This window comes from Flavobacterium gilvum (assembly GCF_001761465.1).
Classification (GTDB): domain Bacteria; phylum Bacteroidota; class Bacteroidia; order Flavobacteriales; family Flavobacteriaceae; genus Flavobacterium; species Flavobacterium gilvum.
In genome coordinates this window covers 1,325,281-1,440,623 of sequence record NZ_CP017479.1, presented here as the reverse complement: position 1 = coordinate 1,440,623, position 115,343 = coordinate 1,325,281, and the positions used below count along the sequence as shown (strand labels likewise).

The following is a 115,343-nucleotide window of genomic DNA, read 5'->3' as shown; positions in this document are numbered from 1 at the left end:
ACAGTGCAGTTGTAGAATTCATCAAAGAAATCAAACGAATCCGGACAGAAAAAGTAACTGATGAAGTGCTTGCAACTGTAAAAGCCGGCTATATCGGCAGATTTGTGATGCAGGTTGAAAAGCCTCAGGCCGTTGCCCGATACGCTTTAAACATTGAAACCGAAAAATTACCCGCCGATTTTTATGAGAAATACATCCAAACCATCAATAGCGTAACCGCCGACGACATACTGCGCGTTGCCAACAGCTATTTCTTAATTGATAATATTCGGATTGTGATTGTTGGCAAAGGATCTGAAATTATTCCTAATTTGGAAAAACTAAAAATTCCGATGTTTTATTTTGACCGATACGGAAATCCTTTGGAAAAACCGATTTTAAACAAAGAAATCCCAAAAGACATCACCGCCAAAATTGTGTTTGAAAATTATATCAATGCAATTGGAGGAGAAAAAGCGATTCAAACTGCAGAATCAATCAGCATGATTGGTTCAACTTCGATTCCACAAGCTCCCGCACCACTTACTTATATTTCAAAAACAGACACCAACGGTAATTCATTGGTCGAAATCACAATGGGATCCATGAGCCTAATGAAACAGGTGATTAGCCCAAAAAGAGCCTACAGCATTGAGCAAGGACAACGCCATGATTTTGAAGGCGAAGAGTTGGCCGAAATGAGAGCATCGGCAATTCCATTTGAAGAAATTCTTTTAGTCAAAAATCCAAATCTGAAAATTGACCGAATTGAAGCTATCGACGGGAAAGATGCTTTTGCTATCATTAATGGCAAAACTACTTATTTCTACGATACAGAAACAGGACTAAAACTAGCCGAATTCAAAACAATTGATCAGGACGGAGAACCAATTATCGCCTCTACCCATTTTGGCGACTATAAAGAAGTAAAAAACATTAAATTTCCTTTTAGTATCATTCAAAACATAGGTATTGAACTTGATATTAAAATATCTGAAATCAAAATCAATGAAGGGGTAAACGATACCGATTTTCAATAATCTCCCTTATATATTTGCTTTGTAGAGACGTTGCACTGCAACGTCTCTACAGCCCTATAATAAAATTCAGCATTCATTTTAAGGCACAAAAAAACCGTCAAGTTAAAAAACGAGACGGTTTTTGTTTTATTCTTTGATAACATTTCCCTTAGTATCGTAGAAATGGTATTCTAAATACGTGTAAGCGTCACGCGGTATGATTTTCACCCATTTTTTGTGTTCAAAAAACCATTTTGAACGCAATGATGGAAAACCTTTACTGAGGTATGCAGCCACAAACGGATGTACATTGAGTACAACTTTTTTATGGGTTTTTAAAACTCCTTCCAGATCCGAAGCGATTTTATCAATGATTGATATCGGTGCATCGATATCTTTATTTTCATTGTTTGGATCTTCTTCTCTGGTGTTAATGTTTACTTCTGGTCTTACTCTTTGTCTGGTAATCTGGACTAGTCCAAATTTACTCGGTGGCAAGATTTTATGTTTCGCTTTATCATCGCTCATTTCTTCCCGCAGGAAGTCGAACAGGACTTTACGATTTTCAGGATTCGACATATCGATAAAATCAACAACTATGATTCCGCCCATATCACGAAGGCGTAATTGCCTTGCTATTTCGGCGGCTGCAATCATATTTACTTCCATGGCCGTATCTTCCTGATTGGTAGCTTTATTAGAACGATTTCCGCTGTTTACATCGATTACGTGTAAAGCCTCGGTATGTTCAATAATCAGATAAGCCCCTTTACTCATGGAAACGGTTTTCCCAAATGAAGTCTTGATTTGTCTCTCAATATTGAATTTCTCAAAAATCGGAGTGTCTTTGGACTGATAGAACTTAACAATTGATTGTTTGGATGGTGCAATTTCTTGCAAGTAATCCTTTGTTTGGTGGAACAACTCTTCATCATCAATCTGAATACTACTAAAAGTATCATTAAATACATCTCTCAATATTGAAGAAGCTCTGTTGAGCTCTCCTAATACTTTGGAAGGATGATGAGCAGTTGGTAATTTCTTACACATTGCAGTCCATCTGCTTAGCAGGTTCTGCAAATCTTTTTCTAATTCTACTGTGCTTTTGCCTTCGGCTACTGTGCGAACAATAACGCCAAATCCTTTTGGTTTGACTGATTGTACAAGACGTTTCAAGCGTTCCTTTTCTTTTTTGTCTTCTATTTTTTGCGAAATAGAAACTCGGTCAGAAAACGGAACCAAAACAATAAATCTTCCGGCTAGGGAAAGCTCTGCGCTTATCCTCGGCCCTTTGGTCGAAATTGGTTCTTTTACGACTTGAACCAGAACAGACTGATTGGCACTTATTACATCTGTAATCGTACCGTTCTTGTCTATTTCTTTTTCAAACTGAAAGTTTTTTAGGGAGAAATCTTTTATTTTACCTGCGCTTACAAGTTTTATGAATTTCAGTTGGGAAGTTAAGTTAGGACCTAAATCGTGATAATGTAAAAAGGCATCTTTCTCGAAGCCTACATTTACAAAAGCAGCGTTAAGTCCAGCAACGGGTTTCCTGATTTTTGCAATAAAAATATCGCCAACCTGAAAGTTGCTTTTCTCTTCTTCTTTGTGTAATTCAATTAGTTTTCCATCTTTTAATAAGGCAAAATCCACAAAGTCTGAACTAGATCGAATGATCAATTCTTTATTCATTTGTAAATTTTTATCCGAACTTTATGTTTGTTGTTTTTGGTTTTTGGGTTGTTGTTAAAATACAAATAAACGACAAACCATCAACTACAAACTTTTCAGCAAGGATGGATTAAACAATAATTTAACAGGTATTGTACCCGGGGAGATTTTTAGATTTCTGAATTTTGATTCTTGATTTTAGATTTTTTAAATCTGCAATCGTAAATCGGTAATCTTCAATCTTAAATCTCAATTTCAATGAACTTAAAAAAAGAAAAAGTAGTTTAAAACTACTTTTTCTTTTTGTGACGGTTAGCTCTCGCTCTTTTTTTACGTTTGTGCGTTGCTACCTTATGTCTCTTTCTTTTTTTACCACTTGGCATATCTAATAGATTTTATAAATTAATTAATAGTGTTATTTTGCTTCGTTGTTCACTTTTACACCTTCAACAAAAACTTTTGCAGGTTTGAATGCAGGAATGTTGTGTGCAGGAATTTTGATAGTGGTATTTTTGGAAATATTTCTTCCAGTTTTTTCAGCTCTTGTTTTAACGATAAAACTACCGAAACCTCTTAAATAAACATTATCTCCAGTTTCTAGTGAGTTTTTCACTTCATTCATAAAAGTCTCTACGGTTGCTTGCACATCCCCTTTTTCAAGACCTAATTTTTCTGAAATCTTTGCTACGATATCTGCTTTCGTCATTTTCTTTCCTTTTTATTATGTTGTAATAATTTTTTTGAGTTTGCAAATATATGAATTTAAAAAACAATAAATCAACCTAAATCGTTAAAATTTAATTACATAAACAATTACTTTTGTTTACAATTTTTTTACAATGAAATTTCACAACATTCTAATTAAGTGGTATTTACAAAACAAAAGGGATTTACCATGGCGAAAAACCACCGATCCGTACCCGATTTGGCTCTCAGAAATTATGCTTCAACAAACGAGAGTCGCTCAGGGAATGCCTTATTTTTTGGCTTTTACCACAACTTTTCCGACTGTTTTTGATTTGGCGAAAGCCGAGGAAGAACAGGTACTAAAACTTTGGCAAGGATTGGGTTATTATTCCCGCGCACGAAACCTCCACAAAACAGCTCAGACAATCGCCTTTGACCGCAATGGTATTTTCCCAGACAATTATACCGAGTTGTTAAAACTTAAAGGAATTGGAGAATATACCGCCGCCGCCATTGCATCTTTCTCCTATAATGAATGTGTGCCCGTTGTTGACGGAAATGTATTCCGGGTGCTTTCGCGTTATTTTGATGTTGAAACTGATATTGCACAGGCTTCTGCCAAAAAAGAATTTGCAGCTTTGGCTTTTGAATTAATGCCAAAAGAAAACCCAGCATTATTCAACCAAGCTATAATGGAATTTGGCGCCCTGCAGTGTGTGCCGAAAAATCCAAATTGTACAGAATGTGTCTTTGCTACTAGTTGTGCCGCTTTGCAAAAAAAGAAAGTACATCTATTACCTGTGAAATTAAAAAAGACAAAAGTCCGCAATCGCTACTTTAATTATATAGTGGCTGTCGATGAAATGGAGAAAACTTTTATTCGGAAACGGACTGAGAAAGGAATTTGGCACAATCTATATGAATTTCCTTTACTCGAAACCGAAAAGCCTGAAGATTTTGAAACCTTGGCTCAAAAAATCAACCAAACCTTTTTTCCGAAAAACGAAATAGAAAGCCTAATCCTATATAATGAAGAAAGTATCGTTCATAAATTATCGCATCAGCATTTATACATCAAATTCTGGAAAGCAAGTTTGAAAGGCGAAATTAAAAATGGAATTGACCTAGACACAGCCAAAACTTTTCCGTTTCCGATTGTGATTCATAATTTCATTGAAGATAAATTGTAAGATGCTTGTTTCGATGTAATTATTCCAGTCTTTTTTGTATTTTTATAAATCTTGTGAACAAAAAACCCAAGAGGAATCTTAAATATGAATACAAAAGTGCTCCATTTTTTAAGGTTTTCCTACAGAATCCAACTCTTGTGGATGCTTTGCTATTTACCCGCTTATTCTCAAAACAGCACTCCAACGGTTTCAGAAAACAAAACTGTGTCGGATAATTTAGCCGAACAATTGCAAAGCCTGTCCAAAAACAACGCTTCCGATTTAGTGTATTTACAAACCAGCAAAGGCATTTATGAAACCGAAGAGGATTTATGGTTTAAAGGCTACGTCTTGGATGCCCAAAATTTCACACCCTCAGCTCGCAACAAAATATTATTTGTGCAATTGATAGCAGACAAAACGGATAAGGCTGTTTGGGAAAACAAATACGAAATAGAAAACGGTTTTGTCAACGGTCATCTTTTTTTGCAGGACACATTACAGGAAGGAACTTATACTTTGGCGGCTTATAGCTCGGCTTCTTATACAAGAAATACAAATGAATTTTATGCTGTCAAAAAATTAGAAATTCTCAAAACAATAAACCATAAAGCTATTGTAAATCCTGTTGCAAAAGACAGTATTTTGCAATTCACCACTTTTCCCGAAGGAGGAAATTTGGTTTCGGGAATTCAAGGAACTTTGGGATTTAAGGCAGTAAATTCAAAAGGCATACCCGTGAATGTTTCGGCGACTTTGTACGAAAACAATAAACCCTTACTTGATTTCAAAAGTAGTCATGCCGGTATGGGGAGTTTGATTTTTACACCCGATGCGAATAAAGAATATCATATTCAACTCACAGAGCCCAAATCCAAAGAGCAATTTTCTATAACACACATTTATCAAAACGGCAAAGTATTGCAATTATTGAGGAATACCAAAGAAGCCCTGACCTTTAAGGTATCTCAAAGTGCCGCCTTAAATCCAGAAATCATCTATCTCCGATTTCAAGTTCGAGGAGTGGTTTACAGTATTGCAAGTGGTTTGTTGAAAAAAGAATTAACAATTAAGATTCCCTTAAACGATATCCCGCAAGGAATTGCAGAAGTTACTCTTTTTGGAGCAAACACAGAACCTCTTGCCGAGCGGTTGGTATATGTAAACCAAGACCAAAAATTAAACATTAAGACTGAACTCGATAAAAGTAATTATAACACTCGAGACAAAGCAAGTTTAAAAATAAAAGTAACCGACGAAAACGGCCAACCCGTTATGGCGCATTTGGGATTAAGTGTTTATGACAAATTGTATCAAAACCAACAGGATTCCAAAAACATACTTACGCATTATTTTCTTTCCACCCAGTTAAAAGGGAATATCTACAATCCCGCTTATTATTTTGATGAGAAAAATAAAGATCGCCAAGAAGCATTAAATCTACTGTTACTCACCCAGGGATGGCGAAGTTATGTGTGGGAAGAATTCAATTTAAAAGAGTTGGGTAATATAAGAACGATTGTTTTTGATGATCTGAAAGCCAAAGTCAATTTAAAAAAAGCGGATGCGAAAACAAAAGAACTACAACCACAAGGCATAACAATATTTTCGGCCGACGAAAAAAAAGGAACCGACCTTTTGATGGCTGATGAAACGGGAGCTTTCACCATTACCCCCAATGATTTAAAAAAAGGAGAGGGAGGCTACATCTATCTAAAATTATTAGCTCCCCCAGAATCTAACTATCATATCGGTTTCAAAGATTTTTCATTTGAAGAAATTAACAAAGAACGTAAAATCAAGACGGTACTTTATCCAATTTCAGCAGTATTGGAAACAAAAAAAGAAGTTTTATCAACTTTACCAGATCGCCCCGGAATAAATAAATTAAAAGAAGTTTTAATAACTTCAAAAAAGAAAAAAGTGTTTCGAGATAAGTATATCGGTAAATTGGATAGTTTGGCAAGAGTAATGCAATTTACTAATGATTTTTATTGTACCAGTACTAATTATTTAAATTGTCCACGTTGTAAGGATGGATGTTGTCCAGGTACTAGAGCAAAACCTGTAGAAGGAGGAGAATATGTAGATACTTCTCAATATACACAAGTCAGTCCATGTGGTCCTTATTTGAATGATGATAGTAAGGTGCTAGTTTACCACTACTACTCTAACCTAACAGAAGCGGAGCTTTTGTCAAAGTTCAACATCGTAATGTTTAAGGGATATTATGGCAAAAAAGTGTTTTACGAACCCATTTATGACGAAGTGACAATAAATGACAGCAGTCCGGATTACCGCAATACTATATTCTGGAAGCCGGATATTATCACAAACGAACAAGGAGAAGCTACAGTAGATTTTTTCTGTTCGGATATAAATACTGTGTTTTTAGGGAATATTGAAGGAGTCAGTGGAGATGGTTTGTTGGGAGTTGGAAATTTTGAGTTTACGGTTCGGAAAAATGCAAATTAAATCTTGAAAAAAATGAAAACAAAAAAACACCATTTTTTAAGGTTTTCCTACAGAATCCTACTCTTGTGGATGCTATTCTATTTACCCACTTATTCCCAAAACAGCACTCCAACGGTTTCAGAAAACAAAACTGTATCGGATAATTTAGCCGAACAATTGCAAAGCCTGTCCAAAAACAATGCTTCCGATTTAGTGTATTTACAAACCAGCAAAGGCATTTATGAAACCGAAGAAGATTTTTGGTTCAAAGGTTATGTTCTGGATGCACAAAATTTCACTCCCTCAGTTCGGAACAAAATTTTGTTTGTGCAATTGATACAAGACAAAACGGATAAGGCTGTTTGGGAAAATAAATACGAAATAGAAAATGGTTTTGTCAACGGGCATCTTTTTTTACAAGATACATTACAAGAAGGAATTTATACTTTAGCAGCTTATAGTTCGGCTTCTTATATGAAAAATACGAAGGAATTTTACGCTGTCAAAAAATTAGAGATTCTCAAAACAATAAACCATAAGCCAACCATAAATCCTGTTGCAAAAGACAGTACTTTGCAATTCACCACTTTTCCCGAAGGAGGAAATCTAGTTTCGGGAATTCAGAGTACTTTGGGATTTAAGGCTGTAAACTCAAAAGGACTACCAGTAAATGTTTCGGGCACTTTGTATGAGAGCGATAAACCGTTGCTCGATTTCAAAAGCAGTCATGCCGGTATGGGCGGTTTTTTATTTACGCCCGATGCCAATAAGAAATACTACATTCAACTCAAAGAACCGGCACGAAAAGAGCAATTCCCTTTGGCGAAGATTTATCAAAATGGAAAAGTGTTGCAATTAGTTAGAAATACAAAAGAGGAGCTCACCTTTAAAGTCTCACAAAGTGTTATTCTAAATCCAGAAACTGTTTATCTACGATTACAAGTTCGAGGAGTGGTTTACAGCATTGCAAGCGGTTTATTAAAAAAAGAATTATTGGTTAAGATACCTTTAAAAGATGTTCCCCAGGGCATTGCAGAAGCCACTCTTTTTGATAGTAGCTCTAAACCTGTGGCCGAGCAATTGGTGTATGTAAACCAAGACCAAAAATTAAATATTAAGGCTGAACTCGATAAAAATAATTACAATACTCGCGATAAGTCAAACCTAAAAATAAAAGTGACCGACCAAAACGGACAACCTGTAATAGCGCATTTAGGATTGAGTGTTTATGACAAATTGTATCAAAACAAACAGGATTCCAAAAACATACTCACCCATTATTTGCTTTCCACCCAATTAAAAGGAAATATCTATGATCCCGCTTATTATTTTGATGAGAGAAATAAAGACCGTCAAGAAGCATTAAATCTATTATTGCTCACACAAGGATGGCGAAGTTATGTTTGGGAAGAATCCAATTTAATAGAGTTGGGTAATCCATTAAGACCGATTGTTTTTGATAACTTGAAAGCTAAAATCGGATTAAAAAATGCAGGAGCAATAACAAAAGAACACCAACCACAGGGTATAAAGTTGTTCGCAGCCGATGAGCACAAAGGAACCCAAATTTTGATGGCGGATGCAACAGGAAATTTCACAGTCACTCCCAATGATTTAAAAAAAGGAGAGGGAGACTATTCCTATCTAAAATTGTTGGCTCCACCAGAATCCAAATATCATATTACTCTCAAGGATTTTTCGTTTGAAGAAATTAACAACGAACGAAAAATCAAGGCAACACTTTACCCAATACCAACAATTTTGGAAACCAAAAAGGAAGCTTTACCTACTTTTTCAGACCGCCCGAAAACAAACAAATTAAAAGAAGTTTTGATAACCTCAAAAAAAAAGGGATCAATATTAAGAGATAAATTTATCGGGGAGCTTGATAGTAAATCTCAATTAAAACCAGATTATATATGCCCATATGGAATCTTAAATTGTCCTAACCATCCCCCTTTTCAAGCTTATGATAGTAATAAACAGCTAACCGAGGCTCAGCTTCTAACGTATTTCAACATCGTAACCATTAAAGGCTATTATGGCAAAAAAGTGTTTTATGAACCCATTTATGATGAGGTTACGATAAATGACAGTAGTCCCGATTACCGCAATACTTTATTCTGGAAACCAGATATTATCACTAATGAACAAGGAGAAGCTACAGTAGATTTTTTCTGTTCGGATATAAACACCATGTTTTTAGGGAATATCGAAGGAGTCAGTGGTGATGGTTTGTTGGGAGCTGGAAATTTTGAGTTTTCGGTTAGAAAAAATGCAAATTAAATCTAAAAAAAAATGAGAACAAAAAAACACCATTTTTTAAGGTTTTCCTACAGAATCCTACTCTTGTGGATGCTATTCTATTTTCCCGCTTATTCTCAAAACAGCACTCCAACGGTTTCAGAAAACAAAACTGTGTCGGATAATTTAGCCGAACAATTGCTAAGTTTATCCAAAAACAATGCTTCTGATTTGGTGTACTTACAAACCAGCAAAGGCATTTATGAAACCGAAGAGGATCTTTGGTTTAAAGGTTATGTCTTGGATGCGCAAAATTTCACACCCTCAGCTCGCAACAAAATATTATTTGTGCAATTGATAGCAGACAAAACCGATAAGGCTGTTTGGGAAAACAAATACGAAATAGAAAATGGTTTTGTCAATGGTCATCTTTTTTTACAGGACACATTACAGGAAGGGACTTATACTTTGGCAGCTTATAGTTCGGCTTCTTATACAAAAAACACAAAGGAATTTTATGCTGTCAAGAAATTAGAGATTCTCAAAACAATAAACCATAAGCCAACCATAAATCCTGTTGCAAAAGACAGCATATTGCAATTCACGACTTTTCCCGAAGGGGGAAATCTAGTTTCGGGAATACCTAGTACTTTGGGATTTAAGGCAGTAAATTCAAAAGGCATGCCCGTGAATGTTTCGGGGATTTTGTATGAAAACGACAATCCTGTGCTCAATTTTAAAAGCAGTCATGCCGGTATGGGCAGTTTTGTTTTTACACCCGATGCAAACAAAAAATACCATATTCAACTCACGGAACCGGCATCTGAAGAAAAATTTCCTTTGGCTAAGATATATCAAAATGGAAAAGTGCTGCAATTGTTAAGTAATACCAAAGATGCACTGACCTTCAAAGTATCACAAAGTACAGCTCTAAACCAAGAGCTAGTTTACCTTTGGTTACAAGTTCGTGGAGTGGTTTACAGTGTAGCAACTGGTGTGTTAAAAAAGGAATTACTGATTAAACTTCCATTGAAAGATATTCCGCAAGGAATTGCTGAAGTCACCCTTTTTGACTCAACGACAACCCCTCTTGCCGAGCGATTGGTGTATGTAAACCAAAACCAAAAATTAAATATTAAAACCGAACTCGATAAAAACAATTACAACACTCGTGAAAAAGCAAGCCTAAAAATAAAAGTAACAGACGAAAACGGAGAACCCGTTATGGCTCACTTGGGATTAAGTGTCTATGATAAATTATACCTAAACAAGCAAGATTCCAAAAACATACTCACCCATTATTTACTTTCCACCCAGTTAAAAGGAAATATTTACAATCCCGCTTATTATTTTGACGAAAAAAACAAAGACGGTCAAGAGGCATTAAATATATTGTTGCTCACACAAGGATGGAGAAGTTATGTTTGGGAAGAATCCAATTTAAAGGAATTGGGCAATATAAGACCGATTGTTTTTGATGATCTGAAAGCCAAAGTCAATTTAAAAAAAGCGGATACAAAAACAAAAGAACCACAACCGCAAGGTATAACTATATTTACAGCCGATGAGCACAAAGGAACCGACCTTTTGATGGCGGATGCATCGGGGGGTTTTACTGTTACCCCAAATGATTTAAAAAAAGGAGAAGGAGGCTATAGCTATATAAAATTATTGGCTCCTCCAGAATCCAACTATCGTATTGATACCAAAGACTTTTCATTTAAAGAAATCAACAAAGAACGCAAAATCAAGACAAATCTTTATCCAATACCAGCAATATTGGAAACAAAAACAGAAGTTTCACCAACTTTAACAGATCGTCCGGGGGTAAATAAATTAAAAGAAGTTTTAATAACCTCAAAAAAGAAGCTAGTGTTTCGGGATAAGTTTATCGGGAAGCTTGATAGTTTATCTAAATTAAAACCTGATTATATTTGCCTCAATGGGATTATAAATTGTCCTAGACATCCACCTTATCCAGATTATAACAAAAATCAACAGCTAACCGAAGCTCAACTTTTAGAAAAGTTTAATATTGCAACAATTAAAGGCTATTATGGCAAAAAAGTCTTTTATGAGCCCATTTATGATGAGGTGACGATTAATGATAGTAGTCCAGATTACCGCAATACTTTATTCTGGAAACCAGATATTATCACTAATGAGCAAGGAGAAGCTACAGTAGATTTTTTCTGTTCGGATATAAATACAGCGTTTCTTGGTAATATCGAAGGAGTCAGTGGTGATGGTTTGTTGGGTGCTGGAAATTTTGAGTTTTCGGTTAGGAAAAAGTAAACCCAACATTGTCATGCTGTAAGCATCTCCGCAAGTAACTCTATGAGAAAATGGACTAAGCGTGTGGATTTAGCGACGGAGATGCTTACAGCATGACAAGTTTGCGGTGAAAACCTAAAGCGAAAAAACAATGCCAAAATAGTTTTCAAAAAATAACGTATCTTTGATAGAAATACCACCAAATCATGAACGGAACATTGAATAAAGTTATGCTTATTGGGCATCTTGGCGACGATGTCAAAATGCATTATTTTGAAGGAGGAAACTGTATCGGCAGATTTCAATTGGCGACAAACGAGGTTTATGTTAACAAAACAACCAACGAAAAAATTACTTCTACAGAATGGCACAACTTGGTCGTGCGTAACAAAGCAGCCGAAATTTGTGAAAAATATCTTTCTAAAGGAGATAAAATTTATGTCGAGGGAAGAATAAAATCAAGACAATGGCAAGCCGAAGACGGCTCTATCAAACATACCACAGAAATTCAGGTAACCGAATTTACTTTTTTGAACACCAAAAAAGACACTGAAAGCCATAAAACAATAAATTCATCAGAATCCCCAAAAAACACTAACTTTGACCCTCAAAATAACGACTTGCCTATCAACGACTTGCCGTTTTAATTGTTTAACTAATTTATACGAATTTGGACCCAGAGCCCAGTTTAGAGATTGCTTCTCAAGTTGATTTTACTTTAGTATTTGGTTTTATTGGGATTATCATTTTGCTTTTTTGCTCCGCAATAGTAGCTGGTGCCGAAGTTGCATTGTTTTCTTTATCACAAAAAGATTTAGAAGATTCCATCCAAAAAAATAATTCGAAAGGAAAGATAATTGCCAACCTTTTGGAAAAACCAAAAAAACTTCTGGCAACCTTACTCGTAGCCAACAATTTCATTAACATCGCGGTAGTTATTCTTTTTTCTTTTGTTGGAAAAGATCTTTTTGGCGCGATACAATCTCCTGTTTTAAAATTTATAACCGAAGTGATTCTGGTTACTTTCCTGCTATTGCTTTTTGGCGAAGTACTGCCAAAAGTTTATGCCAGCCGCAATAACATAAAATTTGCCCAACTGATTGCTTATCCTGTTTCGGGACTGGACAAAATATTGTCACCAGTAAGTATTCCTATGCGTTCGATAACACTTTTTTTGCAAAATAAATTAGCAAAGCAAAAGTCAAACTTCTCGATAGATCAATTATCTCAAGCTCTAGAATTGACCGCTACCGACGAAACTTCTACCGAAGAACAAAAAATCCTGGAAGGAATCGTTTCTTTTGGGAACACAGATACCAAACAGGTTATGAGTCCGAGGATCGATATTTTTGCTTTGGAAATTTCTGAAACTTTTACCGAAATTTATTCAAAAATCATCGAAAAAGGTTTTTCAAGAATCCCTGTTTACAGAGACAATATTGATCAGATTGAAGGTGTTTTGTTTGTCAAAGATTTACTTCCGTATATTAATAACACAGAATTTGATTGGACAACCTTATTGCGCGAACCTTTTTTTGTTCCCGAAAACAAAAAATTGGACGATTTGCTCAAAGATTTTCAGAGCATGAAAAGCCATTTGGCAATTGTGGTTGATGAATATGGCGGAACATCTGGATTGGTTTCTCTTGAGGATGTTATCGAGGAAATCGTGGGTGAAATAAGTGATGAATACGACGATGCTCAGGTAAATTTTTCCAAAATTGACGATAAAAATTATATTTTTGAAGGCAAAATAAACCTGAAAGATTTCTACAGGATTATTGATGTAGACGAAAATTTATTTGAAGAACGAAAAGGAGAAGCAGAAACTTTGGCTGGACTTATTCTTGAGATTTTGGGCAATTTTCCCAAAAAAGGACAGAAAATAGTTTTTGAAAACTGTACGTTTGTCATCGAATCAGCCGATCAAAAACGCATCAAACAAATTAAAGTAACGCTTGAATGAGACCACCCCCTGCCCCCTCCAGAGGAGGGGAATAGTAAAGTCATTATAAAAATTAAATTTTCAAAATGTTAAAAAAAATTACGGCCTTAGCACTTTTTTTTACACTATTATTTACGGTAATAAGTTGTAAAAAGGATGTTTTACCAAAACCCGCCAGCTATTTAAGGCTGGATTACCCCGAAGCAGAATATGTTACTTTTAAAAGTCATTGCCCTTTTGAATTTGACCAAAATTCTAAAGCAATAGTAAAGGAAGATAAGGATTGCGGCTATTCGATAACCTACCCAAAGATGAAAGCAACCATTTACCTGACATACAAACCGGTAAACAACAATATGAAGCAGTTACTTAGGGATGCCCAAAAATTAACTTACGAACACGTAATCAAAGCCGATGATATTTTGGAGCAGCCTTATATAAATCCTGAGAAAAAAGTATACGGAATGTTTTATCAGGTAGATGGAAATGCGGCAACCAATTCCCAGTTTTATGTAACCGACAGTGTTAAACATTTTGTTACGGGCTCTGTTTATTTTTATGCTAAACCCAATTTTGATTCCATCATGCCAGCGGTAAGTTATGTCAAAAACGACATGCAACGCCTGATGGAAACCTTGAAGTGGAAGTGATTTTGCTAATGATTAGTATATAGAAAACAAAAAAGCATTCGTCAAAAACGAATGCTTTTCTGTTTTTATAATTATTCAGCTTTTAGTTTTGTTATAGAGTTAGCCAAACTAAGGTCTAATCACTAAGTACTAACCACTTCTTCTTAAGACTTCATATTAGAAACCTTATATGTTTTTCCGTCACCTGTATCCTGAACAACTTTAGTTAAGCTTTCTGGAGTTTGAACCGTTTTGTCAAAAGTTACTGTTGCCAGTTTTTTGTCAAAATCTACTTTGGCTTCCTGTACACCATCAAGAGCGGTTAATTCGTCCTGAATTGTTTTGGCACAACCAATGGCACAAGTCATTCCTTCGATAGTAAAACTTGCCGTTTGTAAATTCTCGGGAGCAATTACTTTTTTAACTTTTGGGGCAGCTGCTTCAGTTGAAGTTGCTTCAGTTTTTAACTCAGCTTTGTTATCCTTACAGCTTGCGAAAAGCAATCCTGAAAGCGCTATAATTGCTATTGATTTAGTAAAATTCATTATGCTATTATTTTAGTTGATTTAGTTCATTCTAATTATTTGCAAAATTAATGAAAAAAGGAACGGAAGTTTTTAAAATTTTTACAATTTTGCATCAAAATGGCATTTATGATGACAAAGCAGTTGAAGTGGGTTTATTTATTAGTTCTGTCCTTAATTTGGGGAAGTTCTTTCATACTGATAAAAAAAGGATTGGTTGGATTGACCGCTTTTCAATTAGGCTCATTGCGTATTATTTTCGCGGCTGTTTTTCTGCTTTTGATTGGGTTTAAAAGTTTGGTCAAAATTCCGCTTCATCAATGGAAATATATAGCATTGACGGCTATGTTCGGGACATTTATTCCTGCATATCTTTTTTCAATTGCCGAAACTGAAATTGACAGTTCGATAACCGCCATTCTAAACTCCTTGACTCCGCTGAATACACTTATTTTAGGAGCGGCTTTTTTTGGGATTACCTTCAGAAAAAGTCAGATTTGGGGTGTAATTATTGGGCTTTTCGGGAGTTTGCTTTTGGTTTTTGACGGAGCAGCCAATCATCCCGAACAAAATTACTATTATGCCATTTTGGTCTTGATAGCTTCTATCTGTTATGCAACGAATGTCAATTTAATTAAAAGATATTTATCAGATTTGCCTTCTTTGAGCATTACAACAGGGAATTTTTTGGTCTTATTGTTTCCAGCTTTAGGCATTCTGTTTTTTACCGACTTTTTTGATGTGGTTCATGTGGAAAAAGTACAGCATTCCCTTTGGTTCATATTAATTCTGGGAGTGATTGGAACCGGAATTGCCAATATTATTTTCTTTAAATTAATACAGATTTCGTCACCTGTTTTTGCGACATCAGTTACTTATTTGATTCCGATTGTTGCTTTCTTTTGGGGATTATTAGACAATGAAATATTGACATTTGTTCAATGTATTGGTGCTTTTATCATTTTGGTTGGAGTTTATTTGTCAGCAAGGAAATAGGTTGCAGATGGCAGAAAACAGATTACACGTTAGACAAAATTCAAAATATCTTTTAATAAGAATTTCTAAATGTAACTCCCGCAAAGACGCAGAGACGCAAAGAAATTGATTTCAAACTTTATTCCTTCTCGAGAAAAAATCATTTGCGTCTTTCCTTAAAAAAACGTTTCATCAAATCGGCGGCTTCATTTGCCATCACCCCGGAAACCACAACCGTTTTGGGATGTAGCTGTGTCCCCATTTTCGTAAAACCACGATGTTCATCATTTGCTCCATAAACAATTTTAGAAATCTGACTCCAGTACAAAGCTCCCGCACACATTTGGCATGGTTCCAAAGTCACATATAAAGTACAATCTTTGAGGTATTTTCCGCCAAGGAAATTGGCAGCAGCAGTTATGGATTGCATTTCGGCGTGTGCTGTAACATCATTGAGCATTTCGGTCAGATTATGACTTCTTGCAATGATTTTGTCTGCAACAACAATAACAGCTCCCACAGGAATTTCGCCTTTTTCAAAAGCCACTTCGGCTTCCTGCAAAGCTTTTTTCATAAAATATTCGTCTGTGAAAAGGTTTTCCATAGAACAAAAATAAGAATTCAATTCGTACCTTTGCCATATGACCAAGAATTTACTGCAAAACATCAATAACCCAAACGATTTACGCCAACTTGACGAAGCACAACTTCCACAATTGGCTCAGGAATTACGCGATTTCATAATCAACATTGTCGCCACCAAAGAAGGTCATCTTGGTGCTAGTTTGGGTGTAGTGGAACTTACGATTGCATTGCATTACGTTTTCAATACCCCCGAAGATTTATTGGTTTGGGATGTTGGCCATCAGGCTTACGGACATAAAATATTGACTGAAAGAAGAACTGTTTTTCACACCAACCGCCAATTGAACGGTATTTCTGGTTTCCCGAGAAGAAGCGAAAGTATTTATGACACTTTTGGCGTAGGCCACTCTTCTACTTCCATTTCAGCAGCTCTGGGAATGGCTATTGCATCACAATTAAAAGGAGATTTAGGCAAACAGCATATAGCTATTATCGGCGATGCTTCGATAGCTTCGGGAATGGCATTTGAAGGCTTGAACCACGCTGGAGTGACCGATGCTAATTTATTGGTAATCCTCAACGACAACTCCATCGGAATTGACCCTAGTGTAGGTGCTTTGAAAAAATATTTCACTTCCGTAAAAGAAGGTAAAAACCCGAGGCAAAATAACATGATTCGATCACTGAATTTCAATTATTCGGGACCAATTGACGGTAATGATATTTTTGCAGTGATAAAAGAACTGAATCGCTTAAAAAAAATAAAAGGCCCGAAGTTTTTACACCTTATTACCACCAAAGGCAAAGGGTTACAACAAGCTGAAGAAAATCAGGTAAAGTATCACGCTCCTGGAAAATTTGACGCAACTACAGGTGAAATTATTCCAAAACAGGAGGAACATCTGCCTCCAAAATACCAGGACGTTTTTGGATTGACCATTTTGGATTTGGCACAAAAAAATGAAAAAATTATCGGAATCACTCCTGCAATGCCTTCGGGAAGTTCCTTAAAATTCATGATGGAAGCGTTCCCGAAACGCGCTTTTGACGTAGGAATTGCCGAACAACACGCCGTTACACTATCGGCTGGAATGGCTACTCAAGGAATGATTGTTTTTTGCAATATTTATTCTACTTTTCTTCAGCGCGCTTACGACCAAGTGATCCACGATGTGGCTTTGCAAAACTTAACCGTCATTTTTTGTTTGGACAGAGCCGGTTTGGTAGGAGAAGACGGCGCGACACATCACGGTGTTTTTGATTTAGCTTACCTGCGCTGTATTCCTAATATGATTGTTTATGCGCCGTTGAACGAAATTGAACTTCAAAATATTTTATATACTGCACAATTAGGTCTGGAACATCCTATTGCCATAAGATACCCCCGAGGCAGAGGCATCATCAACGATTGGAAAAAAATACATTTCGGGAAATACGAAAAAATAGAAATCGGGAAAGCAAAACTTTTAAAGAACGGTTCAAAAACGGCAATATTATCAACTGGCGCAATAGGCAATAACGTTATTTTGGCTCTTGCCAAAATAGAAAACCCTCAAAATTTTGCCCACTATGATTTTGCCTTTGTTAAACCATTGGATGAAAAAGAGCTCCATACTATTTTTAGACAATTCGAAAGTATTATAACAATAGAAGACGGAGTTATAAAAGGAGGCTTTGGAAGTGCAATCCTGGAATTTGCTGCAACACATCACTATACCTCCAAAATACAGCTTCTGGGAATCCCCGACACATTTATTGAACAGGGTTCTGTTGATGAACTACAACAAAATTGTGGAATTTCCGTTGATAGTCTGGAAATAATTTTCTCACGTTATTGAAATTAATTAATTTGCCGTCCCAAAATACTTAGCCAATTATGGATTCTTTAAACAAACTAATTGCAATTATCTTTTTACTATTTTCCTTGAATGGTTTCGCACAAATCAGAATAATAACCAGCAAAACAGATAACATAAATGCAAACAAAATTGACCAGGCGCTTACAACCATCATAACTTCAAAACCAGACACTATTTCGTATTGGTCAAGCAAAAGTGTAGTTGGACTCGATGTTTCAGAAATGGCCTTTGTAAATTGGAGCGCAGGGGGAACCAGCGCAATATCGGGATTGGTACGCGGACAGTTTAAATGGGATTACAAAGACGACAACCAAGTTTGGGCGACCGAGCTTATTTGTCGTTATGGTATGAACAAACAGGAAGGGATTGAAGTTCGAAAAACAGAGGACGTTTTAAGACTAAACTCTACCTATGGCTATAGAACAAACCCTACGTCCAATTGGTATCATTCGGGCAAATTAAACTTCAATACGCAATTCACAGACGGTTATAAATATCCTAATACCACAGACCCAATTTCAAGACCCTTTGCGCCGGCATACGTCTTCCTGGGAGTTGGTTCGGAATATATCAATAAGCCCGAAAAACTCAACGCTTACCTGTCGCCATTAACATTAAAAAGCACAATGGTACTTGATCAAAAATTGGCAAATGCGGGTGCTTATGGTGTACAAAAAGCAGTTTATGACGCAAGCGGAAATTTGATTTCCAAAGGGAAAAAGTCAAAAACCGAGCTAGGAATCTTAGCAACTTCTTATTTGGAAAGAGAAATCATCAACAACGTTATCTTAAAAAACCGTCTGACTTTGTACACAGATTATCTTCATAACTTTGGGAATATTGATGTTGACTGGCAATTATATGCCGATTTAAAAGTAAACGATTACATCAAATCAAACATTGGCCTGAATTTGGTTTACGACGAAGATATCGATGTTATCAAGGAAGAAAATGGTGTAAAAATTAACGAAGGTTCCAAAGTTCAGTTAAAACAAATTTTAGGCATCGGGTTTGAATATGTTTTTTAACAGCAATAAGCAATAAGCTTTAGGCAATAAGCTTTTAACCCCGATAGCAATCGGGCAATGTCATTAAGTTAAGGATTTCTCGATAAGATTTTTCTAAATATAGCTCTCGCAAAGGCGCCAAGACGCAAAGTTTCGCACCGAATTCTTTGCGCCTTTGCGAGAAAACAAAAAGCTTAACTTAATGACATTGAGCAATCGGGGTTAGCGCGAATTTTTCTTTTTGTAAATTAAAAAATCTGCAATAATCTGCGAACTCTGCGTGAAAAAAACCAACTCGGTTTCTGGTTTTATCTAATTCTTTGCCGCTGTAATAGTTCTGTAAATCAATAAAGCATTTCCATCAGTCAGCATAGAAACGAAGTGACAAATATGAAGCAGTCTTTCATAGAGATTTTCTTTTTCCAAATGATGCTTTTCGGGTAGCATTTTCAGCACGAGATTATCATAATTGGACATCTTACCATCAAATTTATTGTTGTATGCCGTTACAAATTTATCCAATAACGTTTGTATAATCTGGTAACCAACCAATTCCTTTTCGACCACTTCGCGACTTTGGTAAATATTCTTTACGCTAATCTTTATGATATCGTCCATTTGGGCTTTGTACTTACTTTTATCTGTTAGGGCAAAAGGAAATTCTCCTTTCAGAATTGCCTCTTCATTTTCTACAAAAACCTTTACGGCATCATTTATCAAACTTCCGATAGCCAGCGCCCTTAAATAACTAATTCGGTCTTCTTTGGTTTCTAATGTTTTGTATTTCGAAGTATCGATACTGTCTTTTACTAATTTGATTAAATATTCCAAGGCAAAATCCTCAGAAACCAATCCCAAATTGATTCCGTCTTCAAAGTCAATTATCGTATAACAAATATCATCGGCAGCTTCAACAAGATAAGCAAGCGGATGTCGCTCAAAGCCAATGTCATCTCCTTTTTTATTGGCTATCATTCCCATATCCGAAGCTACCTCCTTAAAGAAATTTTTGTCAGTTTGAAAAAAACCATACTTTTTATCGGCTATGTTTTTGGTTGGTTTTTTTGGCAAACTCTCTTTCGGGTATTTCATGAAGGCACCAAGAGTTGCGTAGGAAAGTCTGATTCCTCCTTCAACACCAGGACGCGAACTGTTCAATACCGAAAAACCATTGGCATTTCCTTCAAAATCAACCAAATCCTGCCATTCTTTGGCCGACAAAAGTTCTTTATACTTCAATCCATTTCCAATCGAAAAATATTCCCCAATGGCTTTTTCCCCAGAATGTCCAAAAGGCGGATTACCAATGTCGTGCGCCAAAGATGCGGCAGCAACAATAGCTCCAAAATCATTCATTTGGTAACCGTGCACTTCCTGTAAATAAGGATATTTTTCCAGTATTTTTTTCCCGACTAATCTTCCTAGAGAACGTCCCACTACCGAAACCTCGAGACTGTGCGTCAATCTCGTGTGCACAAAATCGGTTTTGGAAAGCGGAATCACTTGTGTTTTGTCTTGCAAACTTCTGAAAGCCGAGGAGAAAATGATTCGGTCATAATCGACTTCAAATCCCAAACGAGTTTCATCCTGTTCGATTCTCAATCGTTTACCTGTATCTCCTTGTCTTTTTAGTGATAATAATTGTTCCCAGTTCATTGTTATTTCTGATTGTAGATTGCTTCGCCAATTCGAGCAAAGCTCTCGGGTTACGGATTATGATTTTAGATTTAAAACAACCAAAAATACATTTTATTTTAAGATTTTCATCAAAAGGATTTCTTGATAAGCTTTTTCTAAATATTGCTCTCGCTAAGGCGCAAAGACGCAAAGCTTTGCACCGAATTCTTGGCGTCTTGGCGTCTTTTCGAGAAAACAAAAAACTTAAATTAATGACGTTGAGCTCACACCAGCTGGGAAGTTATTTTCTTTATCTATATTTTTCGCTCAATTCCTTAAACGTTTTCTTCTCATCTTCTTCAATTTGATTCCTCAAATAGGCATAATTAACTAAATATTCCATCAGTTTTTTGCTAGGCTCGAAATAAACAAGTTGATTTACAGGAATGTTTTCAATAATTTTAACTTCAATCTTTTCACATTTTAATTCTTTAAGTATTTTTTTACATACACTAAAATGCCCCATTGAATTATATAATCGAATACAATATCTTTCGTTTTCGTGACTTCCAAACCTTGAATATGCGCCAACTATAAACGATATTTTTTGTAGTTCTGTTGTTAAAATATTCGTTTGCAATTGTCCATAAAAAACAGGCTCATTATTTTGTATTATCCCTGACTTGTAATAAGTATAACTCGCATTAATTTTCTCAGCCAGCTTCTTAGAACAAATTTTCCTATCACCAGTGGTTTCTATCTTTTTAATTAATAAATCATCATATTTACCGACTAACAAAGAACATATTTTATCTACTAAACTTTTTTCATAAAATCCATACTGTTCAATTTTATCATTTTCATTTGTAAAGACTTTTCTTCCCATATAATCGGAAACAGTTCCCAACAAAAAAGATTCACCGTCTAAAAACAAATCGTCCTTTTGACTAAATGAAACGATTGCAATCAACCCAAATAAGCAGAAAAATATTTTCATCATGAATTTTATTTTGTTCTTGTTACCTTGTTGTGATTCAACTAAAATATTACGAAACGATTCTATCTTTACATCTTTAGAAATCTCCATAATAACTTTATTAGTATTAAATCTCACAAATTTAGACAAATTTAATTATTGTAGGTAAAATCATTAAAAACCCATCAAACAAAAAACAGCTACCATTACGATAGCTGTTTCTCTTTATTCTATTTTCTATTTTCTGATTAAGACCCACACATTTCGCAATCTTCAGGATCTGCAGCTTGTGCTTTAAGTAACATCGCTTTGAAATCTTCAACATCGATAGATTCTGTTGGTACAACCTCTTTTTCTTTTTTATCATTGTTCAAGGTGAACTTAATTGCATCAACAGCAGCTTTGGTTCTCAAATAATACATTCCTGTTTTCAAACCAGATTGCCAAGCGTAGAAATGCATTGAAGTCAGTTTCGAATAATTGGCATCTTGCATAAACAAGTTCAATGATTGCGATTGATCTACAAAATATCCTCTTTGGCGAGACATATCAATAATATCTTTCATAGACATTTCCCAAACGGTTTTGTACAATTCTTTCAGATCTTGCGGGATGATGTCAATATTTTGAACCGATCCGTTGTGACGCATGATTTCTTGTTTCAAATCATCATTCCACAATCCTAATTTCACTAAATCATTTAACAAATGTTTGTTTACTACAATAAATTCACCAGACAATACGCGTCTTGTGTAAATATTAGATGTATAGGGTTCAAACGCTTCGTTGTTTCCTAAAATTTGTGAAGTTGAAGCAGTAGGCATTGGCGCAACCAATAACGAGTTACGAACACCGTTTTTCACCACTTCTTTTCTAAGCGAAGCCCAATCCCATCTTCCTGATAATTCTTCGTCTTTCAATCCCCACAAATTGTGTTGGAATTCTCCGTTTGACATTGGAGAACCTTGGAAAGTAGAATAAGGTCCTTCTTCAATTGCCATTTCCATAGATGCGGTACAGGCAGCAAAGTAAAGCGTTTCGAATATTTCTTGATTTAACTTTTTAGCTTCATCACTTGTAAAAGGCATACGCAACATGATAAAAGCATCAGCCAGTCCTTGTACACCAAGACCAACTGGTCTGTGACGCATATTGGAATTTTCGGCTTCTTTTACAGGATAATAGTTTCTGTCAATTACTCTGTTTAAGTTACGGGTTACACGTTTGGTAACATCAAACAATAATTGGTGATTAAAAGCTCCATTCTCAATAAACATCGGCAGAGAAATAGAAGCCAAGTTACATACCGCAACCTCATCACTCGATGTGTATTCCAAAATCTCTGTACATAAATTGGAAGAACGAATAGTTCCTAGATTTTTTTGGTTTGACTTTCTGTTGGCAGCGTCTTTGTATAACATATAAGGCGTTCCTGTCTCAATTTGTGACTCAAGGATTTTCTCCCATAATTCACGCGCTTTGATGGTTTTTCTACCTTTTCCTTTTTCTTCATAAGAAATGTATAGTTTTTCAAATTCTTCACCATACACATCATACAAACCAGGACATTCGTTAGGACACATCAAAGTCCAAGTAGAATCTTCCTGCACGCGTTTCATAAACAAATCCGAAGTCCACATAGCGAAGAATAAATCTCTGGCGCGCATTTCTTCTTTTCCGGTATTCTTTTTTAAATCCAAAAAATCAAAAATATCAGCATGCCAAGGCTCAATATAAACCGCAAAACTACCTTTACGTTTTCCTCCGCCTTGATCTACATAACGAGCCGTGTCATTAAACACTCTCAACATTGGCACAATACCGTTTGAAGTACCATTTGTACCACGAATATAAGATCCTGTTGCACGAACGTTGTGTATAGAAAGTCCTACTCCTCCTGCAGATTGCGAGATTTTTGCTGTTTGTTTTAAAGTATCATAAATACCGTCAATGCTGTCATCCTGCATAGCCAAAAGGAAACAAGAAGACATTTGAGGTTTTGGAGTTCCTGCATTAAACAACGTTGGCGTTGCATGGGTAAAATATTTTTTAGACATTAAGTCATACGTCTCCATCACCGATTTTAAATCGTCTAGGTGAATCCCTACAGAAACACGCATCAACATATGCTGTGGACGCTCAACAATTTTTCCGTTTATTTTCAACAAATAAGAACGTTCCAATGTTTTAAATCCAAAATAATCATAGTTAAAATCTCTATTGTAAATAATATGCGAATCCAAAAATTCAGCATTCTCCATAATTACTTTATGAACTTCTGTCGCTAATAATGGAGATTCCATTCCTGTTCTTGGATTGATGTAATGAAACATCTCATCCATCGTTTCAGAAAATGATTTTTTGGTATTTGAATGTAGATTTGAAATAGCAATACGAGCGGCCAATTGTGCATAATCAGGATGTGCAATGGTCATTGAAGCGGCAGTTTCGGCAGCAAGATTATCAAGCTCAGATGTAGAAACGCCATCATATAAACCTTCGATAACACGCATAGCAACCTTAACCGGATCTACCAATTCGTTCAAGCCGTAACACAACTTTTTGATTCTCTCTGTAATTTTATCAAACATTACAGGCTCCTTGTGGCCATCTCTTTTTACTACATACATACTTTTATCCTTTTTTAATTTAATGAATTGCGATTTACGAATAGCAGGAATTCGTAATTCATTTTTTACTCACGGTCAACCCATAAACCAACTCGATATTTTGTTTCATCGCATAAAATGAAATGAAACAAAATGCCGTCATTTGGCCCGAAATTATTCAGGCAGATTAACTTAGTTTTTTAGATTTGGGGGAACCCTAAAACTATCTAATTATAATTATTGTTATTTTTTTGCTTTCAAATAGCTGTAGAAATATTTGAAAATTTAAATATTTTCTAAAAATCAGCGTCGAAACTAATTTTTTGGGAATCATTATTATCAGTCACTTTAACTCCTGATTTTTGATATTCGGCAACTTTTTTCTCAAAGAAATTAGTTTTCCCCTGAAGCGAAATCATATCCATAAAATCAAATGGATTGGAAACATTGTATTCTCTGTTACAACCTAATTCCACCAACAATCTATCAGCAACAAACTCTAAGTATTGCGTCATTAAACCTGCATTCATTCCTATCAAACTTACAGGAAGTGACTCAGTGATAAATTCTCTTTCAATATCCAAAGCATCAACGATAATGCTTCTTATTCTTTCTTTTGGCACTTTATTTACCAAATGATGATTATGCAAATGCACTGCAAAATCACAGTGAACACCTTCGTCACGAGAAATCAGCTCATTGGAGAAAGTCAAACCTGGCATCAATCCACGTTTTTTTAACCAATAAATAGAACAAAATGCACCCGAAAAGAAAATTCCTTCTACTGCTGCAAAAGCAATAAGCCTTTCGGCAAAAGAATCAGATTCTATCCATTTTAAAGCCCAATCCGCTTTTTTTCTAATCGCCGGAAAAACATCCAACGCATTGAATAAATCAGATTTTTCGTTTTCGTCTTTTACATAAGTATCAATCAAAAGCGAATATGTCTCACTATGGATGTTTTCCATCATAATTTGGAAACCATAGAAAAATTTAGCCTCAGGATACTGCACCTCGTTTACAAAATTTTCAGCAAGATTTTCGTTTACAATTCCATCAGATGCCGCAAAAAAAGCAAGAATATGTTTTATAAAATAACGCTCGTCTTCATTCAATTTATTATTCCAGTCATTTAAATCCTGGGATAAGTCAATTTCCTCAGCAGTCCAAAAACTAGCTTCCATCATTTTATATCTCTCCCAAATATCATGATGCTTTATTGGGAAAATTACGAAACGATTTTTATTTTCTTGTAAAATAGGTTCTATTTGAGACATTTGATTTTTATTTATTTATTTTGATTTTATACTTAAAATACACTAGAAAAGTGAAATACAAAGATTAGGAAATAAAGCGGTTATTAAAAGTCAAACTTATTCACAATACACCTTAGTTTTTAACAAAAAATTAAATTAGGAATGCTTTTCAATCAAAAACACAAACAGCTGATTAACAATATATTAATCACTCTATATCGTTTTCAACTCCTATAAATAAAGGATTTTTAAAAATTAAGAATTGTTGTTTAACTTTTAGTTTTTACAAACCGTTTTTTAAGTCTTCGGCAACTTTTTCCAGTTCCATATACCAATCTTCGCCAAAGCGACGAACAAGAGCTTCTTTGACAAATTTATAAACAGGAACTTCGAGTTCTTGTCCCAAAGAACAAGCTGCGTCGCAAATATCCCATCGGTCATAATTGACTGCTGCAAACTCGCTAAAATCTTTGACTCTCACCGGATACAAATGACAGGAAACAGGTTTTTTCCAATCTATTATACCTTGATTGTAGGCTTGTTCAATTCCGCAAAGTGCGGTTTTCCCGTCAAAAATAACGTAAGCACAATCTTTATTGTCAATTAACGGTGTTTCAAGATCACCATCGGTACCATTTACCCAAACTCCTTGGGCTTCGATAGCCTCAATTCCTTGTTTTCTCAAAAACGGTTTAACCTTTGGATATATATCCTCCAATATTTTTGTTTCTGCCAAACTTAACGGCGCTCCTGCATCACCATCGACACAACAAGCTCCTTTGCAAGCTGACAAATTACAAACAAATTCTTTTTCGAGTATATCCTCTGAGACTATGGTTTTTCCTAATTGAAACATTTTGCAAAGGTAAACAAACATTCAAGAAATAAAAAAAACTCCCAAATATTAAGTCTCTGAACTATGCTAATTAACACATTGCAAATACTTTACTTACATAAATTCGACAATTCAAACATCCTTCCCCGATTTATTTACCATATAAGTCTTATAAGTTTTTACTTTTCACATGTGTTAATTTGCTTTCTAACCATCAAAACCTCTTAAGTCCATAAAAGGCAAATAACCAGAAACTTTTACGCACTTTATAACAGTTCTATAAATTATACTTCTATAAAGATTAACAAAAAAACTTAAATGACTTATATGGTTCAAAAAAAATACATCAACGAAATTGCTGTTGTAAATCAAACAAATAATATACTTTTTGTTAAAAATATAAAATAAGCGTATTTTTGCAAACTGAATTATTTATCAAAACAAACAAATCATGACAAATTTTGATTTAAAAGAAATAATAACTGTAGGAATGGTGCTTTTTGCAGTAATCGACATCGTGGGTTCTATCCCAATAATAGTAGGATTAAGAGCCAAACACGGACACATTGAATCTGAAAAAGCGGCTTTGGTGGCTGGATTGATAATGATTTTGTTTTTATTTATTGGAGAAGAATTTTTAAGTCTAATCGGAATCGATGTACATTCCTTTGCGGTAGCGGGTTCATTTGTATTATTTTTTTTGGCTTTGGAAATGATTTTGGGCATCCGAATTTATCGGGACGAAGAAGCGAGCTCCGCCTCGATTGTACCACTAGCATTCCCTTTGATTGCCGGCGCGGGAACAATGACCACTTTACTTTCGCTACGTTCCCAATTTCACACTCTAAATATTGTAATTGCCATTCTGCTCAACATTATATTGGTTTACATTGTTTTGAAATCATCTGGAAAAATTGAAAAAATGCTCGGACAAAATGGACTTGGAGTAATTCGTAAGACTTTTGGCGTGGTTCTGTTGGCGATAGCTGTTAAATTATTTGCCGCTAATGTTAAAGGTTTGTTTCTCTAATAAAAAAAATCATAATTTTACCCCCTAAATATTTATGTGTTAAAGATTACGGCTTCGTTTTTAGCCAATATAATTTGAAATTTTTGACTCTAAAGAATCTTTAACCTATTTAAAAACTTTAAACCTATGAAAATTTTCACTAACATTTTAGTGCTTTTGGCAGTTGCGCTTCTTATTTTCAACATTACCTTAATTGATTTTCAAAATCCATTCAAAGGGGACAGTATGATTGCGTTTGTTGGTGTTGTCGCTTCATTTTGTGCCGTTTTAATTCTTCTAATTTTTAGAATGTCTAAAAAAATAGTTGAAAAAATGAATGACAAAGCATAACCGTGTTTGATGTATTAATCATAGGCGGTGGCGTTTCGGGCGTATCATGCGCCATGGTGTTGGGTTCTGCCAAAAACAAAGCATTTGTTTCGTCTAAGAAAATAGGGATTTTCACCCATCAAAAGACTTCATCGCTTCAGGAAGCCATTTTCAACAATGCCTATGGAATTCCTCCGGGAAAATTAGGTTCTGAATTGTTAAATGAAAGTGTTGAACATTTGCACAATACTTATCCCCATATTATTCAAATTCCTGAAGAAAAAGTATTAAAAATCGAAGGAGAATATCCAGATTTTACTGTTTTCACAAATAAAAACAGCTACAAAACAGCTAACATTGTAGTTGGTATTGGCTCTGCCAATACTTTTGCTATCGAAGGTTTAATGCAATACGTCGAACCTCATAAAAAAGCACTTCCCGAAAAACAAAGAATCCAACTCAAAAATAACGACCATAAAGTCACTGATGGCATTTATGTTATTGGGACTCTTGCGGGCTGGAGAAGTCAACTCACGATTGCAGCTGGCAGTGGAGCCGCTGTTGCTACTGATTTACTGACTTTGTGGAATGATGGGGCACAAACCCATTCCCATGATAGTATTCGAAAATAAATAGCAAATTCGTTTATTCGTTTATTCGTTTATTCGTTTATTCGTTTATTCGTTTATTCGTTTTAAACTTTAAACTTTAAACTTTAAACTTTAAACTTTAAACAAAAAAAGACAACTTAGCGAATTTACTTTAAATCTTTTAGTTTTGCTTCCTCCTTCAAAACCGCTTTTATCATGGTGTCGTCTTTCAAAACCATTTGATAATAATAAACATCGCCGTATAACTGTCTTGCGAATTCAGCATTGACATAGCGTTTCACCAATGGTTTATAGTTAGCTAAGTCAATTTTTAACCCGTTTTTGGTCAAGTATTTTTGAAAAGCAGTAAAGTACAAATCCGTTTCGTTTATTTTTGTTTTAAATTGTTCGAAAGTCAATTTTGTAAACACCTTTCTTTTTTTATCCAATTCTTCAAAAACAAAATGCCCCACAATTCCGGACTGCAATAAATACGAAACATTTTCTACACCGTGTTCCGCTTCCAAAGGCACGAAAACATCAGGAATAATTCCACCACCACCGTAAACGATTTTCCCTTTTTTTGTTTTAAACTTTAATGAATCAACCACTTTTATGCTGTCTTTTTTATAAAGTTCTCCGTGCAAAAAACGAGAATCCGATTCTTTAAAATATTCCTCATTACCGCCTTTGGCATAGGACTTTTGAATACATCTTCCCGTTGGGGTATAATATCTTGCAATGGTTAATCGTACAGCCGAACCATCCTTGAAATCCATTTCACGCTGTACCAAACCTTTTCCAAAAGAGCGTCGTCCCACAACCGTTCCGCGATCATTATCCTGAATAGCTCCTGCTAAAATTTCACTTGCTGAGGCGCTGTTTTCGTTAATCAAAACAAATAAACTTCCAGTTTCAAAATCACCTTCTGCGGTTGCATAGGTTTTTTCGGTAGGCTCTTTTGTGCTTTTTGTAAAAACTATTAACTCTTTGTCTTTCAAAAACTCATCCGCAATCGCGATGGCTTCTTCCATATAACCACCACCGTTGTCACGAAGATCGACCACAAGTGATTTAATCCCTTGTTTTTTTAACGAAATCAATGCTTTATGAAACTCATCGAAAGTGGTTTCGGCAAAACGATTAATCTTGATGTAACCGGTTGTATTATCCAAACGCAAGGCAACGTCAACGCTTTTTAGCGGAATAACATCCCTTTTTATGGTTATTTTCATCTTTTTGCGTTCCGCTTTTCGATAGACCGTCAATTCGATTTTTGAACCTACTTCTCCTTTTAGCTTGGCAAACAAACTGTCGTTGGGCAATTTTCGCCCATATAATTTGGTTTTACCTGCATACAAAATCCGATCTCCGGCTTTGATTCCAGCTTTTGCCGAAGGCCCGTTTTTTACCGGATTGATAACTGCAACCGAGTCATTGTGCATATAAAAATTGATTCCGATTCCCACAAAATCGCCTTTCATGGTCTCGGCAATTTCGGCTTGTTCACTTGGTGGAATATAAACGGAATGCGGATCTAATTTTGCCAAAATACTATTTACCGTAAGACTCACAATAGAATCGGTATTGACATCATCGACATATTCGCTGTCAATGAAATCAATTAGTTTGTTGAGTTTTTCTTTGGTATTTCTTTTGGACAAAAAGGAGTTAGTCGAAGAAGGGGAAGACAAGCTGCCAATCAAAACACCAAGGGCAAAAATGCCACCAATAACTATGGGTAAATATTTGTTGTCGAATTTCATTTTTTTTCGAATCTTAGTTCGATTTTTTTTTTAATGATAGCAAAAATGATACCCGTCGATAGCGCAATATCATTAAAATTAACCTTTTGTTTTCTCGCAAAGTCGCTGAGTCGCTAAGAATTCAGTGCAAAACTTTGCTAGCGAACTGACGAAGCAAATCTCTCTCTCTTTAGCCCCGATTGAAGCGGCATCCTTTTCCTTTTTTCTTTAAAAAGGAAAAGATATAGCGAAAAGCGGGACCCATCTCTCCTAAAACACCAAATCTTTCTGCTCCAAAATCTTAAACTAGCACTGATTTTCTAATCTTCCAAAACAGGAATATGCTCTACTTCTATGCCGGCTTTTATTAAAAATTGCAATCCCGAATCGTCGCGGTATCCATTGTGATACACCACTCTTTTTATTCCTGACTGATGAATCAGTTTACTACATTCCTTGCAAGGCGAAAGCGTGATATACAAAGTCGCTCCTTCGCAGGATTGTGTGGAACGAGCTACTTTCAAAATAGCATTGGCTTCGGCATGCAAAACATCCCAACGCGTCAAACCGTCTTCATCTTCACAGCAATTTTCAAATCCAGAGGGCGTTCCATTGTATCCGTCCGAAATTATCATTCGGTCTTTTACGATAATTGCCCCAACTTGTTTTCTTTTGCAATAGGACAACAAACCCCATTCTGTGGCAATCCTAAGATACGCTTTATCGTATTTATTTAATTTTATTTTTTCCATAAATCAATAGCTTTTCCAAATTTCACTTTCCAATATCATTGGTAAAACCACTCCAATTATAAACGCTGACATTACCAATGACCAATCTCGTTTTGAAAAACGAAACACCGTTTGCACAATATACGACAAAATCAAAACCACAACCACTACCGTAATTTGTGCCGCTTCAATACCTAATGCAAATTCGCCCATGGGCAATAATTTTGAGGACGCACTTCCGCCCATTATCGTTTTGAAATAATTTGAAAACCCTAATCCGTGGATAATTCCAAAGAAAAGCGTTATTATAAAAACCAAATTGACATTTCCGTTTTTGCTTGATTTACCGGCTGTAAACAAATTATAAAGCGCCGTTATCAATATTGTAATCGGGATGAGTAATTCGACAACATTCACTTTGACAGTAATAATTCCAAAAACAGAAAGGAACAAGGCCGTTGTATGTCCCAAAGTAAACATTGTAACCAAAAGCAAAATCCTTTTCCAATCGGCAAAAGAGAACGGAACAGACAAAGCAATCAAAAACAAAACATGGTCGTAGGCATGAATATTCAATACGTGTTTCAAACCAATCTGGAAATAAATCAAAAATTCAGACATCATAAATAGTAAATTGATATGGGGTTGTAAACTTACGATTTATACCGATTATACAAAACACGTAATGCAATGAATTACACTAACCGCTGCGTGTAATTATTCTTAACCACATAGAACCATAGAAATCATAGAATTTAAAAAGAATTTGGTATTCGTTTTACTCTTCACATAGTCAAACTATGTGGAAAACAGTCTTATTTCTATTCTTTCTTTACCGATTTGTTATTAAATCTATGCCTCTATGTGGTTTATTTTTACTTAAATATAATTTCACATACCAGTTTTTTTCTATTTTTTTTGAAATAAATCCTTCGGGATAAAAAACAAAATTGAAGCAAATAAACAAATTTATTACCTGATTTTTTAAAGGTTAAATCTGATTAAAAAAAACTGCAAAATGCTCAAAAAAATAAGTAAAACTGATTTTGTTCCTAAAAATTTTAACTATCTTTATATCAAACCTTAAACACCAAAATTATGCCTTTCTCAGATTTATTCAACAGCGAAAACATCCAAAGAGCCAGAGGCCATTTTTCAGCTATTGTACGTGTAGCTCACGCAGGCGGAAACATAACTGAAGAAGAACAAAGATTCCTGGATAAATTAGCAACCTCACTTCAAATTTCTGATGAAGAATATAAAGAAATTTTAAAAGATCCGTCGAAATATCAAATCAACGCTCCCTACTTATATATAGAAAGGCTCGAAGCACTCTACAAACTAGCGAGAATCGTACATCGTGACCATCAATTGGGCGATTTACAAGAGCACTTATTAATTAAATTTGCTCTGGCTCTGGGTTTTACACCTGGAAATGTGAATTACATTGTCAACAAAGCTTTAAAATTAGTCGATATGGGAGTCGATGAAGAAACTTTTCTCTACGAAATGAAAAATATGTATAAATAAAAGTCTGCGAAGTCTGCGTGCTAATTTTATTCACGCAGACTTCGCAGACTTTCGCAGACACAAATAAAAAAGCTCTCAGAAACGAGAGCTTTTTTGGTGGTTTATTATTTGGTTTAGTGATGGTTTACTATTTATGCGAATCAAGGGTTGAATATATAACTTTTTGGTTTCTAGTAGAGACCTAACAGGTTTTAAAAACCTGTTAGGTCTAATCTAAAGAATAACAGATTTTTATTTTAACTCTTGATTCACATTATTTACTCTATTTTGCTTTAAGCATAAATTCTTCAGCCTTTTCGACCATTTTTACGCTTCCGCAAAAGAAAGGCACCCGCTGATGTAGTTCCGTTGGCTGAATTTCCATAATACGATCGAAGCCGTCTGAAGCCTTCCCTCCCGCCTGCTCCACTATAAAAGCCATCGGATTGCACTCATACAACAATCTCAATTTCCCTTTTGGAGCTTTGGAGCTTGTTGGGTAAATATAAATTCCGCCCTTAATCATATTCCTATGAATATCAGCAACAAGGCTTCCAATGTAGCGGGAAGTGTACGGACGATCTTCTTCTTCGAGCTGACAATATTTTATATAATCTTTCACCCCTTGCGGAAAATGAACATAATTTCCTTCGTTAATTGAATAAATATTTCCGTTTTCGGAGAATTTCATGTTGGGATGCGAAAGGTAAAATGTTCCAATTGCCGGATTCAGCGTAAAGCCGTTTACGCCGTGTCCTGTTGTGTAAACAAGCATAGTCGATGTTCCGTAAATCACATAACCGGCTGCAACTTGTTGTGTTCCAGGCTGCAGAAAATCTTCGAGTGTTACAGGAGTTCCTATTGGCGTTACTCTTCTGTAAACCGAAAAAATAGTTCCAACCGAAACATTAACATCAATGTTAGACGAACCGTCAAGCGGATCCATCAAAAGCACATATTTGTTGTTGTGGCTGTTATCACTTCCCTGAACGGTAATAAAATCATCATTTTCCTCCGAAGCGATGCCGCACACAATTTCACGATTAATCAAGGTTTGGATAAAAATTTCATTGGCATACACATCCAACTTTTGCTGATCTTCTCCCTGAATATTTTGTTCTCCAACAGCCCCAACAATATCTACCAATCCCGCTTTGTTTACTTTATAATTAACCACTTTGGCTGCCAAGCGAATTGAATTGATAATTCTTGATAATTCCCCCGAAGAATACTGAAAAGCTTTTTGGTTTTCGATGATAAATTCTCCGAGTGTTTTGTTTCTTTCTTCCATTACGAAATCGATGTAGTTAATTTGAAGTCACAAATATCGTTTTTTTTGTGAAAAGGAAAAAAATAACACTTAGATAGTTTTTCAGTATTGTATATTTGCTACATATTTGACAAAAAAAAGTTACTATTTGACTGTTTTTTATATAATCAAAAACAATAATACCAAATAAAATGAAAATACGCAAAGGCGAAAAAGAAGACATGCATGCCGTTTTGGAATTAATCCAAGAGCTAGCTGTATTCGAAAAAGAACCCGAAGCTGTTTTGATTACCGAGGAAGATCTTGTTCGTGACGGCTTTGGGCAAAACCCATTGTTTCACGTTTTTGTTGCCGAAGTTGAGAATCAAATTGTTGGTATTGCTTTGTATTATTACCGATATTCCACTTGGAAAGGAAAAACCATCCATTTGGAAGATTTAATCGTAAAAGACAGTATGCGTGGCACCGGATTGGGATATGCGTTGTATTCTGAAATTATTAAACAAGCCAAAATCGACAATGTTCGAAGAGTCGAATGGGCTGTTTTGGACTGGAATACAACAGCAATCGATTTTTACGAAAATTCAGGAGCTAAAGTATTTGATGAATGGCGCGTGGCGCAAATGGACGAATCAGGTATCGACTATTTTGTAAAAAACAAATTAAAAAATTAAAAGTTATAATGTGATTTCGTTTTAGGAAAAGTTCAAAAATTCGAAATCAAAAATCTGAATTAAAATGAGGGTATTCAAATTTGGAGGTGCATCGGTAAAAGATGCAGCCGGTATCAGAAACGTTTACGACGTTTTGCAACAAGTGGGTTATGAGGACGTGTTAGTTGTTGTTTCGGCAATGGGAAAAACCACTAATGCACTGGAAGATGTGATTAAAAATTATTTTGATAAATCACCTGAATTGAATTCTTCGGTACAGGAAGTAAAAAAATACCACAACCAAATCTTATTGGATTTATTCGAAGATGAAACCAATGAAGTTTTCACTGCGGCAAATACACATTTTAACGATTTAGAGTATTTTCTAGCTCACAATAAATCACCAAATTATAATTTTGTTTACGATCAAATCGTAAGTTACGGAGAAATCATATCGACTACCATTTTGAGTCATTTTATGAATTTCAAAGGTATTAAGACAGAATGGGTAGATATTAGAAATTACATCAAAACCGATTCTACTTACCGCGATGCCGAAGTAGATTGGGAATTGACACAAAAAAACATTGCAGGAAACTTCAAACGCAACATTCTAAACATCACTCAAGGTTTCTTGGGATCTGACGAAAACAATTTTACCACCACTTTGGGACGTGAAGGTTCAGATTATACTGCGGCAATTTTGGCATACTGCCTTGGCGCCGAAAGCGTAACGATCTGGAAAGATGTTCCGGGAGTTATGAATGCCGACCCAAGATACTTTGAAAACGCAAGTTTGCTAAACCATATTTCGTATCGTGAAGCCATCGAATTGGCGTTTTACGGAGCATCGGTTATTCACCCAAAAACATTGCAACCGCTACAGAAAAAGGAAATTCCGTTGTATGTAAAATCCTTTATCAATCCGTTGCTAAAAGGAACTGCAGTTGCCAAAGGACAAGATTTAGAGCCTTATTTGCCATGTTTCATCGTAAAAAGAAACCAATTATTGATTTCGTTGTCTTCGATAGATTTCTCTTTCATTATGGAAGAAAACATCAGCGAAATCTTTGGTTTATTCCACCAATTCAGACTTAAAGTAAACTTAATTCAGAACTCTGCGATTAGTTTCTCGGTTTGTGTGGAGGATAAATTTGGAAACTTCAATGATTGCAACGCAATCCTTTCCAAAAAATTCAAAGTGGATTTCACCGAAAATGTTACTTTATACACCATTAGACATTTCAACGAACAAGCTGCTCAAACGGTAGAAGATAACAAAACTGTACTATTGAAACAAATAAGCAAAGAAACGATGCAAATCGTAACCAAAGAGAATTAATTTTTTAATTAGATAAAAAAAAATGGAAGCCGAATTTCTCAGCTTCCATTTTTTGTTTACAGAAATATGGCCCACAGATGACACGGATTAAACGGATTTTCACAGATTTATCAAATCGCCTATATACAAAAACTCTCATTAAGACCGATAGCGCGGATTTGCAATCATAAGTGTTCGAAACATGAGTTTGTTAGTATTGGTTTGCCTCCAGCTTCAGCTGGAGGAATTAGATTTTGAGAAAAAAAAGGCTTTAGCCAAATAAAATTGTTGATTTTTTAGGCTAAAGCCAATTTGTCTTTGCACTTAGTTACCTCCAGCTAAAGCTGGAGGCAATTGATTAACTAGTTTAGCATCGACCAAATTCAGTATTTATCTTTATCAAATATACAACAATTCTTATAAATCACAACAAAACCTTACCTTCTAATGCTTTATTCGTCAAATAAAAAAATCCGTATAAATCTGTTTTATCTGTTTTATCCGTTTCATCCGTGTGCCATTTTACCCGCCATTTCGCAATTCAAGAAACCAACAAACATCATAAAATAATAAACACTATTTTTGGCGCATTGGACTTGTATTATTTATGCTAAAAAAAGTATTGTTTTGGATGGCTATTTTTTGTTTTTCGGGGCTTTGGGCTCAGGAAACAGAATCGAGTTATGCTTCCAAAAAAATAGCTTTTACAACAGATACCATTCATTTGGAATCGGTGAGTATAAACTCTAGCTTTTTCAAAGTTTTGGATGCCAAAAACCAAGTTATTGACAGCACTTTGTACCAAGTCAACTTTCCAAAAGGCTATCTTATATTCAAAAACCAAAACCCGCCACCTACAGATTCTTTAACGGTTCACTATCTAAAATTACCAGATTTTTTAACCAAAGAATATACTATTTACGACAGTAGCAAAATTCTGGACAACGATGCCACCAATCAGAATTTATACAAAATGGAACGCTTTTCGACACCAAAAAACATTCCGTTTGACGGTCTTCTCGCGTCAGGAAGTCTTTCTAGAGGTGTAACTATGGGCAACAATCAAAATGCGGTGGTCAATTCGAATCTTGATTTTCAGCTCACGGGAAAAATTTCCGAGAAAGTGAGTCTCCGTGCTTCCATACGGGATACTAATATTCCGGTTCAGGAAGGCAGTTATTCGCAACGGTTAAATCAATACGACAATATTTTTATGGAACTTTTCAGCGACAACTGGAATGTTCGTGCCGGAGATGTTTTCATTGGCAACAACACGACCCGATTTCTCCCTTTCAATAAAAAAATTCAGGGATTATCTGCCACGGTCAATTTCGGGAATGAAGACAGCAAGACCAACGTTTTTGCATCGGGCGGACTTGTGACGGGGAATTATGCCAGCAGTAATTTCAAAGGACAGGAAGGAAATCAGGGGCCTTATAAATTGGTTGGAAAAAATGGCGAATTGTATGTTTTGGTCATCATTGGTTCGGAGCGGGTTTATGTCAATGGCGTTTTATTGAAAAGAGGCGAAAACTTGGACTACATCATCGACTATAATTCGGGGGAAATTCGATTTAATCCTCAATTCCCCATCACTTCCGAAATGCGGATTGTGGTCGAATACCAATATTCTGAAAACAATTACACGAGATTCATCACCTACGACGGCGGTAGTTTTACCGACAAAAAATGGAATTTTGGAGCAGCGGTTTATTCTGAAAATGATTTAAAAAATCAACCCGTACAACAAAATCTCTCGAGTGAACAGGCTCATATTTTGGCGGAAGCCGGAGACAATCACGACAAAATGGTTGCCCCTTCTGCCGTTCCCGATGCGTATGACGAAAAGAAAATTCAGTACAAAAAAACGATTCTCAGCAACACAACGATTTATGAATATTCCAAAAATCCGGATGACGAATTGTACAATGTTCAGTTTACTTTGGTCGGTCAAGCCAAAGGAAATTACAAACTGACTAATCCAACAAGCGTGGATAAAATATTTGAATATGTCGCTCCGGCAAATGGAATTCCGCAAGGAAATTACGAGCCCATTATTCAACTCGTTGCTCCCACAAAATCGCAGGTGGCAACTTTCTTTGGAAAATACAATCCTTCGGAAAAAACGGCTGTCGATTTTGAATTGGCCGTCAGCAACAACGATAAAAATTTATTTTCTCCAATAGATGACTATAACAACAAAGGACTGGCCGGCGAATTCAACGCCAAACAGCGGTTGTATTCCAAAAAATGGAATGTCGATGCCTTTGTTAATTTTCAAGGCATAGAAGCCAATTTTAGACCTGTAGAACGCATCAACAGCATCGAGTTTTATCGGGATTGGAATATTAACACAACAGTTACGGGAAACCAAAGTTTGTTGGGTACAGGTTTGAATTTTAATTTAATTCCAAATGAAAACTCCAAAAATAGTGCGACAATAACGTATGCTTTCCAAAAACTGGATTTAGCCAATGCCTATTCGGGGATAAAAAACAACCTCAACGCAGGGTTTGAGTTTTCGAATTGGAGCTTCAAAAACGATGGAAGTTATCTGAAAAGCGACGCATTGGAAAACACATCAAAATTTCTGAGAAACTTTTCGCATGTTCGTTATAATTCCAATAAAAACTGGGTAGGCAACACCATTCGCTTTGAAAATAATCAGGAAAAAGACAAGGTAACACAACAATTTTCCTTACTCAGCCAACGTTTTTCGGAATACGGAATCTACGCCGGACACGGGGACAGCACAAAGGTTTATCTTCAACTGGGTTATGCAAGAAGAATAAACGACAGTGTCCAGAACGGTTTGCTGCAAAGAGTGAATACTTCGAACAGCTATAATTTACAATCCAAATTATTCAAAACCGAAAATCGGGAATTATCTGTGTTTCTCAATTACAGACAATTGAATTACACTGATTCTGCCTTAAAAACCACAAATTCACTCAATTCCAGGATACAATACAACGATCAGTTTTTTGACCGATTAATTCAGAGTAACACGCTTTACGAAACCAATTCGGGAGCAATGCCTTTTCAGGATTACACTTACGTGGAAGTTCCGGCCGGACAGGGAAAATACACTTGGAATGACTACAACGGGAATGGAATAAAAGATTTGGAAGAATTTGAAATTGCTCCATTTCCTGATTTGGCGACCTATACCCGAATCTTTTTACCCAATCAGATTTACATCAAAACCAACCAAAACAGATTCTCGCAGTCATTCATCATCAATCCTATTGTTTGGCAAAACAGTAGTACGTTCAAGAAAGCTTTATCCGTTTTTTATATGCAAACTTCCTTTATTATGGAACAAAAAGTCAAAAGTGATGGAGAACATTTGTCTTTGAATCCATTTGAACCAACATCTAATACTATTTTGGGACTTATCAAATCTTTCTCCAACAGTCTTTCGTACAACAGAGGAAAAAAAGACCATTCGGTCACTTACACTTTTACCAAAAATGAAACCCAAAATTTAGTTTCAATTGGAACCATCCAAAACAAAAACAGTTTTCACCAACTGCAGTACCAACATCTGCTTCAAAAAAGCTGGCTCTTTGACGTAATGGCAAAAACCATTCAAACCGCAACAGAATCTCAAACATTTGCCGAAAAAAATTATACGATTGAAGGCTATTTGTGGCTTCCGAAAATTAGTTATCTATTCTCAAAAAACGTCAACCTCGACCTTTTTTATGAACACTGCAAGAAGGAAAATCAGATTGGCAATTTGGACACTTTGACACAAAACCGTTTTGGCACTTCTTTCAGTTACATTGGAAATTCAAAATTTAATATAAATGGGGAAATTTCGTTGTATGAAAATGACTTTGCTGGTAACGAATTTTCATCGGCGGGATACCAAATGCTCGAAGGATTACAAAGAGGCCAAAATATAACCTGGCGTTCTTTATTTCAAATGAATCTGACCAAATTTCTGGATTTGAATTTTGTCTACCAAGGTCGAAAAAGCGAAACAAGTTACACCATTCATAACGGAAGCGTAGAATTGAGGGCTTATTTTTAAGATATTTATATATCAAAACCCGTTGAGTGAAATTGCTCCGCCAATTCGTCCCGATAATCATCGGGACTCGGATCTGTTTAAATAAAAAATGAACCACATAGAACATAGATTTCATAGTTACCCTATAAAGAATGAATAGAAATAGCACTATTTTTCACATAGATTGCTATGTGAGAAGAGAAACGATTATCTAGCTCTTTTAAAAAACTATAAATTCTATGTTTCTATGTGTTAAAAAATAATTTCACCCAACGCATATATCAAATTATAAATAAAGTCGTAAATTTAGGTTCAATCTAAAAAACAAACATCTATGAAAAAATTAGTATTATTAAGTTTCCTATTTATTGTATCGAATACTTTTTACGGACAAACCGCTCAAACGGCAGAAAAAACCACCACAGAAAAAGCTACAAAAACCACAAAAGCAACCAAAGAAAAAGTAGCCAAAGATTCCAAAACTACCGCGGAAAAAGCATCAACAAAAGCGGAAAAAGTAGCCAAAGATTCCAAAGCAACTGCTGAAAAAGAATCAGCGAAAGCTGAAAAAGCAGCAAAAGCAGCGAATGACTCAAAAGCAACTGCGGAAAAAGCATCAACAAAAGCGGAAAAAGCAGCCAAAGAATCAAAAGCAACTGCTGAAAAAGAATCAGCGAAAGCTGAAAAAGTAGTAAAAGCAGCGAATGACTCAAAAGCAACTGCTGAAAAAGCATCAGCGAAAGCTGAAAAAGCAGCAAAAGCAGCGAATGACTCAAAAGCAACTGCTGAAAAAGCATCAGCAAAAGCTGAAAAAGCAGCCAAAGAATCAAAAGCAACTGCTGAAAAAGAATCAGCGAAAGCTGAAAAAGCAGTAAAAGCAGCGAATAACTCAAAAGCAACTGCTGATAAAGCAACAGCTAAAGCAGTCAAAGAAACCAAAACAACAAAAGATGTTGTCAAAACAGCCGATAAAGTTACCGGCGAATACAATGGCAAAAAAGTATATACTGGACCAAAAGGAGGTACATACTATATTAATTCAAACGGAAACAAAACATATATCAAGCAATAGGTTTGTTTATTTCAAAAATCAGACAAAGGCTTTCCTTAATGGGTTAGCCTTTTTTTTCTGCTAATTTTCAGTAGTAATTCGTTGAATTAAATAATCTTTTAGTAATACATTGCAAACATTAATAAAATAAGCATCCTGTATTTTCGCCTTACAAATAAACCGTAAGAAATACACATGAATTTAGACTCCGAAAATAAAACCATTTTGATAGCCCCGCTAAATTGGGGATTGGGACATGCTACCCGATGTATTCCTATTATCAAAGCATTACAGGAAAATAATTTTACTCCAATTGTAGCTTCAGATGGGATTGCCCTTGAATTGCTTCGGAAAGAATTCCCGTATTTGAAGATGCTCGAGCTACCTTCTTATCAAATTGAATATGCCAAAAACGGAAAAAATTTTAAATGGAAATTGATAAAAAACCTTCCAAAAATGATTGAAGCCATTCGGGAAGAAAAAAATATCATCACCAAGTGGATTCGGAAATACGGAATTGACGGAATCATATCCGACAATCGCCTGGGGGTTTTCAGTGACAAAATCCCTTCGGTGTTTATCACGCACCAACTCAATGTAATGACAGGAAACACAACTTGGATTACAAGTAAACTCCATCAAAAAATCATCAAAAAATACAATGTCTGTTGGATACCCGATGTCGATGAAACACTAAACCTGACCGGAAAACTGGGACATCTGGAAAACAACTCTCTCAATTTAAGTTATCTGGGACCGTTGAGCCGTATGCACAAAATGCCTCTTCCACTACAGTATGACCTGATGATTGTTTTGTCTGGTCCCGAACCTCAACGCGGATTATTGGAAACCCATCTTACCGAAGAAATAAAACGATTTGAAGGAAAAGTCGTTTTTATAAAAGGAATTATCGAAAAAGAACAAAAAAAGGAACAGATTGGCAATGTAACTTATTACAATTTCATGAAAACCCGCCAGCTGGAACAAACCTTCAACGAGAGTAAAAAAGTGCTTTGTCGCTCTGGTTACACTACCATTATGGACTTGGTAAAACTCAACAAAAAAGCCTTTTTCATTCCCACTCCCGGTCAGTACGAACAAATCTATCTTGCCGAAAAATTGCAAAATGACGGTTTGGTTCCTTACGCCACTCAGGAAAACTTCAGGATTGAGGATTTGTCTAAAATAGAAGATTTCAAAGGGCTGCCGGCAATAGAATCGACTGTAAATTGGGAGGAATTGTTTAAAATTTTTTAAAACGGGCTTTTCAGTAGGAACTTAAACCCAGATCCGAGTTAAAATCTATTTATCCATAAAGTTTGTCATTCCGATGGAGGAGGAATCTCAGCACGTAATTCTGCAATCAAAATCTCCAATCTTTATCGAGTTTCTAACGGAGATTCCTCCTCCGTCGGAATGACAATATTGTGGAAAAAATCAGCGTGAAAATTTAGCACGCAGATTTAACGGATTTTTGCAGATTTTTTTTTAACCAAAAAAAAAATCGTGCTAATTTGTGTCTAACAGATAATCTGCGTAAAAAATCAATGTTTCAATTTCCATCCAAAACCCGTTGAGAAAACATAATCCAGTTTTGTTGAATTTTGAGACGGTTGGTTATCATAATTGGCATTAACAGACGCTTTTATATAAAAATCGAGTGGCAAATCGTATTTAAAAGAAAAATCCACATCGGTTCTAAAACGGCCTTTTTCAGACAAGCTGGGAAACATAGAAACGGTTGTGTTAATATCGATATCTTTTAAATTAAATGCATTAAACTGGGTGGTCAAAACCGCTTCAAATGAATTTTTATTATCGACAGAATCAAAATACTTTTCAATATTATAAGTCAAACCACCTCCGACAAGAAAATAAAGCTTATTGTTTCTGACCAAATAATTCCCCATTCCTATGCTTGGACTGTATCGCCCTTCTATGGACTGACTGGTATTGGATAAGAATGAAAAATTGGAATTAAAAAACCAATTATTTTTGTAATATCTTTTGGTATCTAAGTCTAGATCTACCCTGTTAATATCATCCACTCCATCCTGTACGGTATATAACTCATCGTATTTTGCGGTATGAATCCACTTTTCACTAACATAATTCAATTGCAATGAAAAAGTTAATTGCTGGCTATTATTTTCCTTTGTTAAGTTGTAACCAAAATCAAACGCTCCCGTAAAATGTTTCCAAAATTCAGTTTCTATTTTGTTCAAGCTTACAATTTTTGCAATTCGAATATCTCGTATGGTATCATCGCTGGTAATGGTGACTTCACTATCTTTGTTTGATCTTAAAGTCCCAAAAAAACTCGCCCCATCCACTAAGTAAATAGAATATTTATTCACCAGTTTTAGCCGTATTACTTTATCAAATGCAATTTTAAAATCTTCGTCACTGTATTTGGTTTCGACAGTCAGTATGTTATTCGACATACTTTTTACCTCCCCTACCATCATCTCCTTGTTTTTAAAATACAGTGTATCCTTCTGCCCATACATCAGTCCGATTGAAAACAACAAAAAGAAAGAAAGCAAAATATATTTCATAAAAGCCAGATAGAAGTCACAGTATAAAGTTATACAATTGAATTGAAAAAAAATATTTACAATTGCAAAAAACAAAAAAGCCGAAACAATTTATTTGTCCGGCTTTCAATAATTTATGATTTGAATTCTAAAAAACAACGATTAATTTTCCAATTTCTCGTGTTTAATAATTTTGGCATTGACCGTAAAATAAACATACTCGGCAATGTTTGTGCAATGCTCAGAAATACGCTCCAAATGTTTCAAAACAATTACCAGATTGGTTCCAGAAACCACAGCTTTGGAATTAACTTTCATTTCATTGATAATACCGTGAATGGCATCCTCACATTGATTTCTTATTTCCTTGTTCAAAACAAATATTTCCCCCGAAGCTTTACCATCCTGATCAGCAAAACATTTGTTGGTTTTTATGGTAACCAATTCAACTTGTCTGGTAATATCGGCAATATCAAACTTTTCGATTAAATCGTGTTTTTCTTTTATGTTTTTTGCTTTTTTTACAATGCTGATAGACAAATCACCAATTCGTTCAATCTCATTACTGATTTGCATTGCCGACATAATAAAACGTAAATCTGTAGCAACAGGCTGTTTCAGCGCAAAAATACTTTGACAAATCTCATCAATTTTAACATCCAATTTATCAATTTTGGATTCCGTTTTTTTGATGACTTTCCCTTCGGCGGCTTCTGGCTCCTGCAAAAGAATTTTCACGGCTTCGCTCACTTGACCTTCTGCCAATTTTCCGATTTTTTTAATAATATTTTTTAAATTATCTAATTCCATTTCGAAATGTGTTGCCATTGTATTATGTTTAAAATTATGGAAGTTTAAAAGTTTTAATTGTTAATAGTTTTGAAACAACTATCATACCAAAACTAATACACCTGTATGCATTAACCAAATCTTCCTGTAATATAATCTTCTGTTTGTTTTTCCGAAGGTTTGGTAAAAATTGTATTCGTTTTCCCCATTTCTATCAGATTTCCCATGTAGAAAAAGGCCGTATGATCACTCGTTCTTGCGGCTTGTTGCATGTTATGAGTTACAATAATAATCGTATAATCCTCTTTTAACTGGTGTATCAGTTCTTCAATTTTTGAAGTAGAAATTGGATCCAAAGCACTTGCTGGTTCGTCCATCAAAATAATATCCGGGCTTACCGCCAATGTTCTCCCGATGCACAAACGTTGTTGTTGCCCCCCAGAAAGTCCTAATGCAGAATCACCCAAACGGTCTTTCAGCTCATCCCAAATTGCAGCCTGACGTAATGACTTTTCTACAATTTCATCCAATTGTGCTTTATCATTTATTCCGTTGATACGTGGCCCGTAGGCTATATTTTCGTAAATGGATTTTGGAAACGGATTCGATTTTTGAAAAACCATTCCGATTTTTTTTCGAATATTAACAACATCTACGTTTTTGTCGTAAATATCTATTCCCTCTACGTGCATTTTTCCAGTAATCGTAACATTAGGAATCAAATCATTCATTCTGTTAATGCATCTCAAAAAAGTAGATTTCCCGCAACCTGATGGCCCAATGAGAGCTGTCACTTTATTGGCAGGAATATCCATGGTGATTTCGTTCAGCGCCTTTTTTTCACCATAGTGTAATGACAAATCTTTAACTTTTATCTTTATGTCCTTCATTTTATTTATATCTAAAAGAATAATCCAATTAAGTGGGTTATATTATTTTGCTTTTCTTCTGATTCTTGATCTGATCATTACTGCGACGATATTGAGAGACAATGTCAAGATTAACAATACCAAAGTTGTCGCAAACTGTATTGGCATGGTTTTCTCCACATCCGAAGATTGGGTAGACATAATATAAATATGATAACCCAAGTTCATGAATTGGTCACTCAAAGAACCCGGCAACGTAGCCAAATAATAGGCTGCACCAGTAAACAGTATTGGAGCAACTTCGCCGGCTCCCCTGCTCACAGCAAGAATGGTTCCTGTCATAATTCCGGAAATAGATCCCGGAAGAACCACCTTTCTAATAGTTTGCCATTTGGTTGCGCCAAGTGCCAGACTCGCTTCCCGTAATTCTCTTGGAATCGTTTTTAAGGATTCTTCGACAGAAACAATAATAACTGGCAAAGTCAATAAAGACATCGTTAAACTCGCCCAAAGAATATTAGGTTGTCCCCAACGCAATTGACCACCATTAAAAACAGTATCGGCTCCGGTTCCCACAAACTGGATGAAAAAACCGAGTCCAAAAAGCCCGAAAATAATCGATGGAACTACAGCCAAAGTACGTACCGAGAATCGAACTGCCGCAGCAAATTTGGATTTTTCACTGGCATATTCGGTTAAGTAAAGTGCCGTAATCGTGCCAAAAGGAACGGCTGCAATAGACATTACAATCACCAAAATAAAAGTACCTATCAAGGCTGGAAAAATTCCTCCTTCGGTCATTCCGTTGGTTGGAAAAGTCGAAATAAATTCCCAAGAAAACTTACTTCTTCCTTCATAAATAATAATTCCCAAAACAACAGCAAGAACGGCAATAATAAGAATTACGGCCAATTGCGTAATCCCTACAAAAAGTTTTCCTTTTATTTCCGAAGCATTTCTTTTGCTGGAAAAAAAGTGGTTTTCTGATATATCTAAAACTTTTTCCATACTTATTTTCCTTGGAATTTTTTCAATAATTTACCTTTCACATAAAACTCAGCTATTGCATTTAAAGCAAATGAAAAGACAAAAAGCAATGATCCTATGAAGAACAAAACACTGTAATGCGTTTCTCCAAATACTGTTTCGGCCATTTCGGAACCAATGGTCGCTGCAAAAGTTCGCACGCTTTCAAAAGGATTTGCCGAAAGTAACGCTGCGTTTCCAGTTGCCATCAAGGCAATCATTGTTTCGCCAAAAATTCTTCCGATTCCGAGCAACAGTGCAGCAAAAATCCCGGGCGTTGCAGCAGGCAAAACCACAAAAAAAGCAGTTTGCCACTTACTGGCTCCCAATGCAAGACTTGCTTCGGTATACGTTTTAGGAACAGATGCCAAAGCATCTTCTGAAATTGTATAAATAATAGGAATCGCCGCCAAAGCCATTGCTATCCCACCGATAAAAGCATTTAATCGGGAATCATACCCGAACACATTCTGAAAAAAACTAGCCAAAACCATCAAAGCAAAAAAACCAATAACCACCGATGGAAAAGCAGCCAGCATTTCGATAATCGGTTTTATAATTTCTTTGTTTTTTTTGGAAGCAAAACAAGAAGTATATAATGCGGCCAATACCGCCAATGGACCAGCAATCAGCATTGCGATAATGGTCACCTTCAAGGTTCCTATCAACAAACCAATCAAACCGTATCGTGGATTATCCGAAACCGGAACCCACTCTGTACTAACAAAGGTATTCCAGGTTTTACCAGACTCTTCGCTATTTTGGGAAACGGCATTTGTTTCATCTTCCACCGGTACAGTCAAGTCTTCTTTTGGAGTGTCTCCGTAACTTTCTGGTTTCAAATCATCTTGTGGCGCGGGCTCAGAACCATAAGTCTCCGGTTTTAACTCCTCTGTTGTTTCGGCACCATATGACTCCGGCTTCAACTCTTCTGAAGATGCTCCGTACGATTCTGGTTTGCCAACATTTGAAGCCTGAATTTCGGTTTTCGTTTTATCATTATTCCCAAAACGGAACAATGGCATTGACTCTTTGAAAACAAAAATAAAAATCAGAAAAATAGTCGCAATCGACAAAAAAGCAATCGATGTTATCACTTTTTCGGCTAGGAATTCAGATAACCTGAATTGTTTCTTCAGACTTTCTTTAGTGAAACTTTGTTTTATGGGAAATTGTGAATCCATTTTATTTATTTGGGTTCGTATAGGATAAACAACAAATATCCCTCATTTTTGATTTCGAGAATGAGGGATATTTGCTTTACATTATTTTAAAGGATAATAACCAACATCAGCAATAAGTGCTTGCCCTTCTGGACTTAAAATCCAATCAACAAACGCTTTAATCTCACCTGTTGGTTTCGATTTCAAATACATATATAAGTATCTTGAAATAGGGTAAGTATGATTTTTGATTGTAGCAGCTGTTGGCAAAATACCTGGACTTTTATCGTCTTTTTTTACTGCACAGTCTTTTACACCTTCAGCATAAGCCGCTCCACCGTAACCTATAGAAAATTTATCTTTTTTTACGGCATTTACAATTGCTGCAGTTCCAGGCAAAGTTTGGCAAGATGGAGAAAAATCAGTTTTTACCACATTGTCTTTGAAGAAACCAAAAGTACCAGAACTGCTTTCTCTACCATATAATTTGATTGGTGCATCTGGTCCTCCTACTTCATTCCAGTTTGTGATTTTACCTGCAAATATTTGTCCAATTTGTTTAAGAGTAAGGGCTGTAACCGGATTTGCTTTGTTCAAATAAACAGACAAACCATCTTTGGCACAAGGAATCTCAACTCCAAGTGTGTTGTATCTTGCTTTTAGTTTTTCTACTTCCGAAGATTTGATAGGACGGCTTGAATTGGCGATATCTGTAGAACCATTTATCAATGCTGCCAAACCTACTCCAGAACCACCGCCTGTAACCTGAATAGTGGCTCCCGGATTTTTTTTCATATATACTTCAGCCCATTTTTGGGACAAAATAACCATTGTGTCAGAACCTTTTACGGTCACTTTATTTAGAGTGGTAAATGAAAATCCTATTCCCATTACAACCAGAACAAATAATGCTACTTTTAATTTTGTTGTTTTCATAAGTAAATGTTTATTGTTTTTTTTATTTGTCTTATGTAATTCGCATTTCAACATTGGTCTTTGTTACCAATTTGCAGTCATGCTCATTTCATGTTTTAATTTATTTAAATCGTGTTTTAAATTTAGAATCTAGCTTGTACTCTTAGAGTGAATATATTATCGTGTTTGTCAATTTTAAAATCCTCACCGGCGTTTTGAGATTTCTCATTTATTGGCATAACATAACATGCCATTAATTTTATGTTGTCATTGAAAAAATATTGCCATGCGTAAGTCCAGTTATTGTATCTCAAATCACCTGCATTTGTAATCGCGTTTCCAGACATTTTTGTATTAGGGTCAAAAACATCATATCGTATAGAAGCGGTATTGACTTTACCTATGTTTTTAACAAATGAAATATAATAACCTTCTACGTTTCTTATTTTATTTGCATTAAATAATGAATTAACCTGAGCAGCATTTGTCGTTCCAGAATAGGTTCCTCTGATATACTCTCCTTTTAAAGACAATCCTCCAAGGAAATCATAATAGGCTTGCAGTTCTCCGCCAAATAATTCTTTATTCAATCTATCTCCTACTTTAGGAATAAATGGATTATTGTTTACATCTGAAAATACTGTAGGAGGTGTTGTTTGAGCAATTACAGTAGTTTTTCCAAGATAAGTGTGCGCTCCAAAATCTATTCCCAATGAATTACTCAACATTTTCACAGAATAAACTCCTCTAGCCATTAGATCTTTGGCGTTATCAACGTCTTTTGCCTGGCTAGCCAATGATCCTTCTCCGAAGTTACCGTTAAGTACAGCGACTTGTAATTTTAAAGGAAAGTTGTATTTGGTCGCAAAATCAGCTTCTAATTTAACTCCCTGATCTCTTTCTGTCGGATAAAGTGTTCTTGTCATTAAAGTTCTTTCTGCAAATTCTCTTGATGCCGAAGAATATTCTATTTCATAAGTAGGTCTATTAAATTGTCCAACCCATAAAGAGAATGTATTAAGCCAACGGTCATTTAACTGAACGTAAGCATCTTTCAAAGTAACCTGATGCACTTCATAGTTAGGCTGCAAAACAAAATTCACACCATCAATAGGTTTATAAGTGAATTTAATCCTTGCTCTCCTGATATAAAACGAATTATCCTCGTATGAAGTAGTACCGCTAACAGGAACACCATGTATCGTCCCGTCAGACGACCAAGTATCATACATTTCGTACTGAGCCTGAATATAACCTGAAACTTTAATCTTATTCAGCTCATTAACAATCGCTTCCAAACCGGAAAATTTTTCTTCATAACCTGCTAATTTCATTGAATGATCATTGACAGTTGCAGCCAACGAATCCAGACTGACTTTTTTTACTGTATCTTTTTCAACTTCTTGAGCAGTGATAATACCACATAACGATATCATTATTGCAACTATAACTTTTTTCATTTTTCTTAATGTGAATGTTAATTTGTTGCAAAGGTGACACTGCTATGTTAAGTTAAAGTTAACACAAGGTTATTTAGATGATAATTTAATGTTAATCGGTTTTTTCTTTAACAAATCGCAAAATAGTTTTCTTACTTAAAAATTAATTAGTGCTAAAAATCAACGCATTAGCAATTTAAAGTTAAAACTATCAAATGTTTAATTTATTTTCGTTTTTAGACCAAACTGATCTGTGATGTAGGTTTTTTCGAGTGTAAAAGAAAACTCGGAACCGATTCCAAATTCACTTTCCACATAAATTTTTTCTTTATGGGCTTCGAGAATATGTTTTACAATGGAAAGTCCTAAACCAGAACCTCCTTCGGTACGGGAGCCGCTTTTATCCACTCTGTAAAAACGCTCAAAAAGTCTTGGTATATTATGAGCTTCTATTCCTTCGCCGTTATCCGATATGCGTACCAATACTTTTTTATTGGTTAAATTCACAATCGAAACTTCGGTCAGACCGTCTTCTTTTCCATATTTTATGGAATTTACAATTAAATTTTCGACTACCTGCTGAATTTTGTCTTTATCTCCATTTACAAAAATGGGCTGAATATTATCATTTTCGAATGCCAAAGTAATTCCTTTTTTATCGGCTTTCATTTCCAGCAAATCAAAAACGTTCTTAATGAGTTTTACTAAATCAAATTTTGTAAAATCAAGATTCAAATCCCCAGATTCCAATTTGGTAATCATATCCAAATCTTCGACTATATAAATCAATCGCTCCACTCCTTTTTCGGCGCGTTTCAAATATTTCTTTCTGATTGATTTATCTTCCATCGCGCCATCAATCAGCGTTGATAAGTAACCCTGAACTGTAAACAAAGGCGTTTTGAGTTCGTGGGAAACATTACCAAGAAATTCTCTTCGATACTCTTCACGTATCTGAAGCATTTCTATTTCCAGTTTTTTATCGGTTGCAAACTTCTTTACTTCCCTTGTCAATGTTTCCATATCGGTAGTGATCGGTTTATTGATAAAGGTACTTGATTCTAATAGTGACACGTCGTCATAAATTTTCTTCACCCTTCGGTAAATAAAGCGTTCCACTCGATATTGTAAAACAAAAAATGAAAATACGTAGACAAAAAAGAGGCTGATAAAACCAAACAACAACATGTCTGCAAATGAAGATTTGAACAGCATCTCAGATAAAATCATGCAAAATCCTGAAACAAATAAACTAATATACAATGCCGATTTTATCGCAAACTTGTAACTTTTCTTGAAATTGATTTTCATTATTTTTTAAGTTTCTAAGATTCTGAGATGCTAAGATACTTAGTTTCTAAAAAAACTCAGAATCTTAGCATCTCAGAATCTTAGCATCTTTTTTAAAAAACGCTACACCTCAAACTTATATCCTACTCCTTTGATGGTCTTAAAAAGATCATCGCCAATTTTTTCGCGAAGCTTACGAATGTGAACATCAATAGTTCTACCGCCAACAACAACATCGTTTCCCCAAACTTTATCAAGTATTTCTTCTCTTTTAAAAACTTTTCCAGGTTTTGAGGCCAAAAGGTAAAACAGTTCAAATTCTTTTCTAGGCAAAGCGATTTCGAGATTATCCTTTACAATTTTGTATTCTTCACGGTTAATTTCGATTCCGCCCACATTGAGAGTTTCGCTACTTTGATCCTGTTCTTTTAGCCTTCGCAAAAGCGCTTTGACTTTGCTGACCAATAATTTTGGTTTTATCGGTTTGGTGATATAATCATCGGCACCGGCATCAAATCCGGCCACTTGCGAATAGTCCTCATTTCTGGCAGTCAAAAAAGTAATGATAACATTATTCAGTTCCGGAATTCTTCGGATGTGCTCACAAGCTTCCATTCCGTCCATTTCCGGCATCATCACATCCATTATAATAAGGCTAGGTATTTCTTTTCTGGCTTTTTCGATAGCATCCTTACCATTTACTGCCGTAACAATCTGATAGCCTTCTTGTGCCAGGTTATAGCCTACAATTTCTAATACATCCGGCTCATCATCAACCAGTAAAATTTTGGTATTTCTTTTCTTCATATTTAATAGAAAAAATTAGTTGAGTCGCTGTATTTCTCTCTTACTTAAATACAACGCCTTTTTTTTGTTATGTAAAAGTAATAATAAACGACAACTATCAATACAAAAAAACAGGACTTAACCTTAATTTAATATGTTAACTATTTCATAATAATTTTGACATTGATTGATAACTTGATGTTAACACATACACTATAATCCTGCCATTTCTTTGCAGAAAAATTAAACACTACTTAAAATGAAATTAAAATTTCTATTCTTTACCCTATTTATTTGTGTTATTGGTTTTTCGCAAAACAAAGGAACAATAACCGGAATTTTATTAGACAAAGATTCAAACAATCAGCCCTTGCCTTTTGCTAATATCCTTATCAAAGGAACAAAAATTGGAGCCAATACCGACGTAAACGGAAAATATTCAATAATCATAACTCCAGGAAATTACATAATACAATTTAGTTTTGTTGGATATGAAACCAAAGAGGTTTCTGTAACTGTTGTTGCAGATAAAACTATTGAAGTAAACAGTACATTGGGATCAGGAAGCTACACTTTGAAAGATGTAGTAGTAAAATCCAACGGTGGTGGAAGAGAAAAAGAAACCGCTTTATTATTGGAACAAAAAAATGCAGTTGTCATCAAACAAAGTATCGGTGCTCAGGAAATGTCCCGAAAAGGAGTTAGCGATGTCGAAGAAGGTTTGACCAAAATAACAGGAATCACCAAAGTAGGTTCGAGAGGTTTATTTGTACGAGGACTGGAAGACCGTTACAATAATTTACTGATTAACGATTTGGCTGCGCCAACAAACAATCCTTTTTCAAAAATAGTTCCTTTGGATTTGTTCCCTACAAACATTGTTGGAACTATTGATGTGTACAAAACTTTCAATCCAAATATCTATGGCGATTTTGCCGGGGGGACTTTCAATATTCAAACTTCAAAAGTAAACAAAAGTATTACCAAACTGAATCTTGGTTTTGGATATACAACAGGAAATAGCCTTAAAGATTTCTTACTATCTCAGGATGCTGAAACGACACAAGGTTTTTGGGGTTTTAATGGAAGCGAAAGAGCTCTTCCTGGTTTTCTGGGAGAAACTGCTTCCAGAAAAACATTCACCACCGACCAGGCCTTAAACTCAATTAACAATGATAAAGGTTTTAGTGTAAGTGAATCTAAAAGCCCATTAAACACGAGCATCAATCTTTTGCATGCAGAAAAATTCAATTGGAAAAATGATCAGATTTTCTCGTATTTACTTTCGATAAATTATGACAATAATTTTGCTGTAAGAGAAGGTGTTGATAGAACAATCGATTTACAAAGTTCGGGTTCAAAATATGTAAACAACTTCATTACGACTGATTATCGCTTTAAAACAACGAATTCAGCATTAGTTGGATTAAATTACGGTACTGACAGACTAAAATTATCGTTTAACACTTTGTACCTAAGAACTACCTTAAACTCCATCAAAGATCAATACGGTCAAGCTGGTGGCGCTGCTCCCCAAAACGTATATCTGCGCACGAACCAATTGGACAAAAGTGATTATTTGAATGCCCAACTATTAGGCGAATATGCAATAACAAAAGACAAAAATCAAACTATCAAAGCTGGAGCTTCATTTGCTACCACAAAATATGATCAGCCGGATCGTAAATTTATCACAGGTTTTAAAACTGGTGAAGACATCATTAGTTCTTCATACGGAGGAAACAATTTATTGCGTCAGTATTTAACAGTTGACGGTAATTCATTTTATTCTACAATGGCTGAATACAATTTGAAATTTGGAAATAATGACAAACAAAACAAATTAACAGTAGGATACAATGGCAACGGATCTATGATGGAATCTTCATACCGTTTTATTTCAAGTGCTGGCAATGGTTTTACTACAAACATAAATACTATTGACAATCAAATAACCAACGACATCTTAGCCAATAAAGTGGTTTTTAGCGAAAGCTCTAATGCTACTTATAAAGTTAAACTAGACGAGATGGCGAATGCAGCTTACACCAATTTGTTTTTAAAATTTGGAGATAAATTTGAAGTAAATGGAGGAATTCGATTTGAAAGCACTCTTAAAGAAACACATTACAGAACTTTAGGGTCTTTTGATTCTACTTTCAAAGTATTAAAATACGATAACAACTATTTTTTACCTTCATTAAACGTAAAATATTTAATGACAGAGACTGCAAATATTCGTTTTGCTGCGAGTAAAACCTATACAAGACCTGTAATTATGGAGTCGTTCCCTATTTCATACATCAATGCTGACGGAACTTCAACTCAAGGAAACTCGATTTTGAAAAACAGCGACAATTATAATGCTGATTTAAAATATGAACTGTTCCCAACAGCCAAAGAAATGATTACCGTTGGATTATTTGGAAAGCATATTATCAATCCAATCGAAAAGACTTTTATATCAAACGCAACAACGGGAACTGTTACCACTTTTCTAAATTCAGACAATGCAAATTTATTTGGACTAGAAACTGAATTACTAATTGGGTTAGATAGAATTTCAGAAAATTTATCAAACTTCTCATGGGGATTAAATGCTACTTTAATGTCATCCAAAGTTACTGTTAGCCCTACTTTTGAATCTATAGACGAGGACGGAATTATCACCGTAAAACCTTCTATCGAAACGCACCAATCAAGATCATTGCAAGGTGCTTCAGATTGGTTAGTTAACTCTGATTTGAAATATGAATTTAATCTTAACAAAGACTGGTCAAACACTATTTCGCTGGTTTATGGTGTTTTTGGAAAAAGAATATACGCTGTAGGAACAAATGGTCAGGATCACACGTATGAGCTTCCTGTTCAACAATTAAACTTTGTTTGGGGAAGTAAAGTTTCAGAACATTTTGACCTAAAATTTACTGCGGACAATCTACTGAACCCTGTTCGAAAACTTGAATTTGGAAATGATGGTACGATAAAAGTAGCCGAAAATTCACTATTGGCTAATAGCTATAAAAAAGGTATTGGATTCTCATTAAAACTAGGATACTCTTTTTAGAAATTCTTACAAAAAACAAACAATTAAAGCTCTGTTTATCAGGGCTTTTTATATTTATAATAACAAATAGAAATCTTTCAAAAAAACCTGAATTTAACATAACATTTTCTTGACGTTAACATTGTTTTTTGATAACGGTAATGTAATATTCTGGTAACCCCTGCAGGGAATTTAGCTTATACATTTGTCATAAATAAATCAAAAAAAATACAACTATCTTATGAAAACAAAATTTTTAGCTTTAGCACTTGCAACAGGGTTATTTTTAAATTCTTGCTCTTCTAGCAGTGATGATTCAACTCCTGTTATTACACCAGCTACAGGCGAAATTACAGGTCAAATAACTTCAAACATTACTTATCCTTACGGAAACTACACCTTGAAAGGAATTGTAAAAATCAACGCCGGTACAACAGTAACATTTGACGCCGGTTCTACAATTACATGTGATAAAACAACAGGAGACAATGCTTTGGTGGTTTTAAATGGTGGTAAACTAATCATCAACGGTACAGCTGACAAACCAGTTGTATTTACAGAAAAATCAAAAGTACCAGGTTCTTGGGGCGGAATCATTATGTATGGTGATGCTCCTGCAAAAGTAGCCGGAGGAGGTGCAACTTCAACTTCTGAAGACGGAAATAACATCTCTTACGGATCAGCAAATCCAAACCCAGCTCACAATGGTGGTTCATTAGTATATGCAAGAGTAGAATATGCAGGTTCAAAACTAGCTGATGGACAAAAAGAAAACAATGGTTTTACTTTCTACTCAGTAGGTTCTGGAACAACTTTGGATCACTTAGTATCCTACAAAGGGGCCGATGACGGATTTGAATTCTTTGGAGGAACAGTAAGTATGACAAACGCTATTTCTTTTGGTAACTATGACGACGCTTTTGACTGGCAAGACGGATGGCAAGGTCAGGCAAACAGCAACTGGTACGCTTACCAAACCGGAAAAGGTAACTATGGAATGGAAATTGAAGCTTCTCTTAATGACAACGCTTTCTACCCTGTAGTAAAAAACATCACTTTGAAAAAAGAAGCAGGAACTGTACCTGAAGTTGGTGATGATCAAGTTGATGCTTTTCAATTCAAAAGAGAAGGAAATGGAGAATACAGTAATATTATTGTAAGTGGTTATGGTAACTACACAAATGCCGGAGGAACAGTTTACAAAGGTAGCGTATGTAGTATTCTTGAAGATGCTACAACAAACCAACACCAGGTAAACAAATCAAAAATCAAACTTTTGAACATAAGCATCTCTAACACGACAAGTATAATACCAACTCCGGGAACAAATCTAACATTTACAGTTGCTTTCCCAACTGGTACATTTACCCCAAGCACTACCGCAACAGGAGCTTCATTAACTTCTGGAGCATGGTGTACAGTAGACGGTGTAAACCTTCTAAAATAATCATTTTGAATTAGTTAAAATACCTCTCAAAACCTGAGAGGTATTTTTTTTTACAACATTATTATGTATATTTACATTGAATTATAGATGCGAATGAAAAAAAACTACTTTTATATTATTCTCTTATTGGCCATTTTCTTTACTAACAGTGCAACAGCACAAGATAGTAAACCGTCGCCAAAAGTGCAAGAAGACACTTCAATAGAAGGGTTGAGTTTGTACCCAAACCCTGTGACTGGTGGTAAAGTCAACATTACTTCTAAAAATGATCTTGAAAAAGGGATTGAAATTTTTAATGTATTAGGCAAAAAAGTAATGCAAACTACACTCAGTACGAGAGAGCTTAATGTTTCTAATTTATCACCAGGTGTTTACATCATAAAGATAACCGAAGAGGAAGCCACAAGCAGTCGAAAACTAATAATAAGATAAAATTCTTCTTAAAAAACTCATAAAATTCCAATTCTATTGGATTTTTTTTTATCCATATTTTTCCAAAACAAAAAAGGTCAAAAATATAATACCTTTGCACAAAAAAAATTGATTACAGCCAGCGACATATTTACCATTTCAAACCACAAGCAATTTGAAAAAATAGCTTTAAAAGTTTTCCGATTTCAATATGAAAACAATTTGGTTTACCGAGAATTTTGTGATTTATTAAAAACAGATCCACAAAAGGTAAAATCACTGTATCAAATTCCTTTTTTACCCATTCAGTTTTTCAAAAGCCATAACGTTGTCTCAAACAACGACCCAATTCAAACAACTTTTACTAGCAGCGGAACAACCGGAAGCATCACCAGTAGACATTTGGTTACCGATGTTTCTATTTATGAAGAAAGCTATCGCAAAGGCTTTTCGCAATTTTATGGAAATATAGAAGATTATGTTGTCCTCGCGCTTCTTCCGTCCTATCTTGAGAGAGAAGGCTCCTCATTAATCCACATGGTCGATGATTTAATACAATTGACCAACAACAGTGACAGCGGATTTTACCTCAACAATCACGAAGAGCTTATCGAAAAATTAACCGAATTAGACGAAGCCGGACAAAATGTTATTCTCATTGGGGTTACCTATGCTTTATTGGATTTAATCGAAACCTTCAACAATAGAAGTTCATCCTTTGAAGAAAATAAGAAGGTTCTTGACAACCTTGGGCAAAAAACTAAAAATCTGTCAAAAAAAAGAACATTCCAACTGCAACACACCATTATCATGGAAACGGGCGGTATGAAAGGCAAGCGAAAAGAAATGATTCGGGAAGAATTACACGAACAGCTTTGCAATGGTTTTGGCGTTACAGCCATTCATTCTGAATATGGCATGACTGAATTACTTTCTCAAGCTTATTCATTAGGAAACGGTGTATTTGAATGCCCTTCCTGGATGCAAATCCTTATCCGCGATACCGAAGATGCCTTAACGTATGTAACCGAAGGAAAAACAGGCGGAATCAACGTTATTGATTTGGCCAATATCAATTCCTGTTCGTTTATTGCCACTCAAGATTTGGGAAAAAAATATCCCAATACCACTTTCGAAGTATTGGGACGTTTTGATAATTCGGATATTCGAGGTTGTAATTTGATGGTTGTCTAAAGGTTTGATATATTGTTTAAATTTAAGGTTGTTCAAACCGTGTCTGTAAAGTCTCTTTTAAACTTTTAAACCATATTAAACAATTAAACCTTAAACCACTCTAATAACAAAATAGTTTTTCTTCCCGCTTTGCAACAAAACAAATTGATTGTTAATCAAATCATTGGCAGAAAGCACGAATGTTTCGTTTATTTTTTCTTTATTAACCGAGATAGAATTGGCTGTCAAAGCTCTTCTTGCTTCTCCATTCGATTTAAAGAATCCTGTTTTTTCATTCAAAACAGTAACAATCTCCAATCCCGCTTCTGCTTCGTTTCTTGATATTTCAGCTTGAGGAACACCATCAAAAACTTCTAAAAATGTGTTTTCATCAAGTGTTTTCAAATCATCGGCTGAAGCATTTCCAAAAAGAATATTCGAAGCCTTAATCGCTTTTTCCAATTCTTCTTTTGAATGAACAAAAGTTGTGATTTCTTCAGTTAATTTTCGTTGTAAAACTCTTAAATGTGGCGCAACTTTATGCTCTTCGATTAAAGCGTCTATTTCTTCTTTTCCAAGGAAAGTAAATATTTTAATGTATTTTTCAGCATCCACATCGGTAGTATTCAACCAAAATTGATAGAATTTGTACACCGAAGTTTTATCGGCAGTCAACCATACGTTTCCGCCTTCGGATTTACCAAATTTAGAACCATCGGCTTTGGTAATCAGCGGACAAGTCATTGCAAAAGCTTTGGCTTCTTCCCCAACATTCATTCTTCGTACCAATTCGGTTCCTGTAGTGATATTTCCCCATTGATCCGAACCACCCATTTGAAGCAAACAATTGTATTCTTTATGCAAATGATAAAAATCGTATCCCTGAATCAACTGATACGTAAACTCCGTAAAAGACATTCCTTCGCCTTCACCCGAAAGTCTTTTCTTCACAGAATCTTTGGCCATCATATAATTCACCGTAATACGTTTACCGACATCACGAGCAAAATTGATGAATGACAAATCTTTCATCCAATCGTAGTTATTTACTAAAACTGGCGCATTTACAGCTGTGTCATTAAAATCCAGGAAGCGAGACAAAACACCTTTTATTCCTTCAACATTCTTGGTTAGAGTAGCCTCGTCCAATAAATTTCGCTCATCCGATTTTCCAGAAGGATCTCCAATCATTCCAGTAGCTCCACCCACCAAAGCAATCGGTTTGTGTCCAAAATTTTTAAGGTGAACCAATAAAATAATCGGTACCAAACTACCAATATGCAATGAATCAGACGTTGGGTCAAATCCAATATAAGTAGTTGTCATTTCTTTCAAAAGTTGTTCTTCGGTTCCAGGCATTATATCGTGAACCAGACCACGCCACTGTAATTCGGAAATTATATTTTTCATTATGTCTTAATCAATTTTTGGCAAAGATAGTAATTCAATTTACGAATTACGAATTACGAATTACGAATTACGAATTATGGCAGACAATAGATGATATAATGAATTACAAAATTTTAATGGTCAATTTTAATACCAAAATCAAAAAACGTAAAAACTTAGTATCTCAGGAACTCAGAAACTTTAAACAAAAAAACTTAGAAACTTAGAAACTTAGAAACTTTAAACTTATTACATTTGTAAATATGGTATTAGTCACAGGAGGAACCGGTTTAGTAGGCGCACATCTCTTAATTTTCCTATCGGAAAAAGGAGAAAACATACGTGCTATTTACAGAAATTCAGACAGCACTCAAAAGACAAAAGCGCTTTTTTCATTATATAAAAAAGAGGCACTTTACGATTCCATCGAATGGATTCAAGGAGATATCCTAGACATTCCTGCACTCGAAAATGCTTTTGAGGAAATAACCGAAGTATATCATTGTGCGGCAATGATTTCTTTTGACCCGAAAGACGAAGAACTTGTGCGAAAAACCAATATCGAAGGAACGGCAAACATTGTCAATTTTTGCCTTGCCAAAAACATCAAAAAACTCTGCTATGTGAGTTCCATAGCCGCTTTGGGCGACCTGCCAGAACACGAATCCATTATTACGGAAGAAACCGAATGGAATCCCGAAAAACCGCACAGCGATTATGCCATTTCAAAATATGGAGCCGAAATGGAGATTTGGCGCGGTCTACAGGAAGGACTTGAAGTTGTGATTGTAAACCCAGGCGTTATTATTGGCCCCGGATTTTGGGAACAAGGAAGTGGCGAACTTTTTAAAAGAGTAAAAAATGGGCTGTCGTTTTACACCAAAGGATTAACCGGATTTGTATCCGTTAATGATGTTGTAGCTATAATGCATCAACTCATGAAAAGTTCTATTCACGGGGAACGCTTTACATTAATAAGCCAAAATATCGTATTTCAGGATTTACTGAACACAATTGCTGATGCCTTAAAAGTAAAAAGACCAAGCCATCACGCAACACCGTTTATGATGACTGTTTTATCAAAAATGGATTGGGTTGCTTCGAATGTTTTTGGTCAAAAAAGACAATTGAGCATCGCTACAGCAAGATCGTCCTATACCACCGATTTATATTCGAACGAAAAAATAAAAAACGCCCTGAATATTACATTCCAGGACGTTCATCAATATATTAAGGAAATTACAAATTTGTAACTATTTCTTTTTCAAAGTTTCCTTTGTCGCTTTCTTTTTGACAATAGAATCTTTTTCTTTTTTAAGCTTCAACTCTTTAATTTTCTTAGCTTTTTTAATAGAGTCCTGCACTTTCTTTTCTTTTGCTTTTTTAAGTGCCGCTGCTTTTTTCTCTTCTTTTTTGACTAACAAATCTACAGTAGTTCTCTCTTTTTTAAGTCGGTCATTTAAGGCATCATACATTTTTTTGTATTCTCTATAATCCGAAGCGTAATAAGCATTGCTTTTGGCAAACTGAAGACTGTCTATTTTATACTTTTTAAAAACATAAGTTTTTGGATTTATACCGTAAGCAATCAAACTATCAGGACTTTGATACTTCATAGCTTCCAAAATCGACACATCATAAAGAATATCTCCCATCACTTTTTTGTCAATAAGATTGTCCGGTTTTTCAACCAAATCCTTATTACAGCTAACAAGCAAGGCAACAAAAACAAAAAGTGAGACTATTTTTTTCATCAATTATTAATTTCTATCGAACAATAATCTTTGGCCGGCACGAATGTCTTTTACCTTAAAACCGGTGTAAACCAACTTACCATTTACAAAAGTGTGTGTAATTCTGGATTTAAAAGTAAAGCCTTCAAAAGGAGACCATCCACATTTTGAAAGTATATTTTCCTTCTTAACACTCCAAGGCAATCCAGCGTTGATGATTACCAAATCAGCATAATACCCCTCTTTAATAAACCCTCTTTTTTCTATTTTGAAAATTTTAGCCGGGTTGTGGCACATCTTTTCTACAATTTTCTCGACGCTTATCTTTCCTTGGTGATGCGCTTCGAACATAGCCACAAGCGAATGTTGTACCAATGGACCTCCAGATGGAGCTTGCAGGTATTTTTGTTTTTTTTCCTCCAATGTATGTGGAGCATGATCCGTAGCAACAACATCAATGCGCCCATCGTTTAATGCTTCCCACAACGCTTTTCTGTCGTTATCAGTTTTTACGGCTGGATTCCATTTTATCAAATTGCCTTTCTTTGCGTAATCATCATTGGTAAACCACAAATGATGCACACAAACTTCGGCAGTAATCTTTTTATCCTCGAGCGGAATTTTGTTAGTAAACAATTCCATTTCTTTGGCCGTCGAAAGATGAAAAACATGCAGCCTTGCACCTGTTTTTTTAGCCAAAGCTATTGCTTTTGAAGAAGAAAGATAACACGCCTCTTCACTACGGATAAGATGATGAGCTGTTACCGGCACATCTTCTCCATATTCTTCTTTGAATTTTTCCAGATTATTTTTAATTGTCGTTTCATCTTCACAATGAACAGCAATTAACATTGAAGTGCAGTTGAAAATTTTTTCCAGAACCTCTTCGTTGTCCACCAACATATTTCCTGTTGAAGACCCCAAAAATATTTTTATTCCTGCGACATTCTTCGGATTTGTTTTCAACACTTCCTCTAGATTATCATTGGTCGCACCCATCATGAACGAATAATTGGCGAATGATTTTTCGGAAGCTATTTTGTATTTTTCTTCCAGAATTTCCTGAGTAACAGCATTTGGAACAGTATTTGGTTGTTCTATATAAGAAGTTATACCCCCAGCGACAGCCGCTTTGGATTCAGATTCAATGTCTCCTTTATGAGTAAGTCCCGGCTCTCTAAAATGCACCTGATCATCGATAACTCCCGGCAAAAGATAACTTCCTTCTGCGTCAATAATCATACAATCCGAAGATTTTAGGCTAATATTGTCTGAAACCTCAACAATAAGGTCATTTTCCACCAGCACATCTCCTTCAAAAATAACCCCTTCATTTACTATTTTAGCATTCTTAATTAAATATCTGTTCATAGTAGTTTTCTTTTACAAACTGTTAACCAACTTTTTTAAACGTAACATGATAACTCCAAATACGGCTTCAATAATAATCGAATTGCTCATTTTGGACTGCCCCCTTGTTCTATCAGTAAAAATAATGGGCACTTCAGAAATGGCAAATTTATTGCAAAACGTTCGGTATTTCATTTCAATCTGAAAAGCATACCCAACAAATTTAATTCTGTCCAAATTAATAGCTTCCAGCGCTGCCCGTTTATAACAAACGAATCCAGCAGTGGCATCATGAATTTTCATTCCGGTAATCATACGAACATAAACCGATGCAAAATAAGACAACAGCACACGGCTCAAAGGCCAATTCACGACGTTTACCCCAGTTACATAACGAGAACCTATAGCCAAATCGGCATCACCAAAATGACAGGCCTCGTATAATTTTTCCAAATCCTGAGGATTATGTGAAAAATCGGCATCCATTTCAAAGATAAAATCATACTTATTTTGCAAAGCCCATTTGAAACCATGAACATAAGCGGTTCCCAGCCCCGCCTTTTTTTCTCTTTTTTCCAAAAACAACCTACCGTTAAACTCAGACTGAAGCATAACTACTTTATCCGCAGTATGGTCTGGAGAATTGTCGTCAATAATTAAGACATGGAAAGGTTTGTGTTGTGAGAGCACTGCCCTAATAATGCTTTCGACGTTTTCAATTTCGTTATAGGTGGGAATTATAACAATACAATTGTTCATGTTTAGCTTAATTTCCGTGCAAAAGTAACCTTTTTATGCCATTTGATTATTATAAATTTATAATAAATAATGTTATAAAAATTACTAATTTTGCTCTAATTATGACAGAACACGTACTTCATCCTAGAATAACTGACACAAACGACTGGGTAACTCTCGTTTTTATTTTGTCTTTTGGCATTGTTGCCTTAACTAAATCGCTCTATGAAAACCGATTTGAGGATTTCACCAAGTTAATTTTTTCAGACAAGTACGTACGAATATACAGAGACAGTAGCCATTTGATGGGGATGTTTTCCATCTCTTTATTTCTGGTTCAAATCATTTCCTTTTCATTTTTCATTCAAATTTTATTGGCGCGTTTTGGTTATGGTTTAAAAACGGATTGGATTTTATTTATCCAAATATTCACATTTGTCATTTACTTTGTTTTGTCCAAATTTTTAATCGAAAAAATCATTGCAACTACATTTAATATAGAAGAATTAATCGAACAATTTAATTTACAGAAGGTTACCTATCGCACATATGTCGGTTTAGTATTACTTCCTGTTGACATCATTTTATACTATTATGATGCCCTACTAAAAAACATTCCGCTGACCATCCTTTATACCATCGTAGTTCTGAACGTTTTACTTTATGTATACTCAATAAAAAGCTACAGAAACGAAATTTTCGGCAAGTTGTTTTATTTTATTTTATATCTTTGCACTCTTGAAATAGCACCCTATTATTTTATGTATTATTGGTTTACAAAAGGTAGCGTTTAGAAATTTTTTTAATATGAAAGTGAAAACAATTTTGGTGTCACAACCAGAACCTAAAGTGGAAAATTCTCCATATTTTGAGCTGCAGCAAAAGCATAAAGTGAAAATTGATTTCAGACCTTTTATTCACGTAGAAGGAGTAAGCGCAAAAGAGATTAGACTCCAAAAAATCGATCTTAACAACTACTCTGCCATTATATTAACAAGTAAGAATGCTGTTGACCATTTTTTCAGAGTTGCTGAAGAAATGCGCTATAAAGTACCTGAAGGATTAAAATACTTTTGTCAGTCTGAAGCAATTGCTTTTTACTTACAAAAATACGTTGTTTACAGAAAACGCAAAATCTATGTAGGTCCTAAAGATTTTGCTGATTTATCGCCTTTGATTAAAAAATACAAAGACGAAAAATTCCTGTTGCCGGCTTCTGACCAATTGAACGCAGATATTCCTGTGACATTAAACGCATTGAAAGTAGATTGGACTCCAGCCACTTTTTACAAAACGGTTATGAGTGACCTATCCGATTTGGCCGATGTTTATTACGATGTTTTGGCTTTCTTTAGCCCTACCGGAATCAAATCATTATACAAAAACTTTCCGGATTTTGAACAAAACAATACTCGTATAGCTGTTTTTGGTAGCACTACTCAAAAAGAGGCTTTGGATCACGGATTGCGTATCGATATTATGGCACCAACTCCCGGAACTCCTTCAATGACTATGGCATTAGAAAAATACATTGCCGAAGCCAACAAAACAAAGTAGATTTATATAAAAATCCAATATTTTGAAAATCCAAATTCCAATTGTACTATTGGAATTTGGATTTTTTATTTGGAATTTATTTCAAATCACGTCCTGGATTCCAAAATTAAAACCTTTAAGCAGTTTCCAAAACCGAAACTTTTATATCTTTAGACCGATGAACGAATCCAATATTTTCAACAAAAATTAAACCTTATCATACACAAATAGTCAAAGTGTAAATTATGATTAAAAATCATCAAATAACAAAACCTATTAATTACTTGTAACCAATAAACAACTACATATGAAAAAACTCAAACTTTGCCTTCTCATCCTTCCTTTTTCCCTTGTTTTAATAAACTGTAACTCCACCAAAAAAGGAGCAGATTACACCAAAGTAGAAAAAAAATTAAGCTACAACAAAGACATTAAACCAATCATAGACAATAGCTGTACGCCTTGTCACATTCCGCCTCAAGGCCGAAAAGAACCTTTGGAAAACTACGCTCACGTAAAAGAACATATCACAACCATAATTGAGCGTATCAAACTTCCGCAAGAAGATCGAAAATTCATGCCTCCAAGAAATAAAAAACCACCTTTGAACGACAGTTTGGTTGCCGTTCTAGTAAAATGGCAACAACAGGATATGCCTGAATAACGATTGTAATTAGAGAATGAGATAATTAGATAATTACTTTTTAAACCTATAAAAAAACCTGAAAGTTTATTTAACTCTCAGGTTTTTTAAATTTTCTAATTGACTAATTATCACATTAAAAAAACTATCTCCTATTATTAAAAATAGAAATGTAATACAGTAAAGTTGCTATAGAACCCAAAGCAGCCACAACATAAGTTCTTGCAGCCCATTTCAACGAATCTTCTGCACCGGAATATTCGGCTTGATTGAGCATATTTTTATTTTTTAGCCAAGCCAAAGCGCGATTACTCGCATCATATTCTACAGGCAAAGTAACTATCGAAAACAAAGTTGTTGCGGCAAAAATCACAATCCCAATCAATAACAATTGAGGAAAACTACGCAACATCAAGATTCCCGCCAACAAAATCCATTGCATATAAGAAGAAGCCACGTTTACAATTGGAACCAATTGAGAACGTAATGACAACATACTGTAAGCTGTGGCGTGTTGCACGGCGTGTCCACATTCGTGTGCCGCAACTGCAGCTGCTGCCGCGTTTCTTTGATTATAAACCGCCTCACTCAAGTTTACAGTTTTATCAACCGGATTGTAATGATCTGTCAACTGACCCGGAGTCGAAATCACTCGAACGTCATAAATACCGTGGTCTGCAAGCATTTTCTCGGCAATTTCTCGTCCCGACATTCCGTTTTGCAAATGCAACTGAGAGTAAAATTCAAATTTACTTTTCAGTCTAGAACTCACTAACCAACTTGCCAGCATAATACCCCCAGCAAGAATTAAATAACTCATTCCCATATTTTGTGTGTTTTTTATTTTCGTTTAAAACCTAGGAATTAAACATCAAATTACAAACCAAATTTAACAAAATGCCAATTTGACATCCGTTAAAAATTTCCAAAATAAAAATTCCAAATCCCAATAAACTACTGTCATTGGAATTTGGAATTTAAAATATTTGGAATTTAAAATTTGACTATCCCACCAAATTGATAATTTTACCTGGAACGATAATCACTTTGTTTGGTGTTTTTCCGTCGAGTTGTTTTTGGGTTCTTTCGTCTTTCATTACGATTTCCTCGATTTGTGCTGCGGTCAAATCCAAAGGCAATTTGATGGTAAAACGCATTTTTCCGTTGAAAGAAACCGGATACTCTTTCTCTGATTCCACCAAATGTTTTTCTTCAAAAACAGGAAATTCAACAGTCGAAATTGAACCTGAATTTCCTAATTGAGCCCACAATTCCTCAGCAATGTGCGGCGCATAAGGTGAAACCAAAATCGCCAACGGTTCTAAAATCGCACGCGAATGGCAATTTTGAGAAGATAATTCATTTACACAAATCATAAACTGTGAAACCGAAGTATTGAAAGAGAAACCTTCAATATCTTCTGCTACTTTTTTGATGGTTTTGTGCAATGATTTTAAGTTGTCTTTTGTAGGCTCTTCGCTGTTTACGATTGAACCATTTTCATCAAAATACAAACGCCATAATTTTTTAAGGAAACCAAAAACTCCCGAAATACCAGCCGTATTCCAAGGTTTCGCTTGTTCCAATGGCCCTAAAAACATTTCGTATAAACGCAAAGTATCCGCTCCGTATTCATTACAAATATCATCTGGAGTTACAACATTGTATTTGGATTTCGACATTTTTTCGACTTCGCGCCCTACAATGTATTTACCGTTATCGTCACAAATGAATTCAGCATCTTTATAATCTTCTCTCCAAGCTTTGAATTTTTCAATATCTAATTCATCTGATGAATTCACAAAACTTACATCAGAATGAATCGGTTGAACACTTTCTCCGCTAATTTTATTTTTAGAAATAAACGAATTTGTTCCTTCAATTCTATAAACAAATGCACTCGTTCCCAAAATCATTCCCTGATTAATCAGTTTTTTGAATGGTTCTTCAGTTGGTGCAAAACCTTTATCTTTCAAGAATTTATTCCAAAAACGGGAATACAATAAGTGTCCTGTAGCGTGTTCGCTTCCGCCAATGTATAAATCCACATTTTCCCAATAAGCCAAAGCTTCCTTACTTGCAAATTCGTTTTCGTTGTGTGCATCCATATAACGCATCCAATACCATGAACTACCTGCCCAACCTGGCATTGTGTTCAATTCCAAAGGAAAAATCGTTACATGATCTACTAAATCTGTATTAACAACTTTATTTTGTTTTGTATCCCAAGCCCAAACTGTCGCGTTTCCTAATGGAGGCAATCCGTCTTCTGTTGGCAAATATTTCTCCACTTCTGGCAAAACAATTGGTAAATGTTTCGCATCAATCATTTGTGGCAATCCATTCACATAATATACAGGGAACGGTTCGCCCCAATATCTTTGACGGGAAAAAACCGCATCACGCAAACGGTAATTAGTTTTTCCTTTTCCTTGATTTATTTTTTCTAACGCTTCAATTACTTTTTGAGTTCCTTTTTTATAATCCAATCCGTTTAAGAAATCCGAATCCACTAATTGAAACCCTTCTTTCGCTCCAAAAGCGGCTTCTGAAATATCTTTATCAAAAATATTCTTGATAGCCGGCATTCCGTTTTGTCCTTTAAAGAAATTCGCAAAAGCATAATCTCTTTCATCTCCACAAGGAACCGCCATTACGGCACCTGTTCCATAACCCGCCAGAACATAATCCCCAATCCAAACTGGAATCGGTTCTTTGGTAAACGGATGCTCAGCATACGCCCCAGTAAAAACTCCCGAAATGGTTTTTACATCGGCCATACGCTCTCTTTCGGAACGTTTTGCGGTTTTTTCGATATACGCTTCAACTGCTGCTTTTTGTTCCGGAGTTGTAATTTGAGCCACCAATTCATATTCTGGTGCCAATGTCATAAAAGTAACTCCAAAGATGGTGTCAGGACGAGTTGTAAAAACCGATATACTACCTTCTGAATTCTGCAATCTGAATTCTACTGACGCTCCAACCGATTTACCAATCCAGTTTCTTTGACTTTCTTTAATACTTTCACTCCAATCAATCGTATCCAAACCTTGTAACAATCGTTCAGCATAAGCCGAAATTCGCATACTCCATTGGGTCATTTTTTTACGAATCACAGGATATCCGCCACGTTCAGAAACTCCGTTTACGATTTCGTCATTTGCCAAAACCGTTCCCAATCCTGGACACCAGTTTACTTCGGTTTCAGCCAGATAGGTTAATCTATATTGCAAAAGTATTTTTTGTTGTTCTTCTGACGAAAACGCATTCCATTCGCTTGACGAAAAACCAACAATATTATCGTCGCAAACCGCATCTACATTAGCATTTCCTTCTTTTTCGAAAACAGCAATCAAAGTCGAAATATCTTCGGCTTTGTCTGTATTTTTATTATACCAAGAATTAAATAGTTGAATAAAAATCCACTGTGTGTGTTTGTAATAATCAGGATTTGAAGTTCGTACTTCACGACCCCAATCGAATGAAAACCCAATTTTATCCAATTGTTTACGGTAACCCGCAATTTTGTTTCCTTCTTTGTCAACTCCTCCGTCGATATTTACCGAAGTTGTATCTTCTGGACGTTGTCCCGTTTGAATCGCATATTGTTCAGCCGGCAATCCAAAACTGTCGTAACCCATTGGGTGTAAAACATTGAATCCACGATGTCTTTTATATCGGGAATACACATCCGAAGCGATGTAACCCAGCGGATGCCCCACGTGCAACCCCGCTCCAGACGGATAAGGAAACATATCCAAAACATAGTATTTTGGCTTTTCAGAATTATTTTCGGCGGCAAAAGTTTGATTTTCTGCCCAATATTTTTGCCATTTGGCTTCTATTTCGTTCGGATTGTATTTCATCTTTTTGTTAATAGTTTATGGTTTGTGGTTTATGGTTTTAATCTATAAACCACAAACTAAAAATGAACGGCAAATTTACATTTATTGTCGCTTGTTACCAAAGCTATTTCTTAAACAAAAAAATAAATCAGTAGTTACGTAAAAATACTTATTTTTGAAGATGTTTTTCTTGAACACAATCTGTTGATTTTTTCACGCAGATTTGCTTCGCCTGTTCGCTATAACCCTGGTCGCAGATTTCGCAGATTTTTCTATTTCAAAATCTAAAAAATCATTGTAAATCAGTTCAATCCGTATAATCCGTGGCTAATTCTACACTTAGGTTAAAACTAAAATTTATGACTGTAAAAAAACTACTGCTTTCGACCATAACTGTCTTAATGCCGTTACTATTTAGCTCCGCAAAAGCACAACAAAAAATCACGATTGTAGCCGCAACCAATTTAAAAGTAGCTTTGGATTCCATAACTACAGTTTTTAAAATTCAGTACCCGAATATAGACACACAGGTTACTTACGGCGCTTCGGGAAAATTATTCGAACAAATTTCGAATGGAGCTCCTTTTGATTTGTTCTTTTCTGCCGATATGGATTATCCAAATCAATTGAAAGAAAAAAAACTGACATCATCTGAAATTAAAATGTATGCGATAGGAAAACTGGCAATTTGGAGTAAAAAAACAGACCCAAACAAAAGAAAAATAAACAGTCTTTTGGACGCGAATATTCGTAAAATAGCTATTGGAAATCCCACAACTGCGCCTTATGGCGAAAAAGCAATTGAAAGTTTGAAATTCTACAAAGTTTATGACAAAGTCAAAAGCAAATTGGTTTTTGGCGAGAACATTACGCAAGCCGCCCAATATGCAACCACTGGTGCCGCCGACGTTGGAATCATAGCTTTGTCGCTAGTCCTTACGCCAAACATGCAAAAAGAAGGAGGAAAATATTATATTATTCCACAAAAAAGTCATTCCGTTTTAGAACAAGGTTGCGTACTTTTGAAACACGCACAAGGAAATGTAAGTGCAACTAAATTTTATAATTTTATATCTTCGAAAAAAGCAATCGCTATTTTGAAATATTACGGATACGACACCAAAACAAAATGAATACTCTAAACGGATACATAACGGCAATACAATCACACGAAGGAATTTCATTGGTAAAAGTAAATTCCAATAATACCGCTTTCACTTCGATTGTTTTGGACACAAACGAAACAGCTTCCTATCTCAGGAATGATCATTTTGTAAAAATCATTTTTAAAGAAACCGAAGTGGTAATTTCTAAAGATTTTAATCCAAATCTAAGTATCCAGAATCGTTTGCAATGTACCATTGAATCAATAAAAAAAGGAGTTATACTCAGTCAAATTAATCTGAATTTTGGCGAAACCGTCATAAAATCCATAATAACCACAAATGCTTGTGAACAATTGGATTTGAAGGAAAACGATAGTGTTTTTGCATTAATAAAAACAAACGAAGTAAGCTTATCGCCCAATGATTAATCTAGAACCCTTATGGCTCACGGCAAAACTGGCTTTCATTACAACGCTGATACTTTTGGCGGTTGCCATACCGCTATGCTACTGGCTGGCGTATAGCCGATTTCGTTTCAAAGCAATTATCGAAGCGCTGATTAGCCTGCCTTTGGTTTTGCCCCCATCCGTTTTGGGATTTTATCTTCTCGTTGCTTTCAGTCCCGAAAATGCTTTCGGAAAATTCTTAACTGATTATTTTGATTTACGATTGGTTTTTACCTTCGAAGGATTGATTCTGGCATCCGTTTTATACAGCCTGCCGTTTATGATTAACCCTATTTTGTCCGGATTAAAAAATCTGCCGGCGAGTTTACAGGAAGCTTCTTTTACATTGGGAAAATCCCGATTTACGACCATTCTAAAAATCATTCTCCCGAATATTCGCCCTTCTTTACTCACCGGAATCATAATGACGTTTGCGCATACAGTGGGAGAATTTGGAGTTGTGTTAATGGTTGGTGGAAGTATTCCTCAGGAAACCAAAGTAGTTTCGATTGCCATTTACGAAGAAGTCGAATCGATGAATTACGATAATGCCAATATTTATGCGGGAATATTGTTTGCGTTTTCTTTTTCTATTTTGTTGGCCGTGCATTTAATCAATAATAAATCTCGAAAAACAACTCTTTATTAATGATACAATTCAATGCTTATAAAATGTTGCAAACGGCGGACGGCGAATTACCGTTGGATGTTTCATTTTCTATCGAAAAAGGGCAGTTTTTAGCTATTTATGGAAATTCAGGAGCTGGAAAAACAACATTACTCCGAATAATGGCAGGATTGACCGAAGCAGAAAAAACAAACATAAAAGTTGGAAACGAAACTTGGGACAATTTGCAAAACAAAATTCATTTAGCCATTCAAAAGCGTTCCATCGGATTTGTTTTTCAAGATTTTGCTCTGTTTCCAAATTTAACTGTAAAAGAAAATTTAGAATTTGCCCTTCAAAAAGGAGACGATTCCAAAATCATACCCGAATTGATTGAACTCATGGAATTGCAATCGTTGCAAAACAGCAAACCTCAAAATTTATCGGGAGGACAAAAACAGCGTGTGGCCTTAGCGCGAGCCATTGTCCGTAAACCAGAAATACTTTTGCTAGATGAACCGCTATCTGCTTTGGATGATGCTATGCGGTTTAAACTTCAGGATTATATCTTGAAAATTCATCAAAAATACGAATTGACGACTTTGATGATTACACACTCAATTCCCGAAATATTCAAACTTTCGGACAAAGTTATTATTCTGGACAAAGGAAAAATCATTAAAGAAGGAACACCCAACGCCGTTTTTTCAGAAGAAAAAATAAGTAGTAAATTCAAATTGACAGGCGAAATCATTAGCATTACCAAGAGCGATATTGTGTATGTAATTCAGGTTTTTTCCGGAAACAACATTATAAAAGTGGTCGCCACCGAAGATGAAGTAATCAACTTTAAGATTGGACAAAAGGTATTGGTGGCTTCGAAAGCATTTAATCCAATCATTCAGGTTATTTCTTAAAAATCTAAATTCATTTTATTTCATCTGCGAAAATTTGCAACACGATTGATAGCGCAATCTCATTAGGATAAAGAATTGCTGTTTTATTTTCACCCAGATTTCGCAGATTTTCGCAAATAAAAAACCTATATCACAATAATTATAAAACCTGCAAGATCAAAAAAAAAAAAAGACCTTGCAGGATTACAAAAAAAACGAATAACAAGTATTTTTATTAATTGAGCTCAGATTTAACGTTAACCACGAAATAAAAATAAAAGAGCACATTAGACAGGGTATATTACACGATTCAAATCACAAAGAAAAATTGAGAAAAATAAGCCGTTACCTCATTAAAAACTAGACTACCACGATCTATAAATTCAAAAACAAATCAGTAATGGTAATTTCTCAAAATAATTATATCATTGCAACTTACCCATGCCAACGCCCTATCAATAATGTGCCCATACCTTTAAAACTTCTTTATGATAAACTCCGAACGTCTGTTCTTTTGGTGTTCTTCTTCTGTACAATTCGACTTAACGGTACCTTCACATCCGCAATCGTTTAGCAATTGCGATTCACCATATCCTCTTCCCGTTAGTCGTTTTTTGCTGATGCCCTGTTTTACCAACCAGGCTATCGTGGATTTGGCTCTTCTGTCGGATAAGGCCATATTGTAGGCTGCTGTGTTTCTACAGTCAGTATGTGAGCGTACATCTATTGCAATTGTAGGGTACTGTCTCATGGCTTCGGCAACTTTGGACAATTCTACTTCTGCATCAGGTCGGATATTGGACTTGTCCAAATCGAAATAGATTATTTTGATATCCAAGTTTTTTGCCAGATCATCCCCTAAGTGTGCTCTCTGTTGCTTTATTGTCAGGTCTGCCTTGGTTTTTCCCGTTGCCATACCGGTCGTTACCGGCTTTTCAGCAACATCAAATCCTTCTTTTTCTGTTTTTACTTTATATAAGCTACCACAATCCACTGTTCCGAAGTCGTACAGACCATCAGCCTTGGTCTGAACCTCTCTCACAAACACTCCCTTGCTGTCATATAAAATCACTGCCGCACTTACTGGTTCGCCTGTAGACACATCAGTGATTCTTCCGTAAATGTTTTGTGTGCATTCCTCCGCAATTGGTTTGTACTCTTTAAGTTTGTAGATGTCGTCATTTCCTACTCCCGCTGCCCTGTTCGAACTGAAAAAACCCATCTTGGTTTTGGTATCGATCAAAAAGGCAAAATCATCACTTGAACTGTTTACAGGCTCTCCCACGTTTATCGGGTTTTCAAATCCACCTTCTTTTTTAGGCTTGGCGATAAAAACATCCAGACCTCCTAAACCGGGATGCCCGTCCGATGCAAAATATAGTTCGTTTTCCCCGCTTATAAACGGAAAGGTTTCCTTGCCCTCGGTATTGACTGTTGGCCCCAGATTCATAGGTATTCCATAGCTGTCATCTGCGTTAATGCTCACCATGTAAATATCCGATGCCCCTATCGAACCAGGCATATCCGATGCAAAATACAGGGTCTTTTCGTCAAGGCTTAATGCCGGATGCGCCACATTATAATTATCACTGTTAAAGGGTAACTCTTTGATATTTTTCCAATCATCCCCGTCTTTGGTGGCTTTATAGAGTTTTAACAACGTAATTTCATTTTTGTCTTTCCCTCTCTTTCTGTCGGTATAATTGTTTCGGGTAAAATATACCGTTTGTCCGTCTTTGGTAAACACGGGGGTCGATTCGTTGTATTTAGTATTGATCCTTCCTCCAAATTTGGACGGTTTATCAAGTGAACCGTCTTGAAGTAAATCGGCAGCGTATAAATCAGTATAAGACTGACCATCCCATGAATTTTCTCCTTTCTTTGCTCGTGATGAGGCAAACACAATCTTTTTACCATAAAAAGCACTTCCATAATCCGACTTGTCGGAATTAATCCCGGAATCTCCAATGGTGTATCTGCCCGAATTTTTACTGATGATCTCAAGGTAGTTCTTTTGTTCCGCTGCCAAACGCGCCCTGCTGTCCTGATTGTTCATTGTATAGAACGCATTTAAAAGCTCATCTGCCTTGGCATAATTTCCAGTGGCTTTCAGCGACTGGGCATAGCGGTAGTAATATTCGCTTTCTTTTGCATCGGGAAGTGCAAAAAGTTCTCCATACCATTTACAAGACTTCTCGTAATCTGCCTGAAAATAGTACGCATTGGCCAATTTTTTCAGCATGTCTGCCGATTTGTAGCCACGATCAAATACTTTTTCGTACACTTTTATGGCGTCTACATAGGCGAATTTATCATATTCTTTGTCTGCTGCCGCAACCTGATTCTTTTGTCCATAAACTCCATAAGACAACAAAACGGCAGCCGCCAGACATTTAACTGTTTTTCTCATAATCTACTTAAGTGTTAAAAGAATCTTGGTGATACAATTCCACCATCTTTATTTAAAAATTCAAACCTCAGGAATATTTCGTGCGACCCAGAATTATAATTGGCCAGCTTTGTGGTTTCCATGTCATACCCATAACCGATGTACATTCCCGGTGTTACCTGAAAACCCGCCATGGCACTCACGGCTGCATTCCATCTCCAGGCTACACCCAGCACAAATTTCTCATTGAACATGAAATTACCCGACAAATCAAGCTGCAATGGGGCACCTTCAACTGCCTTGAGTAAAAAAGCAGGCTTGAATTTTATTGACGGGGACAGATCAAACACGTGTCCTCCAATCAAGTAAAAATGCATTTTTTCCATATACACGGCACGATCGCTATCCGAGTATTTCTTGTCTTGGAAAAAATTGGGAATCGATAATCCTATATAGGTATTGTCGGAATAAAAATAAACTCCGGCTCCTATATTAGGATTGAAATCATTGGTGACAGACTGCAAATAAGCATCACCGGGATTGTAAATATGCAGCTTATTCACGTCAAGACTGAACAAATTGGCCGAACCTTTAACCCCAAAAGCCAGTTTATAGAATGCGGATGTTTCGATAGTATAGGATAAATCGGCGGAAATAGTGTTGTCAGTTGTAGGTCCAATCTTATCGCCAACAAAAGACAAACCCGCTCCCAATCCCGAATAACCGATAGGCGAACTTATCGAAAAAGTGTTGGTAACCGGAGCGCCATCCAAACCAACCCACTGGTTTCTGTGTAATCCAAATACGCTCAACGCTCCCCTGCTCCCCGCATACGCCGGATTCACATTGGCCGTGTTGTACATATACTGGGTGTATTGTGCATCTTGCTGGGCAAAAGCCCTTACGCTCGCAAAGATTACTAATGACAGTAAAAATATCTTCTTCATTGTATTCATCATTTTATTTTTTTTATTTCATAATAACTCATCGGGGTTCTACAACCCCGATGAGAATTAATTACTGTTATCTGTTAAGGAATAGGTAGCCCGAACGGGTTCTTGCAACTCCAGAATTGTTAACATATCTCAAAACGTAGAAGTAAGTACCCGACGGTAATCCTTCAGACTGCTTAACGACATTTTTGCCTTCTGCAAAACCTCTGAAGAAGTTTCCATTTTGACCATAACCCTCAGTTGAATAAACTTTAACTCCCCAACGATTGAAAACTTCCAATGTATTATCAGGATAATTTTCTAATCCGGTTATAGTAAACACATCATTGTTTCCGTCATCATTTGGCGTAAGAGCGTTAAAGACTTCGACGTCATTAACTACTACCGTAACAGTTGCTGAATTGCAATTTGTCGGATTCAGTTTCTCACAAATGCTGTAAACTACTTCATAAGTACCTGATGGCGTATTAGGTGCTACTGTAATTGTACCGTCAGGATTCAATGTTAATCCTTCTGGAACAGTCACTCCTGTTAAATTTACATCTGACAACTCAACCGGTACTCCGTTAAGGGTATCATTAGCCAAAATATTTGGCGTTGTACCTCCGTCTTCTCTACTTATTGGTGTTGCACTGTAGTCATCGTCCACTGCATTAATTACAGCCGGGGCAACTATTACCGTAGCAATTGCTGTATCACAATTGGTTGGGTTCAACTTCTCACAGATGGTGTAAACCACTTCATAAGTACCTGCTGGCGTATTAGGCGCTACTGTAATTGTACCGTCAGGGTTTAATGTTAATCCTGCTGGAACAGTCACACCCGTTAAGTTTACATCTGACAACACAACCGGTACTCCGTTAAGGGTGTCATTTACCAAAACTTTTGATTTTGTACCTCCTTCTTTTCCACTAATTGGTACAGCTCTGTAATCATCGTCAACAGCATCAATTACTGCATAACCAACTGCTATTTTAACAGTTGCCGTATCGCAATTGGTCGGATTCAGTTTCTCACAGATACTGTAAACCACTTCATAAGAACCTGCTGGGGTATTTGGTGCTACCGTAATTGTACCGTCAGGGTTTAATGTCAATCCTGTTGGAACAGTAACTCCCGTTAAGTTTACGTCTGATGGAACAACCGGTACTCCGTTTAGGGTGTCATTTACCAAAACATTTGGTGTTGTTCCTCCACTTTTTCCGTTTATTGGTGTTGCACTGTAATCATCATCAACCGCATCAATTACTGCCTGACCAACTGCTATTTTTACAGTTGCCGTATCACAATTGGTTGGGTTCAACTTCTCACAGATGCTGTAAACCACTTCATAAGTGCCTGCAGGCGTATTTGGAGCCACTGTAATTGTACCGTCAGTGTTTACTGTTAATCCTGTTGGAACAGTAACTCCCGTTAAGTTTACGTCTGACAACACAACCGGCACTCCGTTTAGGGTGTCATTTACCAAAACATTTGGTGTTGTACCTCCTTCTTTTCCGTTTATAAGTGTTGCACTATAATCATCATCCACCGCATCAATTACTGCCTGACCAACTGCTATTTTAACAGTTGCCGTATCGCAATTGGTTGGGTTCAACTTCTCACAGATGCTGTAGGTCACTTCATAGGAACCTGCTGGCGTATTAGGCGCTACTGTAATTGTACCGTCAGTGTTTAATGTCAATCCTGCTGGAACAGTCACTCCCGTTAAGTTTACGTCTGATGGAACAACCGGCACTCCGTTTAGGGTGTCATTTACCAAAACATTTGGTGTTGTACCTCCGTCTTTTCCGTTTATCGGTGTTGCACTGTAATCATCGTCAACCGCATCAATTACTGCCTGACCAACTGCTATTTTTACAGTTGCCGTGTCGCAATTGGTTGGGTTCAACTTCTCGCAGATACTGTAAACCACTTCGTAAGTACCTGCTGGCGTATTAGGATCTACCGTAATTGTACCGTCAGTATTTAATGTCAATCCTGTTGGAACAGTAACTCCCGTTAAGTTTACGTCTGATGGAACAACCGGCACTCCGTTTAGGGTGTCATTTACCAAAACATTTGGTGTTGTACCTCCGTCTTTTCCGTTTATCGGTGTTGCACTGTAATCATCGTCAACCGCATCAATTACTGCCTGACCAACTGCTATTTTAACAGTTGCCGTATCGCAATTGGTTGGATTCAGTTTCTCACAGATACTGTAAACCACTTCATAACTTCCTGCCGGTGTATTAGGATCTACCGTAATGGTACCGTCAGGGTTTAATGTTAATCCTGTTGGAACAGTAACTCCTGTCAAGTTTAAGTCTGATGGAACAACCGGCACTCCGTTTAGGGTGTCATTTACCAAAATGTTTGGTGTTGTTCCTCCGTCTTTTCCGCTTATCGGTGTTGCACTGTAATCATCATCAACCGCATCAATTACTGCCTGACCAACTGCTATTTTAACTGTTGCCGTATCACAATTGGTTGGGTTCAGTTTCTCACAAATGCTGTAAACCACTTCATAAGTGCCTGCTGGTGTATTAGGATCTACCGTAATGGTACCGTCAGGGTTTAATGTCAATCCTGTTGGAACAGTCACTCCCGTCAAGTTTACGTCTGATGGAACAACCGGCACTCCATTTAGGGTGTCATTTACCAAAACATTTGGTGTTGTACCTCCGTCTTTTCCGTTTATCGGTGTTGCACTGTAGTCATCATCAACCGCATCAATTACTGCCTGATCAACTGCTATTTTAACAGTTGCCGTGTCGCAATTGGTTGGGTTCAGTTTCTCACAGATGCTGTAAACCACTTCATAAGTGCCTGCTGGTGTATTAGGATCTACCGTAATGGTACCGTCAGGGTTTACTGTCAATCCTGTTGGAACAGTTACTCCTGTTAAGTTTACGTCTGACAACACAACCGGCACTCCGTTTAGGGTGTCATTTACCAAAATGTTTGGTGTTGTCCCCCCGTCTTTTCCGTTTATCGGTGTTGCACTGTAGTCATCATCAACCGCATCAATTACTGCCTGATCAACTGCTATTTTAACAGTTGCCGTATCACAATTTGTCGGGTTCAGTTTCTCACAGATGCTGTAAACCACTTCATAAGAACCTGCTGGTGTATTAGGATCTACCGTAATTGTACCATCAGTGTTTACTGTCAATCCTGTTGGAACAGTAACTCCTGTTAAGTTTACGTCTGACAACACAACCGGTGCTCCGTTAAGGGTATCGTTTACCAAAATGTTTGGTGTTGTCCCCCCGTCTTTTCCGTTTATCGGTGTTGCACTGTAGTCATCATCAACCGCACAAATAACAGATTCTATTACAACAATATTAGACGCAGATGACACACATCCTGATGCAATATTTGTAATTGTTACTGTATAGCTTCCTGTTGGTGCGCTTACCAATCCGCTTCCGGATACCATTACGCCTGCCGATGGACTAACCACATAAGTGTAAGTCGCAGCATCATAAGCATTGATCTGGAATTTTCCGTTTGGCGATGCACAACTTGGCTGTGTTACCGTGCCCAATGTAGGCGCAGCTGGAGCCGTTGGTGCTGCATTTACAACTGCCGCTGCAGATGAATCCGACTCACATCCGGAAACCTTGTTTGTTATTTTCAATGTATAGCTTCCCGCTGATGCCGTTACCAATCCTGTTGCAGATACCGACACTACTGATGGCGTAAAAGCATAAGTATAAGCCGTCGCATCATAAGCGTTGATCTGGAACGTACCGTTTGGAACCGCACAGGTGGTTGGCTGGATTACAGCTCCCAATACTGGTGCTGATGGAGCTGATGGAGCTGCATTTACAACTGCTGCTGCAGATGAAGCCGACTCACATCCGGAAACCTTGTTTGTTATTTTCAATGTATAACTTCCCGCTGATGCCGTTACCAATCCCGTTGCCGATACCGACACCACTGATGGCGTAAAGGCATAAGTATAAGTCGCTGCATCATATCCTGTAATCTGGAACGTACCGTTTGAAACCGCACAGGTGGTTGGCTGGGTTACAGCTCCGAATGTCGGTGCAGCTGGTGCAGTCGGTGCAGCATCTACTGTTACACTTGCCGATGCAGGTGAAGTACAGCCTGATGCTTTATTTGTTATTGTCACCGTATAAGTTCCTTCAGGTGCTGTTACCTCTCCACTTCCTGATACTGTTACTCCTGTTGATGGATTAACCACATAAGTGTAAGTCGTCGTATCATAAGCGTTGATCTGGAACGTACCGTTTGGAACCGCACAGGTGGTTGGCTGGGTTACAGCTCCCAATACTGGTGCTGATGGAGCTGATGGAGCTGCATTTACAACTGCTGCTGCAGATGAAGCCGACTCACATCCGGAAACCTTGTTTGTTATTTTCAATGTATAACTTCCCGCTGATGCCGTTACCAATCCCGTTGCCGATACCGACACCACTGATGGCGTAAAGGCATAAGTATAAGTCGCTGCATCATATCCTGTAATCTGGAACGTACCGTTTGAAACCGCACAGGTGGTTGGCTGGGTTACAGCTCCGAATGTCGGTGCAGCTGGTGCAGTCGGTGCAGCATCTACTGTTACACTTGCCGATGCAGGTGAAGTACAGCCTGATGCTTTATTTGTTATTGTCACCGTATAAGTTCCTTCAGGTGCTGTTACCTCTCCACTTCCTGATACTGTTACTCCTGTTGATGGATTAACCACATAAGTGTAAGTCGTCGTATCATAAGCGTTGATCTGGAACGTACCGTTGGGAACCGCACAGGTGGTTGGCTGTGTCACAGCTCCCAATACTGGTGCTGATGGAGCTGATGGAGCTGCATTTACAACTGCCGCTGCAGATGAAGCCGACTCACATCCGGAAACCTTGTTTGTTATTTTCAATGTATAGCTTCCCGCTGATGCCGTTACCAATCCTGTAGCCGATACCGACACCACTGATGGCGTAAAGGCATAAGTATACGTCGCTGCATCATATCCCGTAATCTGGAACGTACCGTTTGGAACCGCACAGGTGGTTGGCTGGGTTACAGCTCCCAATACTGGTGCTGATGGAGCTGATGGAGCTGCATTTACAACTGCTGCTGCAGATGAAGCCGACTCACATCCTGAAACCTTGTTTGTTATTTTCAATGTATAACTTCCCGCTGATGCCGTTACCAATCCCGTTGCCGATACCGACACTACTGATGGCGTAAAGGCATAAGTATAAGTCGCTGCATCATAACCTGTAATCTGGAACGTCCCGTTGGGAACCGCGCAGGTGGTTGGCTGGGTTACAGCTCCCAATACTGGGGCTGATGGAGCTGATGGTGCCGCATTTACAACTGCCGCTGCAGATGAAGCCGACTCACATCCGGAAACCTTGTCCGTTATTTTCAATGTATAGCTTCCCGCTGATGCCGTCACCAATCCTGTTGCCGATACCGACACTACTGATGGGGTAAAAGCATAAGTATACGTCGCTGCATCATAACCCGTAATCTGGAACGTACCGTTTGGAACCGCACAGGTGGTTGGCTGTGTCACAGCTCCCAATACTGGTGCTGATGGAGCTGATGGAGCTGCATTTACAACTGCCGCTGCAGATGAAGCCGACTCACATCCGGAAACCTTGTTTGTTATTTTCAATGTATAGCTTCCCGCTGATGCCGTTACCAATCCTGTAGCCGATACCGACACCACTGATGGCGTAAAGGCATAAGTATACGTCGCTGCATCATATCCCGTAATCTGGAACGTCCCGTTGGGAACCGCACAGGTGGTTGGCTGGGTTACAGCTCCCAATACTGGGGCTGATGGAGCTGATGGTGCCGCATTTACAACTGCCGCTGCAGATGAAGCCGACTCACATCCGGAAACCTTGTCCGTTATTTTCAATGTATAGCTTCCCGCTGATGCCGTTACCAATCCCGTTGCCGATACCGACACTACTGATGGCGTAAAGGCATAAGTATAAGTCGCTGCATCATAACCTGTAATCTGGAACGTCCCGTTGGGAACCGCGCAGGTGGTTGGCTGGGTTACAGCTCCCAATACTGGGGCTGATGGAGCTGATGGTGCCGCATTTACAACTGCCGCTGCAGATGAAGCCGACTCACATCCGGAAACCTTGTCCGTTATTTTCAATGTATAGCTTCCCGCTGATGCCGTCACCAATCCTGTTGCCGATACCGACACTACTGATGGGGTAAAAGCATAAGTATACGTCGCTGCATCATAACCCGTAATCTGGAACGTACCGTTTGGAACCGCACAGGTGGTTGGCTGTGTCACAGCTCCCAATACTGGGGCTGATGGAGCTGATGGAGCTGCATTTACAACTGCTGCTGCAGATGAAGCCGACTCACATCCGGAAACCTTGTCCGTTATTTTCAATGTATAGCTTCCCGCTGATGCCGTCACCAATCCTGTTGCCGATACCGACACCACTGATGGCGTAAAAGCATAAGTATAAGTCGCTGCATCATAACCCGTAATCTGGAACGTACCGTTGGGAACCGCACAGGTGGTTGGCTGGGTTACTGCTCCCAATGTAGGCGCAGTTGGCGCAGTCGGCGCAGCATCTACTGTTACACTTGCCGATGCGGGTGAAGTACAGCCTGATGCTTTATTTGTTATTGTCACCGTATAAGTTCCTTCAGGTGCTGTTACCTCTCCACTTCCTGATACTGTTACTCCTGTTGATGGATTAACCACATAAGTGTAAGTCGTCGCATCATAAGCGTTGATCTGGAATGTACCGTTTGGTGCAGCACAGGTAGTTGGCTGTGTCACTGTACCCAATGTCGGGGCCGATGGTGGTAAAATAGCAGAGTTAACTACTAAAGCAGTTGCCGGAGACATACATGTTCCAGCTGAAGCTGTAACATCATAAGTCCCTGGTGTTAATCCTGAGAATACACCTGTACTATTAGTAACTGCTGCTACTACAGGATTTGTTCCTGTAACAGTGTAAGTAATACCTGCCGCTACCGGAGGAGCTGTAACTGTTATAGTACCAGTCGCTACTGTACATGTAGGCTGTGTCACATTAGCTGTTGGTGCTGCAGGAGTAGCAGTATTTACAATAGTAAAAGTTGCCACAGAAGTTCCTGAACATAATCCATTCACAGTATATTTAAATGTATAGGTTCCAGCTCCAGCCTTAGAGGGAGACCAAAAACTACCTGCTAGCTTTCCACTGTTGGTTGTTTCACTCCAACTACCATATGTATCAGCACCAGCTGACAAATAATTGTCTAAGTTAACATCAGGAGAGCTCGTACATACATTTATTGTTTGATTAGTACCTGCATTTGGATTAGATGTATTGGATGTGATAGTAAAATCCAATACTTTATCAATACAATTATTAGGTGCATTAGAAGTTAAATGTACATGATAAATACCTGCATCGACAGCTCCATTGAATGATGGAAAATTTAAAATATTGGACGTACTCAACACAGTAGGGTTGGTTCCTTTAGTCCATGAATAATTCATATTTGCCATCCCATCAACACTTAACTTCCCCGCTTGTCCATCACACAGATTGAGAGGATTTACCTTTGGCTGATTAAGGGAATTCAAATCAACCGTAAAAACAGCTGTATTGGAACAATCATCAGTAGCATGGAATTCATATTCCCCTTCCTGTAAATTTGTAAAAATATTACTAGTGCCGTTGTTAACTGTGAAAGAAACGCCATCTTTCTTAACAATAGAATAATTAATATTGCCAGTAGCACCAGAAGCAGACAATACAACATTCGCTAAGCTACTTGAACACCAAAAGACGAAAGCCTTATCAATCTTAATTGCATTTGCACCTATTTCAAATTCATCTAAAGGAGTTACACATTGTCCAGAAACAATATCATTGGCCAAATTAGCAGGAGGTATAGGGCTGGTAAAATATCTTGCGAGCCTGAATTTACCAGTTTTGAAAAAACTTCCACTGACACCGGTTAATCTTCCATTTGAATCTTGATCGGTAACTAAAATCCACGTACTGCTTGCTGCATTCCACTGTTCCAAACGGTAGGTCACATTTGAGTAACCTGGAATATTATTGGTTACCGCACTAAGAGTAGTATAAAATGAACCACACTGTTTTGACACATTAAATGTATAAGATGGCTCATTAACTGCATTTGCAGTATATGTAATTGTATGATTTCCACAGTCATCAGTATAATCAACAGTATAAGTTCCAGGATCAACATCCTTCACTAAAATACGGAAACCATTTCCTGTGATACTTACTTGCGATGCAGGAACCACAACACCTCCGGGCCCCGTTACTGTTACAGATGTAAAATGCCCAGGGTTTTTATAAAAGTCAAACGTAACCTTACCAGGGGTGCAGGAAGCATATGTTAGAGGCGCAGGATTAGCGTATGACACTACAGGAATAGTAAAAGTCGCTCTCCTAGTAATACCACATGCATCTGTTACGTCTACTTCATAATAACCAGGTTCATTAGCAGTATTAGCATCTCCAAAACTATGGAAGTTTCCAGAAGCATCAACCGATGGATTATTTGTGATAGTTGATCCGGCAGGTTTTGTAACAATTGCAAATGTGTAAGGACCATTCATAAATTTTTCTTTCAAGTTTATATAATGTCCTCCACATTGAGTATTACCCAAACTAGGTTCAACGCGAGAATACTCATTTATGTTTTGAGTAAAAGAAAATACTGTACCACACGCATCTGTTATTTTAAGATTGACCGAATAAGCCTTATTATCGTAAAATGGAATTACGTCATTCACATCCAAAGTACTAGAGTTACCAGAATTGACAGTTCTATTAATAACTGTATCTGCACCTCCGTCTGGATCTGTTATGGTATATTTTAAATTTAAAGGATATGCTATATAAGTATTAGTTCCGAATGTGTTAAACCACTTAATCTGACCACACCCAGATAATTTATCCGCAAGATAATTCCTTGTAAAAGTAACAGAGCCCGCATTCACCAATACATCAATACCATAACTTTGATTACACGCATCTGAACCAACAATATGGTAATTTCCCGGAGGAACATTTGTAAATACATTTCCTGCCTGAGTTTTTGAATATGCCGGAGTACCTGGCAAATTTGTCAATGTATAGGAGACAACTGTCCCTTTTGTGACATTAAGTGTTATGTCTCCATTACAGGAACCGCCTGTTGAAGAGGTGAATACTGGCGATGGAGGTACTTGATTGGCAATCGTAACAGTTTGTTGCTTTGAACTGCTATTACCCCCAAATGACTGGGTTGCCACTACTGTATATGTTCCTGCTGAAAGACCAGACACAACTTGATCTGTGGTATTTAACAAACTTGTATCAGGTTTTGTTATGGAATATGTAATTATTGATCCCGCTACAGTATTTGATGTAGTGATAGTTAACGTTCCATTATTTGGACATGTTTCAGCTGACGGTGTCACACTAAGCGTAAAATCAGACAAAGCTTGTGCCTGCATCGAAAAACTTGTCAATAGAAACAACACAAAAAACCATGAATAATCTAAGATATCTCCTAAAGAGGGGCTTTTAATTAAAGTATTTGCTTTCATAGTTTTACAATTGTTTTATTACCCAAAAAGACACTGAAGTCTATATCTTTATTGACAGAAAATATATTTCTTGGAACCAAATTCCCAATATCGATTGGAATTGGACCGATTAATTCTGAAGCTCGAATTCCTTTTGCTTCTATGATAAAAGCTTTAAGCGGATTTACCATATAAAAGGGTCTTCTATCAGCAATACAGTCATAAGGATTACCCTTGTTTTGGGCAACCATAGACATAACTAGGACATACAAATTATTTCCTACCAAACAAGAGGCAAGAAAAACAAACAATAGAAATGTAATTTTTGATTCCATTTTTTTAAATTTAAATATTGAATAAATCCTTGGCTAAAGCTCAATAAAAAGGACTTACTGATTAATTTTTGCAAATTTAGACCGCTTCAACTCAACTGTTTGTAGCCCGACTACCTTAAAAAAAGTAGCACTAGTTCTACATTGTAAAACATTAAAAAAGATAAAAACAAAGAGATTTTGATTTTGAAAAATGGGATCTAACTTAAGTACGAAGTGAGATTATTCAATAAAATAAGAGGAGTTACATACTATTTGAAAAGCAATACTTTCTCCTTTCAACTCTAAACTCGGAATAAGTACAAAATCTTAAAATGTAACAAAGACTAAATTCGAACCAAAAAAAAACTAAATAAATTAATGATAGTAGATTTCTAATATTGAATTCGAACTTAAAGTTTCAAGCTTTGATTCAAAAATCTGCACTGGAATCAGAATTTTTTATTGGGAATTGTAATGCAAAGCGAGAACAATGCCTCCAAAAAAGCTACCCGAACGATAACGCAATGCCATTAAGTCAAGGGGGAAATAAAAAAGAGCAATCAAAATCAGTAGATTACGCAGGTTTTTCCCTCTTTTTTTCTGCGGAAATCTGAGACTCGATCGATAGCGAGCAGGCGAAGCAAATCATCTTGCTCCTAGAAAAAACATCGCTAGAACTCGGGTATAATAACATATTTTTGCAGTAAAGTGTAAACTTTGACCGTTATTAACTTAAAAAAAAGAAATTGTTTGTTATTTTTACCCCATAATTATTTACATCCTATGAGTTCATCGTTCGAAAAGTTTCAAAAGCGCAGATTAATTTCTTCCTATTTTTCAGTAGTGCTAAGTATCGCCTTAGTATTGTTCCTATTGGGTATATTGGGATTTTTTATCATCAATTCCAAAAAATTGGCCGATGATTTCAAAGAAAAAATTGCAATGACCGTTTTTTTCAAAAACGAGGCCAATGACAGTATTGTGAAAGCTTTTGGACAAGAACTCAAAGCAACCAAATTTGCCAAAACTTTTGTTTATGTTTCCAAAGAGCAGGCAGCAAAAGAACATTCGGATATTATTGGTGAAGATTTTGTAACCTTTTTGGGGGAAAATCCTTTGCAAAATTCCTACGATATTCACTTAAAAGCCGATTATATTGTTCGTGACAGCATCTCCAAAATAGAGACCCGCTTACGCAAAAATGCAATGGTTTCGGATATTGTTTATGACAAACAGTTGGTCAACTTAGTAAATGACAACATCAAGAAAGTAAGTATGTGGATTCTTATCATTAGTGGTTTCCTGACTGTTGTAGCAGTACTTTTAATCAACAGTTCATTGCGTCTTTCTATATATTCTAACCGTTTTATCATCAAAACGATGCAAATGGTGGGCGCGACCAAATCCTTCATCCGAAGACCTTTTGTGATGCGTAGCATAAAACTGGGAATGATTGGTGCCGGAATTGCCATTCTTGCTTTAATTGGGGTACTTGCTTATTTGGAAACCAATTTCCCAGACCTTGGTATCATGGACGACAAACTAATTATTGGACTCGTTTTACTTGCTGTTTTTGGAGCAGGAGTTTTGATTACATGGCTGAGTACTCACTTTGCAACGCAACGTTTCCTGAATTTAAGAACAGATGATCTATATTGATTTAAGATTTTTGATTTACGATTGTCGATTTTTGATTTAAACACAAACTTAAAACAGTAGGAATGAGATTGTTTCGTTCCTCGCAATGACAGATGAAAAACGAAGAACACAAACACGAATTTCTTTTTGAAAAAATAAACTATAAAATTCTATTAATTGGAATTGGCGTAATTACCCTTGGATTCATACTTATGTCTGGTGGCGGAAGCGATGATCCTAATGTTTTTAACGATTCCGTTTTCGATTTCCGAAGAATTCGCTTGGCTCCTACCACAGTTTTAATTGGTTTTGGAATCACTATTTATGCTATTCTTAAAAACCCTAAAAAATAGTAAGCAGTGATCAGTAATGAGTTTGCAGTATTAGCAAACCTAAAAACTGATCACTAAAAAACTGATCACTACAAAATGAATACACTACAAGCTATCGTTCTTGCAATTATTGAAGGAATTACTGAGTTTTTGCCTATTTCCTCTACAGGACACATGATTATTGCTTCTTCCTTTTTCGGAATTGCACATGATGATTTTACAAAACTTTTTACCATCGTGATTCAATTGGGAGCGATTTTATCAGTATTGGTTTTGTATTTCAAACGCTTTTTTCAATCTTTTGATTTTTATTTCAAATTGCTGGTTGCTTTTATTCCGGCAGTTGTTTTTGGATTGCTTTTCAGCAAAAAAATAGATGCTTTGCTAGAAAATCCGGTGACCGTTGCCGTTTCGTTATTAATTGGCGGTATTATTTTATTGAAAGTGGACCAATGGTTTAATAAACCTGATGTCTCTGATAATGCTCAGGATATAAGTTATGGACAAGCCTTTAAGATTGGTTTGTTCCAATGTTTGGCAATGATTCCAGGTGTTTCTAGAAGTGGTGCTTCGATTGTTGGCGGAATGTCACAAAAACTTTCGCGCACCTCCGCAGCTGAATTTTCTTTTTTCCTTGCAGTACCTACTATGTTGGGTGCTACCGTAAAAAAATGCTACGATTATTACAAAGATGGATTTGTTTTAAATGATGATCAAATCAATTTTCTAATCATAGGAAATATTGTTGCTTTTATAGTCGCTCTTTTGGCTATTAAAAGTTTCATCGGGTTTTTGACCAAAAACGGATTTAAGGTTTTTGGTTATTACCGCATTATCGCTGGGCTTATTTTATTGGCAATTCATTATTTTATTCATCCTTTGACCGTACTTTAATGACAACCGAAGATTTTTTAAACGGCCAAGTCCTTTTAATCGACAAACCTTTACATTGGACTTCTTTTCAGGCGGTCAATAAAATCAAATATTTGCTAATCAACAAAGCGGGTTTACCCAAAAAATTCAAGATTGGGCACGCAGGAACTTTGGATCCTTTGGCGAGCGGTTTATTATTAATCTGTACGGGAAAATTCACCAAAAGGATTACCGAATTGCAAGGCCAACCAAAAGAATACACTGGAACTTTCCACATTGGAGCCACTACTCCATCCTACGATTTGGAGACAGAAATAGATGAAACTTTCGACATTTCACATATCGACGAATCACTTATTCACGAAACCGTAAAACAATTTTTGGGCGAAATTGATCAAAAACCACCCATTTTTTCGGCTATAAAAAAAGACGGAAAACGACTTTATGAACACGCCAGAGCGGGAGAAGAAGTTGAAATTGCTTCAAGAAAAACTACTATTCACGAATTTGAAATCACCCGAATCGCTCTTCCTGAAATCGATTTTAGGGTAGTTTGCAGCAAAGGAACTTATATCCGTTCCCTAGCTTATGATTTTGGAAAAGCTATGAATTCCGGTTCGCATTTAACAGCTTTGCGTCGTACCAAAATTGGTGATTACAATGTAGCAGATGCTGTAGATGTTACCCTGTTCGAACAAAGTCTATTTCCTCAATTGTAATCAAAAAAAAACATTACAAAATCAAGTTGAATTTGCAATGTGTTTTTTAGTCAAAGTAATAGTTATTCCATACTTTTTTAAAATTAGTTAATAATGGGTAGCACTTTCATTTCCGAACAGTAAATTCGATACATAATCATAAAATTTGTCAAATAATCTTCTCATACGACACTTATTTAATTGTTAAACATATTTAATACAACATCAAAAAAGGGGGTAAAATAGTAAATTTTATTGATTATCAGTAATTTACAACTTTTTAAACAAACTATTACATACAGACACATTCCTCTACAGAGGCAAACATCATCTCAACGACTTCGTTTTGAACAGACAATCCTTTGTCATGTAGATACCATAACTGTAATTGTGTTTTGGCTTCCTCATTTACAACACCAAACTCTGCTTTGTAGTTTTTAATTAGGTCGGTAGCACCTTGTGGTCTTGGCCCCCAATGATTGCAAACCACACCTGCTTCCTTGTCAATGATAAGTAATTTTGGGATTGCTCTTGCTCCATTGGTCAGGTATTTATTCATCAATTCATCGTTTGAATCACGGAAAACAATTCTCAAATCGATTTTATCCGTCTCCAAAGCCATCTTATTCAATATCGGCAAAATTTGTGCAGCATCACCACACCACCCTTCGGCGATGACCAACCAGGTATATTCTTTTTCAAAAGATTTTAGTTTTTCTTTTATTTCATCAGGAACAACAAGCGTTTTATCCAGACGTCTCAAACGGATTTCATTTAAAGTGCTGTACTGCAACAAATCTTCGGACTGTTCACTTCCAGTTGACTTTCCTTCAAACAATAAATCGGAAAGTATTACTTTAAATTCCGAATAATTACAACTATTAAACAATGATTTTTCTATCAATTTTTCCATAGCGAATCCTTTTTTTGTGGCATAAAACCGGCACGTCTCCATTGGTGTACACTACAATCTCGACATGCCTATTTCATTTTACAAGTTTATTTGATGCAAAAATAGATATATGTTTTTTTTTAAAATGTGATAAAAATCACCTTTAAAAAAAACAAAAAGAAAAGTTAACTTTAAGAATATTACAAGCGATAACAAATTAATCCTTAGAGGTAAACAACATTCATTTGAAAATGCAAAAACTTAATTCAAATATTTAAGAGCACTTTTTTCAAAAAAAACAGATTATGTCTATATTTGCACAAATTTGACAATACTGAACCTTGTCAATGATGCAATTAACCTTAGCTAAAGGTGAGAATCTAAAAAAACAAAACTAACCGATGAAATACAAAAGAATTCTTCTAAAATTAAGTGGTGAAGCTTTAATGGGCGATTTACAATATGGAATTGACCCAAAACGATTGGCCGAGTATGCCGATGATATCAAGCAAATTCATGACAAAGGAGTAGAAATTGCTATCGTAATTGGTGGTGGAAACATTTTTAGAGGTGTTGCGGGAGCCAGTTCTGGAATGGACAGAGTTCAGGGTGACTACATGGGAATGCTGGCTACGGTAATCAACGGAATGGCATTGCAAGGGGCACTCGAAGACAAAGGAATGAAAACTCGTTTACAAACGGCTCTTAAAATGGAATCAATTGCTGAGCCTTATATCAAAAGAAGAGCTGATCGTCACTTGGAAAAAGGAAGAATCGTTATTTTTGGAGCAGGAACCGGAAATCCTTATTTTACAACAGATACTGCTGCCGTTTTACGTGGTATCGAAATCAATGCCGATGTTATTTTAAAAGGAACTCGTGTTGATGGCGTTTATGATTCGGATCCGGAGAAAAACAAAGCTGCAGTAAAATTTGATTTCATCTCTTTTGAAGATGTATTAAAAAAAGGATTAAATGTAATGGATACCACAGCCTTCACTTTGAGTCAGGAAAACAAATTGCCGATAGTGGTATTTGACATGAACAAAGAAGGCAATTTATTAAAAATTTGCGAAGGACAAAATATAGGAACAATTGTTAATATATAGTTTATCGTTTATGGTTTGTTGTTTATAGTTAACTACAAACCATAAACTACAAACAACAAATAATAAAATTATGACAGAAGAAATTGAATTTATACTAGATAGTACTGAAGAATCCATGTCGGGTTCTATCGAACATTTAGAAAAAGCTTTTTTAAATATTCGTGCAGGAAAAGCATCACCGGCTATGTTGGGAAGCGTTTTTGTTGATTATTACGGGTCGGCTTCACCACTTTCTCAGGTATCAAAAATAAGTACACCTGATGCCAGAACGATTACGCTTCAGCCTTTTGAAAAAAACATGTTACATCCTATTGAAAAAGCAATTATGGTTGCCAATCTTGGGTTTAACCCAATGAATAACGGAGACATGATTATCATCAGCGTTCCACCTCTTACTGAAGACAGAAGACGCGAGTTGGCAAAACAAGCAAAATCTGAAGCAGAAGATGCCAAAATTAGCGTTAGAAATGCGAGAAAAGACGCTAATACAGATATCAAAAAACTTGAAAAAGAAGGAACTTCTGAAGACATTTGCAAAAGCGCCGAAGAGGAAGTACAAAACCTAACTAATTCATTTATCAAAAAAATTGATGAGCTTCTAGCTGTAAAAGAAGCCGAAATAATGAAAGTTTAACCTTTGGTTTAAATAAATATAAAATCTGTCTCGTTTTTTGGAACAAGACAGATTTTTTTATTTCTATTTTTGCCACAGCAAATTGTAACTGAACTTTTTTTTGCAACGACCCGTATTATGAAGCACTTTTTAATATTGTTCTTCTTTTTTACGCTTTCTCTTAAAGCGCAATTTCAGGTGAACGGAATTGTCAAAGATGCTGTAAACCAGAAAGGGCTTCCTTTTGCTTCCATTCATTCAAATGACGGCTCCAATACAGTATCCGATGTAGATGGAAAATTCAGTATTACTTCCAAAAACCAAATTTCGTTTTTGACAATTTCGTATGTGGGCTACCAATCACAATCTATCGCTGTAGATATCAATCAATTGTATTACAAAATCCTACTTCAGCAAAAAACAAATTCGCTCAACGAGGTACGGGTTTCTAATATCAATCCAGCCTTAGCAATCATTAAAAAAACCATCCAGAACAAAACCAAAAACAATCCGCAGGAAAAACTCAATAGTTTTGAATTCAAATCCTATAACAAGCTCATTGTTACGGCAAATCCGGATTCCATTAACGGAAAAATTGATTCGGTTTTTACGATAAATCCATTTGGAAAACATTTCAAAAAATTGGATTCCACCGATTACAAATTCAAACAACTTATCAGGAAACAACATTTGTTTCAAACGGAAAAAGTATCTCATTACCAATATGACGGAAAACGGCTGAAAGAAACTATTTTAGGAACCAAAATGTCTGGTTTCAAGCAACCGGTTTACGAAATCCTCTCTTTTAATCTTCAGTCGTTTTCCATATACGATTCTAAGTATGAACTTTTTGAAACCAAATACAACAGTCCAATTGCCGACAACGCATTGACTGATTACAACTTCAAACTTTTGGACACGGTAGCAATCAATGGCCGAAATACCTACATGATTCATTTCAAAAACAAAAAAAAGAAAAAGGCTGCCGGACTGGAAGGAATACTCTATATCGACCAGGACAATTACGGCATTGCCAAAGCAATCATGCGTATCAAAGGCATACTGGACATTAGCGGAACCCATGAATTCACGTACATTCCTGAGGAAAATTTATGGTTTCCTTTCCAAAAAAAATTTAAAATCGTAAAAGGAACAAACGATGATGACATAAATATATTAGGAGGTACTATTCAATTTGACGGTGACATCGAAGATAATTTGCGAACCCGAAAAAGAGTCGAATCGGATTATATCTATCTGTATTCTCAAACAAGCAATTTTGATGTCGCATACAACTCTCCCGTAATAATCAATAAGCCAATTGTTGCAGTCGAACTCAAGGATGAGGCTATAAACAAACCAGAAAGCTTTTGGGAACAATACAGAACGGAAAATCTTGACAGTCGCAGTCAAAAAACCTATTTATTGGTTGACAGCATTTCGATAAAAAAAAGAATCGAAAACAGGCTAAATCTTGGCAGAAAAATCCTTAGTGGTTACCTCCCCTTTAATGCTTGGGATTTTGATTTACGCAAATTAATCAGTTACAACAATTACGAAGGGCTACGATTGGGAATTGGCGGAATTACAAACAACGCTTTTTCAAGCAAATACAGACTAGAAGGTTACGGAGCCTATGGCTTGAGAGACTATAATTTTAAATACAATCTTGGTGTTGGCGCCCGGGTTGACAAATTTTCCAATACTTGGATTGGAGCAAGTTACACGGATGATCTTCGGGAAATTGCCAGCACGGATTACGCTGTTGAACCAAGAAGTTTTAAAATATACGATCCGCGTTCGATCAATTTCAGTACTTTTTACCGATATGAACAATGGAGAATTGCATTGGAATCCAAAATTATTCCGAATACAGAAAGTGCTTTGATTCTTGCCAATACATTTGTGACACCAAAATTCAATTATACATATAACCTCAACGGGACTTTATACGATAAATACACCATGACCACTGCATCGGTTTCTATAAAATGGAGTCCTTACAGCGACTATATGCAAACTCCAACTGGTCGAATCGAAACCGAAAAAAGATATCCAAAATTCACTTTTCAGGTAACAAAATCAATTCCAGGTGCCTTGAATAATGATTTTAATTATACTAAAATTGATTTTAAAGGCGAATACCTAATCAATCATTTAGACGGTCAGCACACCTACTTTCTGTTTGAAACCGGAGGTGCATTTGGCGATCTTCCGCTACCTCAACTTTATAGCATTTCACCAAATAACCTAAACCAGGAAACCATTTTTCAGCGAATTACTTTTGCCGGAAAAAACAGTTTTGAAACGATGTTTTTCAATGAATTTTTCTCTAGTGAATATGTTTCGTTTCAGTTCAAACATGGTTTCAAGCGAATATATCTTCTCAAGAAAATAAAACCGGCAATTGATTTTGTAACCAGAATGGCTTGGGGAAACATCAAGAATCCTGAAAACCATATTGGCATCGATTTCAAGCCCATGAACAAAGGCTTTTTTGAATCGGGACTGGAATTCAATCAAATATTCAACGGATTTGGAATTGGCAGTTATTATCGTTATGGACCAAACCATCTAAGCGATTTTAAAGATAATATTGCCGTAAAACTTACTTTCATTCTTGATTTGGGGATTTAGTGATAGCCGAAAATTACACACTTGAGCAATTATTGCTATTAAGTTAAGCATTTCTTTCAAGTTTATTTCTAAATATAATTCTCGCAAAGGAATAGACTCAAACTCTTGCGGATTTTCGAGAAAAAACAAAGCTTAACTTAATGGCATAAGCTCAAAAAAACCACACCATTTGGAAAAACAATCAGGATGAACGAAATAAAAAAACCGTCTCATTTTTTATGAGACGGTTTCTGTAAATAAAATTAAAGTTGATTACGACAATCATTAATTGAAGTCTGGCAACAATCCTGTTTTGAAGGTTATATCACTGTTGCGATAGTATGAACTTCCATCAGTTCTCCAAAAAATAGGAGAGGTAAAATTATTTTGATCAGAGACTTTTAAGAACTGATCTGTATTATTTGATAATTCAGAATTAGGATATCTAAGACGTTCTGGTTGTGGTTTCATCACTTTTCCGTGGAAAGTCATCGGTTCTAATCTTGGATGCCTTGTTCTTCTTAGTTCTCCCCATAATTCATAGGGATGCAAGATATTAATATGGATGTATTTTTGTTGCATAATAATTTCCATTTGATTATCCAGACTTCCGGCAGTATTAAAAGCAAGTTTTACGTTATTGGCATAGAGATCGATATTAGCAGCACTTGGTTTTACAGGACGAATAAGGTCTTTCCATGGACCAGTATAGTCTTTTCTATATTGTCCTAAAGCATTTAGCTTATACCAATAATCCGTAGAATGTCTTATTTCATCTACTATATGATCCCCAGCTGTCTTTCCGGTAGAGGCTAGCCCTTTGGCGGCAATTTCTGCCAAGATCAAATCAATTTCTCCAAGAGTAATCATATCAGCAGGAACATTGTTACGGGTCAACGTTACTTGATTGTACTGTGATTTTACATTTAGTCTTGCTGATTCTTCCAAATTAGTAGCACCGTTGAAATACAATTGTCCTGAGGTGGCTCCTGGGAATTCTACATCATTGGCATCCACATTCATAGAAGTACCCCTGTAGTCATTGAATTTGGTTGGAAAGGCAATAACAGGCAACCTAGGATCATCAATTCCCACTTCATAGGCTGCATTATGGAAATTCATTCGATTTAGGATTACGTTGGGAATATGAGTAGAATAAACTGTTTCATAAATACCTCTTTGCCATGTTCCTCCACCAGGTAGATCTGCCGCTGCATCGATATGTGGCAGAACAAAAGTTAAGTCTTCTTTAGGCAAATTTGCCATAGCGCTAGTGATATGTCTTTTTGCAAAAGTTGCATCAACGGCAGCTAATTTAACGGCAAATCTTAGACGTAGCGCATTGGCATATTGTGCCCATTTAGTTACGTCCCCCTGTAATGCGATATCTTGAGTTTTTAGCAAATTGATGGCAGCAGGCGACATCTTGGAATAAATCCCAGGCAATTCACCAGCAATTTGTTCTAATTCGTCTAAAACCGATTTATAGACATCTTGTGGATTGTCGTATTTTGGAAAAAAAGTTCCTTGCACCCCTTTAAAGGCCTCGGTATAAGGAATAGAATTATAAAGATCCACATTTCGAAGGGCTAGCCAGTCTTTTGTTATGGTTAATAGTTTCAAATAGATAATATTATCATCATATTCTTTGCCAGACATCGTAGCAAGCTCTTTTTGGATAATGGGCCAGTTTCGCATGCGCACATAATAATCATTAAACCAAGAGAAGCCACTGTCATCAAATCCATTACCATTTACCACATCATCGTAATCAATATACCAGGCATATCGAGAGGTGATCAGACGGTGGGTAATTTGGGCATAGCTAGGCATTCCATTACCACTCATCTGCCACCACATTTCTCCATAATCACCAATATAAAACTTATACTGTAATAAGGCGCTAGTAAACATCCCTGAGACCAATTGTTCGTCTTTTGGTGTGTATAATTGAGGATTGTTGAATTGTTCCTCCAAATTATCCTGACAAGACCAAAGTGTAGTCATTGAAAGGGCAACTAACATTATTTTTTTTATACTGTTCATCTTTACTATTTCTTTTAATTAAAAACTAATATTAAGTCCCATACCTAAAGAGGTGGCAGATGGATAAGTGGAATCTTCTATCCAAGAGTCTGTTCCTAGAGCGGATTCAGGATCAATATTGGGTATAGACTTATAAATGTAAAATAAGTTTCTAGCCAAAATCGATAGCGTTAAATTTTGTGCACCGATTTTGTGCACCAAGTCTTTAGGCAAGGAATAGGCTAGAGATAATTCACGGAATTTTATATAATTATTTTTAAATACGTTTTCAGGTCTTTGACCCACCCCACCATCATTAATATATACTTCGTTGCGTTGTTGCGCTGATTGGATGATATCGTTTGGCTGATAGATTGGGTTTTCTGGGGTGCCTACATTTTTTACTCCAGGATTGATTACCCCATCATGATACACTAAACCTCCTTGAGCACCTGCCGGGGCTGGTTGGTTGTGTTGCCAAGCCACTTTTTGTCCGCTGGAATTAATATAATAAGCCATACCACCATGAGCTTCGTCACGGTATTCTAAGGTTTCTTTTGTAATACCCATTCCTTTAAAATACACATTGGAACGAGAGAACATAGTTGCTCCATATTTATAATCAATTCCCACATGTAAGGTTAACCCCTTATAGGTAAGGTCACTGAAAAGTCCGCCAAAAAGATCTGGTTGCGTATTTCCTACAGTTACAACCTTTTTGGTGTCCAGTACGTAGCTACCACCATTGTCCACCACTTTATTACCACTAGGATCCGTTAGGTAATCAAACATGCGGAGTTCCCCATATGGTCTGCCTTCTTCAGCCACTTGTGTAATATCTGCATAGCTGGTTACCGTTTTTTGTTTGATACCAGGATAGAGTTCTTTTACTTTTGATTTTAGTTTGGCTGCTGTGGCAGTAAGATCCCAACGTAAATTTTTGGTTAGCACTGGAGTTCCTTTAATCATAATTTCATATCCCCAGTTGGCTACATTACCCGCATTGATTTTGATGCTTGAAAAACCTGTCGGATTGGACAAATCAATGGACATAATTTGGTCATAAATATTGTTAGTATAGAAAGAGAAACTAGTTTCTATACGTCTATCTTTTAAGAAACTGGCATCAAATCCTACTTCAAATTCCCTTTTTCTTTCGGGCTTCATAGCTCCTGCAAATAAAGAGGCGGGTGCGTCCACCGTAAGTGCATTAGTATTATTTACCTGTCCTGTGGAAAAAGAAGGGTTGGCATAATAGGTTAACATATCCCCTGGTGCAGCACGGCCTACATCAGCCCAGCTCGCTCTAAGTTTTCCTGTCTCCATATATGGAATTTTGAAGTTATTGGTGAAATTCCAGCTAACACCAATTCCTGGGTAGAAATAAGAATTATTCTCAGGAGGTAAGGTGGAGGACCAATCATTTCTAGCTTGTAACTCCAAATAAACATCATCTTTCCATGATATAGTGGCCGAACCAAAGGCACTATAATCTACTCTAGAACCATAAGTGTGCCCTCTAACTTTGCCTTTGTCGCTTATAGATGGCCAATCTCTTTCATTGTTTAGCGACCAATAGTCTGGGAAATTGAGAGGCCCAAAGGTAGATACATTAATCCTGTCCATTTTGCCTCTATTTAACTCACCACCAGCAAAAGCGTTAATATGGATATTATTGTCCATTACATTAATGTTGTAATTTAATATTCCTCGATAATTTTCCAAGGTGATATTCTCCCTCCCAAAAGCATAACGTCCACCAGCGGTCTCAGGTTCAAATTTGGTAATCGGGTTTTTAGTAGTAAAATTGGTATCGGTATAATCAATACCTACTTGACCAATAAAAGACAGTTGTTTTGTGAAATTAAGCGTGGTCTTTATAGAGCCCAGTAAGTGGAATTTGTCATCGGTATCACTATTTTCCAACTGTTCCCATAGGGTATTCATCAAATATGTTGGTGCATTTTGGCCTCCCGGCCAACCCACTGGAGCTGTTTCTGGATCAAATTTGGAACCATCGGGATTTTTGTACATACCCATCAATGACTTAAAGTCATAATCTCTATTGATACCCCAAGCTACTATATCACCTAAATTTGGATTTCTGTTGTGCGTTTTAATTTTAAACAAACTGCTGTTTACTTCCACAGAAGCAAAGTCCGAAGCCTTCAGCATCCCATTTATGTTAATAACATTCTTTTTTTGGTAACTATTCGGCAGTAGGCCTTGGTAATCTTGATTGGTGTAGGAAACACGCATATTTCCATTCTCGCCACCTCCAGAAATGGCCAAGGTGTGCAAGGTATTGCTACCTGTTCGGAATAAGTCCATATAATTGTTAGGGTAGGCTTGATAGGGTCGGATCGAACCATCTAGAAATTGAACCGGCGAACCATCAAATTTTGGGCCGTAATTGAAGCGATCCCAAACTACCTGTCTTGGACCTTGACCTCCCCCTGGTAATATTTGATATTGTTTTGTGTATTCACTTCTACCTGTTCCATATTCATTTTGAAAATCGATATAGGAGCGCGGAATCTCATTAGTATATTGTGTATTGTAACTAATTCCCAATCCTTTGGATTTAGAGCCTTTCTTGGTAGTAATCAACACCACACCATTTACTCCTCTTCCGCCATAAAGAACAGTTGCTTTTGCTCCTTTTAAGATTTCCATCGAAGCAATGTCTTCTGCATTTAGGTCGTTAATACCAGATCCATAATCCACCGAGTTCAGAGGATCATAATCTCTGGAGGCCATATTGGATCCTTTATCGTAGATTGGCATACCATCGACAACAAACAGAGGTCTAGTATTGGCAACTGATTCCATTCCAGCTGCGCCACGTATTTTGATGTCTACTGCTCCCGTAGGACCCGCTGCATTGGTTGTAACACCAACCCCAGCTGCCTTACCGTACAAGGTGGAAATTGGGTTGGTTGAAGCACCCGCAATAGTCAAATCTTTTCCTTCAATTTTACTAATGGCGTAACCCAATGATTTCACGTTACGTTTTATACCAAACGCAGTTACCACCACTTGGTCCAAATTTTGGGATGATGATTTCATAACAACATTGATAGTCGATTTGCCTTCGACCACAACAGAGGTTTCTTCCATCCCAATAAATGTAAAAACTAACCTGTCACCCTTCTTTGCATTTATGGTATAATTACCGTCCATGTCTGTCTCGGTAGAGGTGGCAGTTCCTTTTACAGCAACATTAACACTTGGTACAGGTAAACCATTTTCATCAGTAACTTTTCCTGAAATTTTGTTTTGGAAAAGAACTTCAGAGTTAGAGATACTAACATCTGATGGCTTCTCTTTAAGTTCGTTTTTTGTTTTATGATTATCAGCGTGAATCTCAAATAGAGAAATCAACAATAAAACTGCTGATAATTTTATTTTTAAGTTAAATCCTAAAGGAATACTGGAGAAACTCCAATACTTGATCTTTCTTTTCATGTTTTTGGTTTGTTTAATTTGGTTAATTATATTTTTTCACTTGATAAATTGAAAAAATAAGAGATATTCTTATCTAAAAAAATAAAATTGTTTTTTTTCTCATAGGCTTAATTTTGGTTTTAATAATTATTTATTGATTTAAAAAATTACAAGCAAAATACACAGTAGAAACAAAAACCCCGCCTTCAACACCCAAACCAACAAATGTTAATCTTTCATTAAATCACATGTTAATATTATCACAAATATATGCAAATAATGTTATAAAATCGTTTTAGTAACATTTTTTAAGCCAAATAAATTAATACTTAACAACTAAAACTTAAAATCATTCTAAAAAAACTCCAAGACTGTCTGATTTTACCTCATAAATCAATTGTCTGATTTATCCAATCAAAAAATAACCATCCGAAAATAAAGACAAAACAGATTATGAACAGCTTTTAATTAAAAAATTATAGATAGCGATTAAAAAAAATCAAAATCATTGCATACCAAAGTCTTAATATTAAATTTGTGACGTTAAAATGTAAATTAATTCGATTAAATACATTATTTTTGCAAAATTGTAATCTTTATTTTTCAAAAAATAAAAATTACTTACTAAAATAAATATAGTACAAAGCGTCGATTGTTTTGAAATCTAAAAAAAGACGGGGAATGGGGGAAAATATTAAACAATACGGCATCACAAACTATCTAAATTCTACTACGAAGATTGTTTGTGGTTCGGCTATATTATATTTTCTGTTTGCTGAGTTAACCAAACTGATATTCATTAGCCAACTTAATCTCTGGCCTTTTTTTCCTGCTATTGGGTTGGCTACAGCCTTTACAATAATTTTTGGCCGAAAAGCAATAATTGGTGTTGCCATAGGAAGTTTATTTTTTTCATTTCACGTGCGAAATCAGGAAATATTACATGCGACAAACCATCAAGATTTCACAAACGCATTGTCAATTTGTCTTATCATACCGATAACCTGTCTTATAAACGTCTATCTAGTCTCCCATTACACCCAATTGTGGTGCAAAACAAAATATCCTTTCATCAAAGGAAAATATATACTCAATTTTTCGATCGCATCATTGCTTGGCAGCATTATTGCTACCTTGACGGGTATTGCTCTTATTGCTATTTTTTCAAATTTATCAACTCAAAAACTACATTTGATTTGGAGTAATTTGTTTCGAGGAAACTTATTGGGTATTATCCTAATTACACCCTTTGTACTCTCATGGCTCTACAAAGAAGAAAATAAAACACAATGGGATATTCAAAAAAAAATTGAAGCTTTTATCCTTCCCTTTATCACTCTTGCCGCCTCTATATATGTTTTTGAAGCAGATGTAAATAAAGAATCCGTACTCTATCTATTGCTTATTTGGGGCGGATATCGCTTCAATCTCAAACTCATTACGATACTGACATTAATCATTGCGACAGTGTCGATGTACTATACCGGCCATAAAATGGGAGGCTACGTTTTTGGTGGTTGGGATAATAACTTTTTTCTATTGCAATTGTTTCTATTTGTAAACATGGTTTCAATACTCTTTTTTAAAGCCATTTTGATGGAAAAAGAAGACGAAGAGAACAAATTAAAGATAAGCGAACAGGTTTTAAGTACAGAACGAAACATTCTAAAAGCAACAATCGAAAGTACAAACACTACCAGTATATTTTCCTTAGACACGAATCTGAACTATCTAAATTTCAATTCGCCTCACGAAAAGTTCATGAAAAACACCTATGGAACTTCGATTAAAATTGGCGACAATCACTTGGAATTAATTTCGCCAAAAAATGAAAAAGAAAATTACTTTTCTCTATATCAAAATGTTTTAGATGGCAACAATTATGAAAAAGAAGAAAAAGATTCTGTTGGTTCTTATTGGAAAATTGCCAAATCTCCAATTAGAGATGATAACCAAAACATCATTGGAATATCGGTAATTATCACCGATATCAGCGACTTAAAATTAAAAAAAATACAACTTAAAGAAAACAATCTTTCGCTTAATGAACGAATTAAAGAGCTCGGTTGTCTTTATGATATTACAAAAATTATTAACCGAAAATCACTTTCCAAAACTGAAAAGTTACAGACTTGTGTTCAAATCATTAAAGACTCTTTTCAATTTCCTGAAAACACAAATTGCAGAATTCAATTTGACGAGGAAGAATTCTTTTCAGATAATTATAAAAAACCCAATGCCTACATTTCACAGAAAATAGTAATAAAAGGAGTAGAAAGAGGCTGTATAGAAGTTGGCTGTTTTGACGAAAAAAAAATATGCACAGAAGCTATTTTTCTGAAAGAAGAAATCAAATTACTGGAAACTTTAACTGATATTATTTCAAAATCATTCCAAGCCAAAATAGTCGAAGAAAATCTCAGGAAAAGTGAAGAATCCTACCGCACTTTGTTTGAAAATGTTCAAGATGTATTTTTTAAAACTTCAATACAAACAAGAACAATTTTGAACGTGAGTCCATCCTGCACACAATTCAACGATATTACAAGAGAAGAACTCATTGGCCAAAACATGTTCTCAATTTATAGTGATGAAAATGACGCACATTTGATATTGGACAAACTTATTAAAGAAAAGAAAATAATAGACTACACCAGCAAAATAACAATAAAAGACAAAGATTTTCATATTTCAATAAATGCCGAATTCACTTATGATGAACATAACGAACCAGAATTCATAATTGGCTCAATTAGAGACATTTCAAATCGAAGACTTGCAGAAGAAAACCTAAAAATAAGTGAGGAAAAATTCCGTTCCATTTATGAAAACATGCAGGATGTGTATTATATGCACACTATGGATGGAAAGTTATTGGATGTGAGTCCATCTGTCGAAAAGTACTTTTTGGACAAAAAGGAAAATCTTATCGGAATACATATCCCAAACATTTACACTAAGCCAGAATTATACTTTGAACTCATCACAAAGATTGTAAAAGAAGACTCTATATATGATGAGGAAATAGAATTCATAACACCCACCGGTGAAACCCTCGTTTTTTCGGTTACTTCGAGATTAATCAAAGATTCAGACGGAAACCCATCCATGATTGAAGGAACTATGCGTAATATAAATGAACGCATCATTAATCAAAAACAAATGCTGGAAGCTACCGAAAAAATAAAAGAAAGCGAGGAAAAATTCCGTTCCATTTATGAATCGTTTGCGGATATTTATTTCAAAAAAACAATCGACGGTCTCTTGCTGGATGTAAGTCCATCAGCTGAAAAATATTTCAACATGAAAAGAGAGACCATAATTGGCATGAATGCTTATGACTTTTATGTAGAACGAGCTGAAGCCGATCTTTTGTATGAATCGCTCCTTCTAAATAAGCAAATTCATGATTACGAAGCGCGTTTTCTGACAGCAAATAAAGAAATTATTTATTTCTCTGTAAGTGCAAAAGTAGTGCTAGACTCTAGTGGTAAACCAGCCTATTTTGAAGGAACTATGCGTGACATAAACGAAAGGATTCAAAACAGGGAAAAACTTCTTGAGGGAGCAGATAAAATCAAAAAAAGCGAAGAGAAATTCCGTTCCATTTTTGAAAACATGCAGGATATTTATTATCAGCATGACTTTGATGGAAAAATAACAGAAATGAGTCCATCATGTGAAAAACATTTCAAACGCAAAAGAGAAGAAATGATAGGACTCTATACCAAAGAACTCTATTATGACCCTTCAAAACAAAAAGAATTAAGAGAGAAGATTACCAAAGAAGGAAGTTTAAACGATGAACAAGTAGAATTTATTACAGCAACTGGGGAGCCTGTTCACTTTTCTATTAACTGCAAAATAATTTACAACCAAAATGGGGTGCCAAGTTACGTCGAGGGATCACTCCGTAATATAAACGAAAGAATCCATAATCAAAAACAATTATTAGACGCTTCTGAAAAAATCATGAAAAGTGAAGCAAAATTCCGTTCTATTTTTGAAAACACCCAGGATATCTATTATATGCAAAACCTTGATGGGGTAATTTATGAAATAAGCCCATCTGTAGAAAAACACCTCAAATACAAAAGAGAACAGGTTATTGGCCGCGATTCCAAACATCTTCATTACGATTTGTCAAGACAAAATGAATTGAGAGAAAAAATCATCAAAGAAGGCGGTTTAGATGATGAATATGCACAATTTGTTACAGCAACAGGAGAACCAATTTTCTTTTCAATTAACTGCAAAGTAATTCATGATCAAGATGGGAAACCTTCTCATGTTGAGGGTTCAATACGTAATATAAACGAAAAAATTCTCAATCAACAGCAATTATTGGAGGCTAATGAAAAAATAAAAGAAAGCGAAAAAAAATATAGAAACATTTTTGAAAACGCAAAAGACGTATTTTTTATGGGATCTATCAAAGAAGATAGATTGATCGATATAAGTCCGTCTTGTTCTTATTTTGGTGTACAACCAGAGGATATCATCGGAAAACCAATCGAAGAATTCTATTTTGACCCCAAAGACAGAAAAGAAGTTGTGGAAACCAGAAACAAATTTGGCGAAATAAAAGATTACATTGTCAAATTTGTATTTAATGACAAGCCTTTTTACATTTCACTTAATTCCAAAATTACTTATGATGTAAACAATGAACCCGAATTCTTAATTGGATCCTTCACAGATGTTACTGATCGCATTCAGGCAGAGAAAAACCTAAAGATAAGCGAGTCCAAATTTCGATCTATCTATGAAAATTTTGAAGACGTTTATTTCAAAACAAAATTAGACGGAACTTTTGAAGAACTCAGTCCTTCATTTGAAAAACATTTTCTTAAAACTAGTTCAGAAGCCATAGGCAACTCTGTTTTGGACATATATTATAATAAAAAAGACCGGGATTTGTTATTGGAAAAATTGGAAAAAGACAATCACGTCTCCGATTTTGATGCCCAATTTATAGATGCCAAAGGAGTTGTTCAATTTTTTTCCATGAACGCCCATTTCCTTTACGAAGATGGAGTTCCTGCATACATCGAAGGTACATTGAGAAATGTTAATGATCGTGTTGCTGTTCAAAAAGAAATGATCTCAAAAAACCGAAAACTAGAATTTCAAAATACCGAGTTGGAGCAATTTGCCTATATCGCATCACATGATTTGCAAGAACCATTGATTACCGTTATTCACAGTATCCAAATGCTTGAAGAAGAACTAGGCGAAAAACTGGACGAAGACCAAAAACAATATTTAGAATTCATCAACAGTTCTACTTCCCGTATGCAGGTATTGGTAAAAGGACTCTTGGACTATTCGAGAATTGGCAAGGAGAGAAAATCCAACAAAATAGACTGTAATAAAATTGTTTCCCTTGTTCTTGCAGATATGGCTACCAGCCTAAACGAAAGTAAAGCCATTGTCGAATTTGAAAATCTGCCAATCATTGAAAGCAACACAACCGAAATGAGGCAGCTTTTTCAAAACTTGATCAGTAATGCCAATAAATTCAGAAAAAAGGACGTACAACCCAAAATAAAAATAGCGGCTGTAAAAGAGGGTAAAAACTGGCTGTTTTCAATCCAGGACAACGGAATTGGAATTGAAGAACATAACATAGAAAAAGTATTTGTAATATTTAAACGCTTACATAACCGCAATGAATATCAGGGAACCGGAATCGGGTTGTCGCATTGCAAAAAAATTATAGAACAACACAGGGGGAAAATCTGGGTAGAATCAAAATACAACGAAGGAAGTACTTTCAAATGGACGCTTCCTATTGAACAAAACTTATAAAAACTTATTTATCATATAAAAATGGAAAATACACTAAACTGTATCCTATTGGTCGATGATGATCTTGCTACAAATTTCATCAATAAAAAAATCATACAAAAAGCCAATATAATAGAACATGTACAAGTAGCCTTAAATGGCCGAGAAGCCATCGATTACATTTGTAATAAAGGAAAATTTGAATCGGATAATGGGAAATATCCTAAACCCCAATTAATTCTTTTGGACATCAATATGCCTGTTATGGACGGATGGGAATTTATCGAAGCCTATCAAAATCTGGATGAAGCAATCAAAAACAATATTGTTATTGTAATGCTCAGCAGTTCGTTTAATCCTGCTGACAAAGCCAAAGCTGAATCCATAGCTGAAATTTCGGAATTCAGACAAAAGCCTATGACTAAGGATGCGCTACTTGAAATTATCAGAACACATTTTCCGAATACAGTAACGCAATCGGTTTTCTAAAACTAAAGTGAATTTTTACAATTGGGAGACCAAACTTTTTTTAAAGCATTTAGGTATCTTTTTCGGTTTACAAAGTTTTTTTTACGCAGTTTTTTATTATAACTCTCGCAAAGTCGCAGAGACGCAAAGTTTTAAACCGTTTTTTTTGCGACTTTGCGACTTTGCGTGAAAAACTAATACGCATTCAAGTTTAACACGTAACTAGTAAAAAATAAGAATTCACCTCAAATGAAGCTTCTTTTAATGGGCAGATACAAATTTCAGTCCAACAATAGACGAAATCAAAGTAAACAAAAAGAAAAGTCTCCAGAAAGTAGCAGGTTCTTTAAACACAAAAATACCTACCAAAACGGTTCCTACTGCGCCAATTCCAGTCCAGACTGCATAAGCAGTTCCTATTGGCAGGGTTTGGGTAACTTTGTACAACAGTGTCATACTAATTGAAAGCGCAATAAAAAAACCAACCATCCACAACGTAGAGGCCATTCCGGTTGTTTCTTTTGCCTTACCCAAACAAGTGGCAAAACCCACCTCAAAAAGCCCGGCAATAATAAGTAATATCCAGTTCATAATTACGGTTTAATAATCAACACCGACGGAACGCTACTTAACCAAACGGGGCGCGAATCCAACAAATCTTTCCAGCTTTCCAAGCTTACAATCACTAAATCCTGATCTATTAAAAAGGCGTCAGTCAAAACAGATTCATTATCCAAAACAACATTTTTCGGGAATTTATTTTTAAGGGAATCCAAAGCACTTGCAATTACGAAATTGGATTGCACATGACTATTAGTTGCCAAAAAAGTAACATTCGCATTATTATTATAAATTATTTTTTGGGCATAATCAATCAAAAAAGAATCTTCGGAACCGTAAATAGGAACAAAAACCTTATTCACTTCTTTTAAATCCTTATCAATCAAAACCCCCAACGGCATTTTTACTTTCAAAACAATTTGGCGTGTTCTTTCGTCAAAAGGAGAATTCTCAAACAAACCTTCTTTACCAGTAAATTTATCCAATAATCTTTCGGGGTTAATCATTCGTGAGGTAAACCCAATCACTTTGCCTAATAGCGTTCCTTCAAATATGGATTTTCCTAATCCAACCAATAACAAATCGTATTCTCCTTGGTTGGCAATATCAATTATTTCGGTATCTATATCTATTGTCGCTTTAAAAATGGTCGTTATTTCCTGTTTCAATACAACCGCTTCTTTCACTATTGGACTAAAACTGCTTTTTTCCTTATCTTCCATATTAAAGGAGTGCATTTCGTCACTTAGAGACAAATGCAAAGCGGTAATTGAAGAAACTTCTTTTTGTTTTTTGATTAAACTGCTTGCCAATCGCAGCAACGATTTTCCTTTTTCGTTATTACCAAAAGAAATCAAAATTCGGTACTTACTGTGATTAAGCTCTTCGTCCTCGTGATCGGTGATGTCTGTGGTTTTAAAAATATAATTAATCAAATCCAAAGCAGGCCCCGTCATAAATGTTGTCACCAAAGCCATAATTACCATCATCGTAAAAACTTCGGTAGTAAGAACCCCAAGAGACAATCCAATATTTAACACGATTAATTCCATCAATCCCCTCGTATTCATCAAGGCTCCTATCACGAGACTGTTTCTCCAGCTTTGCCCAACGAATTTGGCTGCCAAAGCACTTCCAAAAAACTTTCCAGCCACAGCGACAAGAATTATCAAGCCCGTAATTTTCCATAAATAAGGCTCATTGAGTAAACCAATCTCTGTTTTCAAACCTGTAAATACGAAAAACAAAGGCAGTAATAATATAACAGACACGTCTTCGACCTTTGAAATAAAAACCGTTCTGAATTTGGGCACTTCGGGCATGATGGCTCCCATCATAAAAGCACCAAACAAAGCATGAATACCGATTAATTCTGTAGCATAAGAAGAAATAATCAAAAGCAAAAAGAAAATAGCCACCACAGGTTTGCTCAAACTTTCTTTGGTGCCATATAATTCTCCTATTCGTTTTAGGAAAGGCTTAACCAAAAAGATCATCACTACTACGTAAATCCCAGCCAATGAGATTATAAACATTGAACTTTCAAAAGTACCAGCTTTTACAATGGCAATTACCACTGCCAAAATACACCAAGCCGTTATATCATCGGCTGCGGCACAAGTAATTGCAATGGCTCCTAATTTGGTTTTATGCATCCCTCTTTCCTGTACAATTCTAGCCAAAACAGGAAAAGCCGTAATACTCATCGCAATCCCCATAAATAAACAAAACGATAGAAATGTAACTCCTTCGGGGGCAAAACGATTGTATACAAAATAAGCCAATCCAATTCCTAAAGAAAAAGGAATAATGATACTCGCATGGCTAATTACAACAGCTTCTTTTGCCCTGTTTTTCAATACTTTTACATCAAGTTCCATCCCGATTACGAACATAAAAAGTATTAACCCAATTTGACTCAGGAATTTTAAATTCTCCAGAGAATTAGCAGGGAAAAGCGTGTGAAAAAATTCAGGAAAATACAAGCCCAGCAAGGATGGTCCCAACGCAATTCCGGCAATAATCTCACCTATTACTGAAGGCTGACCTATTTTTTTGAAAAACCAGCCAAAAAGACGGGCCACAAGAATAATCATTATTATTTGTGCCAGTAATATTGCCAAAGGATCCTGCACGTTATGGATCATCGAATTAAGAAAATCGTTCCATGAGCTGCCACTTTCCACAGGATGAACAATTGCCTCATTCCCTTCTAGATGCTTTCCTGACTTAATAATCCAATAAATCAAAACAGAAAACCCACCTGTAACTCCCAAATAAAATATTGTATTCTTGTACTTTTTCATATTAAAATAATGAACCTATTTGATTTTAACGAAACAAAGATGAGAAAAACAATTTTATAATTAGTTATAAAGAAATTATTTTATTGTGAATAAACAAAGTCCAAAACCCCAACAAAAACCATAAAATTGAAGTCTTTACGCATGATTTCTTTGTGTTTTGCTTACATTTGCATGCATTTTAAAGATTTTATGAAAAATAGTGTTCAAAATGGGTTTTGGGAAAAACTAGCCAGAATCATACTTAAAAACAGAATTACACTCTTAATTATTGTTTCGCTGATAACAATTTTCCTTGGATATCAATGGAAAAACCTTTCGATGACATACACCGAAGCTAATCTGCTTCCCAAAAATCATGTCGCCAACAAAGATTACCAAAAGTTTTTGGACAAATTTGGCGAGGAAGGAAATCTGATTGTAATTGGTTTTCAGGATCCTAAATTTTTTACTCCAAAAAATTATGCCGCCTGGAACGAATTGATGACTGGCTTAAAAAAATCCAAAGATGTCGATTTGGTAATTTCTCTAAATGATTTAAAAAAATTAGAAAAAGATACTGTTAACCAAAAGTTTGTTCTTTCGTCTTTTATCGATCAAAGCAAAACAACCGATTCTAAATATTTAAAAAAGGTACAGTACGATTTATTCCATAATCTGCCTTTTTATGAAGGATTGTTATTTAATAAAGAAAGTGGTGCTATCCGTTCTGCAATATATATCAACAAAGACATTGTAAATACGGCTGAAAGAAAAACTTTTATCATCGAGAATCTGGTACCGAAAATCGACAAATTTGAAAAAACAACCGGAGTCGACCTTCGTGTTTCGGGAATGCCCTATATCCGAACGATAAATGCTGATAATATGAAAGGTGAAATCGGTCTGTTTATTGGCGCAGCTTTATTAACCGTTTCCCTAATTTTCTTTTTCTTTTTCAGATCGTTCAGTGCAACGTTTATGTCAATTTGTATTTTGATTGTTGGTGTAATCTGGTCGTTTGGAACACTTGGATTATTTCATTATAAAATCACGATTTTAACGGCTATAATTCCACCATTAATTATTGTAATCGGAATCACAAATTGTATTTTCTTGATTAATAAATACCAACAGGAAATCAAGTTACACAACAATCAGGCAAAGGCGTTACAACGTATTATTTCAAAAATCGGAGTTTCTACTTTGATGACGAATTTGACCACTGCGATCGGTTTTGCAACATTTATGATTACTGGTAATGATTTGCTTTTTGAATTCGGTTTGGTGACATCCATCAATGTAATTTCAGTTTATCTTTTGACATTGCTTATCGTACCAATTGTTTACAGTTTTATGGCTATGCCAAAAGAAAAACATTTGTATCATTTAACAACAAATTACATCTCATCTTTATTGGATTTTGTTGAAAACACAGTAAAATACCGGCGAAAAGTAATTTACACTATTTACGTTATTCTATTGATTTTTAGTGTTATTGGGGTTTTACAAATGAAAGTTTCAGGAAGTTTGATTGGCGAAATGCCAAAAAGCGCATCCTTTTTTAAAGATATTTTATTTTACGAAAAAGAATTTAACGGAGTTATGCCGTTGGAAATTATGATTGACACCAAAAAGAAAAAAGGTGTTATGAAAGCATCCACGCTCCGCAAAATGGATGAATTACAAAATACCATTTCGGAAATTCCTGAACTGGCAAAACCGGTTTCGGTTGTAAATTTGGTTAAATATTCAAAACAAGCTTATTATAACGGGAACCCTGAATATTACGAATTGCCAAGTTCGCAGGAACAGGCATTTATTTTGAGTTATGCCAAAAATGCCACCAAAAACAACAAAGACAATCTAATGAAATCTTATGTGGATTCTACTGGACAATATGCCCGAATCACAACTTTCATGAAAGATATCGGTACCGATAAAATGGCAAAAATCGAGAAAAAATTACATTCCAAAATTGATGAAATTTTCCCGAAAGACCATTTTGAAGTTACCGTTACCGGAAAAGCTTTGGTTTTCCAGAAAGGAACTGCCTATTTGGTAGACAACTTAATCGAATCCTTGATTTTTGCAATCGTCGTAATTGCAATTTTAATGCTTTATTTATTCCGATCATTCAAGATGGTAATGGCATCTGTAATTACAAATGTTTTACCGCTTTGCATCACATCGGGGTTAATGGGCTATTTTGGAATCCCCTTAAAACCTTCTACGATATTGGTTTTCAGTATTGCTTTTGGTATTTCGGTGGATAATGCCATTCAGTTTATGGCAAAATACCACCATGATTTAATCCAGAATAATGGTAAAATAAAAAAATCTGTTTTCAGTTCGTTAAGAGAAACCGGAATCAGTACTTTTTATACCTCGGTTGTATTAATCATCGGATTTGCCACATTTACACTATCTAGTTTTAGCGGTACAATAGCACTTGGAGGATTAATTTCGTGCACTTTGGCTTTTGCCATGTTTGCCAATTTATTGGTTTTACCATCATTGGTATTGACTTTTGAAAAGAAAAAAACCAAAAAAGAAGACACAACAGAGCCTACTCATTAATCAGTAACAGCATATTATAAAAGCATTCAAAAAACGTTTTTTTGGATGCTTTTTTATTTTAAACGTTTTACAAACCAATTTCTCGTAAAGGCGCGAAATTGCAAAAAAAAATAGGTTCAAAACTTTGCGTCTCTGCTCCTTTGTGATAAAAAAAGCTTAACTTAATAACTTTAAAAACACTCATTAATATACCATATCCCACACTCTAGCGAAGCGAATAGACGAAGTAATGGCAATTACAAACAAATGATTTATATTTGCATTAGATAAAAAAACTAATTTTAGATTAAATCAAAAATCATCCCTACTGCCATCGGGACTAAAAATTTAAAATTAAAATTAAAATGAGACACACGAAGGTTAAAGACTTACTAAACAGTTCAACGACGTTACAGGAAATTAATGCTAAAGGTTGGGTTAGAACTTTTAGAAACAATCAATTTATTGCTTTAAATGATGGTTCGACCATCAATAACATACAGTGTGTTGTCGATTTTGAGAATACCTCAGACGAAATCTTAAAAAGAATCACAACGGGAGCAGCAGTTTCGGTAACGGGTGATTTGGTGGAAAGTAAAGGAGCTGGCCAAAAATATGAAATTCAGGTTAAAAAACTCGAAATCCTAGGCGACTCAGATGCCGAGAAATTCCCTATGCAACCAAAGAAACACTCTTTGGAATTCCTGCGTGAAAATGCACATTTGCGTGTACGCACAAATGCTTTTGGAGCTATCATGCGCGTTCGTTCGGTTTTGTCTTATGCGGTGCACAGTTATTTCCAACAAAAAGGTTTTGTTTATGTAAATACGCCAATTATCACCGGAGCTGATGCCGAAGGTGCAGGCGAAATGTTTCAGGTAACTTCTTTGCCATTGGACAATTTGCCAAAAAATGAAGAAGGCGATATTGATTACAAAAAAGATTTCTTCGGGAAACATACCAACTTAACAGTTTCCGGACAATTGGAAGGTGAAACTTTTGCTATGGCTTTGGGGCAAATTTATACTTTCGGACCTACTTTTAGAGCCGAAAATTCGAATACATCACGCCATTTGGCCGAATTTTGGATGATTGAACCCGAAGTTGCTTTCAATGATTTGAACGACAATATGGATCTTGCCGAAGATTTTATCCGATATGTAATTAAATATACAATGGAGAAGTGTCCAGAGGATTTGAAATTCCTGGAAGGTCGTTTGTTAGAAGAAGAAAAAACAAAACCGCAAGCTGAAAGAAGTGAAATGACTTTACTGGAAAAGCTTAACTTTGTTTTGGAAAACAATTTCAAACGTGTTTCTTATACTGAAGCAATTGATATTCTGAGAGATTCGACTCCAAACAAAAAGAAAAAGTTTCAATACATCATCAATGAATGGGGCGCCGATTTACAATCGGAACACGAACGTTTCTTGGTAGAAAAACACTTTAAATCACCGGTTATCTTGTTTGATTATCCGGCAAATATCAAAGCTTTCTATATGCGTTTGAACGAGGACGGAAAAACCGTTCGCGCTATGGACATTCTTTTCCCGGGAATTGGGGAAATCGTAGGAGGATCACAACGTGAAGAACGTTTTGATGTTTTGGTCGAAAAAATGAAAGCTTTAGGAATCGATGAAGAAGAATTATGGTGGTATCTTGATACCCGAAGATTTGGAAGTTCGGTTCACTCCGGTTTCGGACTTGGATTTGAAAGATTGGTTCTTTTTGTTACCGGAATGACAAATATTCGTGATGTAATTCCTTTTCCAAGAACCCCACAGAATGCTGATTTTTAAAATGTTTATCGTTTTTGGTTTATAGTTTATTGTTAAAGTTCTGCAACAAACTATAAACCAAAAACAACAAACCACAAACAATATATAAATGCTAAAGCAGTTTTTAAATTTAAAAATATCTCAGAAATTATCTCCACAACAAATCCAGTTGATGAAGTTAATTCAGTTGCCTACGCAAGCATTTGAACAAAGATTACTGGAAGAAATGAACGAAAATCCTGCTCTGGAATCAGGCAAAGAGGAGGATTTATATGAAAAAGACGAATACGATACCGAAGATTATGACGACTATGATGATTCTGAAGCAGACAGAATAGAGTCTGAAGACATCAACATAGACGAATACCTCAACAGTGACGACACTCCTGATTACAAAACACAAGCCAACAATTACAGCGATGACGACGAAACCAAAGAAACGCCATTTGCTGCAGCCATAAGCTTTCATCAGGATCTCATCAATCAATTGAACACGTTTATGCTAAATGATGAAGAACGTGATATTGCTGAATTTTTGGTTGGAAGTATCGACGATATGGGCTATATCCGAAGAAGCATCCCGGATTTGGTTGATGATATGGCATTTACCCAAGGGCTTTATACTACCGAAAAACAGGTTGAAACAATCCTGCATATTATTCATGAACTTGAACCAACAGGAGTTGGAGCACGCGATTTACAGGAATGTTTACTACTGCAACTAAAACACAAAACCCCAACAGAATCGGTTGAATTGGCCACCTCGATTATCGAAAACCAATTTGATTCTTTCGTAAAAAAACATTACGACAAACTGATTCAGAAATTTAGCATTTCCAACGAGCAGTTAAGAAATGCCATTCACGAAATAGAAAGACTCAACCCCAAACCGGGCGGATCTTTTTCAGGAAACAACAAAATTACCGAAAACATTGTTCCCGATTTTACCATACGCATCGTTGAAGGCGATTTAGAGCTTACGCTAAATGGCAGAAATGCCCCTTCATTGCACGTTTCCAAAGATTATCAGGAAATGATGCAAACCTATAAGGAATCAAAAGACAAATCGAATTCACAAAAAGACGCCGTTCAGTTTATCAAACAAAAACTCGATTCGGCCAAGTGGTTTATCGATGCCATAAAGCAACGTCAGGACACTTTATTTGTTACGATGAATGCCATTATGCATTATCAGAGAGAGTATCTGTTGGATGGTGACGAAACGCGGTTGAAACCAATGATATTAAAAGACATTGCCGATAGAATTGGTCTTGATATTTCGACAGTTTCCCGTGTAGCCAATAGTAAATATGTAGAAACACCGTATGGCACAAAACTCGTAAAAGATTTTTTCTCTGAAGCAATGAAAAACGATCAGGGTGAAGAAGTTTCCACTATAGAAATAAAGAGAATTTTACAAAATACAATCGAAGAAGAGGACAAAAAAAATCCGCTTCCAGATGATTTATTGGCCGAAATCCTCAAAGAAAAAGGATATCCGATAGCTAGACGAACAATTGCAAAATACCGTGAACAGCTGGAAATCCCTGTGGCACGTATGAGAAAAAAACTGTGAGACCTTTTTTGGGCCTTACATTTTATAAATCCATTTTTAGAAATTGAAAAAAACACTCCCCATATTCTCATATATTTTCCACCCGCTTTTTACACCTGTACAAGCTTGCTTTTTCTATTTTCTATACCATCTTTCGGATTTTAATGCCAATGAAATGGGAATGTTTTTTTTACAGATTGGGATTATTACCATTTTGACTCCCATAGCATTGTATTATTTATTGCGATACGTCGGAAAAGTCGATTCTATAATGATTGCTGACTTGGAGCAACGCAAAACACCATTGGTTTTCCAGTGCTTTTTAATTCTTTTACTGCTTCGAAAAACCATTACACTGGAACATTTTCTCGAATTGCATTTTTTTTTCCTAGGTGCGTTATTTAGCATCTTATTTGCACTCGGACTGTTATTTGCCAAAATCAAAGCCAGTTTGCATATGCTAGCTATTTCTGCCTTGACCGTTTTTGCATTTGGATTGAATACGCATTTCCAAACGGGGAATGTTTTTTTAATTCCTTTTTTTTTATTGATGAATGGTTTTGTGGCTTCATCGCGCTTGGTAATGGAAGCTCACACCCCCAAGGAACTGATTATAGGTTTGTTGCTAGGAAGTATTCCTCAAATGTTGTTTCTTTTTATTTGGCTATAAAATATAAAAGACAACACCTATATTCAAAGCATTCATTGTAATTGGTACCGAATCGATTTGGGCAGACGATTTAAAAAAAGAGTTCAAATTATAACTTACCTGCAAATTAAACGCGCTGTACCCAACAGAAAGATACACACCATAGAGAAAATCCTCAAAATCTTTATTGCCTTTAATGACGGTTTTTACATTTCCATCATCAAAAACCGATTTATCATACAACAAATAACTTACCTTAAAACCTCCATATATTCTAAAAAACTGAAACTCCTGTGGAGTCGAATCACGCCATCTGAATTCGATTGGAACATCAACCCGAAATTGTTCAAACCTGTTTTTGTCATAGCTTAAATCAGATGGCATTACTCCATAAACAGGATTTTGACTGGTTCCTGTAATCGTCATATTTTGGAGATAATTATTGAATGAAAATCCAATACCTGGCGCTATCGCAAAAGTTCTTTTTTTGTTTATTGGCATATCTCTAAGGAATCCGGCAGAAAAACCAAAAGATATTTTTTCCTGAGATACACC

General features: G+C 36.1%; 83 protein-coding genes (2 of these 83 only partly in view). 45 read left to right on the top strand and 38 right to left on the bottom strand.

The window, feature by feature from the left end:
- Positions 1-1,019, top strand: partial view of a M16 family metallopeptidase gene (locus EM308_RS06015; protein WP_035634385.1) — the 3' portion only. The gene continues 982 nt to the left of window position 1, outside the view; only the last 1,019 of its 2,001 coding nucleotides appear in the window; its start codon lies off the left edge, out of view; it ends in the stop codon at positions 1,017-1,019.
- 126 nt (positions 1,020-1,145) lie between these two features.
- Here EM308_RS06015 and EM308_RS06010 read toward each other — a convergent pair whose 3' ends face one another.
- The gene (locus tag EM308_RS06010) at positions 1,146-2,690 is read right to left on the bottom strand and encodes an Rne/Rng family ribonuclease (RefSeq protein ID WP_035634382.1); all 1,545 of its coding nucleotides are present in this window, start codon (positions 2,688-2,690) and stop codon (positions 1,146-1,148) included.
- Positions 2,691-3,084: 394 nt separating this feature from the next.
- Positions 3,085-3,375 carry an HU family DNA-binding protein gene (locus EM308_RS06005; protein ID WP_035634379.1) on the bottom strand — a complete coding sequence of 97 codons (291 nt, stop codon included), beginning with the start codon at positions 3,373-3,375 and terminating at the stop codon, positions 3,085-3,087.
- A gap of 133 nt (positions 3,376-3,508) precedes the next feature.
- On the opposite strand from EM308_RS06005, the gene mutY reads away from it, so the two are divergent.
- The 7 genes from mutY to gldD all read left to right on the top strand — a co-directional run bounded on the left by mutY (position 3,509) and on the right by gldD (position 14,092).
- Complete coding sequence (gene mutY, locus EM308_RS06000) at positions 3,509-4,546, top strand: A/G-specific adenine glycosylase (protein WP_035634376.1); 1,038 nt, start codon at positions 3,509-3,511, stop codon at positions 4,544-4,546.
- Between the two features lie 84 nt (positions 4,547-4,630).
- Positions 4,631-7,000, top strand: a complete 2,370-nt coding sequence (locus EM308_RS05995) for a hypothetical protein (protein ID WP_156101301.1) — start codon at positions 4,631-4,633, stop codon at positions 6,998-7,000.
- 12 nt (positions 7,001-7,012) lie between these two features.
- Positions 7,013-9,265: a hypothetical protein gene (locus tag EM308_RS05990; RefSeq protein ID WP_156101300.1), complete on the top strand. Its 2,253-nt coding sequence runs from the start codon at positions 7,013-7,015 to the stop codon at positions 9,263-9,265.
- Positions 9,266-9,277: 12 nt separating this feature from the next.
- Positions 9,278-11,518: a hypothetical protein gene (locus EM308_RS05985; protein ID WP_070261796.1), complete on the top strand. Its 2,241-nt coding sequence runs from the start codon at positions 9,278-9,280 to the stop codon at positions 11,516-11,518.
- 185 nt (positions 11,519-11,703) lie between these two features.
- On the top strand, positions 11,704-12,144 hold the full coding sequence (locus EM308_RS05980; RefSeq protein ID WP_035634367.1) for a single-stranded DNA-binding protein: 441 nt from the start codon (positions 11,704-11,706) through the stop codon (positions 12,142-12,144).
- A gap of 23 nt (positions 12,145-12,167) precedes the next feature.
- Complete coding sequence (locus EM308_RS05975) at positions 12,168-13,463, top strand: gliding motility-associated protein GldE (RefSeq protein WP_035634365.1); 1,296 nt, start codon at positions 12,168-12,170, stop codon at positions 13,461-13,463.
- Between the two features lie 65 nt (positions 13,464-13,528).
- A complete protein-coding gene (gene gldD / locus EM308_RS05970; RefSeq protein WP_035634363.1) occupies positions 13,529-14,092 on the top strand; it encodes a gliding motility lipoprotein GldD in 564 nt (187 codons plus the stop codon).
- 143 nt (positions 14,093-14,235) lie between these two features.
- On the opposite strand, the gene EM308_RS05965 is transcribed toward gldD, so the two are convergent.
- Positions 14,236-14,616: a heavy-metal-associated domain-containing protein gene (locus tag EM308_RS05965; RefSeq protein ID WP_035634359.1), complete on the bottom strand. Its 381-nt coding sequence runs from the start codon at positions 14,614-14,616 to the stop codon at positions 14,236-14,238.
- 108 nt (positions 14,617-14,724) lie between these two features.
- On the opposite strand from EM308_RS05965, the gene EM308_RS05960 reads away from it, so the two are divergent.
- The gene (locus tag EM308_RS05960; RefSeq protein ID WP_035634454.1) at positions 14,725-15,591 is read left to right on the top strand and encodes a DMT family transporter; all 867 of its coding nucleotides are present in this window, start codon (positions 14,725-14,727) and stop codon (positions 15,589-15,591) included.
- A 139-nt stretch (positions 15,592-15,730) separates the two neighbouring features.
- Here EM308_RS05960 and EM308_RS05955 read toward each other — a convergent pair whose 3' ends face one another.
- Positions 15,731-16,174 (bottom strand): nucleoside deaminase, encoded by a 444-nt coding sequence (locus tag EM308_RS05955; RefSeq protein WP_035634356.1) that lies wholly within the window; start codon positions 16,172-16,174, stop codon positions 15,731-15,733.
- Between the two features lie 37 nt (positions 16,175-16,211).
- On the opposite strand from EM308_RS05955, the gene EM308_RS05950 reads away from it, so the two are divergent.
- The gene (locus tag EM308_RS05950; protein WP_035634353.1) at positions 16,212-17,993 is read left to right on the top strand and encodes a 1-deoxy-D-xylulose-5-phosphate synthase; all 1,782 of its coding nucleotides are present in this window, start codon (positions 16,212-16,214) and stop codon (positions 17,991-17,993) included.
- Positions 17,994-18,031: 38 nt separating this feature from the next.
- Positions 18,032-19,042, top strand: a complete 1,011-nt coding sequence (locus tag EM308_RS05945; protein WP_035634350.1) for a DUF3078 domain-containing protein — start codon at positions 18,032-18,034, stop codon at positions 19,040-19,042.
- Positions 19,043-19,333: 291 nt separating this feature from the next.
- Here EM308_RS05945 and dgt read toward each other — a convergent pair whose 3' ends face one another.
- The 5 genes from dgt to EM308_RS05920 all read right to left on the bottom strand — a co-directional run bounded on the left by dgt (position 19,334) and on the right by EM308_RS05920 (position 26,335).
- Positions 19,334-20,677: a dGTP triphosphohydrolase gene (dgt, locus tag EM308_RS05940; protein WP_035634347.1), complete on the bottom strand. Its 1,344-nt coding sequence runs from the start codon at positions 20,675-20,677 to the stop codon at positions 19,334-19,336.
- A gap of 271 nt (positions 20,678-20,948) precedes the next feature.
- The gene (locus tag EM308_RS05935; protein WP_035634344.1) at positions 20,949-21,725 is read right to left on the bottom strand and encodes a hypothetical protein; all 777 of its coding nucleotides are present in this window, start codon (positions 21,723-21,725) and stop codon (positions 20,949-20,951) included.
- 137 nt (positions 21,726-21,862) lie between these two features.
- Positions 21,863-24,244 (bottom strand): ribonucleoside-diphosphate reductase subunit alpha, encoded by a 2,382-nt coding sequence (locus tag EM308_RS05930; protein WP_035634341.1) that lies wholly within the window; start codon positions 24,242-24,244, stop codon positions 21,863-21,865.
- A 275-nt stretch (positions 24,245-24,519) separates the two neighbouring features.
- Positions 24,520-25,500: a ribonucleotide-diphosphate reductase subunit beta gene (locus tag EM308_RS05925; protein WP_035634338.1), complete on the bottom strand. Its 981-nt coding sequence runs from the start codon at positions 25,498-25,500 to the stop codon at positions 24,520-24,522.
- Positions 25,501-25,762: 262 nt separating this feature from the next.
- Entirely contained in the window at positions 25,763-26,335 is a 573-nt protein-coding gene (locus tag EM308_RS05920; RefSeq protein WP_035634335.1) for a DUF3109 family protein, read from the bottom strand.
- Positions 26,336-26,765: 430 nt separating this feature from the next.
- On the opposite strand from EM308_RS05920, the gene EM308_RS05915 reads away from it, so the two are divergent.
- The 3 genes from EM308_RS05915 (at position 26,766) to EM308_RS05905 (ending at position 28,285) form a co-directional block, all read left to right on the top strand.
- Complete coding sequence (locus EM308_RS05915; protein ID WP_035634332.1) at positions 26,766-27,344, top strand: MarC family protein; 579 nt, start codon at positions 26,766-26,768, stop codon at positions 27,342-27,344.
- A gap of 126 nt (positions 27,345-27,470) precedes the next feature.
- A complete protein-coding gene (locus tag EM308_RS05910) occupies positions 27,471-27,674 on the top strand; it encodes a hypothetical protein (RefSeq protein WP_035634329.1) in 204 nt (67 codons plus the stop codon).
- 2 nt (positions 27,675-27,676) lie between these two features.
- Complete coding sequence (locus EM308_RS05905) at positions 27,677-28,285, top strand: FAD-dependent oxidoreductase (RefSeq protein WP_081907226.1); 609 nt, start codon at positions 27,677-27,679, stop codon at positions 28,283-28,285.
- A 125-nt stretch (positions 28,286-28,410) separates the two neighbouring features.
- Here the strand turns inward: EM308_RS05905 and EM308_RS05900 are convergent, their stop codons facing one another.
- The 3 genes from EM308_RS05900 to EM308_RS05890 form a co-directional block, all read right to left on the bottom strand.
- Positions 28,411-30,009 (bottom strand): S41 family peptidase, encoded by a 1,599-nt coding sequence (locus tag EM308_RS05900; protein ID WP_035634323.1) that lies wholly within the window; start codon positions 30,007-30,009, stop codon positions 28,411-28,413.
- A 299-nt stretch (positions 30,010-30,308) separates the two neighbouring features.
- On the bottom strand, positions 30,309-30,740 hold the full coding sequence (locus EM308_RS05895; RefSeq protein ID WP_035634321.1) for a deoxycytidylate deaminase: 432 nt from the start codon (positions 30,738-30,740) through the stop codon (positions 30,309-30,311).
- Positions 30,741-30,743: 3 nt separating this feature from the next.
- Positions 30,744-31,340 (bottom strand): HupE/UreJ family protein, encoded by a 597-nt coding sequence (locus tag EM308_RS05890; protein ID WP_035634318.1) that lies wholly within the window; start codon positions 31,338-31,340, stop codon positions 30,744-30,746.
- 477 nt (positions 31,341-31,817) lie between these two features.
- On the opposite strand from EM308_RS05890, the gene EM308_RS05885 reads away from it, so the two are divergent.
- The gene (locus EM308_RS05885) at positions 31,818-32,249 is read left to right on the top strand and encodes a TerB family tellurite resistance protein (RefSeq protein ID WP_035634316.1); all 432 of its coding nucleotides are present in this window, start codon (positions 31,818-31,820) and stop codon (positions 32,247-32,249) included.
- 262 nt (positions 32,250-32,511) lie between these two features.
- On the opposite strand, the gene fbp is transcribed toward EM308_RS05885, so the two are convergent.
- The gene (fbp, locus tag EM308_RS05880; RefSeq protein ID WP_035634314.1) at positions 32,512-33,519 is read right to left on the bottom strand and encodes a class 1 fructose-bisphosphatase; all 1,008 of its coding nucleotides are present in this window, start codon (positions 33,517-33,519) and stop codon (positions 32,512-32,514) included.
- A 170-nt stretch (positions 33,520-33,689) separates the two neighbouring features.
- Here fbp and EM308_RS05875 point away from each other — a divergent pair, with 170 nt between their 5' ends.
- From EM308_RS05875 to EM308_RS05855, 5 genes are all read left to right on the top strand, one after another.
- A complete protein-coding gene (locus EM308_RS05875; RefSeq protein ID WP_035634311.1) occupies positions 33,690-34,172 on the top strand; it encodes a GNAT family N-acetyltransferase in 483 nt (160 codons plus the stop codon).
- A gap of 64 nt (positions 34,173-34,236) precedes the next feature.
- Positions 34,237-35,493, top strand: a complete 1,257-nt coding sequence (locus EM308_RS05870) for an aspartate kinase (protein WP_035634308.1) — start codon at positions 34,237-34,239, stop codon at positions 35,491-35,493.
- A gap of 610 nt (positions 35,494-36,103) precedes the next feature.
- Positions 36,104-39,511 (top strand): hypothetical protein, encoded by a 3,408-nt coding sequence (locus EM308_RS05865; protein WP_316930223.1) that lies wholly within the window; start codon positions 36,104-36,106, stop codon positions 39,509-39,511.
- A 313-nt stretch (positions 39,512-39,824) separates the two neighbouring features.
- Entirely contained in the window at positions 39,825-40,562 is a 738-nt protein-coding gene (locus EM308_RS05860; protein WP_157503391.1) for a hypothetical protein, read from the top strand.
- A gap of 174 nt (positions 40,563-40,736) precedes the next feature.
- Positions 40,737-41,798 (top strand): glycosyltransferase family protein, encoded by a 1,062-nt coding sequence (locus tag EM308_RS05855; RefSeq protein WP_035634300.1) that lies wholly within the window; start codon positions 40,737-40,739, stop codon positions 41,796-41,798.
- Positions 41,799-42,085: 287 nt separating this feature from the next.
- Here the strand turns inward: EM308_RS05855 and EM308_RS05850 are convergent, their stop codons facing one another.
- The 9 genes from EM308_RS05850 to EM308_RS05810 form a co-directional block, all read right to left on the bottom strand.
- Complete coding sequence (locus tag EM308_RS05850) at positions 42,086-43,099, bottom strand: DUF481 domain-containing protein (RefSeq protein WP_035634298.1); 1,014 nt, start codon at positions 43,097-43,099, stop codon at positions 42,086-42,088.
- Between the two features lie 141 nt (positions 43,100-43,240).
- Positions 43,241-43,906 (bottom strand): phosphate signaling complex protein PhoU, encoded by a 666-nt coding sequence (gene phoU, locus EM308_RS05845; protein ID WP_035634296.1) that lies wholly within the window; start codon positions 43,904-43,906, stop codon positions 43,241-43,243.
- A gap of 92 nt (positions 43,907-43,998) precedes the next feature.
- Positions 43,999-44,757 carry a phosphate ABC transporter ATP-binding protein PstB gene (pstB, locus tag EM308_RS05840; protein ID WP_035634294.1) on the bottom strand — a complete coding sequence of 253 codons (759 nt, stop codon included), beginning with the start codon at positions 44,755-44,757 and terminating at the stop codon, positions 43,999-44,001.
- A gap of 42 nt (positions 44,758-44,799) precedes the next feature.
- Entirely contained in the window at positions 44,800-45,744 is a 945-nt protein-coding gene (gene pstA, locus EM308_RS05835) for a phosphate ABC transporter permease PstA (RefSeq protein WP_081907225.1), read from the bottom strand.
- 2 nt (positions 45,745-45,746) lie between these two features.
- Positions 45,747-46,946 (bottom strand): phosphate ABC transporter permease subunit PstC, encoded by a 1,200-nt coding sequence (pstC, locus tag EM308_RS05830; RefSeq protein WP_051877648.1) that lies wholly within the window; start codon positions 46,944-46,946, stop codon positions 45,747-45,749.
- An 81-nt stretch (positions 46,947-47,027) separates the two neighbouring features.
- On the bottom strand, positions 47,028-47,861 hold the full coding sequence (locus EM308_RS05825) for a PstS family phosphate ABC transporter substrate-binding protein (protein WP_035634448.1): 834 nt from the start codon (positions 47,859-47,861) through the stop codon (positions 47,028-47,030).
- A gap of 122 nt (positions 47,862-47,983) precedes the next feature.
- Positions 47,984-49,300 (bottom strand): porin, encoded by a 1,317-nt coding sequence (locus tag EM308_RS05820; protein ID WP_035634292.1) that lies wholly within the window; start codon positions 49,298-49,300, stop codon positions 47,984-47,986.
- A 198-nt stretch (positions 49,301-49,498) separates the two neighbouring features.
- Positions 49,499-50,590, bottom strand: a complete 1,092-nt coding sequence (locus EM308_RS05815; protein WP_035634289.1) for a sensor histidine kinase — start codon at positions 50,588-50,590, stop codon at positions 49,499-49,501.
- Between the two features lie 102 nt (positions 50,591-50,692).
- Positions 50,693-51,376, bottom strand: a complete 684-nt coding sequence (locus EM308_RS05810) for a response regulator transcription factor (protein ID WP_035634286.1) — start codon at positions 51,374-51,376, stop codon at positions 50,693-50,695.
- A 238-nt stretch (positions 51,377-51,614) separates the two neighbouring features.
- On the opposite strand from EM308_RS05810, the gene EM308_RS05805 reads away from it, so the two are divergent.
- The 4 genes from EM308_RS05805 (at position 51,615) to EM308_RS05790 (ending at position 57,453) form a co-directional block, all read left to right on the top strand.
- Complete coding sequence (locus EM308_RS05805) at positions 51,615-54,422, top strand: TonB-dependent receptor (RefSeq protein ID WP_035634283.1); 2,808 nt, start codon at positions 51,615-51,617, stop codon at positions 54,420-54,422.
- A gap of 220 nt (positions 54,423-54,642) precedes the next feature.
- Positions 54,643-55,848 (top strand): hypothetical protein, encoded by a 1,206-nt coding sequence (locus EM308_RS05800; protein ID WP_035634280.1) that lies wholly within the window; start codon positions 54,643-54,645, stop codon positions 55,846-55,848.
- A gap of 93 nt (positions 55,849-55,941) precedes the next feature.
- Positions 55,942-56,280 (top strand): T9SS type A sorting domain-containing protein, encoded by a 339-nt coding sequence (locus EM308_RS05795; RefSeq protein ID WP_035634277.1) that lies wholly within the window; start codon positions 55,942-55,944, stop codon positions 56,278-56,280.
- A gap of 108 nt (positions 56,281-56,388) precedes the next feature.
- Positions 56,389-57,453, top strand: a complete 1,065-nt coding sequence (locus tag EM308_RS05790) for a LuxE/PaaK family acyltransferase (protein ID WP_035634446.1) — start codon at positions 56,389-56,391, stop codon at positions 57,451-57,453.
- Positions 57,454-57,543: 90 nt separating this feature from the next.
- Here the strand turns inward: EM308_RS05790 and tyrS are convergent, their stop codons facing one another.
- Positions 57,544-58,842: a tyrosine--tRNA ligase gene (tyrS, locus tag EM308_RS05785; RefSeq protein WP_035634275.1), complete on the bottom strand. Its 1,299-nt coding sequence runs from the start codon at positions 58,840-58,842 to the stop codon at positions 57,544-57,546.
- A gap of 242 nt (positions 58,843-59,084) precedes the next feature.
- Here tyrS and EM308_RS05775 point away from each other — a divergent pair, with 242 nt between their 5' ends.
- On the top strand, positions 59,085-60,074 hold the full coding sequence (locus EM308_RS05775) for an NAD-dependent epimerase/dehydratase family protein (protein ID WP_035634270.1): 990 nt from the start codon (positions 59,085-59,087) through the stop codon (positions 60,072-60,074).
- On the opposite strand, the gene EM308_RS05770 is transcribed toward EM308_RS05775, so the two are convergent.
- The 3 genes from EM308_RS05770 to EM308_RS05760 are packed head-to-tail and all read right to left on the bottom strand — an operon-like array spanning position 60,075 to position 62,663.
- The gene (locus tag EM308_RS05770; RefSeq protein ID WP_035634267.1) at positions 60,075-60,575 is read right to left on the bottom strand and encodes a DUF4296 domain-containing protein; all 501 of its coding nucleotides are present in this window, start codon (positions 60,573-60,575) and stop codon (positions 60,075-60,077) included.
- Between the two features lie 6 nt (positions 60,576-60,581).
- Positions 60,582-61,925 carry a dihydroorotase gene (locus EM308_RS05765; RefSeq protein ID WP_035634265.1) on the bottom strand — a complete coding sequence of 448 codons (1,344 nt, stop codon included), beginning with the start codon at positions 61,923-61,925 and terminating at the stop codon, positions 60,582-60,584.
- Positions 61,926-61,937: 12 nt separating this feature from the next.
- Complete coding sequence (locus EM308_RS05760) at positions 61,938-62,663, bottom strand: polyprenol monophosphomannose synthase (protein WP_035634262.1); 726 nt, start codon at positions 62,661-62,663, stop codon at positions 61,938-61,940.
- Between the two features lie 101 nt (positions 62,664-62,764).
- On the opposite strand from EM308_RS05760, the gene EM308_RS05755 reads away from it, so the two are divergent.
- The 3 genes from EM308_RS05755 (at position 62,765) to EM308_RS05745 (ending at position 64,842) form a co-directional block, all read left to right on the top strand.
- The gene (locus tag EM308_RS05755) at positions 62,765-63,436 is read left to right on the top strand and encodes a DUF4271 domain-containing protein (protein WP_035634443.1); all 672 of its coding nucleotides are present in this window, start codon (positions 62,765-62,767) and stop codon (positions 63,434-63,436) included.
- Positions 63,437-63,449: 13 nt separating this feature from the next.
- A complete protein-coding gene (locus EM308_RS05750) occupies positions 63,450-64,199 on the top strand; it encodes a uroporphyrinogen-III synthase (protein WP_035634259.1) in 750 nt (249 codons plus the stop codon).
- Positions 64,200-64,485: 286 nt separating this feature from the next.
- Positions 64,486-64,842: a hypothetical protein gene (locus EM308_RS05745; RefSeq protein WP_035634256.1), complete on the top strand. Its 357-nt coding sequence runs from the start codon at positions 64,486-64,488 to the stop codon at positions 64,840-64,842.
- Positions 64,843-64,966: 124 nt separating this feature from the next.
- Here the strand turns inward: EM308_RS05745 and EM308_RS05740 are convergent, their stop codons facing one another.
- Both EM308_RS05740 and leuS read right to left on the bottom strand, forming a co-directional pair.
- Positions 64,967-65,647, bottom strand: coding sequence for a zinc metallopeptidase (locus tag EM308_RS05740; protein ID WP_156101299.1), 681 nt, complete (start codon positions 65,645-65,647; stop codon positions 64,967-64,969).
- A 178-nt stretch (positions 65,648-65,825) separates the two neighbouring features.
- The gene (leuS, locus tag EM308_RS05735; protein ID WP_035634254.1) at positions 65,826-68,687 is read right to left on the bottom strand and encodes a leucine--tRNA ligase; all 2,862 of its coding nucleotides are present in this window, start codon (positions 68,685-68,687) and stop codon (positions 65,826-65,828) included.
- A gap of 338 nt (positions 68,688-69,025) precedes the next feature.
- Between leuS and modA the strand changes: the two genes are divergently transcribed.
- From modA to EM308_RS05715, 4 genes are read left to right on the top strand one after another with little or no spacing between them, the layout of a single operon-like run.
- Complete coding sequence (modA, locus tag EM308_RS05730; RefSeq protein ID WP_035634251.1) at positions 69,026-69,799, top strand: molybdate ABC transporter substrate-binding protein; 774 nt, start codon at positions 69,026-69,028, stop codon at positions 69,797-69,799.
- Positions 69,796-70,200: a TOBE domain-containing protein gene (locus EM308_RS05725; RefSeq protein ID WP_035634248.1), complete on the top strand. Its 405-nt coding sequence runs from the start codon at positions 69,796-69,798 to the stop codon at positions 70,198-70,200. Before modA ends, EM308_RS05725 begins: the two co-directional genes overlap by 4 nt.
- A complete protein-coding gene (gene modB / locus EM308_RS05720) occupies positions 70,193-70,867 on the top strand; it encodes a molybdate ABC transporter permease subunit (protein WP_035634247.1) in 675 nt (224 codons plus the stop codon). The genes EM308_RS05725 and modB overlap by 8 nt, the downstream gene beginning before the upstream one ends.
- Positions 70,867-71,742 carry a sulfate/molybdate ABC transporter ATP-binding protein gene (locus EM308_RS05715; RefSeq protein WP_035634243.1) on the top strand — a complete coding sequence of 292 codons (876 nt, stop codon included), beginning with the start codon at positions 70,867-70,869 and terminating at the stop codon, positions 71,740-71,742. The genes modB and EM308_RS05715 overlap by 1 nt, the downstream gene beginning before the upstream one ends.
- Positions 71,743-72,196: 454 nt before the next feature.
- Here EM308_RS05715 and EM308_RS05710 read toward each other — a convergent pair whose 3' ends face one another.
- The 4 genes from EM308_RS05710 to EM308_RS05695 form a co-directional block, all read right to left on the bottom strand.
- A complete protein-coding gene (locus EM308_RS05710) occupies positions 72,197-74,131 on the bottom strand; it encodes an OmpA family protein (RefSeq protein ID WP_035634241.1) in 1,935 nt (644 codons plus the stop codon).
- Positions 74,132-74,145: 14 nt separating this feature from the next.
- The gene (locus EM308_RS05705) at positions 74,146-75,057 is read right to left on the bottom strand and encodes a PorP/SprF family type IX secretion system membrane protein (protein ID WP_035634438.1); all 912 of its coding nucleotides are present in this window, start codon (positions 75,055-75,057) and stop codon (positions 74,146-74,148) included.
- Between the two features lie 76 nt (positions 75,058-75,133).
- Positions 75,134-84,610 carry a gliding motility-associated C-terminal domain-containing protein gene (locus EM308_RS05700; RefSeq protein ID WP_070261795.1) on the bottom strand — a complete coding sequence of 3,159 codons (9,477 nt, stop codon included), beginning with the start codon at positions 84,608-84,610 and terminating at the stop codon, positions 75,134-75,136.
- Positions 84,607-84,924, bottom strand: coding sequence for a hypothetical protein (locus EM308_RS05695; RefSeq protein ID WP_035634236.1), 318 nt, complete (start codon positions 84,922-84,924; stop codon positions 84,607-84,609). The genes EM308_RS05700 and EM308_RS05695 overlap by 4 nt, the downstream gene beginning before the upstream one ends.
- 762 nt (positions 84,925-85,686) lie before the next feature.
- Between EM308_RS05695 and EM308_RS05685 the strand changes: the two genes are divergently transcribed.
- The 4 genes from EM308_RS05685 to truB all read left to right on the top strand — a co-directional run bounded on the left by EM308_RS05685 (position 85,687) and on the right by truB (position 88,465).
- The gene (locus EM308_RS05685) at positions 85,687-86,562 is read left to right on the top strand and encodes a cell division protein FtsX (RefSeq protein ID WP_035634230.1); all 876 of its coding nucleotides are present in this window, start codon (positions 85,687-85,689) and stop codon (positions 86,560-86,562) included.
- Between the two features lie 92 nt (positions 86,563-86,654).
- Positions 86,655-86,894: a DUF3098 domain-containing protein gene (locus EM308_RS05680; protein WP_035634228.1), complete on the top strand. Its 240-nt coding sequence runs from the start codon at positions 86,655-86,657 to the stop codon at positions 86,892-86,894.
- Positions 86,895-86,969: 75 nt separating this feature from the next.
- Entirely contained in the window at positions 86,970-87,767 is a 798-nt protein-coding gene (locus EM308_RS05675) for an undecaprenyl-diphosphate phosphatase (RefSeq protein WP_035634225.1), read from the top strand.
- Entirely contained in the window at positions 87,767-88,465 is a 699-nt protein-coding gene (gene truB, locus EM308_RS05670; protein WP_035634222.1) for a tRNA pseudouridine(55) synthase TruB, read from the top strand. The genes EM308_RS05675 and truB overlap by 1 nt, the downstream gene beginning before the upstream one ends.
- A gap of 271 nt (positions 88,466-88,736) precedes the next feature.
- On the opposite strand, the gene EM308_RS05665 is transcribed toward truB, so the two are convergent.
- Positions 88,737-89,357, bottom strand: coding sequence for a thioredoxin family protein (locus EM308_RS05665; RefSeq protein ID WP_035634219.1), 621 nt, complete (start codon positions 89,355-89,357; stop codon positions 88,737-88,739).
- Positions 89,358-89,737: 380 nt separating this feature from the next.
- On the opposite strand from EM308_RS05665, the gene pyrH reads away from it, so the two are divergent.
- The 3 genes from pyrH (at position 89,738) to EM308_RS05650 (ending at position 93,695) form a co-directional block, all read left to right on the top strand.
- Entirely contained in the window at positions 89,738-90,445 is a 708-nt protein-coding gene (gene pyrH / locus EM308_RS05660; RefSeq protein WP_035634216.1) for a UMP kinase, read from the top strand.
- Between the two features lie 70 nt (positions 90,446-90,515).
- Positions 90,516-91,079: a ribosome recycling factor gene (frr, locus tag EM308_RS05655; protein WP_035634213.1), complete on the top strand. Its 564-nt coding sequence runs from the start codon at positions 90,516-90,518 to the stop codon at positions 91,077-91,079.
- Between the two features lie 117 nt (positions 91,080-91,196).
- Positions 91,197-93,695 (top strand): DUF5686 family protein, encoded by a 2,499-nt coding sequence (locus EM308_RS05650; RefSeq protein ID WP_035634210.1) that lies wholly within the window; start codon positions 91,197-91,199, stop codon positions 93,693-93,695.
- A 264-nt stretch (positions 93,696-93,959) separates the two neighbouring features.
- On the opposite strand, the gene EM308_RS05645 is transcribed toward EM308_RS05650, so the two are convergent.
- Both EM308_RS05645 and EM308_RS05640 read right to left on the bottom strand, forming a co-directional pair.
- Positions 93,960-95,720, bottom strand: a complete 1,761-nt coding sequence (locus EM308_RS05645; RefSeq protein ID WP_051877647.1) for a SusD/RagB family nutrient-binding outer membrane lipoprotein — start codon at positions 95,718-95,720, stop codon at positions 93,960-93,962.
- A gap of 18 nt (positions 95,721-95,738) precedes the next feature.
- A complete protein-coding gene (locus tag EM308_RS05640) occupies positions 95,739-99,167 on the bottom strand; it encodes a SusC/RagA family TonB-linked outer membrane protein (protein WP_051877646.1) in 3,429 nt (1,142 codons plus the stop codon).
- Between the two features lie 660 nt (positions 99,168-99,827).
- Between EM308_RS05640 and EM308_RS05635 the strand changes: the two genes are divergently transcribed.
- On the top strand, positions 99,828-104,957 hold the full coding sequence (locus EM308_RS05635) for a PAS domain S-box protein (RefSeq protein ID WP_035634207.1): 5,130 nt from the start codon (positions 99,828-99,830) through the stop codon (positions 104,955-104,957).
- A 21-nt stretch (positions 104,958-104,978) separates the two neighbouring features.
- Positions 104,979-105,425, top strand: a complete 447-nt coding sequence (locus EM308_RS05630) for a response regulator (protein ID WP_035634205.1) — start codon at positions 104,979-104,981, stop codon at positions 105,423-105,425.
- 240 nt (positions 105,426-105,665) lie between these two features.
- On the opposite strand, the gene EM308_RS05625 is transcribed toward EM308_RS05630, so the two are convergent.
- On the bottom strand, positions 105,666-105,995 hold the full coding sequence (locus EM308_RS05625) for a DMT family transporter (RefSeq protein ID WP_035634203.1): 330 nt from the start codon (positions 105,993-105,995) through the stop codon (positions 105,666-105,668).
- A 2-nt stretch (positions 105,996-105,997) separates the two neighbouring features.
- Positions 105,998-108,271 carry a cation:proton antiporter gene (locus EM308_RS05620; protein ID WP_035634202.1) on the bottom strand — a complete coding sequence of 758 codons (2,274 nt, stop codon included), beginning with the start codon at positions 108,269-108,271 and terminating at the stop codon, positions 105,998-106,000.
- Between the two features lie 189 nt (positions 108,272-108,460).
- Between EM308_RS05620 and EM308_RS05615 the strand changes: the two genes are divergently transcribed.
- The 4 genes from EM308_RS05615 to EM308_RS05600 all read left to right on the top strand — a co-directional run bounded on the left by EM308_RS05615 (position 108,461) and on the right by EM308_RS05600 (position 114,809).
- Positions 108,461-110,827, top strand: coding sequence for an efflux RND transporter permease subunit (locus EM308_RS05615; protein ID WP_035634432.1), 2,367 nt, complete (start codon positions 108,461-108,463; stop codon positions 110,825-110,827).
- 344 nt (positions 110,828-111,171) lie between these two features.
- Positions 111,172-112,605, top strand: coding sequence for an asparagine--tRNA ligase (asnS, locus tag EM308_RS05610; RefSeq protein ID WP_035634201.1), 1,434 nt, complete (start codon positions 111,172-111,174; stop codon positions 112,603-112,605).
- 88 nt (positions 112,606-112,693) lie between these two features.
- On the top strand, positions 112,694-114,160 hold the full coding sequence (rpoN, locus tag EM308_RS05605) for an RNA polymerase factor sigma-54 (protein ID WP_035634200.1): 1,467 nt from the start codon (positions 112,694-112,696) through the stop codon (positions 114,158-114,160).
- Positions 114,161-114,203: 43 nt separating this feature from the next.
- A complete protein-coding gene (locus EM308_RS05600; protein WP_035634199.1) occupies positions 114,204-114,809 on the top strand; it encodes a hypothetical protein in 606 nt (201 codons plus the stop codon).
- Here the strand turns inward: EM308_RS05600 and EM308_RS05595 are convergent.
- Positions 114,804-115,343, bottom strand: partial view of a porin family protein gene (locus tag EM308_RS05595; RefSeq protein ID WP_231559976.1) — the 3' portion only. The gene runs 195 nt beyond the window's last position; only the last 540 of its 735 coding nucleotides appear in the window; the start codon falls outside the window, past its right edge; the stop codon is at positions 114,804-114,806. The genes EM308_RS05600 and EM308_RS05595 overlap by 6 nt on opposite strands.

Bases quoted from the DNA above. Each gene is read 5' to 3' on its own strand.
- EM308_RS06010 (WP_035634382.1), bottom strand. From the start codon at position 2,690: ATGAATAAAGAATTGATCATTCGATCTAGTTCAGACTTTGTGGATTTT.
- EM308_RS06005 (WP_035634379.1), bottom strand. From the start codon at position 3,375: ATGACGAAAGCAGATATCGTAGCAAAGATTTCAGAAAAATTAGGTCTT.
- mutY (WP_035634376.1), top strand. From the start codon at position 3,509: ATGAAATTTCACAACATTCTAATTAAGTGGTATTTACAAAACAAAAGG.
- EM308_RS05995 (WP_156101301.1), top strand. From the start codon at position 4,631: ATGAATACAAAAGTGCTCCATTTTTTAAGGTTTTCCTACAGAATCCAA.
- EM308_RS05990 (WP_156101300.1), top strand. From the start codon at position 7,013: ATGAAAACAAAAAAACACCATTTTTTAAGGTTTTCCTACAGAATCCTA.
- EM308_RS05985 (WP_070261796.1), top strand. From the start codon at position 9,278: ATGAGAACAAAAAAACACCATTTTTTAAGGTTTTCCTACAGAATCCTA.
- EM308_RS05980 (WP_035634367.1), top strand. From the start codon at position 11,704: ATGAACGGAACATTGAATAAAGTTATGCTTATTGGGCATCTTGGCGAC.
- gldD (WP_035634363.1), top strand. From the start codon at position 13,529: ATGTTAAAAAAAATTACGGCCTTAGCACTTTTTTTTACACTATTATTT.
- EM308_RS05965 (WP_035634359.1), bottom strand. From the start codon at position 14,616: ATGAATTTTACTAAATCAATAGCAATTATAGCGCTTTCAGGATTGCTT.
- EM308_RS05960 (WP_035634454.1), top strand. From the start codon at position 14,725: ATGATGACAAAGCAGTTGAAGTGGGTTTATTTATTAGTTCTGTCCTTA.
- EM308_RS05955 (WP_035634356.1), bottom strand. From the start codon at position 16,174: ATGGAAAACCTTTTCACAGACGAATATTTTATGAAAAAAGCTTTGCAG.
- EM308_RS05950 (WP_035634353.1), top strand. From the start codon at position 16,212: ATGACCAAGAATTTACTGCAAAACATCAATAACCCAAACGATTTACGC.
- EM308_RS05945 (WP_035634350.1), top strand. From the start codon at position 18,032: ATGGATTCTTTAAACAAACTAATTGCAATTATCTTTTTACTATTTTCC.
- dgt (WP_035634347.1), bottom strand. From the start codon at position 20,677: ATGAACTGGGAACAATTATTATCACTAAAAAGACAAGGAGATACAGGT.
- EM308_RS05935 (WP_035634344.1), bottom strand. From the start codon at position 21,725: ATGGAGATTTCTAAAGATGTAAAGATAGAATCGTTTCGTAATATTTTA.
- EM308_RS05930 (WP_035634341.1), bottom strand. From the start codon at position 24,244: ATGTATGTAGTAAAAAGAGATGGCCACAAGGAGCCTGTAATGTTTGAT.
- EM308_RS05925 (WP_035634338.1), bottom strand. From the start codon at position 25,500: ATGTCTCAAATAGAACCTATTTTACAAGAAAATAAAAATCGTTTCGTA.
- EM308_RS05920 (WP_035634335.1), bottom strand. From the start codon at position 26,335: ATGTTTCAATTAGGAAAAACCATAGTCTCAGAGGATATACTCGAAAAA.
- EM308_RS05915 (WP_035634332.1), top strand. From the start codon at position 26,766: ATGACAAATTTTGATTTAAAAGAAATAATAACTGTAGGAATGGTGCTT.
- EM308_RS05910 (WP_035634329.1), top strand. From the start codon at position 27,471: ATGAAAATTTTCACTAACATTTTAGTGCTTTTGGCAGTTGCGCTTCTT.
- EM308_RS05900 (WP_035634323.1), bottom strand. From the start codon at position 30,009: ATGAAATTCGACAACAAATATTTACCCATAGTTATTGGTGGCATTTTT.
- EM308_RS05895 (WP_035634321.1), bottom strand. From the start codon at position 30,740: ATGGAAAAAATAAAATTAAATAAATACGATAAAGCGTATCTTAGGATT.
- EM308_RS05890 (WP_035634318.1), bottom strand. From the start codon at position 31,340: ATGTCTGAATTTTTGATTTATTTCCAGATTGGTTTGAAACACGTATTG.
- EM308_RS05885 (WP_035634316.1), top strand. From the start codon at position 31,818: ATGCCTTTCTCAGATTTATTCAACAGCGAAAACATCCAAAGAGCCAGA.
- fbp (WP_035634314.1), bottom strand. From the start codon at position 33,519: ATGGAAGAAAGAAACAAAACACTCGGAGAATTTATCATCGAAAACCAA.
- EM308_RS05875 (WP_035634311.1), top strand. From the start codon at position 33,690: ATGAAAATACGCAAAGGCGAAAAAGAAGACATGCATGCCGTTTTGGAA.
- EM308_RS05870 (WP_035634308.1), top strand. From the start codon at position 34,237: ATGAGGGTATTCAAATTTGGAGGTGCATCGGTAAAAGATGCAGCCGGT.
- EM308_RS05865 (WP_316930223.1), top strand. From the start codon at position 36,104: ATGGCTATTTTTTGTTTTTCGGGGCTTTGGGCTCAGGAAACAGAATCG.
- EM308_RS05860 (WP_157503391.1), top strand. From the start codon at position 39,825: ATGAAAAAATTAGTATTATTAAGTTTCCTATTTATTGTATCGAATACT.
- EM308_RS05855 (WP_035634300.1), top strand. From the start codon at position 40,737: ATGAATTTAGACTCCGAAAATAAAACCATTTTGATAGCCCCGCTAAAT.
- EM308_RS05850 (WP_035634298.1), bottom strand. From the start codon at position 43,099: ATGAAATATATTTTGCTTTCTTTCTTTTTGTTGTTTTCAATCGGACTG.
- phoU (WP_035634296.1), bottom strand. From the start codon at position 43,906: ATGGCAACACATTTCGAAATGGAATTAGATAATTTAAAAAATATTATT.
- pstB (WP_035634294.1), bottom strand. From the start codon at position 44,757: ATGAAGGACATAAAGATAAAAGTTAAAGATTTGTCATTACACTATGGT.
- pstA (WP_081907225.1), bottom strand. From the start codon at position 45,744: ATGGAAAAAGTTTTAGATATATCAGAAAACCACTTTTTTTCCAGCAAA.
- pstC (WP_051877648.1), bottom strand. From the start codon at position 46,946: ATGGATTCACAATTTCCCATAAAACAAAGTTTCACTAAAGAAAGTCTG.
- EM308_RS05825 (WP_035634448.1), bottom strand. From the start codon at position 47,861: ATGAAAACAACAAAATTAAAAGTAGCATTATTTGTTCTGGTTGTAATG.
- EM308_RS05820 (WP_035634292.1), bottom strand. From the start codon at position 49,300: ATGAAAAAAGTTATAGTTGCAATAATGATATCGTTATGTGGTATTATC.
- EM308_RS05815 (WP_035634289.1), bottom strand. From the start codon at position 50,590: ATGAAAATCAATTTCAAGAAAAGTTACAAGTTTGCGATAAAATCGGCA.
- EM308_RS05810 (WP_035634286.1), bottom strand. From the start codon at position 51,376: ATGAAGAAAAGAAATACCAAAATTTTACTGGTTGATGATGAGCCGGAT.
- EM308_RS05805 (WP_035634283.1), top strand. From the start codon at position 51,615: ATGAAATTAAAATTTCTATTCTTTACCCTATTTATTTGTGTTATTGGT.
- EM308_RS05800 (WP_035634280.1), top strand. From the start codon at position 54,643: ATGAAAACAAAATTTTTAGCTTTAGCACTTGCAACAGGGTTATTTTTA.
- EM308_RS05795 (WP_035634277.1), top strand. From the start codon at position 55,942: ATGAAAAAAAACTACTTTTATATTATTCTCTTATTGGCCATTTTCTTT.
- tyrS (WP_035634275.1), bottom strand. From the start codon at position 58,842: ATGAAAAATATAATTTCCGAATTACAGTGGCGTGGTCTGGTTCACGAT.
- EM308_RS05775 (WP_035634270.1), top strand. From the start codon at position 59,085: ATGGTATTAGTCACAGGAGGAACCGGTTTAGTAGGCGCACATCTCTTA.
- EM308_RS05770 (WP_035634267.1), bottom strand. From the start codon at position 60,575: ATGAAAAAAATAGTCTCACTTTTTGTTTTTGTTGCCTTGCTTGTTAGC.
- EM308_RS05765 (WP_035634265.1), bottom strand. From the start codon at position 61,925: ATGAACAGATATTTAATTAAGAATGCTAAAATAGTAAATGAAGGGGTT.
- EM308_RS05760 (WP_035634262.1), bottom strand. From the start codon at position 62,663: ATGAACAATTGTATTGTTATAATTCCCACCTATAACGAAATTGAAAAC.
- EM308_RS05755 (WP_035634443.1), top strand. From the start codon at position 62,765: ATGACAGAACACGTACTTCATCCTAGAATAACTGACACAAACGACTGG.
- EM308_RS05750 (WP_035634259.1), top strand. From the start codon at position 63,450: ATGAAAGTGAAAACAATTTTGGTGTCACAACCAGAACCTAAAGTGGAA.
- EM308_RS05745 (WP_035634256.1), top strand. From the start codon at position 64,486: ATGAAAAAACTCAAACTTTGCCTTCTCATCCTTCCTTTTTCCCTTGTT.
- EM308_RS05740 (WP_156101299.1), bottom strand. From the start codon at position 65,647: ATGGGAATGAGTTATTTAATTCTTGCTGGGGGTATTATGCTGGCAAGT.
- leuS (WP_035634254.1), bottom strand. From the start codon at position 68,687: ATGAAATACAATCCGAACGAAATAGAAGCCAAATGGCAAAAATATTGG.
- modA (WP_035634251.1), top strand. From the start codon at position 69,026: ATGACTGTAAAAAAACTACTGCTTTCGACCATAACTGTCTTAATGCCG.
- EM308_RS05725 (WP_035634248.1), top strand. From the start codon at position 69,796: ATGAATACTCTAAACGGATACATAACGGCAATACAATCACACGAAGGA.
- modB (WP_035634247.1), top strand. From the start codon at position 70,193: ATGATTAATCTAGAACCCTTATGGCTCACGGCAAAACTGGCTTTCATT.
- EM308_RS05715 (WP_035634243.1), top strand. From the start codon at position 70,867: ATGATACAATTCAATGCTTATAAAATGTTGCAAACGGCGGACGGCGAA.
- EM308_RS05710 (WP_035634241.1), bottom strand. From the start codon at position 74,131: ATGAGAAAAACAGTTAAATGTCTGGCGGCTGCCGTTTTGTTGTCTTAT.
- EM308_RS05705 (WP_035634438.1), bottom strand. From the start codon at position 75,057: ATGAAGAAGATATTTTTACTGTCATTAGTAATCTTTGCGAGCGTAAGG.
- EM308_RS05700 (WP_070261795.1), bottom strand. From the start codon at position 84,610: ATGAAAGCAAATACTTTAATTAAAAGCCCCTCTTTAGGAGATATCTTA.
- EM308_RS05695 (WP_035634236.1), bottom strand. From the start codon at position 84,924: ATGGAATCAAAAATTACATTTCTATTGTTTGTTTTTCTTGCCTCTTGT.
- EM308_RS05685 (WP_035634230.1), top strand. From the start codon at position 85,687: ATGAGTTCATCGTTCGAAAAGTTTCAAAAGCGCAGATTAATTTCTTCC.
- EM308_RS05680 (WP_035634228.1), top strand. From the start codon at position 86,655: ATGAAAAACGAAGAACACAAACACGAATTTCTTTTTGAAAAAATAAAC.
- EM308_RS05675 (WP_035634225.1), top strand. From the start codon at position 86,970: ATGAATACACTACAAGCTATCGTTCTTGCAATTATTGAAGGAATTACT.
- truB (WP_035634222.1), top strand. From the start codon at position 87,767: ATGACAACCGAAGATTTTTTAAACGGCCAAGTCCTTTTAATCGACAAA.
- EM308_RS05665 (WP_035634219.1), bottom strand. From the start codon at position 89,357: ATGGAAAAATTGATAGAAAAATCATTGTTTAATAGTTGTAATTATTCG.
- pyrH (WP_035634216.1), top strand. From the start codon at position 89,738: ATGAAATACAAAAGAATTCTTCTAAAATTAAGTGGTGAAGCTTTAATG.
- frr (WP_035634213.1), top strand. From the start codon at position 90,516: ATGACAGAAGAAATTGAATTTATACTAGATAGTACTGAAGAATCCATG.
- EM308_RS05650 (WP_035634210.1), top strand. From the start codon at position 91,197: ATGAAGCACTTTTTAATATTGTTCTTCTTTTTTACGCTTTCTCTTAAA.
- EM308_RS05645 (WP_051877647.1), bottom strand. From the start codon at position 95,720: ATGAACAGTATAAAAAAAATAATGTTAGTTGCCCTTTCAATGACTACA.
- EM308_RS05640 (WP_051877646.1), bottom strand. From the start codon at position 99,167: ATGAAAAGAAAGATCAAGTATTGGAGTTTCTCCAGTATTCCTTTAGGA.
- EM308_RS05635 (WP_035634207.1), top strand. From the start codon at position 99,828: ATGGGGGAAAATATTAAACAATACGGCATCACAAACTATCTAAATTCT.
- EM308_RS05630 (WP_035634205.1), top strand. From the start codon at position 104,979: ATGGAAAATACACTAAACTGTATCCTATTGGTCGATGATGATCTTGCT.
- EM308_RS05625 (WP_035634203.1), bottom strand. From the start codon at position 105,995: ATGAACTGGATATTACTTATTATTGCCGGGCTTTTTGAGGTGGGTTTT.
- EM308_RS05620 (WP_035634202.1), bottom strand. From the start codon at position 108,271: ATGAAAAAGTACAAGAATACAATATTTTATTTGGGAGTTACAGGTGGG.
- EM308_RS05615 (WP_035634432.1), top strand. From the start codon at position 108,461: ATGAAAAATAGTGTTCAAAATGGGTTTTGGGAAAAACTAGCCAGAATC.
- asnS (WP_035634201.1), top strand. From the start codon at position 111,172: ATGAGACACACGAAGGTTAAAGACTTACTAAACAGTTCAACGACGTTA.
- rpoN (WP_035634200.1), top strand. From the start codon at position 112,694: ATGCTAAAGCAGTTTTTAAATTTAAAAATATCTCAGAAATTATCTCCA.